Genomic DNA, 115,343 nt, shown 5'->3' with positions numbered 1-115,343 from the left:
CAAAACTCAAATCTGGCAACTTGCAAAAGCAATCGGAGTTCCTCAACAAATCATTGACAAAAAACCATCGGCGGATTTGTGGGAAGGACAAACCGACGAAGGTGAGTTAGGTTTCTCGTACAAGCAAGTTGATGAATTGCTCTATCATTTGGTTGATGAGCGACGTAGTGATGAGGAATTGCTCGAACTTGGTTTCGAGAAATATTTCATCGAAAAAGTAAAACGATTAATTCAACGGAATGAATTCAAACGACGACCGCCCGTTGTAGCAAAGATTTCCAATCGTACTATCAATGTTGATTTCCGATATGCGAGGGATTGGGGAATCTAACTTCAATGTCAATCCGAACGAAGTGAGGAATCCCCTTTTTTGTGGTTGTGTCCTTTATTCAACCAATGAGATTCTTCACCCCGATACCCGCCTGCCGGACGGGCAGGAATTGGGGATTCAGAATGATAGAGTGTTGAGAGGGTGAAGGTGAGCGGAATTCTCTACATCGTCAGCACACCAATCGGAAACCTTGAAGACATTTCTCTTCGTGCAATAAAAATTCTTTCCTCTGTTGACTTCATCGCTGCAGAAGACACACGCAAAACCAAAATCCTCCTCGACCATTACGACATTCACAAACCGCTCATCAGTTATTACAGTTACAACGAAGAGAGACGCGTTCCTGAACTCGTCGCCAAATTGAAAGAAGGAAGAACCATCGCGGTGGTTTCAGATGCAGGAACTCCGGGAATTTCCGACCCGGCATATCGTCTTATTAAATCAGCAATTGAAGCGGAAATTCACATTGAAGCAATACCGGGCGCATCGGCAGTTCTTCCTGCGCTCATCACAAGCGGCTTTCCGATTCAACATTTTATTTATGAAGGATTTCTTCCGGTGAAGAAAGGAAGAAAGACGTTACTTGAACAACTCAAACAGGAAAACGAAACGATTGTTTTGTATGAATCTCCGTATCGGTTGTTGAGAACCTTACGTGATATTAAAGCAGTGTTAGGCAACCGACGTGTCTGTGTCAGTCGCGAGTTAACGAAAAAATTTGAGGAAACAGTTCGCGGGAATATTGATGAAGTAATCAGGTATTTTGAAACACATACATTGAAAGGTGAATTTGTTCTCGTAATATCAAATGAAGGGAACAGCAAATAAGTTTCAAACAACTCAGACTTCTTTCTAACTGTTTTTATTGTGGTGCGCAATGCTCTCTCAAGTAATTTGTAGTTTAACATCGTTCTGAAATCTGGTACTCTTTGTCAGGGTCTCATCTTTTTGTATTTTATATTTGGTGATGATTGAAGTAAAGAAGAACAAAACAGTTGTTGTGGGAATGAGCGGAGGAGTGGATTCCTCGGTAGCGGCGGCATTGATGCTTGAAAAAGGATACAATGTCATCGGAATAACGATGAAAACCTACAATTTTGATGAGGTCGGAGGAAACATCGGCAACGAGACAAGTTGTTGCGGGCTTGATGCGTTCAATGATGCACGCATCGTAGCCGTGAAATTGGGGATTCCACACTACGTTGTTGATTTTACAAAACAATTCGGTAGAGATGTCATTGATAATTTTGTAGATGAATATTTACAGGGACGAACTCCAAATCCGTGCATCATTTGTAATCGAAAAATTAAGTGGGGCGAACTGATTACCAAAGCAGAATCGCTCGGTGCAAGTTGTATTGCTACAGGACATTATGCCCGTGTTTGGTTTGATGAAAAAACAATGCGATACAATATTTCCCGTCCGTTTGATTCAAACAAAGACCAGACATACGCGCTATGGGGATTGACACAGGAAGCATTGAGTAAAACGATTTTCCCGATTGGTGAATTGACGAAGCCGGAAGTCCGTGAACTTGCAGTAAAGTATGGTTTAAAAACTGCCAACAAAGATGAAAGTTTTGAAATCTGTTTTGTGGCTGATAATGATTACCGTCGTTTTATCAAAGAACGTGTGCCTGATATTGATTCGCAAGTTGATGGTGGTGCGATTGTCTTCGATGGAAAAGAAGTAGGGAAACACCGGGGATTTCCTTATTACACGATTGGTCAGCGTAGCGGACTTGGAGCGTATGGCGAACGCGTATTCGTCACTGATATTGATGCACAATCAAACACAATTACTATCGGGCGAAAGGACGATTTACTCCGTAGAGAACTTATTGCCAATGATGTAAATTTCATTTCGATTGAATCACTGAATGAACCGATGAACATTAAAGCATCGGTTCGTTACAAAGATGTCGCAACTCCCGCTACGGTATATCCTGAAGCAGATGGAAAGATTCGTGTAGTGTTTGATGTGCCAAAACGAGCGATTACTCCCGGGCAATCTGTAGTGTTGTATGATGGAGAAAGATTGTTAGGGGGCGGAGTGATTGAGAAAGTAATCAAATAAAATTTGGAGATTACAAAATGGAAAAATCAACAAAATCTGAGGTAATAGTTCCTGAAATAGTGGAGCGAAGAATATTGTGGATACGTGGGCTGAAAGTCATGCTTGATTCGCATCTTGCTGAGTTGTATGGAGTTCCGACGAAACGTCTCAATGAACAAGTGAGTAGAAATCGAAGGAGGTTTCCTGATGATTTTATGTTTCAACTTACGGGGGATGAGTATGAATCTTTAAGGTCGCAATTTGCGACCTTAAAGACAGGACGAGGTACTCACAGAAAATACCTCCCATATGTATTCACAGAACAAGGAGTTGCAATGCTTTCATCTGTATTGAACAGTGAAAGAGCAATCTTGGTGAATATTGAAATCATGCGTGCTTTTGTGAGATTGCGGGAAATTTTAAGTACACATAAAGATTTAGCACGAAAGTTAGAGGAATTAGAAAATAAATATGATTCCCAATTTCAAATTGTATTTCAGGCGATGAAAAAACTTATGGCACCACCCGACCCGCCTAAACGACGAATTGGATTTGTGGTAGAGGAACCAAAGGCGTTTTACAAAGTTTCAAAGAAGAAATCAGCATCGAAATAAGCGGATTGAATTCAGAGTTGAGAATTTATTCACTGCTCTGCGCTACTATCTTTAACAAGGAATGTTCAAACCAAAACTCTTAACTACTCTTAAACATTACACAGCCCAACAATTTACAGCCGACCTTACTGCCGGAGTAATTGTCGGAATTGTTGCCTTGCCGTTGGCGATTGCATTCGCCATTGCATCGGGAGTATCTCCTGAGAAGGGATTGTTCACTGCAATTATCGCGGGATTTTTGATTTCCGCCTTAGGTGGAAGTCGTGTACAGATTGGCGGACCAACGGGCGCGTTTGTTGTTATCGTGTATGGAATTGTCCAATCGTACGGAGTGAACGGACTCATCATAGCTTCAATGATGGCGGGAATTATTCTCGTCATTATGGGAATTGCAAAATTTGGTTCAGCGATTAAGTTTATTCCTCATCCTGTTGTCGTCGGGTTCACGAGTGGAATTGCGTTAATCATCTTTTCATCGCAAGTGAAAGATTTTTTCGGTTTGCAAATGGGTCCGGTTCCGGCAGACTTCATCGAAAAGTGGATTGCGTTTGCTCAGAATTTTTCCAACGTCAATTATTATTCATTGGTAATTGCGCTCGGTTCAGTTCTCATCATCATGTATTGGCAGAAGGTTGTTCACAAAATTCCGGGTTCGTTAGTTGCGCTTGTGCTTTCAACCGTTGCAGTTCATTTGTTTCAACTTCCTGTTGAAACGATTGAAAGTAGGTTTGGAGAGATTCCTTCGATGTTGCCCGCGCCGGAAATTCCTTCAGTATCATTTTCGACATTGAAGAACTTAATTCAACCCGCAACAACTATTGCGTTACTTGCCGGGATTGAATCGCTCCTGAGCGCCGTTGTCGCCGACGGTATGATTGGAGGAAAGCATCGCTCGAACATGGAATTGATTGCACAGGGAATTGCCAACATCGTGACACCATTGTTTGGTGGAATTCCGGCAACAGGCGCAATTGCCCGGACAGCAACGAACATTAAAAACGGTGGGCGCACTCCTGTAGCGGGAATGGTTCATGCCGTTGTCTTGTTGTTGATAATGTTATTCTTCGGACAGTGGGCGAAGTTGATTCCGCTTGCGAGTCTCGCGGCAGTGCTTGTTGTAGTTTCATACAACATGAGCGAGTGGCGTTCATTCAAATCGTTGCTGAAAAGTCCGAGAAGCGATGTTATTGTTTTACTGACAACATTCGGATTGACCGTAATTTTTGACTTGACGGTTGCGATTGAGGTCGGTTTAGTTCTGTCTGCGTTTTTATTCATGCGACGAATGGCGATGGTTTCAAACGTGGGAGTTGTCACACGGGAATTTATTGACGAAGAAGAGAAGGACGACCCGAATGCGCTCGATAAGCGTATCGTTCCTGAAGGAGTGGAAGTATATGAAATCAACGGACCGTTCTTTTTTGGAGCGGCATATAAGTTTGAAGAAGCGATGACGATTCTTGAAAACAAACCAAAAGTTCGCATCATCCGAATGCGAAATGTTCCTGCAATTGATTCAACAGGAATGAATGTATTGAAGAAAGTTTATGACACATGTAAAAAACAAGGAATTGTCTTTTTAATTGCCGATATTCATGCGCAACCGTTGTTTGCACTTGAACAATCAGGAATGTTACGGGAGGTCGGAGAGAAGAGTCTCTTCGGAAATATTGATGATGCCTTAAATCATGCAAGGGAAATAATAGGTTTACCAAAGGAAGGACGCACGGCGCCGTTTGTGCCGACAGTAGAAAGAGAAAAAAATAAATGAAAATAGATTCAGTAGAAATCAGCAAGCCGATGTTATCGTTGTTGGAAAAACATGGAATTGTCGAACCGACAACCATCCAGAAAGAAATTATTCCCGCAATCGTACAAGGCAGGGATGTGCTTGCGCAATCGGAGACGGGCTCGGGGAAAACGTTGAGTTTTGCAATACCCATCATCGAGGATACAAAAAAGAGTGATGGTTTAACTGCACTCATTCTTGTACCGACAAGAGAATTGTGTGTACAGGTCGCGGGAGAGTTTATCAAATACTCGGACGGCAAACACCTGAGTGTAGCCACAGTGTACGGAGGCGTTTCGATAAGCAATCAAACAAAAAAGATGAAGAAGGTCAACATTATCGTGGCTACGCCGGGGCGATTGATTGATTTACTCGGAAGAAATGCGGTGAACCTTGAAGTCATTAAATATCTTGTGCTTGATGAAGCAGACCGGATGTTGGATATGGGTTTCATCAAAGATATCGAACGGATTCTGAAACATATTCCGGAGAAAAAGCAGACGCTTTTGTTCAGTGCAACCGTTTCAAAAGAGATTGCACAACTTAGCCAGAAGTATTTGGATAACCCGGTGTATGTAACACTTGAATCGAAAGTGAAGCCGGAGTTTCTTCAGCAAACGTATTATCAGATAACGCAGGAACAAAAAATTCCCCTGTTGGTTCAGTTGCTCAAACAGGAACGAGATTTGGCGTTAGTGTTTTGCAACAGGAAACACATCACGGCAAAACTTGCCAAGAAACTTTCATCGCAAGGTGTGAATGCAAAATGTTTACATGGCGATATGTCTCAGCCTCAGAGAGAGAAAGTCACTGCCGATTTCCGGAACAAAAAAATCAATATTCTTATTGCGACCGATGTTGCCGCGCGCGGGCTTCACATCGAAGACATTACCCATGTCTATAATTTTGAAATACCACGCGATGTTGAATCGTACACGCATCGTGTAGGAAGAACGGCGCGGGCAGGGAAGAAAGGTGAAGCGGTTTCATTTGTTGCGACAGATGAAGAGAAGAAATTTTTCAAACAGATTTTATTCACTTACAGTGGTAGTATTACGCTGAAACGAATAGATGGTTTGGAAATTCCTCAACAAGTTCAGGAAGTTGCTCAACCAAAAACGCAACAACCGTCTGCTCAAAAGAGACAACGACCGGAACCCCGACAGGATAAAAGAAGAGAGCCCAAACGCCCGCATCAAAAACCTGACAAAGAATATAAACGGAGGGAATCCGGAAGCAAGGAACGAAACGCGTCTCAACGTGATGGCAGGAAACCTTCGCAGAAAGATTTCAGAAGAGAACCGCGAACAGAAACTAGACCGAAGGAAAGTAAAATCTGGTTTGGAAAAAGAGAAGAACCATCCTCCTCCAATAGGTATTACAAACAACAATCAAGCAGTTCATCGGGCAAAAGCAACGATGGACGATACAAACGTGAAGGATATTCTCCAAGAGACAGAAATACGCCCAGGAGAGACTTCAACCAGCCACCAAGAAAACGGTCGAACTTCAGACAAGAAACATATCAAGCCGGACCGGAAAATCTTCCTCCATCGCCAGACGATAAAAAGAAAAAACGGAACTGGAAGGAGATGTGGGAACGATTGATTGGGGAATAGGATTTGAGTATTTCCATTCATTCAGTTAGATTAGAACAGATTATCAGGAACAATCTATGAATGCATATCATACGACAGCAGCAATTTCTCAAGACGGAACGTTGGAATTAAAAGCGTTGCCTTTTCCGAAAGGAGAAGTAGTAGAAGTGATTGTGCTTCCGAAGCAAATTACTGCAGAGTCGAAAAGTAAATACCCTTTACAGGGTACTCCTTACGAATACAATGATCCATTTGAGCCAGTTGCAGCAGAAGATTGGGAAGCACTACAGTGATACTCCTTGATACTCACATTTGGGTTTGGTGGGTACAAAAAGATTCACGGCTCTCAAATCGCCAAATCGAGATAATTTTTAAAAACGAAAAAGGTGGATTGGGCGTAAGTGTTTTTTCAATCTGGGAGGTTGCGAAACTCATAGAACGTAAAAAAATAATGTTCAAAAAACCGATTGAGGAATGGATTGATATAGCCTTACGGTATCCGGGAATTACACTTATTGATTTGAATCCGCAAATTGCAATCGAATCAACTCGACTTCCAGGGAATTTTCATCGAGACCCTGCAGACCAAATTATAGTTGCTACTTCGCGCTTATTGGATATTCCAATCTTAACTTCTGATAAAAAGATTTTCAACTATCCGCATGTAAAACTTGTTCAATAATTCTTTTCCATGGCTGAATCCTTCATTTCCCCAAAACTCCGACAACTCCAAGAACTGAAACAACAAGCGCAACTTGGCGGCGGCGAAGCGCGCATTGAAGCGCAACACAAAAAAGGAAAACTTACAGCACGTGAACGGCTTGACATTCTTCTCGACGATGGAAGTTTCGAAGAGATTGATGCACTTGTCGAGCATCGTTGCAGAGATTTTGGGTTGGAGAAGGAACAATATTTAGGCGATGGAGTTGTTACCGGAACGGGAACGATTGACGGACGGCTTGTTTTTGTGTTCAGTCAGGATTTTACTGTGTTTGGCGGTTCGCTCTCCGAGGCGCACGCTGAGAAGATTTGCAAAATCATGGACATGGCGCTGAAAGTAGGTGCGCCGGTGATTGGTTTGAACGATTCCGGCGGAGCGAGAATTCAGGAAGGAGTTGTCAGTCTCGGAGGATATGCAGATATTTTCTTACGCAACACGCTTGTCTCCGGAGTCATTCCTCAAATCTCTGCTGTGATGGGACCGTGCGCGGGCGGAGCGGTATATTCTCCTGCAATCACCGATTTCATTTTCATGGTGAAAAATACAAGTTACATGTTCGTTACGGGACCGAATGTTGTTAAGACCGTGACACATGAAGACGTTTCGTTTGAAGATTTGGGCGGCGCACTTACTCATGCAACAAAATCCGGTGTTGCACACTTTGCATGTGAAAATGAAATAGAATGTCTTCAGGGAGTTCGGAAACTTTTCAGTTTTATTCCATCAAACAATATGGATGAAGCCCCGTTTGTTCAATCAAACGATGATGCAAACAGGAGAGATGAACGATTGAACACGCTCGTCCCTGAAAATCCAAACAAGCCGTACGACATGAAGGATGTCATCAAACTCATTGTTGATGATGGAGATTTCTTTGAAGTGCATGAACTCTACGCTGCAAATATTCTTGTTGGATTTGCGCGGCTTGGAGGACGTTCGGTCGGGATTATTGCCAACCAACCATCGGTGCTTGCAGGTGTGCTTGATATTGATTCCTCAATCAAAGGTGCGCGGTTCGTTCGCTTTTGTGATGCGTTCAATATTCCATTGCTTGTGTTTGAAGATGTTCCCGGATTTCTTCCCGGAACCGACCAGGAATGGCGTGGTATCATCAAACATGGAGCGAAACTTCTTTATGCGTTCAGCGAGGCAACTGTTCCGAAAGTAACAGTCATTACTCGCAAGGCATACGGTGGCGCGTATGACGTGATGAATTCGAAACACATTCGTGGTGATTTCAATTTCGCATGGCCTTCGGCTGAAATAGCAGTGATGGGACCGAAAGGCGCGGTCGAAATCATTTTCAAAAAAGAGATTGAAAAAGCGGATGACAAAGAAAAAGCGCTCAACGAAAAAGTGGAGGAATACAGGCAGAAATTTGCAAGTCCGTACATTGCCGCCGCTCGCGGTTATGTGGATGATGTTATTGAGCCGAGCGAAACCCGCCCGAAATTGATTCGCGCTTTTCAGATTTTGGATTCGAAGGTTGATAGTAATCCGAAGAAGAAGCACGGGAATATTCCGCTTTGATGATTGGATGGACTCTGTCCGCGATGGAATCAATTATTGTGATGATATGATTGGCAAATCAAAAAATATTTCGTTACTATGGTATCGAAATATTGATTAAATAATAATAATGGTATAAATATGAAACAATTCATTTCTGGTTTAATCATTTCTTTTGTTCTTTTATTTATTATCGGATGCGATAAATCCGATGACTCTACTTCCGCCGAACCTGATCCGGCGAAAGCTCAAGAACGAGTGAATCAGGGAAATCAAATCATGGTTCCACGCTTGGCATTACTTATTAATTCAGGCGGACGGGATACGGCGGCATTAAATATGTCCGCCGCTAATGCACTCTATCGTGAAGCATTAACGCACGACCCGAATAATACTCACGCGCATTTCGGAGTCGCTCTAACAGGCGTCGTTACAGTATTTGCTGACCCGAATTTTTATTCACTGTTAAATTCATCTAACGCTCCCATTACGCCATTTACTAAAAATAATTTATCCAATCTCTTTTCATCAGAATCAGATTATTTTCAACAGGGCAACCGGTTGAAACTTCAGGTTCAGAAGGCGATGATGGATTTAGTAAAACCTGAAAACTTTCTGTTACCGAATAAAAAACTTTTTGGAACGGATACTCCTCACCCACCAAGTTATTATCAAAACCTGATTGAAACAAAATTACTTCCTGTTTTGTCTGATGCCATTATTCATCTACAACGTGTAACGCAAAATCCTAATTTTGCATTCTACATTACTCCGGCACAACTTGGTGGTAACATTTCCGATTCAATTCGAATTGATTTAACAGAAATTTATTTACTGCTTTCTATCGTGCAGATGATAAACTCTGAGGCATCTTTTGCAGTAGCATATAATGTTGATTATGACGCAACAAGTCAGACGACAGTAAGTCAGGCGTGGCAACAGAGTTCCTCGTTTTTATCATTACGGACGAATGGTGCACAAAGAATGAAAGATACTCGTTCCAATTTTATTGGTTGTACGAATAGTATTCAGAGCGGAATACTCTATTTGAAAAATGAGACTTCGCATCCGGGAATAGATCCTATCAGATACCGACCTGAAGATGAGGCAAATTTAATGCAACTCTATGCGGGATTGGATACACTCGAAAAATATTTAAGCGGTCCTATTTCTCTCTACGGAGATTTTGATGATAACAATTCTAAAGAATATCTTACTGTGAACTTTATGAACTTCTTTGATAATGCTATCAGTAATTTGAAAATGAAATTACCAACGTACACGGTAAGTACACAAGCAAGTTCTGGGAAATACTATGCAGTTCTTACATGGCAGGCAAATTCATTCAGCAACTGGATTTTCCCTGATGCTACGTTTAATGGCTTTTTGCCAGGCATGACAGACGCTTCGTTGAAACAAACTTTCGGCGTTACATCTTCAGACTGGCAACAGAGCGTAGTTGTCGGAAATTGAACAAATGAATATTAGTGGCAAACTCCGGATGAGCCTCTATTGGAGGCTCATCGCCACTATCATATTGTTTTTTTCTCATTCAACATTCAGCCAGGATATTCTTGAGTTGTTTGTTACGGGGGATAGTAGATACAGAATGTTGGGTGATTATCCTTTTGTTTTACCCTCTCAAGAAAAGTCGTTTTTTCCTCAGGTGTTGGCTTCACCGACGGTACAATTCGAATACCGGTTCAATAACGTTTATCGCGAAACTCATTCCGACGGAACGGAAACACTGATTGAAAATTATTCAAAAAGCGGAGAGTTGCAAATTCCGCTTGCGAAAAATTCTTTTCAACCAATTATCGGAGTACAAGTGATTTCACAACGTTCTGTTGCAAAGATGTATCAATCTCCCACCGAAGGCGGAAATTATGATGGAACGAACAACCGCGTTTCCTTCAGCTATGCGATGCGATTAAGTAATACGTTTCAATTTAGTGCGATGGTCGGACAATCCTTTGCTAATCCACAACTCCTACGGAATTATGAAAGCACAATTTCAGTGCAAGTGTCTCCCGAAATACGGTTCCATCTAAATGCGGGGAGTGTTTCCTCCTCTCAATCACTCTGGCTGAATGTTACCGATATTAATGGTGTGTTACCGTTAGATTATCAAATGCAAAAAAACGAGGCATCGCTTACGTTTGATTATCCTCTTGGAACATTTATTTTGTCAGGAAAACATGCCAACATTGTTTCTGTTCCTGATGCAAGCAGGGAATGGGAAACGAAATTTATTCCTCAGGGTCGCGTAACGAATTGGTCACTGTTCACATTCATTCCTCTTTCAGAAAAATGGCTTGGAATGACTTCCTATGAGCAAGATGAAATTGAAGGAAGCGGGAGGTTCCTTTCGCGAAATAAACAGTACGGCAATTTTTCAACATTCAATTTTCCAAGCAGCGCATTCCGACTTGGAGCGCGCTATCAATTTTCGGAACAAGGAATGTTCGAAGCAGATATTCATTGGCGAATGCTTTCCGGTACATTGAACGGTTCGCTTGATAGTTGGCCCTTCCTCAGTGTGTTCGATATGCCCTTAGGACTTCGGGAGAATTTTGAAGGAATAGGTTCATTAAAGTTTTGGAAATTTCATGTCAGTAGTTTGTTCCCTTTCTTTGATAACATACAAGCAGGTGTCGGAGTATCAGGATTAATTATGTTTCCTGCGTTGAAAATTCGTTCATGGGAGTCACGCTTTCTGTCGTATGGCGTTCGCGCGTTGCAGGAACGGGAACTTGCAATCCAACAACTCGATGTTTCAATTCTTTCGGCTGGAGTGAAAGGGAAATTGTTTGACATGGAGATACAATACTCCGTGAATCAATTTATTCCGCTAAGAATTATTCGGAACGGCAATGATACAAGAGATGAAAGCGGCTCAACGGGTTCCGGTGGAACATCGTCCTCCGCTTCGACGCAAAGTGATGGTGGGCGGTTTCATCAATTACGTATTACATACCTGTTATAAATCCAAAAAAAGAAAAAGTTCACTTTTCTCAGATTTCGCTTGACTTTAAGTCAACTAAGTGCTATATTTTTCAGTCTAAAAATTGAGATGCCGATGAAACAACGAAAAATATCAGTTCTTTGTTTGGCAATCTTCATGCTTCTCCTCGCGGGGTGCTCAACTGAGCAGGTTAAGCGTTCAGAAGCCAAAACAACACCACAGAAGGAAGAGCCACTTCCTTTTGTTATTGCCGATACGTTATCAAAAAGGGAAATGATAGCGGCAACCGTTTCGCCATTCTATACAACGAATGATTCGAACACGGAAGCGGCGACCATTCAACTGCTGGAGCGCGCTCGAGAGCATTATATGAACGCGCTCGAATCAGGCGAATTAGGAGACACGCAACGTTCTGCCGATGAGTTTGAGTATGCGATTGCCATCCTGAATGAATTATCGTTCTTTCCGAACATTGAAAGCAATCAGGAGTTTACCGATTTAAGTCGTTCGGTTATCGAAGACTACGAAAAGTACATTGCTGAAATTGATGTACTTGGAGGTGAAACGTCTGTCTTTGCTTTGCGGGAGAAACTGAATCAACTTGCCGAGGAAAATGAAAGTCCTGAAAAAGATATTACGAAAGGACTTATCACCACAACCACCATTCCGTTAGTTATCAACGGTCACGTTGAGGAGTATATTCAATATTTTCAAACTCGTGCGAAGAAACATTATGAAAAATGGTTGAGTCGTTCGGGAAAATACTTTCCTATGATGAAAAAGATTTTTGCAGAAGAAGGCGTGCCGGAAGAACTTGTTCACCTTTCAATGGTCGAAAGCGGATTGAATCCGACAGCGCGCTCATGGGCGAAGGCAGTTGGCATCTGGCAATTTATTAAGGGGACAGGCAAGTTGTACGGATTGAAAGGAAACTCGTGGTACGATGAACGGCGCGACTACGAAAAAGCAACTCGTGCCGCCGCAAAACATCTGAAAGATTTATATACTGACTTTGGAGATTGGTATCTTGCTCTTGCCGCATACAATTCCGGCGCGGGGAGAGTAACGCGGGCAATTAAACGAAGCGGTTCGAAAGATTTTTGGAAGATGCGCCCGCACTTGCCGCGGGAAACAAGAAATTACGTTCCACAATACATCGCAGCTACAACGATTGCACTTGACCCTCTTTCGTTCGGGTTTGATGTTCCCTTGATGGACTCTCTCAGTTATGATGTTGTCAATATTTCGGGCTCGATTGATTTAAATACACTTGCACAATGTGCCGAAGCGGATGCGACTGTTATTCGAGAATTGAATCCTGAGTTGTTAAAGTGGTGTACGCCTCCCGGAGTGACCGATTATACGTTGAGAATTCCTTCAGGAACAGCAGGTACGTTCATGAAGAATTATGACCAAATTCCTGAGAGTCAGAAACGCTCATGGCATATTCATAAAGTAAAACGGGGTGAAACGCTTGCACGAATTGCGAAGCGATACGGAATCACTTCCTCAATGATTGCTGAGGCAAACAAAATCCCGCCGAAGAAAAAACTTTCGATTGGTCAGGAGTTGATTGTCCCTGTTCCGCCGATGCGCGGTAGTGCATCAATCGTTTCGAATGAGGATGTTGAGAAACAATTGAGCAAAGCCGCACGACCGAAGAAATCCAACACGGGAAAGAACACTGAAGGGAAATCAAAGTTACAATATCGAGTGAAGAAAGGTGACACACTCGGAAGGATTGCAGAGTTGTACGATGTCCGTGTCAGCGATTTGCGAGTGTGGAATGATTTCGCGTATGGAAAAACTCTTCATATTGATGAACAACTTGATGTGTGGGTGCCGAAAGAAAAAGTTGACAACTATTCCAAAGTAGAATCAGCAACGGAAGAGGAACAGAAAACGCTTCTTGCAGAAAAATCAAAAAATGTTTCTGCTGTGAAGACGGGGAAAGATTGGACGTCAATTACAATTGCAGAGGGGGACAACCTGGGAGCGATTGCGACAAAGTATGGAGTCTCTGTCAAAGATATTCGACAATGGAACGGATTACGGTCGAACAAAATTATTGTAGGACAGAAGTTAGAAATCTACACACCCGAAACGCGACCGATGAGTTCAGCCAAGAAAAATCTTGCACAATCGCCGGACACGACAAAAACGCAAGCGAAGATTTATGTTGTCAAGAAAGGGGATACGCTGAACAGCATCGCCGCCTTATTCGGTGTTTCCGTTCGCGACTTGCAGGAATGGAACAACTTGAAAGACAATAAAATTTTCGTTGGACAGGAATTGAAGATTTATGCTTGATTGTTCAGTGAAGCCGTCTCTTTTGGTTTTATGAAGGTCTTTTGGTAAATTGGCAAGGCATTTCATCAAATGACCCATTTTTACTTTTGCATTTTTTAATTGATTGGAGAGGTGGCCGAGTGGTTGAAGGCGCTAGTCTCGAAAACTAGTGTAGTCGTAAGGCTATCGAGAGTTCGAATCTCTCCCTCTCCGCATAGTGGAGGCATTTCTATATTGACAATCTATGAAAATTCCCTTAGTTGATTTACAAGCCCAACACAAACTCATCAGAACGGAACTCGATTCTGCCATTCGTTCTGTGATTGATAATTCCCAATTCATTCTTGGCAAAGCAGTTTCTGATTTTGAAACTGCATTTGCAAAAGCACACAACGTAAAACATTGCATTGCGGTCGGTTCAGGAACAGATGCCCTCCACCTCGCATTGTGGGCGAACGGAATCGACTCCGGCGATGAAGTGATAACAGTGCCTTATACATTCATTGCTACCGCTGAAGCAATTTCTTTGCTGGGTGCAACGCCGGTTTTTGTTGACATCGAACCGAAAACATATACAATGAATGTCACTGCGCTCGAAAAGGCAATCACTCCGAAAACAAAGGCAATCCTTCCTGTTCATTTGTATGGACAAGCGGCAGATATGAACGCAATCATGGAGATTGCGAAGAAACATAATCTGAATGTCATTGAAGATGCGGCGCAGGCACACCTTGCAACGTATGACGGAAAGTTTGTCGGCGAGTTTGGTAATGCAGCATGTTTCAGTTTTTATCCTGTGAAGAACTTAGGCGCGTTCGGAGAAGCGGGTGCTATCACCACGAACGATGATGTGCTTGCATTGAATATGAAACAGATGCGTGACCACGGACAGGTGAGCAAATACAATCATGAAATGATTGGTCACAATTATCGCATGGATGGAATTCAGGGTGCGGTACTTGGTGTGAAGTTGAACTATTTACAGAAATGGACAGAGCGAAGAAGAGAAATTGCTTCACTTTATCGAACATTCTTACAAAATGTCGGTGATATTATTCTTCCGTTTGAATCTCCAAACGCGTATCATGTTTATCATCTGTTTGTCATTCGAACAAAGAAAAGGGACGCGTTACAAAAATTTTTGGCAGAACATGAAATCGCAACGGCGCTTCATTACTCACGCGGATTGCATGAACAGAAGGCGTACTCATTCATGAAATACAAGCGAGGAGATTTCCCACAAACAGAATCAGCCGCCGATGAATGTATCTCTCTGCCCCTTTATGCAGAGATGACGGATGAACAGGTCGAAATTGTGGCAACAAAAGTAAAAGAATTTTTCAATAAATAATATTTAAGAAACAAACTCACAACGTCATTCCGACGAATGTCGGAATCTATTCTCTTGTGATTTATAGAGCCGAAATAAATTCAGCATAACGTCGTAATATTTAATCTGAAAAGAAAATGAAAATCAGTGTAATCGGAACAGGATATGTCGGACTGGTTGTCGGAACGTGCTTAGCCGAAAGTGGCAATGACGTTCTTTGTGTTGATATAGACATCAAAAAAGTTCGCACGCTTCGCCAGGGAAAAAGTACAATCTTCGAACTTGGTCTCGAAGAATATTTGAAAAAGAATGTCGTTGAGAAACGATTGAAGTTTACTACAAGCATCGCTGAAGGAGTGAAACACTCGGAAGTAATTTTTCTTGCGCTCCCGACTCCGCAATCGGAAGATGGCTCAGCTGACCTGAGACATGTTCTTGATGCCGCAAAAGAAATCGGGAAGAATATCAACGGTTACAAAGTAATTGTTGATAAAAGCACTGTCCCCGTCGGAACTGCTGATAAAGTTCGTGAAGTAATCAGTCAGCAGACAGACCACGAGTTTGATGTTGTTTCCAATCCGGAGTTTCTCAAAGAAGGAAGTGCAGTGAACGATTTCATGAAGCCGGATAGAATTGTCATTGGCTCGCGAAGTCAAAGGGCGATTAAAATAATGCAGGATTTGTTTGCGCCATTTGTTCGCACAGGCAATCCCATCATCATCATGGATGAACGAAGCGCTGAGATGACGAAGTACGCGGCAAACTCATTTCTTGCCACGAAGATTTCCTTCATGAACGAGATTGCCAATCTCTGTGAGAAAGTCGGCGCGGATGTTGATTTTGTTCGCAAAGGAATCGGAACAGACCCCCGCGTCGGCTCTCAGTTCTTGTTTGCAGGTGTTGGTTATGGCGGTTCATGTTTCCCGAAAGATGTTTCTGCACTTGTAAAAACATCCACCGATTACAAATATGATTTTAAAATTCTGAAGGAAGTTCAGGAAGTCAATAAAAATCAACGCAAACGATTCGCCGCGAAAATCATCAAACATTTTAAGGGCAACCTCAAGCGAAAGAAGATCGCCGTTTGGGGACTTGCCTTCAAACCAAACACGGACGATATGCGTGAAGCGCCATCCGTTGCAGTCATTAATGAATTGGTAAAGCATGGCGCAGCTGTTCACGCTCACGACCCGATTGCAATTGAAACTGCAAAACAGTTGCTTGGTAAATCGGTCAAGTTTTTCAAGAATAATTATGACGCGCTTGACGGTGTTGATGCTCTCGTGATTGTCACAGAATGGAATGAATTTCGACGTCCCGATTTCCAACGGATGAAATCGCTGATGAAACACCACGTCATTTTCGATGGTCGAAACATTTACGACCCGGCAATCTTGAATGAAATGGGATTCAAGTATTTCAGTGTCGGGCGAAATAATAAACGATGAAGAACAATCATACGGTCAGTGTTGTAACGGGGGGAGCCGGTTTCCTCGGCTCGCACTTGTGCGATAGATTACTTGCCGAAGGTCATCATGTCATTTGCATTGATAATTTGATTACGGGAGATTCGGCAAACATTGCACATCTCTTTGGCAACGAACGTTTCCGCTTTGTGAAACACGATGTAACGAATTACATCTTCATCGAAGGAGAAGTACATAACGTTCTTCATTTCGCTTCGCCCGCAAGCCCGATTGATTATTTGAAACTCCCGATTCAAACTCTGAAAGTCGGTTCGCTCGGCACACACAAAGCGCTCGGTTTGGCAAAAGCAAAGAACGCAACGTTCCTTCTTGCATCAACATCCGAAGTGTACGGCGACCCGCTCATTCATCCACAGGCAGAATCGTATTGGGGAAATGTTAATCCCATCGGCGTGCGCGGTGTGTACGATGAAGCAAAACGATTTGCCGAAGCAATCACGATGGCATATCATCGCTACCACGGCGTTGACACTCGTATCGTTCGCATCTTCAACACCTACGGAACAAGAATGAGAGTTGAAGATGGGCGTGCTATTCCCGCGTTCATGTCGCAAGCTCTATGCAACGAACCGGTCACTGTGTTCGGAGATGGAAGCCAGACGCGAAGCGTTTGTTACGTTGATGATTTGATTGATGGAATTTTTCGCCTGCTCATGTCTGATGTTATTGAGCCGGTGAACATCGGCAACCCGGATGAAATCCCTATGATTCAACTCGCTGAGGAAATCATTCAACTTGCAAACAGTTCAAGCAAAATCATTTTTAAAGAACTGCCGGAAGATGACCCGAAAGTCCGTCAGCCGGATATTACCAAAGCGAAAGAGATTCTCCGATGGGAACCGAAAGTGCCTCGCGCGGAGGGATTGAAGAAAACTCTGGAGTATTTCAGAGAAAAACTTCATACGTCTTGAACTAAGTGTTTATGATTCGGTTGATGGTTTGTGGTTTGTGGTTTGTGGTTTGTAGTTCTTGGTTTGTCACTTCACCATGTTTAGCCCAACGTGAAAAACATTTTTCCATAAACAACACCAGCGTCATTCCGAACGAATCCCGCTTTAGCCTACGGCTCGTAGAGCGGGATGAAGAATCTGTTCCGTCTGCTATTACAAATACATCTATTTTGTTAACCGACAAACTTACTGATACAGTAAACGAAGAAATCAACTACACTCGCCTTTCTCTCGTCAGTGGCGCATTAGTTGGTTCAATGACCGCGATTCACATTTACCAACAAAATGGTTGGTGGAAGGATAACCGAACCTCGTTTCATTTTCAGGAAGATTTATCATACAGTCTTGGCGTGGATAAGATTGGACATTTTCATGGCGCATCCGCGTTGACGTATGTTATCTCTCAATCGTTGCAATGGTCGAATGTGGATGAAGAGCAATCGCTCTGGTACGGAGCGGGTGGAAGTTTGTTGTTCCAAACATTTCTTGAAGTTGAAGATGGATTTTCCACGTGGGGATTTGACCGCGTAGATTTTGCAATGGATGTTGCCGGAGCCGCCTGGCCCCTCGCTCAACATCATGTTCCGGTGCTCGATAATTTCGATTTGAAATTCAGTTATCTTCCGTCTGATCTACTCAATCGTCCCGGCGGAACAGGTTTTCAAGGTCAACAACATCTCCTCATGGATGATTACGAAGGACAAACATTCTGGCTGACGACGCATTTCAAAACAATCACACCTGAACCGATAAAAAATATTATGCCTGAGTTTCTTTGTCTTGCTGTTGGCTACGGCGCACGAGATATTGTCGGCACGACGAACGAACCGTATCCGGTTTGGTTTCTCGCACTCGATGTTGACATGACGAAAATATTACCGCAAGATGTTCCGTGGATGAAAACACTCAGCGAATCGTTGAACTATTTCCATTTACCGATGCCGGCGGTACGCATTTCTCCTTCTGCGATTTGGTACGGACTTTACTTCTAAGAATAGCTGTGAAGAAATATTTATTTATTGTCATTTGTTATTTGTCATTCGTCATTGGTGTTGATGCGCAGGTGGAGAATGTTCCGGTGAGTAATCCTGTCTATTATTTTTTGAAGCGGATGGAAGTGAAGGGTGTAATCGAAAAGTATCGTGATGCAATTTTACCACTATCTCGAAATCAAGTGGCAATCTTCCTTCAACAATTAATTGATAAGCAATCTTATCTCACGGAAACTGAGAGATTGCAACTGGAGGATTTTATTACTGAATTTCAGTTCGATATTTCTCAAAGTTTTGATAAGTCGTATTCATTGATTGATACAAACGGCGTGCAGTGGATTGAGGGAGAAAGGTTCAACGAAGCCGAAAAGTATTTGTACTCTTACAACGATTCTGTTGTTAATCTCTTTGTTGATGGATTGCTAACATTCGATGCACTGCGAAGTGAAGGGGATGCACTCGGAAAGCAACACTCGGAGTTTCTCCAATTTGGTGGAAGAGTTCGTGGAACAATCTATGACAAACTCGGCTTCTATCTTCAAGTAACGAATGCACAGTTCTGGGGAAGCCGTGATGTCTTGAGAAGGGACAAACAAATCAGTCAGGCATATACACTGGGAATTACCGATGCACAGAACTTTGACTTTGTCGAAGGCTACGCTCGATACGCGAGCGGAATAGTCTCAGCGCAAATTGGACGTGAGCGATTGTTGTGGGGCAACGGCTACGGCGATAAGATGATTCTTTCCGATAATGTACGATTATACGATTTCATTCGTGCGGATATTGAGTACAAATCATTCAAATATACATTTCTTCATGCATGGTTGATGGGACAGAAGACTATGACGACCTTTCATCGCTATGATAATACTTTTTCTGAACCGGTACTTGCAGATAAATATTTCGGTGCGCACCGTTTCGAGTTTGCTTTCTCATCCAAACTTGCACTTGGTTTTCAGGAGATGGTTATTTACAGTAATCGTTCTCCTGACCTTGCGTACTTGAATCCTGTAACATTTATTGAATCAGCACAGCGTTCACGGGAAGAACGAGACAACGTGCTTTGGTCATTCGATGCGAAAACTCACTTCATTAACAATACGGAGATTCATGCATCAATAGTTTTCGACGATATTAATTTTCCGAAGTGGGGAACAAGTTCCGTGCAAAATAAATTTGCCTATCAACTCGGAGCAATGGTTGTTGACCCATTCAATGTTGACAATACTTCACTCGCCATCGAATACACACGTGCCGAGCCATACATCTTCTCTCACAATCGTTCCAGAGATAATGACTATGGAAGTCTCGGCAGAATTATGAGCCACCACATCGGACCGAACTCCGATAGTTGGTTCTTCAAGTTTGATTATCAACCGACGCATCGCCTCTCAACATCACTTCGATTCGAAATGCAGAGAGAAGGCGAAAATGTTTTCGATTCACATGAAATCTTGATTCAAAATGTCGGTGGAAACTTTCTTATTCCACATCGAGATACGGACCCGCAAGAGCAGGAATTTCTGGCTGGCAATCGCATCAACACTTACGTTGGTCAGGCGTTCATCACCTACGAAATTGTAAACGAGGTATTTTTTGATGCACGATATCAGTTCATCAAACGAAATGATTTTTCAAACAATCTCTCCACGCTTGACCGCGATTTTGGCATTGCTCTCCGTGTAGATTTTTAAAATTTCCCCTTTTGGATTTGAGGCGGGCTTTTCCTAATTTTGTACCGCAAAAATTACTTTTGCAACTCAATTCAATCGAAATCATTTCAAACAATATCAAAAGGAACACAAATGGCTCTTTCAGTTGGAAACACAGCCCCCAATTTTACACTCGTTGACACAGACAGAAAAGAACGTTCACTCTCGGAATTTCTCGGAAAGAAAACCGTTCTCGCATTTTTACCCGGCGCATTCACCGGCGTTTGCACAAAAGAAATGTGCACCTTCCGCGATGCCGCCGCAAATCTTTCCACACTCAATGCACAGGTTGTCGGTATCAGCGTTGATTCCCCGTTTGCAAACAAAGCATTCGCCGACGCTAACAAATTAACCTTCCCGATGCTCAGCGATTGGTCACGCGAAACCATCAAACAATATGCAGGTGTGCATGATGATTTTGCAGGACTGAAAGGCTACTCGGCATCGAAGCGCGCTGTGTTTGTGCTTGATGCAAATGGCGTGGTAAAGTACGCTTGGATTTCCGACTCGCCGGGCAACGAACCGCCATACGAAGAAGTGAACAACGCATTAACATCATTCTAATTTTTACAATAAAATTGTAATGCCCCGTCGAAATAGGAATAAGAGTTACACTATATTTATTAGTCATTCTACAAAGGACAGATGGATTGCGCGTCAGATGTCTCGGCTAATTGAGGAGAAGGTGTCGAAATATTACGCTCGAACATTTTTGGATGAGCGTGACATTGCTGGAGGAGAATCTATCAATGACACCATCAAAGAAAACCTCCGTTCGTGTGATGAGTTCTTAATACTTCTGACAAAAAATTCGATTGACAGACCTTGGGTACTCATCGAATTAGGCGGAGCGTGGTTTGGTAACAAGGTAATTGTTCCAATTATAGATAAAATTACCCCAGAAGAAATGCCAGATGTTATCGCTCAAAATAAAGCAATAGAATTAAATGACTTTGATAACTACTTGAAAGAACTTATCTTACGACTAAGAAAACATAAAGGTAATAGGAAATGAATAAAAGAAAACATAGACTCAAGATATTTTTAAGTTATAGCTCGAATGATAAATCGGAAGCGGGTTTTCTTAAACAAATTTTACAACAACGATTTGATGTAGAACTATTTTCATCTGAAATGTTAAGCGCAGGTGAAGATTGGAGAACCCGATTAAAAAATGAACTAAATATTTGTGATTTCTTTATCGTGTTGCTAAGTCCGAATTCGCTCTCCTCTGAATGGCTACTTCAAGAACTAGGTGCTGCTTGGGTTCTTGATAAACACATTATTCCTATTATCACGAAAAAAGAAATTATCAACAGACTACCCTTTGACTTGAATGAATATAAAATGATAACATTCAATGAAATAAAAGGTCCACAATCTTTTGATCGTTATTTTCAGCCCAATAAATCATTGATAGCAGCATAACATTTCGTGAAATTAAAGATTGGAGATAAAGCCCCCGATTTTTCTTTGCCCGATGCTCACGGCAACATCGTCTCCCTGAAAGATTTCAAGGGGAAGAAACTCGTTCTGTATTTTTATCCGAAAGATGATACGCCCGGATGTACGAAGGAATCGTGTTCATTTCGGGATAATCTTGCGCGTGTGAAATCAAAAGGAGCGGAGATTGTCGGCATGAGCGCAGACTCAGTGAAGTCGCACGCGAAGTTTGCCGAGAAATACGAACTGCCGTTCACCTTGCTAAGTGATGAGAACAAAGAAGTCATCAACGCATACGATGTTTGGCAACAGAAATCGTTCATGGGAAAGAAATATATGGGTATCGTGCGAACGACATTCATCATTGATGAAAAAGGAAAGATTGCTCACATCTTTGAAAACGTGAAAGTTGCAAATCATACAGAAGAAGTTTTAGAGTTACTCTGACAAAATTACACGTCATGCTGAACTTGTTTCAGCATCTAACTATCGTGCGATAGTCCCTGAACGTTGTATTTTTTATCAATCAAATATAAAAGGAAAACGAAATGACTGAAACTCATATTCATGTCGGGGACGTAGTTCCCGATTTTACTATTGACGCATTTGACCCGACCGAACACGGATTCGTCGAAATCAAACTGAAAAATATTTTGAAGAAAAAGAAATGGACAATTCTCTTTTTCTATCCGGCAGACTTTACGTTTGTCTGCCCGACCGAATTAGCCGACCTCGGAGCGAAACATGCTGAGTTGAAAAAACTTGGCGTTGAAGTAATCTCCGTCAGCACGGATACGAAATACACACATCTCGGCTGGCATCAATCGGAAGGGATGTTGAAGAACGTGAAGTACCTGATGGGCGCAGACCCGACCGGGAAACTCTCACGCATGTTCGGTGTGTATGAAGAGCCAAGCGGCTTGGCGATGCGCGGAACATTTATCATCTCTCCCGAAGGACGACTCGTCGGTTCGGAAGTAAGTTTTGATAATGTCGGTCGCAACGCTGAAGAGTTGGTGAGAAAAATGAAAGCGCATGTCTATGTTGCCGCGCATCCGGGTGAAGCATGTCCGGCAAAATGGGAAGAGGGAGATAAAACTCTCACTCCCGGCGCTGACCTCGTCGGTAAAGTCTATGATACGTTGAAGAAGTAATGGTCTATCTTACACGTAAAGAATATTTTTGCGCGTCGCACCGTCTGTTCAATCCCAGGTTCAGCGATGAAAAGAACTTGCAGATTTACGGCAAGTGTGCGTATGCAAACGGTCACGGACACAACTACGAACTCGAAGTTACTGTCGTGGGCGAACCTGACCCTGAGACCGGGATGATTCTCGATTTGAAGATTCTTTCCGACATCATCAAAAAGGAAATTACCGACAAGGTTGACCACAGGCATCTCAACATAGATGTGGACTTTTTGCAAGGGATTATCCCAACTGCTGAAAATATTGCCGTTGTGTTTTGGAATATTCTCGCACCGAAAATTCCTATCGGAAAATTATACTCGCTCAAAGTCTATGAAACGCCAAACAACTACGCGGAGTATCGGGGTTGAACGTGAAGAAGAAACAGACGCAAACCGAACAACTCGAATCAACGGTTGAACAATTGCTGAATCTCATCGGTGAGGATTCTGAGCGGGAAGGTCTGCTCAGAACTCCTCATCGGTTTGCAAAGGCGTGGCAGTTCCTCACAAAAGGATACAACGAAGATGTTCGCGCAGTTCTCAACAAAGCCATCTTCAAAGAGAAATATGACGAGATGGTGATTGTGAAGGACATTGATTTCTTCAGCATGTGCGAGCATCATTTGCTTCCGTTTTACGGGAAAGCGCACATCGCCTACATTCCGAACGGAAAGATTGTCGGCTTGAGCAAGATACCGCGGATTGTAGAAATTTTCAGTCGGCGGTTGCAGGTGCAGGAGCGGATGACTCAGCAAATAGCAGAGACATTGTTCGATGCGCTTGAACCGGATGGCGTCGGCGTTGTGATTGAAGCGAAACATTTGTGCATGATGATGCGCGGCGTCGAGAAGCAACACTCCGTTGCAACCACAAGCGCCATGCTCGGTTCTTTCCGTGATGATGAACGTACTCGTTCCGAGTTTCTTCATCTGGTCGGAACGAAACTTATTTAAATTTCGAATTGCGGATTGCCAATTTCGGATTTATGAAAAAAGGAACAAGTCTAATTACTCGTCCTGTTGTTTGGGTGATGGGAGCTTCGCGTGGCATCGGGAAGGAAATTGCCAAACAGTTCGCTTCGATTGGATGCGAAGTCTGCTTATCTTCGAGAACGAAATCGAAACTGTTTCTTGTCGAAAGAGAGATTAGACGGTTGGGCGGACGGGCAAATATCTTTCCCTGCGATATTTCCGAGACTGAACAAATTGTATCCACCGCGAAGAAAATCGAAAAGAAGTTCGGACGGATTGATGTTCTCATCAACAATGCCGGAATTACTTCGTTCAAGAATGTAGCCGATGAATCGCTTGAGATGATTGACGATATTCTTGACATCAATCTCGAAGGACCGATTGTCTGTACAAAAGTTGTTCTCCCGGGAATGATAAAAAGGAAGAGCGGTTGGATTATCAATATCCTTTCGTCGGTTGCGATTAAAACATTCAAAGGTTCCGGTGCATACACAGCGGCGAAAGAAGGATTGTACGGCTTCGCCAAAGTGCTGAGAGAAGAAGTTCGTGAGCACAATATCAAAGTCATTAATATTATTCCCGGCGCAACGGAAACAGAAATGTGGCATCCTAAACTCCGGCAAAAATACGGAGAGCGAATGATGAAGCCGCACGATGTTGCTGAAGCAATTCTCGCCGCGTATCGAATGCCGGAAAGTGTTGTTGCTGAGGATATAGTATTAAGACCAATACTCGGGGACTTGAACGATTGATATGAGATATGAGATTTGAGTTTATGATTTTTGATTTTCTACAATATCGCATATCTCATATCGCACATCGTTTACTTAAATCAACAATTATAAATCATAAATCCTAAATCATGAATAATCAAATCGCAATCGTAACCGGAGCCGGAAAAGGAATCGGCAAAGCAATCGCACTTGCGCTTGCAAAGCAAGGAGCGGATGTTGTCGTGGCTTCTCGTTCTCAAGCAGACATTGATAAGGTTGCAAGAGAGATTGAACAACTTGGAAGAGAATCACTTGCAATCAGATGCGATGTTTCGGTTGAAGAAGATGTTCAGCGATTGGTTGATTCAGCGTTCAAACAATTCGGACGGATTGATATTCTCGTCAACAACGCGGGAATCGGTACGTTTGCCTCCGTTGCTGATTTGAATGTTTCTGACTTCGACAAGATGTGGGGGACGAACATGCGTGGAACGTTTCTCTGTACAAAGGCGGTTCTTCCATACATGAAAGAACAAAAGTCAGGTGAAATCATCAACATCGCATCGCTTGCAGGGAGAAATGCGTTCAAAGGCGGCGCGGGTTATGCCGCAACAAAGTGGGCTATGATTGGTTTCGCTCGATGTTTGATGCTTGACGTCCGCGAACATAATATTCGTGTCATAACAATTTGTCCCGGTTCGGTTGATACGGAATTTCATCCAGAATCAACCAAAGACAAAGATACAAGCAGAGTCCCGAAAGCAGAAGATATTGCACAAGTCGTTGTTGATGCTTTGAAGATGCCGCGGCATGTCATGGTCAGCGAGATTGATGTACGACCAACCAATCCTAACTGGTAAATGGTTGAATCATAAATCCCAATCACTACTAACCACTCACAACTCACCAGCCCATGGCAGAACGTAAGACAGCGAAAGTCATTTATCAAAAATCTCTCTCTCCGATTCTTTCAATCTTCAGAATCGTTCCGGAAGGTGGGAGCGAATTTCCTGATTATAAATCGGGACAATACATCGCACTGAGTCGGGACAATTGCCGGCTGACGAAAAGAGTTCTTGATGACCTCGGAAGAAAATCGTACGTCTATGAACTTGATGAGAATGGAAATCCGAAAAAAGGAACCGTGACACATTCGTATTCGCTTGCTTCTTCGCCGTACGAAACAAAGCAATACGGATATTTGGAGTTTTACATTGCGCTTGAAATGATGGAACCCGGTCGTTACGGACGCTTGACCGAATCGTTTTTTCAAATCGAAAAAGATGTGGATGATAAGTTGCAGTTTGTGAACAAGATTAACGGCGAGTTCACACTCGATAAATTACGTCAAGGATTTAAAAACATTGTGATGGTTGGAACCGGAACCGGACTTGCGCCATTTGTTTCGATGCTGAAGCAATTGCATTATGAAGAACATCGGGGAATTCATCACTCAACGAGATTTACTTTGTTTCACACAAACAGGACAACACAAGAACTTGGCTATCACACCGAGTTACAAGCAATCGAAGCGGCGAAGCGAATTGATTTGTTGTACGTTCCAACTGTCAGTCGCCCGATTGAACGAGATTATTCCGAGCCGACATTAGGGACTGGTCGGGCAAATAACATTCTCCGCTTTCTCTTTGGCATGCCTCTCAAAGAAGAACAAGAGTATCAAACAGCAAGAGAAAACGGCGATAATGTTTCAAAAGCCGAGCGATTGTTGAACATGGTTGTGAAACCGAAACTACCACAGCGCATCTCAAAGGAAAATATTTTAGACCGGATGAATCAGGGCGACACTTTAATTCTGACGTGCGGAAATCCTCTCTTGATGGGAGATATAGAATACATCGCTCAGAGTCAGGGATTTCGGTTTGAGAAGGAGAATTGGTAAATAGATTCAATCCAAGATTTGGAAGACATAGGATTTTATTCTATACTTTCGATGAATATGGACGATTTGCAACCTGATAATAACAGACAACTGTGGTAATGATAGACAAAGTTCAATATTGGGTAGAGTTATCAGATTACGATTTGGAGACAGCCCGTGCTATGCTATCGAGTAAGCGATATTTGTATGTTGGGTTCATGTGTCATCAGGCAATTGAGAAAATAATGAAGGCGTACTACAATTCAAGAAATACGGATATAGCTCCTTACACTCATAGTCTTGCATATCTTTCACGGAAATCAAATCTGGTTGAACTTCTAAGCGAAGAACAACGTTCGTTTCTTGATGTCTTAGAGCCGCTTAATATCGAAGCCCGTTATCCTTCACACAAAGAAAAAGTATTGAAGAGTTTATCTGAAGAAAAGTGTCATGAACTCATTGAAAAAACGAAAACGCTGCAACAATGGATAAAAACGAAGTTATAAATATCATTAAAAAGTATATCACATTGCTCAAAGAACATTTTGAACTTGAGCGAGTATTTTTATTTGGCTCCTACGTCAACGGAGTTGCTCAACAACATAGTGATATTGATGTGGCAATTATAGTAAAGGAAGTGCAGGGAGATTACTTTACTTATACTCCATTGCTATGGAAATTGAGAAGACAAGTTGATGAACGAATCGAACCGATCCTGTTTATAGGAACATCGGACCGAAGTGGCTTTCTTTCTGATATTATGCAACATGGTATTGAGGTTCCGGTTTGAAATAGAGGCGTGGTAAAAATTATTTAAACACGAATGGCACCAAGTTATTCATAAAGAACTCAGAGGAATTTATTGCTTGCTGTACTTTGTGCTAATTTCTTCGTGGTCTTTGTGGTTAGTATACTCTGGATTTATAAATACCACTTTGATTGAAACTGATTTGAGTATATTAGCGTAAACTTACTTAACATTTTAAGGAAACTATCATATCATGAATAAAACAACAATAATCATACTTTCAATTGTCGGCTTTTTCTTTGTCCTCGTTCTCGGACTATTTTTGTGGGGAATGGGCGTTTACAATTCCATAGTGAAAATGGATGAAGGAATCAATGGTGCATGGAGTCAGGTGGAAAATCAATATCAACGGAGATTAGACCTGATTCCGAATCTTGTCAACACGGTGAAGGGGTACGCTGAACACGAAAAGGAAGTGTTTGAGCAAGTGGCAAATGCACGTGCGCGAGTCGGAAGTATTCAGGCAACTGCTGAAGTGGTGAACGACCCTGCGCTCTTTCAGAAATTTCAGGAGGCACAATCAGGATTAAGTTCCGCTTTGTCGCGCTTACTTGCTGTCGCTGAGAATTATCCCGTCCTGAAAGCAAACGAAAACTTCTTGCAATTGCAATCACAACTCGAAGGAACAGAGAACCGGATTGCAGTCGAGCGAAAACGATTCAATGAAGTTGTTCAGCAGTACAACACACGCATCAGAACATTTCCGGCATCAATGTTAGCGGGAATGTTCGGATTTGGTCAGAAGCAGTATTTCAAATCGGAAGCCGGTGCGGAGAGAGCTCCCAAAGTTGAGTTCAATTGAATAGATTTAACCGCAGAGACGCAAAGAGCGCAGAGTTAATATTGAATAAGAACGTTCATCAAATTCTTATTGTCAGCATCTTCCTTCTGTTTGTCGTCATTTCACTTCATGCACAAGAGATTCCGACGCTCCGACATCGTGTAACTGACCAAACAGGAACGTTGTCGGAATCGGAAGTGCGGGAACTTGAATCTCAACTTCAAGAGTTTGAACAAAAGACATCAAACCAAATTGTTGTGTTGATGATTAACTCGCTTGAAGGGGAAAGTCTCGAAGAATATTCGCTTGCGATTGCAGAGAAGAACAAGTTGGGAAAGAAGGGGAGAGATAACGGTGTTTTTCTTTTCATCGCGAAGAACGACCGGAAACTTCGTATCGAAGTTGGCTACGGACTTGAAGGCGCGCTGACTGATGCAATCAGTGACCAAATCAATCGCAACATCATTCGAACAAGATTTCGAGAAGGAGATTACTACGATGGAATTCGTGAAGGTGTTACTGCCATTATGCAGGCAACGCAAGGCGAGTTCAAAGGTGATGAACCATCATCGCGTAAAGGTAAATCAATCGGCTTCATCGTTTTTGCAATTGTTATGGCGGCGCTCTTTTTCGGATTCTTTGGGAATCGAAGAGGGGGCGGCGGATTCACTGTCGGACCACGCGGCTTCAGTCGTTACCCGGGACTTTTTCTTGGGGGATTCGGAAGCGGCGGTGGATTCTCCGGCAGTAGTTTTGGCGGAGGAGGATGGAGTGGTGGCGGTGGATTTTCTGGCGGTGGTGGAAGTTTCGGCGGCGGCGGCGCGAGCGGAAGTTGGTGAAGTATGTTTGGAACGTATAAAGAATTATTGAAAAAATATTTTACTCAGCAAGACCTCGATGAGATTGCAAAAGTAATTTCGGAACAGGAGAGGTTTACATCAGGAGAAATTCGGGTGAGCATTCGTGCTAAGCGCGGATGGACGGAACGGAAAAATTCATTGCAGGAATTAGCATTGAAAGAATTTTATCGCTTGAAGATGAATCTAACAAAAGACCGAAGCGGAGTGTTGCTGTTCTTCCTTTTTGAAGAACACCAATTCTACATTCTCGCGGATGAAGGAATTCATCTGAAAGCAGATAGTTTATGGGATTCGGTTGCTCAAACAGTCTCAGAAAATTTCAAAGTGGGAAAATATGTTGAAGGAATTTCTCAGGCAGTGCAATCAATCGGAAAAACACTTGCGCAACATTATCCTCGCAAAACAGATGATACGAACGAGTTGTCGAATCAAGTAGAATTAAATTAGTGTGTCATACCTGCGCAAGCAGGTATCCAATCATTAGTCCTACGAATGAACTGTTTCTTGGATTCCTGCCTTCGCAGGAATGACAAGAGAAAAAGTGTCACTTCAGGTCAAAAAATCTTCCTGAGGTGACTTTTTTTTTGTACATTCAAGCCAATCAAAAAAAGGATTATTAATGAGTGAAACACCAAAACAAGGTTTATTAGGTACGTTTCCCAAGGTTTTTTGGGTAGCAAATGTCATGGAACTGTTCGAGCGCGGCGCGTATTACGGAATGAATTCGGTTCTTGCAGTGTATCTGACTGACGAAGTGGTAAAAGGCGGATTGGGCTTCAGCGAGGAGTCGGTTGGCTTTTTACAAAGTCTGATTTACGCACTGACGTACATCGTCCCGATTCTCGGTGGTGCGCTTGCCGACCGCTATGGTTACAGGCGAATGTTAACCGTTGCATTTTCGTTCTTAGCAGTTGGTTATTTCCTGACGGGACAAATGAGTGCGTACGGAACCGTATTTATCAGTTTATTAGTGATGGCGACCGGCGCGGGATTATTTAAACCAATTATCAGTGGAACGATTGCGCGCACGACGAACGAGAAAAATTCCGGATTCGGTTTTGGTGTGTATTACTGGATGATTAACATGGGTGCATTTCTCGCACCGTTGCTCGTCAGTTACCTGAAAGGGTTTTCGTGGAGTTATGTTTTCGTTGCTTCCGCGGCTTATTGTGCGCTAATGTTGATTCCGACGTTGTTCATGTACAAAGACCCGCCGAAACCTGCAAGCACGAAAACAATCAAAGAAGTAATGCGCGGCGCGGCAATGGTGCTTGGCGATGCCCGTTTCATGCTGATGATTTTTGTCTATTCGGGATTTTGGATTTTGTACTTCCAAAATTTTGGTTCGGTGTTATGGTTCCTGCGCGATTTTGTTGACGCTACTCCCGTGAACAATTTATTTGCTACGCTTCATATTCCATTCACCTTTGATGCTGAATTTGTTACGATTACAAATGCGGGAACAATCATTCTCTTACAGGTCTTTGTCAGTAAGATTGTTAAAAACACCAACGCCGTTCTTACGATGACGAGCGGTATTGTTATTGGGGTGATTGGATTTGTCTGCCTTGCGTTTGCAACGAACGTATGGATTTTCATTCTCGGTATCGTAGTTTTTTCCATTGGTGAAATGACAGCCCATCCGAAATATTACAGTTACATCGGACTTGTAGCGCCGAAAGATAAAGTCGCCGTGTACATGGGCTACGCGTTTTTGTACGGCGTGATTGGAAGTCTCGTCGGTTCAAATCTCGGCGGCGTAATGTATGAAGCGATGCTGAAACCATTAGTAGGACAAACCGGAGTTGAAGGTGACATCAGATTGTTCTGGATGATTTTTGCCGGACTCGGTATTCTTGCAACGGTCGGATTGTTTTTATACAACAAATTTTTCTCCGCCGATACACCCGAAACAAACCGGAAAGCAAGAAGTATTATGCTCGGAATTTATTCAGTTTTGATTTTGCTTTCGATTTGGTTTTTCTACAAGTCTGTATTTGGTGGAGCGACGATTGCGTACAAAACAATGGTTCAGGCAATCATCATGCTTCTCATCGGCGTCGGTGGCGTGGCGATAAGTGCGAAACACAAGCAGTGAGTTCTGAGCGTAGAGCGTAGAGTACAAAGTTAAATATTCTTTTACATTACTAATGACTTCTAACTAAAACTAAAAACAAAAAACTAACAACACACTATGAATACAACATTAAAATACGGACTAATCTTAGGACTACTGTGCAGTGCGTGGACATATGTCATGGGATTCACGGGCTGGTACATTGACCCGGTTATGATGAACATGTTTTATGCAGTCATCATTATCGAAATTATACTTCTCTATTTTGCATTAAAAGAAACCGCCTCAACAAAAACATACGGCGGTCAAGTAGTGAACGCTTTACTTATTTCTGTCTATGGCGGAATCATCATTTTCGTTTCATCAATGATTTTCACTTCAGTTGTGTTTCCAAATTATTTCAATGATTTGAACGCCGCATATTCTGAAATGCTCAGAGGTGAAGGACTATCTGAGGAAGCAGTGACGACAGCTATGCAAGCAATGGCTCCCATGCAAACCTCTCTCATGCAGGCAGTGATGGGCTTTGTTGGAACAATAGGAACTGCTTTGGTCGCTTCGCTTATCATTGCAATCTTCCAACGGAAGAAATAAATTTTAATTTATTGAGCGCATTTTGCGCCATCCCGCTTAGCGGGATATTTTTAACTTTGAACTTTTAACTATGCAAACTACACCCTCTCAACCAATGATTGACAAAGTCAAAAAAATCCAACAGGCTTTACAGGAACAAAACATTGACGGTTGGCTCTTCTATGATTTCTGGAAACGGAATGAATATGCTCAGCGCATCCTTGAATATCCCAAACACATTCTCAACACGAGAAGATTTTTCTATTTGATTCCTGCTCAAGGCGAGCCACAGAAACTTGTTCATAGTATCGAGCGATGGAACATTGACCATTGCCCTGGGGAGAAAACAATTTTTCTCAGTTGGCAATCGCTTGAAGAGGGACTGAAAAATATCCTTGCCGGAATGAAAACCGTAGCGATGGAGTATTCACCCAACAATGCAATTCCATACATCTCAAAAGTTGATGCTGGAACAATCGAGATGGTCAAGCGAACAGGAGTGAATGTTGTCTCTTCCATGAACCTGACGCAGTGGTTTGAATCTCGTTGGAGCGAAGAAGCATATCAGGACAATCTTGAAACTGCCAACATCATGAGAGGAATTGTTGACAAAACATTTGCCTTTATGAAATCCGAAATCCAAAATCCGAAATCCAAAATCACGGAGTTTGATGTTCAGCAGTTCATGGTTCAACAATTCACAGCAAACGGATTAACAACGATGGAAGCGCCGAATTGTTCAGTGAATGCGAACAGCGGCAATCCACACTACGAACCAACGAAGGATGTCCATTCGGAATTGCACGAAGGAGATTTTGTCCTCATTGATTTATGGGCGAAAAAAAATAAACCGGGCTCAACGTACAATGACATTACGTGGGTTGGTTTTCTCGGAAAGGAAGTGCCGGAGAAATACACGAAGATATTCAACATCGTGAGAGATGCGCGGGATGCGGCGGTTGATTTTCTTACAAAATCGTTTGCTGAAGGGAAACAGGTGCGTGGCTGCGATGTTGATGATGCATCGAGAAATCATATTGTCAAACATGGATACGGTGAATTCTTCATTCATCGTACGGGACACTCCATCACAGAAGATTTGCACGGAAGCGGTGCGAACATGGATAATCTCGAAACGAAAGATGAACGAACGATTATTCCCGAAACTTCCTTTTCCATCGAGCCGGGAATTTACTTCATGGGCGATTTCGGAATCAGGAGTGAAATCAATGTCTATATTTCAAAAGATAAAAAAGTGATTGTGCCGGGTGAACCAAGACAGCGGGAAGTTGTTGCAATATTGAAGTGAGTTGATAATGAAGCAAGCGTACTTTTGTACTTTGTACTTTGTACTCTGTACTTTGTACTTAGTTGGTTGTTCAACCGAAGAATCGAAATCAATTTCCGCCTCCGGTACTATTGAAGCAACGCAGGTAACAATCAGTGCAAAGGCTGCAGGAGAGATTAAGCGATTGCTTGTTGATGAAGGCACAAACATCAAAGCAGGAGATACGCTCGCGTTCATCAATCATGAATTTGCTGATATTGAATTACGTCAAGCGGAAGCAAACGCGCTTGCGGCAGAAGCGCAATATCGTTTGATTGTCAAAGGGGCGAGGCAGGAAGATTTACTTCAAGCAGAAGCGAATCTCCAAAATGCAAAAAGCGATTACACACGTGTTGAAGATTTGTTCAAGCAGAAAAGCGCGACACAAAAACAGTTCGATGATGTGAAGATGCGGCTTGTTGTTGCCGAACAAACGTATGAGAAACTAAAACGTGGCGCTCGCTCGGAAGAAATTGAAACAGCAATGGCACGTCGTGACCAAGCCCGCGCCGCAGTTGACGCAATCAAAAAGAAAATATCAGATGCGACGATTGTTTCTCCATGTGATGGAATCATCACACAGAAAATTATGCAGGAAGGAGAAAATATATCTCCCGGTGGGGCGTTGTTCCGGCTTGCTCAACTTGAGAACGTTCATTTGATGATTTATGTAACAGAAGTCGAACTTGCGAACGTAAAAATCGGACAGTCAGCAAAAGTGCAGATTGATGCATTCGAGAATAAATCGTTCGATGGGACGGTCACTTACATTTCTCCCATTGCCGAGTTCACACCGAAAAATATTCAAACGAAAGATGACAGAACGAAACTTGTTTTTGGAGTGAAAATTGAAATCCCGAATCCTGAATTGACGTTGAAGCCGGGAATGCCTGCGGATGCTACGCTTGAGTGAAAAGTTAAAAGTGAAAAGTTACAAGTTTGGAAAATGTTCTTGAGATAGAGAACCTGACCAAAAATTTTGGAGAGGTGGTTGCGGTCAATGGAATTAATTTCTCGGTTCGTCAGGGAGAAATGTTCGGAATTGTGGGACCGGACGGGGCAGGGAAGACCACTACATTCAGAATGTTGTGTGGAATTCTTCCTCCAACAAGCGGGACGGCAACCATTCTCGGACATGACCTCACCAAAGAAATCAAGCACATCAAAATTCAAATCGGGTATCTTTCTCAACGATTTACCTTGTATGGAGATTTATCCATTGATGAGAACATCGAGTTCTTTGCTGAAATCCATGAAGTGGAAAATTACAAACCGAGAAGAGAGGAGTTGCTTGAATTTACCCGCCTCACTCCGTTTCGCAAACGACTTGCTGAGCATCTTTCCGGCGGAATGAAACAGAAACTCGCCCTTGCCTGTACACTCATTCATCAGCCCAAAATAATATTTCTCGATGAACCGACGACGGGCGTTGACCCGGTTTCCCGACGCGACTTCTGGAAAATTCTCTCGAGTCTTCTCAAACAAAACATCACGATTGTTATGAGTACGCCGTATCTTGATGAGGCGGAGCGATGCAGTCGTGTCGCTCTGATGCACGAAGGGAACGTGATGGTTGTTGATACGCCGCAGAACATCAAGCAGTTGATGCAGGGCGAGGTGCTTGAAATTGTTTGTAATGATATTCGAACTGCATCGAACGTTCTGAAAGATTTACCGTCCGTTCAAAGTGTTCAAACCTTTGGAGACCGTCTCAACATTGTCGTAGATGATAGCACGACGAGACTTTCGATCATTCAACAAACGCTTTTTGATGCAGGGCTCGAAGTCACAGATTCCCGGACAATTACTCCTTCGTTGGAGAATGTCTTCATCTCATTGCTTTCCAAAACCAATGAAATATCTTAGTGTTCTTTGTGCCCTTCGTGGTTTATGACAACAATCGAAGTAGAAAATTTAACAAAGCGTTTCGGTTCATTCACCGCAGTTGATGCAATCAACTTTGAAGTGAACAAAGGAGAAATCTTCGGATTTCTCGGTGCGAACGGCGCGGGAAAATCCACGACAATCAGAATGTTGTGCGGAATTCTCGAACCAACTTCCGGTACAGCAAAGGTCGGAGGTTATGACATCAAAATGCAATCCGATTCGGTGAAGCAAAACATCGGGTACATGTCACAACGATTTTCCCTGTACGAAGATTTGACGGTAGAAGAAAATATTCAATTTTACGGAGGAGTGTATGGCTTATCAAACGGGAAAATAAAAGAGCGGGGAGATTGGGTAATTGAAATGGCGGGCTTGAAAGGACGAGAAAAGAGTTTGACGAAAACACTTTCAGGCGGATGGAAGCAACGACTTGCTCTGGGCTGTTCAATCTTGCATGAGCCGCCTATTGTTTTTCTTGATGAGCCGACAAGCGGCGTTGACCCGATTTCACGAAGAAACTTCTGGGAATTGATTCGACAACTTTCCGAGCAGGGTATTACGGTTCTGGTAACGACGCACTATCTCGACGAAGCCGAGTATTGCAACGACATCATTCTCATCAATGCGGGAAAACTCATCGCACAGGGAAGTCCGAAGGAATTGAAAACTTCCCATATCACGTATCCGATGTACGAAGTTCACACAAGCGATGTCGTTCGTGCGATGGAGGTGTTACAAAATGAATCGTGGGTGCTGAAAACATCTCTCTTCGGAACATATCTTCATGTCGGAATTCCCAACGAATCAGACACGAAACGGATTCAATCAACACTCGATGCAAATCAAATTGAATTGAGACGGATGGAGAAAATTACTCCGTCGCTCGAAGATGTGTTCCTTCATTTGATTGAAGAGAGCAACAAGGAACGTTCATCTTGAAGTACAGTCGTATCAAACCCATCATCAAAAAGGAGTTCAGGCAAATTCTCCGCGATAAACGTTCGCTCGGAGTGCTGTTGGTGATTCCCGCGTTACTGATTGTCTTGATTGGCTACGCGCTCAACTTCGATGTCAAACATATCAGCGTTGTTGTGTTTGACCAGGACAAAAGTTCCGAAAGCAGAAACTTCATTCAGAGTTTTACGACTTCAGAATATTTCCATGTGAAGCGGTACGTGGAAAATTATTCTGAAGTAAACACCTTACTCAACACAGGCGATGCGCTTGTTGCGATGGTCATTCCACCGAACTTTTCGGAAGAATTGTTTGCAGGAAGAGCAATTCAATTGCAGATACTCGTTGATGGTTCCAACGCAAATACTGCTACGACCGTCCTTGGATACGTGAATGCGATTGCGGAAATGTACTCTGCAAAAATCACAACAAGCATGATGACGAGAGTCGGGCAAAAGTTCTCCGCTCCGATTGATTTGCGTCCACGAATCTGGTTCAACCCGGAGTTATCGAGTTCAAAGTTCTTGCTTCCCGGCTTGATAGCGATGGTGCTTATGCTTTCTGCTGTGATTTCGACATCACTTTCGGTCGTTCGCGAAAAAGAAAAAGGAACGATGGAGCAACTCACCGTCTCGCCGATGCTCACAAGCGAAATTATCATCGGGAAAACAATTCCGTATTTTCTTGTTTCTCTTATCGGCTCGGCTATCATCCTCGTCATTGGTTATCTTTTGTTCGATGTTGAAATCCGCGGAAGCATTGTATGGCTTTATGTCGGGATAATGTTGTTTCTTTTTTGCGCGCTCGGTCAGGGGTTATTAGTTTCGGCTGTTTCGCCGAATCAGCAAGTGGCGTTCATGATTTCGGTCTTTTCCTCTCTTCTGCCGACCTTCATGTTGTCAGGATTCATATTTCCCATCCGGAGTATGCCCCTCTTTCTGCAATGGGTTTCTGCGTTGGTGCCGACAAAATATTTTCTCGTCGTTGCACGCGGCGTCATGTTGAAAGGAACAAGTCCGTTTGTGTATTGGGAGCAATATGTATTTCTTTTTCTCTTTGCGCTGTTCACGCTCACACTGAGTGCAGTCAAACTCTTGAAAAGCAAACCGGTATGAGAACGATACTTCATATCATCCGGAAAGAGTTCTGGCAACTCCGCCGCGATAAACGGATGCTTGCGCTTTCGTTCATGGCGCCGCTTCTGCAGTTGATTCTGCTCGGATACGCCGCGACGACAGACATCCGGGAAATACCGATTGCTGTCTATGACCTTGATAAATCGTATCATAGCAGGGAGTTCGTTTCGAAGTTCACTAACTCAGGATACTTTGTGATTCAGCAGGAGGTGAATTCATTCAAACAAATTGATGAAGTGATTGATGATGGTTCAGTCTGGTTAGTGCTCGTTATTCCGCCGACATTCGGGAACGACATTCTTGCACGCCGAACAGTTCCGGTTCAACTCATTGCAGACGGGAGCGATGCTAACTCTGTGAATGTTAGTCTTGGATACGCATCTCAGATTATCGGGAAGTATTCACGCAGTATCATGTCGCAAATGCTGGAACGAACGAATGTCGGATTGAAGCCGGTAAGTTTTTCTCCGCAAGTTCGTGTTTGGTACAATGCGGAATTGAAGAGCAAGAACTTTATGGTGCCGGGAGTTGTCGCAATGGTGCTGATGATTGTCACCATGACACTCACTTCCATCGGCGTTGTGAAAGAAAAAGAATCCGGGACGCTCGAACAATTACTCGTCACGCCCATCAAACCGTACCAATTGATTCTGGGAAAACTGCTTCCGTTTGTCATCATCGGATTGGCGGATGTTTCAATTGTGCTGACTGTTGCGCGCTTCTGGTTTGAAATCCCGATGCGGGGAAGTTTGTTGCTTCTGTATGGATTGAGCGCGCTCTTTATTCTGACAACACTCGGACTCGGTTTGTTCGTCTCCACAATCTCCCGCAACCAACAGCAGGCGATGATGACGGCGCAGTTCTTCATCTTCCTGCCGTTTATTTATCTTTCCGGCTTTGCCTTCCCGATTGAAAACATGCCGGAAGTTATTCAATACATCACCTACATCATTCCGCTGAGATATTACATCACGATTATTCGGGGTGTGCTACTGAAAGGAAATACATTCAGTGAGTTGCTTCCCGAAACATTGGCTCTCCTTGCGTTCGGTGTTTCGATTCTGACGCTGAGTGTACTCCGGTTCAGGAAGAAAATCACTTAGAAGATTGGTGGAGTGAAGGAGTAATCTGAATTCGGATTACCTACGGTTCGTAGAGCGGATTTTCGATTTCGGATTACTTTCAGTTTACCGTAGTACATTGAGTGTGGAGTAAAGAATTACTCAAAAACCATAATACTCCATCACTCCAAAACTCCATCACTCCAAAACTCCATCACTCCCAAACTCCATAACTCCCAAACTCCATCACTCCCAAACTCCATCACTCCAAAACTCCATTACTCCAAAACTCCAGAACTCCAGAACTCCATCACTCCAACACTCCAATACTCCATCTTGTTTGCAGAGAGAATGTTGAATGAATGAAATTGTTAGTGAGGTTGTTCTGTCTCAAACAGACCGAACAAGTCGTACGGTTGCTTGGCGAACGAATCGTTAAACAGATGGACCGTGAGGAAAATGAACGCAGCAAATCCGAGAACGATGAGGAATTGAACGCCGGAAGTTTTTTGAATCTCCTGACGTGATTTCACATCGCAGACTTCGCCGGGGCAGTATTGCGCTTTTTCTTTATACACCAATGAATAGACTTTGCACCCAAGGCAGATACCGAATGCCGTTTCAAAGAATAAAAATATCAGGCAGATGAAACAACTAAGTCCTGTTATAGGGCTGTACGAATTTACCAGCACAAGAAAAACGAACATCAGCGTTCCCAGAAACACGCCGAAATACCAAGCGAACTTCTTTTGCTGAGCGCCGACATATTCGGGTGTTTGATTTCGTACAATCAATCGCCCGATGATGAGGGAGGGGGAATATTTCGGATTCACAAAAACACGAATGAGAATATCGGTTAGGAATATTGTCACGGCATATTTGAGCAGGTAAAAATCCCCTTTGAACATGACAACAAGAATCGAGATGAACATAAATAAGAACAGGATTCCCGCCGCCGCCCGTATCTCCCGCTCATTTAACACCGGGATGGAATATCCCTCTACCGTTTCTCCGAATTGTATTATGCTTTTCATTGCTACCTTTAAGTTTGAATCTCCCAGTAGTACGGATGGTTCATGGGATTGGTTGCAACTGTATTTCTGCACGCTCGTTATTCTGCGAGGCAGTTGTACTGCCGACCCCGTTGTTGTTGGTCGGGGTGTTTAACTCCCTCCCAGCCATACGGTATTAACCCTACGCTTTAGCGTAGGGGGAGACGAAATAAAACGTATCGGCTTCACCGTGAACGTTCATGGCTGAAGCCGAACATAAGAGCGTGAACCCATTCTCCATGCTGAAGCATGGGGTTAGGATTTTCTTCTTCATCTTTTCTTGTTCACACTCTTTGCCTGTATGCTTTGTGAATTGTACACCGATGGCAACGCTTGGGAACTGTTGATCTGGCGCATACGCCACGTATGTGTTGAATGATATTTCTTTTCATGGTTAGTTGGATGCAGGAGCGGCTACGTTATGTGTCGGGAAGGAACTCACGACACCATAGAGGAAAACCTGATTCGCTTATCGTTGACGAGAGGACACAGATATTCCAAAACCTGCTCTCTAAAGTGCTTCTCGCTTCGATTGAACAAAAAGTTATCAAACGCAATTCGCCATTGATTGTTTGATCCCGCATTCAGATTTGCTATCGCGAGAAGATTGTCAATGGTATCGACTTTAATGAATGCACTTCTCGTCAAAGTTACCATCTGGTGGCGACGACCTCGTGTTAGCGAGCTGATAAGTGTTTTCACTGCGGTATTGCTTGCTGGGCTCGTATATGAGAAGAAGCCAAACTCAAATGCCTTTAACGTGAATATGTCGCAGTAGGAGTAATGAAAAGTTGTGATTGCGTCTTTGGTATTGTTCATCCCGATGCTGATTAGGACAACGCCGCCCATAAGTCCAACACCTTCTGAACTCAGTTCAAAGCCTAACTTTTCTGCGTAGAATTTATCAGGACGAAGGAGCTGCTTCTGAATGTCCCACTGTGATGTAGTGGATTCAGACATCGCTGTTTTCAATTGCAGTAAACGAACTTCGTCACCATCGTCCAAGACAACATCGTATCCTTCTTTGTCGATTTCGGGTAGTGAAATCTGAATGTCGGAGCCACCCTTTACAGCAGCAACTTTGACTTCATAGAAGAAGCGATAGTTGGCTAGTTTCTCTCTCGTGAGAGAATTGCGCCCGTCGTTAAGATATCGGTAAAGACTCATATGAGCGTTCCAAATTGCACATAATAACATGGAGGTCACAGACCCATTCCGTGACCTGCTTATTTGTGTCATGGCATGGACGGTGATACTAAAGATCTAATTATATACAGAAGTAATTTTCAGAATTTCGTCCTTTGTTAAGTTCCGATCTCGTGGTAACTTCTTCCATTCTATTAACATAGCTCGGTATCTTGAAAGTGTAGGCATGTGGCTATTAAAATTATCTCCGCGATTAAGATTCGTGAACCTTGGAATAGTACCTGTGCAAAAATATTGAGCATATGCCATTTGTTTAATTTCATTATTCCCGTCGAATCCCAAAAATTCAATTTGTGATTGTTCAATCCCTGATTTATCAGATAATCTTTCAAATGAAATTTTCAATGTATCAAACATGGTTAGAATATCAATCACTTCAAGACATTCCTCTTTGGTCATCACGTTATTACCTTTATTAAGGTTTTCAGATAAATTATCATATTCCAATTCGTATCCATATTCAATCGCTTCACGAGCTTTAATATAGTAATCAGCTTCTTGTGGATAAAGTGCTTCAAGGATTAAATACTGATTTGCAAGAATCAATCTTTCGGTTAATGTAAGTTTCATATTTTTTCTCTTTCGATAATATTAAAATGTAATTTAATTAATGCCGCCGGATATTCTCACTCCGGCGGCATCATTCATTGTTCTTCACCTGTTACGGCGCGTACTTCACCACCGCATCGCACGGTCCGCTATCGCCTTTCGGTCCGATGGCGGTGACGCGGAAGTAGTATTTTGTTCCGCTTGTTAATCCTGTAATTATATCGGAGTCAGGTCGAAAGACCTACTCCACGAAAAATTAAACTTGCCCCCTGTCTTTGTTCTGATCTGCGAGGGCGACAGATTGACCCTTTCGATGAGATGGAAGAAAGGGGAGGATATATAGTAGGATGGCTATACCAGAAACCTGAGGAACCATCCTACGAACGACAAAGACCTGCGTCTTATGCATACCTCAGGAAAATATTTTTTGTTCTCGTTCCAACGGTCTTCAATAAAAAAAATAAATCCGTTTTACTGAGTCCTTAAACAGAAATTAATCCGCAATCCGCAATCCGAAGTCCGAAGTCCGAAATCCGCAATCCGCAATCCGAAGTCCGAAATCCGAAGTCCGAAATCCGAAATCCGAAATCTTTTCACGCTTTCGGCGCTTCTTCTTTTTTAATCTCTCCCCCAAGGTCACGAATAATCCGCGCCGCTTTATACTCCTCATAGAACTGCGAATGATTCTTCTTCAACCGAAGCATATACTTATCAATTTTCTCTTTCAGCAAAGCATCGGTCTCCTTAATAATCTGCGCCTGAGTTTTTCTCGCACCCGTCCGCTGACTTATTCCTGTTACGATAGCAGTCTTTGCCGAACTATACGCATCAACCAATTGCTCAAATGCGGTAATGTCTTCGGCGGGAACATCGTAATCAACAAGAGCCGCTTGGTGTTCAAGCGCAAGGTCTCGAATACTTTTTACCTTCAATATCAAATCCTGATCGCGAACTTTATTCAAGACAGACTTGCTGAGTTTCGACTTTGATTTGAGTTCGATATTTCCCACATCATCTGCATACGAATAAATCGCCGCGGCGATGGAAAGAGTTGTTTCAATGAGAGAAGTCTCCATTGCATTTTTTACAGGAGCCTTTCCGGCAACGACGGAGTTAATCTCACTGCTTTTCCCGGAAATGGAAGTCACCAATTCGGTGAGAAGTTGAATTGCACTCGCAAACGGTTTGATGCTGACAGTCTTCGCAATGTTGGCGAGCAAAATTGAGATGACCGCTTGGTACATCGAGATTTTGTTAATTAATATTTTATCCATAGGTAAACCCCACGTGTTTTATTAATGAATAATGAACTAACTGTTAGAGGGCTTTGCAAAACCCTACTACTCCGTCACCCTGAACTTGTTTCAGGGTCTATCAACGCTTGTTTAGATGCCGAAACAAGTTCGGCATGACGAATAGGAGGTAATGCATAGCCTTCTGTTGGTAAACGTAATAAAAATTTCTTAAGTTCAAAAATATTTTTCATGAAAATAATACGTACTACATGTAATAAATGGTTGTCTAAAATTGATACTGTCGAAGCCCTCGTAAAAATATTGCAAAACAAAGAGTCCAATTCGTAATCTGCTAACCAAAACATTCAAATTCTATCAAAAACACCATAATCATCACAAAAACCGACTTTGATACGACCAAAAACGACTTCAAGGCAAGCGAAAACGACTTCAAGGCAAGCGAAAACGACTTCAAGGCGAGCGAAAACGACTTCAAGGCGAGCGAAAACGACTTCAAGGCAAGCGAAAACGACTTCAAGGCAACCGAAAATGACTTCAAGGCGAGCGAAAATGACTTCAAGGCAACCGAAAACGACTTCAAGGCAAGCGAAAACGACTTCAAGGCAACCGAAAACGACTTCAAGGCGAGCGAAAACGACTTCAAGGCAACCGAAAATGACTTCAAGGCGAGCGAAAATGACTTCAAGGCAAACGAAAACGACTTCGACATAACAAAAATTCGTATCAACAAGAACTCCCCTTCCATTGGTACAAGGGAAGGGTTCGGGGGATGGGTTTCACCGGTACGTCAAGCTTCTCTGTTCTAAAAGTTATAAACCTAAAGCCGAAACAAATCCATGACGTTTGATATTTGAATTGAAATAGTATCGTAGTGGGAACAAGACACCCCAAAAAGAAAAATATATTTTTAACTAAAATATTTCGCATCAAGGATTACCAGTAACGAGTAACAAATAATCAATTAACCACTCACCACTCACGAATCACCAATTAACTACTCACGAAAAACTGAGTTGCATCTTTACAACGTGGTGCGTATCTTTGCACATTCATCAATAACATAGAAGATAGACATGCAACAGGAAAATAAAGAGCCGGGCAAGTACGATGATACAACAGTCGGAGCGTTGCCGAAACATCTCAAAGATGAAATATCGGATAAACTTGATATAAAGAAACTCGAAGCACAATATCTCGAAGAGTTAAAAGCAAACCAGCAGGTGCAAGAGTATTTGAAAGAATATCATGAAACGAGCATAAAGAGTTTTCTGGAAACGTATGCACACAGAAAATCTATGTACGTATTCTGGGGTCGGAAACATAAAGACTTCAGAGAAAGAAGCGCAAGCAGATTTTATGATGAAGCATACGATTGTTTTTGGTCAATACAACAAAAGAAATTATTTAACTTACAATGTCAATGGCGGGCAGACCAGATAACACTGGAAGGAATAGAAATCAGTGCAGATTTTGACATCCTGGAATTTGAAATTGAACGCGTCCCCTTTCTCGAACCTGTTTCAGAAGAGGATATGGATTTATACCTTCAGTTTTTAGAGACGATAGATGAGGGGAATGAGTTTGACGATTATGCAGAATGGCAGGACTACGACCAATTCAAGGACGAACTTGAGAACGATGAGGAAGGAAGCACGTACCCCGATTGGTACGACTTCTATGATATGAGACGCGGAACAAGTTCGTTTCTGTCGCTTCCGGATATCAGGGGAAAGAAAGAAGAGTTTTACCGGCATCTCTATTTTGAGGAACAGAAGAGAATCGCAATCGAGAACGGTACATATAAAGAACCAACTCCGTATGTTCCTTATCATCCTGTTCCGTACTCGAATGAGTTCCTGAGAGCATTTATCAAAAAATTTGAAAAGCCGGAGTTTCAGGATTATCTGTTTCACTACATCAAGGAAGACGAGAAAGAATATCTTGATGAACAGTATGAAGATGCTGTCATGATTCTTGATGATGCGGAAGAGGATGTTCCGATTGAATACAATGATAACTGGAAGAAGGGAGTTATTGCCGCTTCAAAACGTTATCGGAATGAAGAATTGAAAAAAAATATTGTACAGGTATTCAGAGATTATCAATTTCGAATGTCAACCGGAATTCAACATCCAAAGACAAATGAAGGGGAAAATCATCGGATTGAATATTCGAAACGTATCAAAGACCAAATCATCAAAGGAAGAATCCTGAACGGCGAGCCGGGGGATTTGAATTTCTAAGATTAACCACGCACTATTTTCTGAATTTTGATTTAGGATTAAGAAATAACGGTATTTGGAGTATTGGAGTTGTGGAGTCGAGTTCCCAATGACGAATGACTAATGACAACTAACAACTAACCACTAACCACTCACCAATTATCCACTCACCAATTTATGAAATGCCCGATGCGCCTGTTCATCATGCAACGGTGTTTTCTCTTTCTTTGATTGAATGAGTTTCGATAGAGAATATCCGCTTTCAATTCTTTCGATGGTGACGATATTCTCATTCACTGTGTAGCAAACTCTCCATGATTTTATTGCAAGAACTAAAGTTCCGTCCGCACGTTGCTTTGTCCGACGAAACGAATGAGGGAGAGGATCGAGCGAAAGTGTTTTACTCGCTTGAGGAAGTAAGGAAATGTTGTAGTTCGATTCGAGCCAATCTGCTTGTGCTTTGACAAGAGAACTACATTTTACTTGATAATCAATTATTTTCTTCGATACTTCATCGAGCCAACCTGCACGGGAATTAGGAAAGGCATCAGCGTATGGAATGTACGGTTTGATGTCGAGGATGGGAGTTCCATCAAGCAAGTCAGGATTGGCAACGCGGAGTGTGAGTCCGTTTATTTCTAACAATGTGCAGAGAGAAAGTCCGACTGGATTAGGACGATGCGGAGAGCGAGTGGAGAAGACTCCCCGCTTTTTCTTCCCGCTCCTTGGTGGAAGCACTTTCGGTTTCCAATCTTCGTTCTTGTGAAACCAATAGAGAATCCAAATCCGTTCAAAGCCGGAAAGGTCTTCAAGCGCCTGCTCAAAGTTTTGGTGAGGAAAGAGTTCGATGATACCTTCGACCTGTTGTTCATCCATTCCCGGTTGTCGCGGAGTCAGGAATTTATCTTTGTACGGCGTGTGGATGATGCCGATGGGTTTGAGGATGAGATTCATATGTGATAGAAATTCACCACGGATACTTACGGAAAAAGCCGCGGATGTTCACAGATAGGAAGTACCACAGTAACTCATAATGTTTAATTCTGAATCACTGTGAGTAGAAAAAATGATGATAAAATAACAAGCGTTGTCTTTTTCATAAAAGACCTTTCAGAGATAATGTAAGATTGTGTATGAAAACGAAAAAAGATAGTGGAAGGGAGGAGAATAAGCAAACGAGATGATGGGTTCGAAATCCCGAACTATTGTTAGAGTATTAACTCTTCAGGATTTCTTCTCGTGTCCCAAACATGTAAAATCTCAATACCATTATCGCTTACTTGATACACGATAAGATAATTTCCTTTTACAAAGCACCGTTCATTTTCATCTCGAAATCGTCTTCCCATAAATGGAAATTGAGAAAGAAAACGACAAAGGGCAATAAATTCTTTATCTAATTTTTGACTATACAGTTTATTACCAAGTCTCGTTGACCAATACTCAAGAATGTTCAGCCGGTCATCTAATGCATTCGAAGACCAAATTACTTTTCGAGCCATTGCTGGACAACCAAATTCGCTTCTTCTTCTGAATAGGATTTTCCTGTGGCAAGCTGTTCTTTTGCTTCATCAATTCTTGCTAACTGTTTTGCTGTAAGAATTAACTCGGGATGGATATTTTGCGTAGGAACGTCGAGGAGGGATTTAATGTACGATAATAGTTCCTCGTCTTCAGTTGTTTCCACCTGATGGTGAATATAATGTTTTAATTCTGTACTACTCATTAAGATTACTCTCCTTGAAATTATTGAAAAGAATATTACTGTCGAGTAATTCGGTTTTTCCACTCATGGCGTTGCTCTCGTTGCAATTCGACCGGGTCTATTTCTCTTGTTTTTGTGTATTGATTTTGTCTGAATGAACATACTGCATTTTCTGTGTAGATGCAATTTAGTATGAGACAAAAGGTTATTCATTCTACGTTGATTCAAACAAGGAATAAAATTGTGATGTATAATTTCTTTAAAAAACTTCTGATGGAACATTTACATTATCGTAAAGGAATTCGGGTGCAAGGTCTGCGCCATTATCCCAAACTATAGTTCCAAGTTCAGGGTCAACACGAAATTTTTTGAATTCTTCTATGTTGAGTAAGGGTTCAAACATTTCACCCCACAATTCATCACGTAAATCTATTTCACCTTCCGTTCCATCTTTGAACTGTATCCAAATTGTATAGTCTTTAAGATACTTTGCATGTAAAACTTGTGGTATCATATTTATTCTAAAGGAGTAATTTTCTTAAGTGGTTTTCTTTGTATTGCTAAATTCCAATCGTCTAAAAGTTCTTGTTTGTGTAATTCACACCATTCGAGAACATGTCGTAATGCTCTTGGTGGAAAATATCCGTTGACAGTTCCTGTTTCAATTTCGACAGTGATTCTGTAGTCACCGTATTCTGCATGAAAATGTGGCTTCCCATGTTCGCGGTAATAGATTGCAATAACAATTCCTAAAAAACGACTTATCTCAGGCACAGATGATTGTAAGGGAATTCAATGAAAATTGCAAATCACTTTCAATGGTTATTTGTTGATAAGTTTGTTGTGCGTTCCACTGAGTAATAACTGAGCAACAATCGCTCCAACAAAAGCATACAGCATATCCGATTGAGTATCCCAAATATATCCCTGCGTACCGAGGAACGCATCAGCCGCTTCGCCGGTGAGGAGCGCAGCGAGCCACTCGATAAATTCATACACTGCACTAATTGCAAGACAGACTGATGTAACGAGGAAGAAGAGCCAACCCTTTTTCACAACGACATTCAATCCAATAAACAATTCCCGTGCGATGATTGCAGGAACAAATCCCTGTGCGAAGTGACCAACCTTGTCGTAGTTGTTTCTTGTTTGATGAAACAGATCGCGAAGCCAATCAAACAACGGAACTTCAGCGTAGGTGTAATGTCCGCCGACAAAAAGTATCATCGAATGAAGAAGAATGAGTGTATAGGTAAGATTTGTGAATCGGAAGCGATTGTAGGTGTAAATGAGAATTGCAATACCAATCAACGCAGGAAAGACTTCTAACAACCACGTGAAATACTCTTTCGGATTGATTGCCGACCAAATCAGAGTAAGAAAGAAAATAGAAAGAAATGCAAGATGAATGCGGGGAATGCGTTGCATAAAAAAAAGAGTCCGATGTTATATCGGACTCATCTTCAATTAACCGTTTGAGTGAAGGGCGATTTTGTTTCCTTCGCAATCAATGAACATTGCCATGTGACCAATTTCAGGAGTAATCTGGGTTTTGGGAAGAATAACTTTTCCGCCCGCGCCTTCGACTTTGTTCAACACTGCCGATAAGTCAGGATTGCCATTGAGATAGACGAGTGTTCCATCCATACTCGGTTTATAGTTTTCTCCTTTACAGAGCGAACCACTTGCGGCGCCGGGTTCGGCGGGGAAGAATGCCATGTTCGTTCCCATCATTTCCATTGCTTCTAACTTGAAGCCGAAGATTGTTTCGTAGAACAGTTTTGCGCGTTCGAAATCCGCTACTGGAATTTCAAACCAATTGATGTAGTTTTTCATTGTTTCTTTCTGTTAAGTGTTTGAGGATTTGTTAACTGAATTTAATTCCTTGTGCAATTTTATCAACTGCCTTTTGAATACGTGATTCCCGTGTCTCAAGTTTCTTTGCACTTTCAATCCAATTCACATATTCTTTTCTGTTAGTATAGTTTGAGGATTCAAACTTATCCAACACGTGAGCAATTTTCATTGCCTGTTTGAAATCATCCGGGATGATGATTGTTCTTTCAATCTTCTTTATTCCCTGAGCATTGATAGCAACCGCTTCCTGAATATACTTGATGACTGTTTTCTCATCAATCTCGGAAACAGTTCTGTACTTTATTCCGCGGTTGTGCGCGTTCGATTGACCATCGGTGAAGAGTTTCTTCGGGTCTTTCATCGAAGCGCCTTCAAAGAATGTGAACGTAACATGTTCACGGAAAGCGCTGAACCCGCAAATCATTCCCTGCTTATTGAAGTTCGGTCCCCATTTCCAATCTTCAACAATATCCGGGTCTGTTGCGTGGATAAGTTCGCGGAGTTTAATGCAAATCTCCCGTGAGAAATCGGGAAGTTCTTCAATATATTCGTCAATCAGTTTTTTGGCTTCGTTATTTACAAGCGACATAATTTTCTATTTAATAAATGGATGATTCGATATGTTGGTGTTCAAACCTCATATACAGTATTAGAGTTTCGAGCGGTGCAAGTATAAGAGATTTCTCAATCAAAGTCAATAGGGTGAACGAGAAAAAATTATCTTTGTTTCTTACCTAAGATTTTCCTACCTTTTCAGCCAAAATAACCAAGAAATCGAAATTTCACTGAATTTGAAATGCACATTGCGGACAACGGACTCACATCAATTTTACCTGTTTTATCAGTTACCATTCTCTCGCTTCTTGTTCTTCTTATTGAATCGCTCCTCAAAGATAATGAAAAAATTAGTTTTTGGGTAAGCACACTTGGCTTGCTCGTCAGCGGCGCTGTTTCGGTCTTCACACTCAGTTGGCGTGGTGTGGCATTTAACGGAATGATTTCAGTCGGAGGGTTCGGAAGTCTCTTTGCCGTTCTCTTTATCTTTGCAGCGCTGTTTACAATTATTTTATCAAGAGATTATCTACAAAAGACCTACAAACGACTCGGTGAGTTTTATCTGCTCATCCTGTTTGCTGTTCTTGGTATGATGTTGATGGCGGCGGCAAATGACCTTATCGTTCTCTTCCTTGGAATAGAATTGATGTCAATTTGCCTTTATGTTCTTGCAGGGTTTTTACGTCAGAATCAGAAATCAAATGAATCGGCGATGAAGTATTTCCTTCTCGGCGCGTTTGCAACCGGATTTATTCTCTACGGAATCGCACTCATTTATGGAAGCGCAGGAACAATGAATCTCTTTACCATTGTTCAAAATGCTTCTCTTTTGATGTCTCAAAAGATTTTTCTTGCCGGACTCGGTTTATTGATGATTGGCTTCGCGTTCAAAGTCGCGGCAGTTCCGTTTCACATGTGGGTTCCCGATGTGTATGAAGGTTCACCGACGGTCGTTTCGGGATTTATGTCAACGGGGGCGAAAGCGGCGGCGTTTTCAGCGTTCCTCCTCGTGTTTGCACATCAGGCGTTTGGCGGGGAGAATTTCAAACTTGCTTTGTCTGTTATCGCCGCGGCTTCAATGGTTCTCGGAAATATCGTTGCGATTTCTCAATCAAACATTAAAAGAATGTTAGCGTACTCAAGCGTCGCTCATGCAGGATATATGCTTGCCGGACTTGCCGCCTCAAACGCATTAGGAAAAACCGGAGTCGTGTTTTACCTCGCCGCTTATACGTTTATGAATCTCGGTGCGTTCGGCATCATCTCTTTATTTGAAAAAAAGAGTGAAAAGAATCTTACGATTGATGATTACGCGGGAGTTGCAAACAAGAAACCATTTCTTGCCGCATTGATGGCAGTCTTCATGTTCGCACTATCGGGACTACCCCCGTTTGCCGGATTTCTCGGAAAGTATTACGTCTTTGCCGCCGCAGTGAACGCAGACCTAACATGGCTTGCAATTCTCGGAGTTCTCACAAGCGCAATCGGAGCATATTACTACCTCCGAATTGTCGTGATGATGTATTTCAAAGAAGGTGGGATGGAAGCGCCCGCTCGGATTTCCGGCTTGAGTTTAGCAATGCTTTCGATTGTTGCCTTCATGATTTTTGAATTAGGAATCTTTCCCTCAACGTTATTGAACACGATTACCAACGTGTTCTGACATGGAACGTGCCGTTACCTCAGATGAAATGCGTTCGTTTGATGGCTATGCCATTAACAGGCTGAACATCCCAAGTTTGCTCTTGATGGAGAACGCCGGAAAGGGTGTTGTCCAAAAGATGAACGAGCAATTTGGTGATTTGTCCGTCAAACTTGTTTACATTCTCTGCGGGAAAGGAAATAATGGAGGAGATGGATTCGTCGTTGCCCGGCACCTGTTGATTCATGGTTCAAAAGTGGAAGTAATTCTTACATGCAAGCCGAATGAACTGAAAGGCGACCCGCTCACAAACTTCAACATCCTAAAATCACTTTTAAGTAAATCAAGCGAATCAACCGAATCAAGGAAATCAAGAGAATCCCATAAATCCCGGTCAGGGGTCGTTCAATTTTCTTCTTTGAAAAAAATGAAAATGCTCCAACCACCCGACATTATTGTTGATGCACTCTTTGGTACGGGATTCAAAGGTGAGTTAAACGGGAAGTATAAATCATTAGTTGAATGGGCGAATGAACTTCCGGCAAAAAGAGTAAGCATTGATATTCCATCAGGAGTGAATGCAGACAACGGAGTTGCAGAAGGAGTTGCTTTCAAAGCCGATATAACCGTAACAATGGCGCTCAAGAAGATTGGGTTAACTCTTAATCAAGGAAGAAGTTACGGCGGACATTTAGAAGTGGTGGATATTGGTGTTCCTACCGATTTACCCATCGTTGGAAAATTTCAAACCTACATCATTGAGCAAAAAGATGTTCAGGCAACACTACCGGTTCGTTCTTTCAATGTTCATAAACATAGCGTTGGAAAGATACTCGTGTTAGCCGGTTCAGTCGGGTTAACAGGCGCGGCGGCAATGGTTTCCGAATCTGCAATGAAAGTGGGAGCAGGAGCAGTTGTTCTTGGAACTCCAAAATCGGTTTATTCAATTCTCGCAAAGAAACTGACTGAGGTTATGACTGAACCGTTGGATTCAACCGACGAAGGAAGTTTAAGCCAATCATCGCTTCCTGAGATTGAAAAGCTTCTTCAGTGGGCTGACATGTTGGTGTTAGGTCCCGGGCTTTCGAGAAATCAGGAAACACAACAACTGATTCAGCATCTTGTTTCAACATCAACCAAACCGATGCTGATTGATGCCGATGGATTGAATGCGATTGCGGAAAATCCTTCATGTTTGAAGAAACGAAAAACAAAAGAAGTCATTCTTACACCGCACACAGGAGAATTAAGCCGAATCATCAAACTTTCTTCAGAAGAGATAGAGAAGAATCGGATTGAAATTGCACGAAGGGTTGCGAAGGAATTCAAAGTAACGTTGGTCCTCAAAGGCGCACCGACAGTGACTGCAACACATGAAGGAAAAGTATTTATCAACTCAACCGGAAATCCGGGAATGGCGACGGCGGGTTCAGGCGATGTGTTGGCAGGACTTATTGCCGGATTGTGGGGACAAGGAATGACCTCCGATGAAGCGGCTTGGTGCGGCGTGTTTCTCCATGGAAAAGCGGGAGACCTTGCAAAAGTGAAGTATGGTGAGAAAAGTCTGTTGGCAACAGATATTAAAACCTTTGTACCGGAAGCGATTCGGCATGTTGAGTTGGGGTTACACTGAGCGGTTTCATTCGTTCACACTTTTTTCGCTATCGTTTTCCGGCGTTCGTCTGGGCAATCATTATTTTTATAGCATCCTCAATTCCATCAGTTCGGTTGCCAAAGTTGGAGTTGATTTCCGTTGACAAGTTGTTGCATATCGGAATCTTTTTCGTTCTCGGAGTTTTGGTCTTTCGTGCTTTTGAATCAAACAAACAAGAACCGATGAAAACGTGGAAGCGAGTTGTATTATCTTCCTTGCTCACAATCAGTTACGGCGTTGCAGATGAAGTTCATCAGAGTTTCGTTCCCGGAAGACATTTGGATAAATACGATATGCTTGCCGATGCAATTGGCGCGATTGTGGCTGTTGGAATTTCTTACTTTTTCATGAAGAGACGCCATAAGAAACTTGTGGCGAATTGAGTGCTTTGGAATTTGAACGGGGTTTGGTTAATTTCATCCCATGCAATTTCTCTTAGATAAAACCGACGGTCCCGCTCGTCTCGGAAGAGTTTTCACCGACCACGGAGTTTTTCATACGCCTGCGTTTATGCCGGTTGGAACTCAAGGAACGGTAAAAGCAATTCAACCGAGAGAGTTAGAAGAAATCGGCGCTGAAATTATTCTTGGTAACACGTACCATTTGTATCTTCGCCCGGGAACCGAGATATTGGAGCAGGCGGGCGGATTGCATACATTCAACGGTTGGAAAAAGCCAATCCTGACAGACAGCGGCGGATTTCAGGTGTTTAGTCTTTCGGAGTTACGGAAGATTTCGGAAGAGGGTGTTCAGTTCCGTTCGCATCTTGATGGCTCGACGCATTTCTTCACGCCGGAAAATGTAGTGGATACACAGCGAAGCATCGGCTCCGACATTATGATGGTGCTGGATGAATGTACGCCGTATCCTTCGACATTTGAATATGCAAAACGCTCCGGCGAGTTGACGTTGCGATGGGCTGAACGATGCCTGAACCGTTTTCGTGAGACAGAAGGCTTGTACGGCTACACACAGGCGTTGTTTGGAATTGTTCAGGGAAGTACGTTTCCTGAATTGCGAAAATTTTCTGCCAACGGTTTGATAAATTTGGAGTTTGATGGTTATGCGATTGGCGGGCTTGCAGTCGGTGAGCCGGCTGAAGCAATGTATGAAATGATTTCGGTTTGCACGGAAATTTTGCCTGAAAACAAACCGCGATATTTGATGGGTGTCGGAACGCCGGAAAATCTGATTGAAGCAATCGAGCGTGGTGTTGATATGTTCGATTGTGTGATGCCGACTCGAAACGGGCGCAACGCGATGTTGTTTACGTCGCATGGAAATCTGAACATCACGAACGCTCAGTTCAAAAACGATTTTGAACCGGTTGATGCGCAATGTGGTTGTTACACATGTAAGAATTTCAGTCGGGCGTATGTGCGTCATCTGTTTCAGGCGAAAGAAATTTTAGGATTACAACTTGCAACGATTCACAATCTGGCTTTTTATCAAACATTGATGAGAGAAGCAAGGCAGGCGATTGCTTGTGGTGAGTTTGCGCAATGGAAGAAACAACGATTATTTAATCAACAAGAAGTAACAGAATACATTTAACAATTTATTTGGAGAACATTTGAACACATTTGATTTATTTGCAATGGCGCCTTCCGGTGATGGTGGCGGTGGAAGCATGATTAGCACGCTTGTCATGTTTTCGCTCATCATTTTTATTTTTTATTTCATGATTATTCGTCCGCAACAGAAGCGAGCAAAGGAACGTCAGCAACTTTTGGACGGAGTGAAGAAGGGTGATAAGATTGTCACCGTTGGCGGTCTTCACGGAACAGTCATTGGCGTCGAAGAAAAAACATTACTCATTCAGGTTGCTGATGACGTAAAGTTAAAGTTTGAAAAAACAGCAGTTCAAACAATTGACCGACCATCGGAAGAGAAAGTAGGAAAAACGAGCTAACTCTTGAAATTCGAAATCCGAATATCGTAATTCCTTACGGGTCGTTGACTGAGCATAGTCTAAATTCAAAATATAAAACTGTCACATGAGCTTGTTTCATTGTCAATTTCACGTGAGTTTAGATGCCGAAATAAATTCGGCATGACGATTTTTTTGAATTATGACTATTTGGGATTTCGATAGTAAAGATTGTTTAGTATTTAGAGTTTAGCAAGTAGATATTTTAAATTATGGCTCACGATAAAACAAAACTCAGCACGATTGAAGAAGGCATCGCCGATTTACAGGCGGGAAAAATCGTCATCGTCGTTGATGATGAAGACCGCGAAAACGAAGGCGACATGATTGTCGCGGCGGAAAAATGTACACCGCAAATCATGAACTTCATCATCAAAAAAGCGGGCGGAATTGTCTGCGCTGCGCTCACGACTCAACGTGCGAAGGAATTGAATCTTGAGTTAATGGTTGAAACAAACACTGCGCTTCATGAAACGCCGTTTACTGTTTCGGTGGATTATATTCACGGAACGTCCACAGGAGTTTCCGCCCCCGACCGAAATGCAACGGTGAAAGCGCTGATTGACTCAAAGACGAAACCAAGTGACCTTGCTCGTCCCGGACATATCTTTCCGTTGCGTGCTATGGAAGGCGGAGTTCTTCGTCGCGCCGGACACACGGAAGCAGTAGTGGATTTGTGCAAGTTTGCAGGATTGTATCCATCAGGTGTATTGTGTGAAATTTTGAATGAAGATGGTTCAATGGCTCGTTTGCCTGAATTGACTGAACTCGCTCAGAAACATTCACTAAAAATTATCAGCGTTCGAAACTTGATTGAATACAGGATGCAACGCGAGAAATTAGTTCAACGCATTGTTTCGACGACATTGCCAACGCAGTATGGTGACTTTGAAATCAATCTTTACAAAAGCGAAACGGACAACCACGAACACATCGCACTTGTACGTGGAGAAATATCGCCCTCCAAACCTACTCTCGTTCGCGTACACTCGGAGTGTCTGACAGGAGATGTGTTCAGTTCTATTCGATGCGATTGCCACGACCAACTTAACGCGGCGATGAAACTTGTTGCAAAAGAAGGAACCGGAGTTATACTCTACATGCGACAGGAAGGACGCGGTATTGGATTATCAAACAAACTCAAAGCATACAAACTGCAAGACGAGGGACTCGATACGGTTGAAGCAAATGAGAAACTCGGCTTCCGACCTGACTTGCGCGATTATGGAATCGGCGCGCAAATACTTCGTGACCTTGGTGTTGCCAAAATGCGTCTCATGACCAACAATCCGAAAAAAGTTGTCGGGTTGCATGGCTACGGTTTGGAAATCGTTGAACGTGTTCCATTGGAGATGGAAGCAAGCGATTCAAACGAAAAATATCTCAAAACAAAACGGGACAAACTCGGGCACCTAATTCTTGTTGACAAGAAAAAAGCATCCGGCACTTGATTTTCTGAATTTCTTATCGTAAATTCAATCAGTCTTAATTAAGAATAGCCACCATTCTTCGGAGTGGTGGCTGTTTCTTTTCTTTGAGCTAACTAAAATATTATGTTTTATCATTTATGAATGAATCAAATAAAAATAACGGGTACGTGTATTTAACGAAAGAGCGACTTCGTGAACTCGAACGTGAGTTGCAAGAACTCAAAACAAAAGGGCGCTCTGAATTGTCTCAAAAAATCGGTGAGGCACGAAGCCATGGCGACCTTTCTGAAAATGCAGAATACGATGCGGCGAAAGAAGAACAAGGTCTGTTAGAACTCCGTATTTCCAAGATGGAAAATACGTTGGCGCGTACGCGAATTATTGAGAGTAAAGATCTTCCGAATGATAAAGTATATATTCTCTCAAATGTCCGGCTTAAAGATTTACGTTTCGGTGACGAAGTTACATACTTACTCGTAGCACCCGAAGAAGCAGATTTTGATGCGAATAAAATTTCTGTCACATCACCAATCGGCAAAGGATTGATGGGAAAAGTAAAAGGAGACAAAGTAAAAATTACCGTTCCTGCCGGTTTTCTTGAATATGAAATTTTAGATATTACGAGATAAGTTCCCGATGTAAAAGCGATTGTGTTTCCGTGCCGAAGAATTTAGAAGTCAAAGCAAAGATACAAAGCATTGAAGCGGCGGAATCAATGGCATGCTCGCTTCAAGCGAAGTTTATTTGTAAGATGAAACAGGTTGACACGTATTTCAATGTCAATCAAGGGAGATTGAAACTGCGAGAGATTGATGATAAAGAAGCAGAATTGATTTTCTATCACCGTCCTGAATCTGAAAATCAGAGGATGAGTGATTTCAAAGTGATTCATCTTGTCGAATGGCAAGAGTTGAAAGAGGCTTTGACGCTATCGCTTGGAGTCAAAGAGCGAGTTGAAAAGTACAGGACGTTGTTCATGTTTGATTCGACAAGGATTCATTTCGATGAAGTAACAGGATTGGGGATGTTTATTGAGTTTGAAGTACCTGTTAGCGATTCGCCTGAACAGGCAAAGCGAACAATGAACTACTTGGTTCAAAGTTTTAGAATCAAAGATGAGGATTATTTCAAACACTCTTATTCCGATTTGTTATTGGAGAGGAGGTAACTTCTTACTTAATTCAGTCTTTTTCAAGTCTTCTTGCTTGGTTTAGGTTAATTTGCTATATTTGCACCCATAAAATTGGGGAATAACTTCCGCCATAGGCGGAGTAGAGAGTAATCCCGTTCAAGCGGGATTGAAGTCGCTGGTTTTGTGAATTAAATTAAAATGCGGGAATAGCTCAGTTGGTAGAGCGCAACCTTGCCAAGGTTGATGTCGCGGGTTCGAATCCCGTTTCCCGCTCTCAATGCAAAAGTAAAAATGCCTACGGCTCGTAGAGAAAATGGAAAAGTAGAGTTGTAACTTCTTACTTTCCGAGCAAACGGGCTTTTTTAATTTTGCATTTTTCATTTTGAATTGACTGGTGCCGTACCGCACCCGCCGAAGGCGGGGAAGAGTGGTAAGTGGATATACGATGTTTACAGTTTATGTTCTGAAAAGTTTGAAGGATGGAAAGAATTATACAGGTTATACGGTTGATATCGAAAGACGGTTAAAGGAACATAACGGCGGTAAAACAGAATCAACTAAACGAAGACGTCCGTTTGTTTTGATTTATACTGAAGAATATGTGACAGAGGACGATGCAAAACAACGGGAGAGATATTTAACAAGTGGAAAGGGGAGAGAAGAATTGAAGAATATTTTGACTGGTGCCGTACCCAAGTGGTAAGGGAGAAGTCTGCAAAACTTTTATGCAGCGGTTCGAATCCGCTCGGCACCTCTGGTTAGTGATTGGATAATTCGTTAATTAGTGATTTGTGATTTGAATGTGTTGTGTTCTGTATGAAACTAATTAACTACTCATGAGTTAACTAATCATCAATTAACAAGTCACCAAGCAATGCCGGGGTGGCGAAACTGGTAGACGCACAGGACTTAAAATCCTGTTCTTCGCAAGGAGAGTGTCGGTTCGATTCCGATCCCCGGCACAAACGCAAAGTTAAAAGTTATCAGTGATAAGTTAAAAATTGATGTACCTTTTTTAATTTTTAATTTTGCATTTTTCATTGTTCCGGGATCTTAGCTCAGTTGGTTAGAGCGCTACCTTGACATGGTAGAGGTCATAGGTTCGAGTCCTATAGGTCCCACAAAATTTGAAGATGGCAACGAAACTTACTTTTCCTGACGGTAGCGTCAGAGAATTTCAACAAAGTGTTACCGGATACGAAGTTGCACAGAGCATTAGTTCCGGATTAGCGCGTGAAGCACTCGCAATTGAGGTCAATGGCGAGGTGTGGGATTTATCGCGCCCGCTTCCGACCGACGCTTCAGTGAAACTTTTGAAGTGGGATGATGCGAACGGCAAGTACGCGTTCTGGCATAGTTCCGCGCACTTGATGGCGGAAGCAGTAGAGGCGATTTTCCCCGGAACGAAATTCGGAATCGGTCCACCGATTGAAGAAGGTTTCTATTACGACATTGATACGAACGGACATTCACTCACGCCGGAAGATTTGCAGAAAATCGAGGCGAAGATGGTTGAACTTGCCAAGTTAGATTCAACTTACAAACGCGAAGAACGACAGTGGGAAAATGCTGTTGAATATTTCAAGCAAAAAGGCGATCAGTACAAACTTGAATTATTGGATGAATTAAAAGGTCAAACAATTACTTTTTATCATTCAGGTAAGTTTACAGATTTATGCTATGGTCCGCATTTGCCTTCGACAGGAAAAATCAAAGCAATCAAATTGCTGAGTGTAGCCGGAGCGTATTGGCGGGGAAGCGAAAAGAACAAAATGCTTCAACGCATTTATGCAATCACGTTTCCTTCAAAGAAGGAATTAGATGATTACATGTTCCGTCTCGAAGAGGCGAAACGTCGCGACCATCGGAAGTTAGGAAGAGAACTTGAATTGTTCGCGTTTCATGATGTCGCACCCGGCGCGCCGTTCTGGTTACCGAAAGGAATGATAATCTTCCGCGAGTTGGAAAAATTCATTCGCGAAGAACTTGACAGAGAAGGATATTTGGAAATCAATACACCGATTCTTGTCAAAAAGGATTTGTGGGAACGTTCAGGGCATTGGGCTCACTACAAGGAGAATATGTTCTTCTTCGAACAGGAAGGTGAATCCACGTACAGTCTCAAGCCGATGAACTGCCCGGAAAGTACATACGCATTCTCGTACAAGACGCGTAGTTACAAAGATTTACCATTACGATTTTCAGAAATCGGAAGATTGCATCGGAATGAAATTTCAGGTGCGCTTGGCGGAATGTTTCGTGTTCGCCAAATCACGATGGATGATGCACACATTTACTGTCGCCCCGACCAAATTCTTTCAGAGATAAACAGACTGATAGGATTGGTCACGAAAGTTTATCGTATATTCGGATTAGAAGCGCAGTTCAAACTTTCGACAAAGCCGGACGAAGCAATGGGCGAACCCGCGTTGTGGGAACAGGCAGAAGCATCATTACGAAGTGCACTCGAAAGCAATGGTCTGAAATATTCCATCAAAGAAAAAGATGGCGCGTTTTACGGACCGAAGATTGATATTCAAATTAAAGATGCAATCGGACGTGAATGGCAAGTTGCAACAATTCAACTTGATTTTGTGATGTTGCCGGAACGTTTCGACCTCGAATATGTCGCTGAAGACGGAACACGGAAACGTCCTGTTGCAATTCATCGTGCTATCTTTGGTTCATTCGAACGTTTCATCGGAATCATCACAGAGCATTTTGCCGGAGCGTTTCCTGTTTGGTTGGCGCCTGTGCAAGTTGCAGTCATGCCGATTACCGATGCACAACGTGAATATGCTCAGTCAGTCTATGATGCCTTGAAAGTGAACGGTCTCCGTGTTGAAATGGATGACCGGAGTGAAAAAATTAATTACAAAATTCGTGACTGGGAAACCAAGAAAGTCCCGTTCATGCTTGTTGTTGGTCAGAAAGAAAAAGAAACTTCGACAGTCTCGGTTCGTCAACATAAACGGGGTGATGTTGGCGTGATGGGATTAGCAGAATTAGCAGAAAAAATTAAACAAGAATATTTAACAAAATCGTTACCACAATAGGAGATACGTTATTAAGGGTTCAGATCAAGTTCGTATAAATGAAGAAATCAAAGCGAAGCAAGTCAGGGTAATTGACGAAAGCGGTCAGCTTGGAGTCATGACGCCTTCCGAGGCGTTGAACATGGCAAGACAACAAGGTCTTGATCTGATTGAAATTGTTCCGAATGCACAACCGCCTGTCTGTAAAATTATGGACATCGGCAAGTACAAGTACGAACAATCAAAGAAAGAACGTATCCAACGAAAAAATCAGCAAGTAACATTGCTGAAAGAATTGCGTTTTCATCCGAACACCGATGACCACGATGTGGAATTCAAAATTCGTCACGCAAAACAATTTCTTGAAGACGGACACAAAGTCAAAGCGACAGTTGTGTTCAAAGGTCGGGAGATGACGTACACCGAGCAGGGCAGAGTACTGCTTGCCCGGATTGCGGAAAGTTTAGCAGACTTTGCCAAGGTTGACCAAGAAGCAAAATTAGAAGGTCGAAGCATGGCGATGATATTCGCCCCGGAACGCGGGTCGAAGAAAAAAGGTAGTATTAAATCAAAAGAATCACAATCATAGTTGAATTATGCCAAAGCAAAAATCAAATTCAGGTGCAAGAAAACGTTTCAAACTCACCGCAAGCGGAAAAGTAAAACGTAAGCGAGCATTTCGCAGTCATATCCTCACATCGAAGACGACGAAGCGAAAGCGCCACCTTCGTAAATCAACGCTCGTTCATGAGACCGAGTCGAAAAAAATAGCAATCATGATTCAATCATAACTTTGAACAGGAGAAAACGAAATGCCACGTTCACAAAATAAAGTAGCATCGCATCGGAGACGGAAACGTCTTCTGCAACGCGCGAAAGGATATTGGGGCGCACGAAGTAAAGTCCTCACGATCGCGAAACATCACCTTGATAAGGCGGGACAACACGCCTACCGCGACCGTAGAAAAAAGAAACGGGATTTCCGTCAACTGTGGATTGCGCGTATCAATGCCGCCTCACGATTGTATGGAACAACATACTCACGCCTGATTGATGCTCTCAATAAAAAGAGTGTTGACATCAACAGAAAAGTGTTAGCCGATTTGGCAGCGCGTCATCCGAACGCGTTCGCTGAAGTCGTAAAATTTGCAACAGCGTAAATCTTCTTTCAAGATATTTGAAATCAGGGACGAGCATCTGCTCGTCCCGTTCTTTATTTTTGAAGAAGATTTTTCATTTTTGAAATGAACTTGTGCCATGCTTGATACGATAACCGCAATCAAACAAACCGCCTTGAATGAACTCGAAGGAGTGAGCGATGTTCAATTGCTCGATGCGTTCAGAATCAACTTTCTTGCCCGTAAAGGACAGATCGCTGATTTGTTTGACAAGTTGAAGGACGTTCCTTCAGACCAACGACCATCCGTCGGAAAGGCGTTGAATGAGTTGCGTGTTCTTGTTCAAACAAAGTTTGATGAAAAGAAAGCCGCTCTCGAACAGACAACACAAAAACGGACTTCAAAAATTGATTTATCGCTCCCGGGAAAAACGCATTGGGTTGGTTCAAAGCATCCGCTCATGCAGACGCTTGATGAAATCAAGCGCATTTTCTTGGGAATGGGATTCACTGTAGAAACCGGTCCTGAGATTGAAGATGATTACCATAATTTTGAAGCGCTCAACTTCCCACCCGACCATCCTGCGCGAGATATGCAGGATACTTTTTTCATCACAGAAAAAGTTCTTCTCAGAACGCACACCTCGCCTGTTCAAATCCGCGTTATGGAAAAGCAACAGCCGCCGATTCGCGTTATCATTCCCGGCCGTGTTTACCGGAATGAAGCGGTAAGCGCGCGCAGTTATTGCCTGTTCCATCAGGTCGAAGGATTGTATGTGGACACGCATGTAAATTTTGCAGAGTTGAAGGGAACGTTGGTTGCATTTGCAAAACAATTGTACGGGAGCAGTTTGAAATATCGCTTCCGTCCGAGTTTCTTTCCATTCACAGAGCCGAGCGCAGAAATGGATATTACATGCTTTCTCTGCCAGGGAAAAGGATGCCGTGTTTGTAAAGGTTCAGGTTGGCTTGAAATTCTTGGTTGCGGGATGGTTGACCCGAATGTCTTTACTTCAGTCAGATACGACACGGAAAAGTACACGGGCTACGCGTTCGGAATGGGAATTGAACGCATCACGATGTTGAGGTATGGCATTGATGACATCAGACTATTGTTTGAGAATGACATCCGGTTCCTGTCACAATTCTAAGCGGCGATTGAGTTTATGAAAGTTTCGTTAAAGTGGTTACAAGAGTATGTTAATATCATCATCTCGCCGGAGGAGTTGGCGCATAAGTTAACAATGGTCGGTCTTGAGATTGAGGATATCGAATATCTCGGAGCGAAGTACGAAAAGTTTGTTGTCGGAAAAGTTCTTGAGGCGAGCAAACATCCGAATGCAAACAAGTTAACTGTCTGTAAGGTTGATGTCGGAAGCGAAGTATTGCAAATTGTTTGCGGCGCGCCGAATGTTGCTCTCGGACAAGTCGTTGCCGTCGGACTTTCCGGCGCGGTAGTTCCGCACAACCAACACGACCCAGATGGAAAGCCATTTACTCTCTCCAATGTCAAACTCCGCGGCGTCGAATCGTTCGGAATGATTTGTTCTGCATACGAACTCGGTTTGGGTGAGGATAAAGACGGAATCATTGTGTTTGAATCGGAGGCGAAAGCCGGAACTCCCTTGGCAGAATTTTTAGGTCAGGATGACATTGTATTTGAAGTAGGAATTACACCGAACCGAGCCGACGCTCTCAGTCACATTGGAATCGCAAGAGAGGTTGCCGCTCTTCTCGAATCAAAAATTGCCTATCCCAAAATCAATCTTCAAGAATGTTCAAAAAAAACTTCCGAAGCGGCTACAATCATTATTAATGATATTGAAAACTGCCCGAGATATTCGGGACGGGTTTTGCTGAATGTGAAGGTTGGAGAATCACCCAAGTGGTTGCAAAACAGATTGACTGCAATCGGGATTCGTCCCGTGAATAACGTGGTTGATGTAACTAATTATGTTCTCATGGAATACGGTCATCCGCTTCATGCCTTTGATTACGATACATTGGCGGGAAACAAGATTGTTGTGAAGTGCGCGAAGGAAGGGGAGAAGTTCACAACGCTTGACCATAAAGAACGAACACTGAAAAGCGACACGCTCATGATTTGTGATGGCGAAAGGAACATCGCAGTCGCCGGAGTGATGGGAGGAGAGAATACCGAGATTACAGAAACGACGAAAAATGTGTTGCTTGAAAGCGCGTATTTCAATCCGAGAAGCGTCAGACGTACGGCAAAGTATTTAGGCATCTCTTCCGATGCTTCACAACGATTTGAGCGTGGAGCAAATCCGAATATTACAGCGGTTGCAATTGACAGAGCCGCTCAACTCATTCAGGAATTATGCGGAGCGGAAGTTCTTCAAGGCGTGCTTGATGTTTATCCTCAAAAAATTCAACAGCGCATTGTTCCGGTTAGAGTCAGTCGTACCAATCAACTGCTCGGAACAAACCTAGAAAGAAATGATGTCGTCAATCTTTTGAAGAAGATTGAACTAACTCCTTTACCATCAAAGCAAAACGCGAACGAAGATACCATAGAGTTTGAAGTTCCAACCTACCGCATTGACCTTGAACGTGAAATTGATTTGATTGAAGAAGTAGCGCGGGTATTCGGTTACGATAACATTCAAACTGATACTTCATCAAGGTTTACTTTTTCTTCCCAACCGCCTAAACGGGATTTTGAAAACGAACTGCGAGAGTGGTTTGTGGGTCGTGGATTTCATGAAGCAGTCATCAATTCGATGAATGATATTGAAACAGCGAAATTGGCATCAAATGAATTTGTCGAAGTGGCAAATCCAATCAGCAAAGATATGGCTGCATTGCGAACAAGCATGTTGCCCGGACTTTTGAATTCTGTCCGAAGCAATATCTTTCACGGAACGAAAGACGTTCGTTTGTTTGAATTCGGACGAGTGTATTTCAAAAAGGAAGCCCCGAAACAGGGAGATTATGTTTCAGGGTTTTATGAAGAAGACCGCTTGGCAATCGTTCTAAGCGGCTTGGCTGAACGACGACATTGGGACGGGCGGGTTCAAAAATCTGACATGTTTGAACTTAAAGGTGAACTTGAGGCATGTTTCTCTAAAGTTTTTCTTGACAATTATAAATTTATTCCGTATCCTATTGCCGATTTGTTGATGGATGACAGTTTGACAATTGAAATCAATGGTCAGACAATTGGAAAAGTTGGTAAAATTCGTCACGATATGTTGAAGCGATTTGAGATAGAGCAAGATGTTTTCGTTGCAGAATTGAATCTTGCACTGCTTGAACAAAACAAACGGATGAAGAATGTGTATCAACCTTTGCCAAAATATCCATCGGTTATGCGCGACATTGCTGTCGTCGTGGATGAACAAATTCCTGTTGGAACATTGATTGAAGAAATCACAGCGAACGGCGGTTCCCTATTGAAGCAGATTGAACTGTTCGATATTTACAGCGGCGACCAAATTTCGGCAGGGAAAAAGAGTTGTGCGTTTGCACTTGAGTTAACCTCGGAAGACCACACTCTCACACAAGATGAAATAGATAAACAAATTCAATTGATAGTCAAGCATTTATCGGAAAAGTTGAATGCCTCGCTCCGAACATAAGAAAGGAACGTTGTGAGTCAGGTTCAGATAGAAACAGAAAATCAGGTCATACTCGAAACGAACTCGGTAGAATCATCCCTCAAATCGTTGTGGGAGAAGATTCGGTTCAGTGTTGAACTCATCAACCAATTGCGCGCAGATAATACTGCCTTGGTCGAACGACATCAGCAACTAACCGCTGAATTTCAACGGGCGAAAGTTCAGTTTGAAAATCAACTTACAAGTTTGCGAAGTCAAAGCGAACGCGAAGTAAAAGCGTTGAAATCTCAGCAAGAATCTGAAATGAATTCGCTTCACGCGAAACATTCGGCAGAAGTTACGTCACTGAAAAGTAAGTACGAGGATGAGTTACAAGTAACTCGTACCACTTCAGAGGCAGAACTACTGAGCACCAAAACGAAATTAGAAACCGAGATTCAGCAGTTAAAAAATCAATTAGATTCCGAATTGAATTCCTTGTTCGCCCAGCAAGCGGCTGAGGTGACATCATTGAAAAGCAAGTACGAAGATGAACTTGCTTCTACTCGTAGCAGGGCTACTTCTGAACTTCAGAACACGCGGTCAAGTTTAGAGACTGAAATTTCCCAATTGAAAAATCAGTACGAATCGGAATTGAATTCCATCAAAAGTTTATTAAGCACGAAAGAACAGGACATGAAACGGCTGAAGGCGGAAAACGCTCAGTTGAACAACACGGAAGAAAACATCCTGTTCACGAAGGAAGAGAAAGAAGTCCTTCAAAATCGAATTCGGGAGTTGATAGCAAAAATCAATTCTCATTTATAAAACCGGACTAACGTGCGACTCACTTCATCTTCAAAAGCAAACGAAAAATTACAAGAAGATAATTTTGAAAATAAAAGTGAGTCGCACTTTGACAAGGTAATGTGAAGAACAATCAAACAAGAAACTATGCCAACTGACGGAAAAAGCATCAAAGTAAAAATCTTTGGCTCGGAATATCCATTACGCGGTGAGAGCGAAGAACTCACAAAAAAAGTCGCATCGTATGTTGATGAGATGATACAAGCAATTCATCAACGCATCCCGGAACAACCGCCGCTGACGGTGGCTGTTCTTTCAGCATTGAACATCACGGAAGATTTGCTGAAGGAACGTGAGAAGAATCGTTCGATGACGACGGTTGTAGAGACCGAGTTGGGGAAGATGCACTCGTATCTGGACGAGTGCTTGCGTACTGCATAATTGACAGCATTGTTCTTTTCATACATAGTGCAACACATTAAACCGCACTTTACGCCGGCGCATGAGGTTTCCTCATGCGAAATGTCAATCGTAGAAGAATCTGACAAGTGATACGAATAGGGAACTTGACTCGTGAGCATCGTATTGCGGGCTACACTCCGTTTACGGAATCGTTTTTGGGTAACACCTGAGCGACGGTAGATACAAGAAATGTTCAGGCGGGTACCCACTGTGCATTCAGAGAGAGATTCTTTCAAATGCCTGACATGGCAAGTGCGGTTTTGTATTTTATGAAAATAATACTGAAGAGTATGTATGCAAGTTGAATTACTCATAATCATTACAGTTGTTCTTACGGGAATTTCTTTCGCCGCGGGATGGTACATTAATTCCCGTATCGGGCAGAATAAAATTGCCAATGCAGAGGCGCGTGCAAAACAAATTCTCGCTGATGCTGACCGGGATGCGACTAACCTGAAAAAAGAAAAACTCCTTGAAGTTAAAGATGAATGGTACAAGAAGAAACAGGAAGCCGAACAGGACATCAACCAGAAGCGAAATAAACAACAAGCATTCGAGCGGCAGTTAGATGCGCGGGAAGAAAATCTCGAACGCCGCGTGGAGTTGATGGATAAAAAAGAGAAAGACCTGAACAACCTGCGAAGGGAGATTGAGGAGAAAGCAAAACAGCACGATGAAAAGAATATTATCCTTCAAAAATTAATTTCAGAAGAGACGCAACGCTTAGAGCGTGTTGCGGGTATGTCCCGGGACGATGCTAAAAAAGCGCTTATGACAAATATGGTAAACGACGCGCGCTCGGATGTTGCTCAGTCGGTAAAACAGATCCGTGACACAGCAAAGTTAGATGCAAAGCGGGACGCACAAAAAATTATCGTGCAGGCGATTCAACGAGTGGCTTCGGATTATTGTGTCGAATCAACCGTCAGCGTGTTGCACCTTGGAAGCGACGAAGTGAAGGGGCGCATCATCGGCAAAGAGGGACGCAACATCCGCTCGTTTGAAGGTTCGACCGGCGTTGATGTTATTGTTGATGACACACCGGAAGCGGTGATACTTTCAGCGTTCGATCCGTTACGACGGGAAGTCGCGAAGATTTCGCTTGAACGACTTATTGCCGATGGAAGAATTCATCCCGCGCGGATTGAAGAAATTGTCGAGAATGTTCGAAAGGATATTGACGAAGAAATTCTCCGTGTCGGTGAAGGCGCGTTGATGGAGTTGGGGTTACATGGCGGACACGAGGAAGTGTTGCGTCAAATCGGATTGATGAAATATCGTTGGAGTTACGGACAGAATTTGCTCGCACACAGCATTGAAGTTGCACACCTTACCGGATTGATGGCGGCGGAACTTGGCATTGATACAAGTCTCGCGAAGCGCGCCGGTTTGTTGCATGATATCGGGAAGACGATGAACAAAAATGTCGAGGGTCCGCACGCGTTAATTGGTTTTGATTTTCTGAAGCGACACAATGAAAACCCGATAGTTATTAATGCCGTCGGCTCGCACCACGAAGATATTCCCATGGAACACCCGATTGCCGCGCTAGTACAATCTGCTGATGCAATCAGCGGCGCTCGCCCCGGCGCACGACGTGAATCGGTTGAGGCGTATGCTAAACGATTGGAGCGATTGGAAAATCTTGCTAAATCATTTAGCGGAGTAGAGAAAACATACGCAATTCAGGCAGGCCGGGAAATACGTGTCATCGTCGAGTGTGACAAAGTTGACGATGCAATGTCCGATATGCTCGCGAACGATATTGCTGCAAAAATTCAAACCGATATGGATTATCCCGGTCAGGTGAAAGTGACAGTGATTCGGGAGAAGCGGTCAGTTGCGTTCGCCCGGTAAGATAATGCCCCGATGTAGAGTCCATTTCGCAAATGGACTTTCAGGTATGGCTTTGTGATTTTTCATTGTGTCCGATTACGAATCGGACTCTACTTTTATGGAAACAAAACATCAACCACATACACTTCTCGTTATCGGATTAACGGGCAACATCGGAAGCGGGAAATCCGAAGTTGCTCGGATGTTTGAGCAACTTGGTGCGAAGGTGATTTCAGCCGATGCCTTAGCGAAGGACTTGATGGTTTCCGATACATCTGTTCGGAAGACCATTCGAGAGGAGTTTGGAGAAGAATCTTATCTGTCAGATGGTTCCATCAACCGTTCATTTCTTGCCAAGAAAGTATTTGCCGATACACAACAATTAAAATTGTTGAATTCCATTGTTCATCCTGCCGTGATTCAATCAATAGAAAAACAAATTAGCCGTGAGGAGAAAACCGGAACGTATTCTTTGTTCATCGTTGAAGCCGCGCTTATTTTTGAGGCGGGAATCGAAAACATGTTCGAGTACCTCATCGTCGTTGTGGCAGATGAGGAAGATTGCATCAGGCGTGTGATGAAGCGGGACAATTCATCCCGGGAAGAAGTGATGAAACGAATGAAGTCGCAGATTGACCAGAAGAGAAAAGCAGGCAAAGTGGATTTTGTCATTCACAACATAGGAACGATGAAAGAGTTGAAGGGGAAAGTGGAGTTCGTTTATCAACTATTGAACATGGTTAAGTGATGGTTACAGGTTTGGGGTTACGGGTTACATTCTCATGAGTAAAGAAATTCGTTCGGACTTTTTGATTGTTGGAAGCGGGATTGCGGGGCTTTCGTTCGCGCTCAGAGCGGCGGAAGTGGGGACGGTTGTCATCATCACGAAGAAAGAGAAGGCTACATCGAACACCAATCTTGCACAAGGAGGGATTGCGGCAGTGGTTGCGAAGAATGATTCGTTTGATTTGCATGTGCAGGATACACTTTCTGCCGGAGTAGGATTGTGCCACCGGGATGCTGTAGATATTTTAGTGAAGGAAGGTCCGACACGCGTTCGGGAATTGATTGAACTTGGAGTGCAATTTACACAGAGAGAAGGAGAACTTGATTTGGGACGGGAAGGGGGACATACTCGCAATCGGATAGTTCATGCACATGATTTCAGCGGTGCGGAAATTGAGCGAGCATTGCTTGCGCGAATTTCTGCTCACCCGAATATTACAGTCTTTGAGCATCATCAAGCAATTGATTTGATTACCGAGCATCAGTTGCATAAACAAGTATCCAAAGAAACACCGATTCATTGTTGGGGCGTGTATGCGCTCGATGTTAATGCTAATATTGTGAAGAAATTTCTTTCGCGAACGACCGTGCTTTGTACAGGCGGACTTGGACAAGTGTATCTTCACACAACAAATCCTTTGATTGCAACAGGGGATGGTGTTGCGATGTCGTACCGTGCAGGCGCGGCGATTGGGAATATGGAGTTTATTCAGTTTCACCCGACGACGTTGTACAATTCCGGCTCCCCCACGTTTCTGATTTCGGAAGCAGTGCGAGGATTTGGCGGCGTGCTGAAAACGAAAGACGGTGTTGAGTTCATGCAACGATACGATGAACGCGCGTCTCTTGCGCCGAGGGATATTGTTGCACGGGCGATAGATATGGAATTAAAAAAACGGGGAGATGATTTTGTACTTCTCGACCTCCGTCATGCTGAGCGAAGTCGAAGCATGCCTGACCGAATCAAAGAAGAATTTCCTTTGATTTACGAAACATGTTTGAAGAAATTCAAACTCGATATTACGAAGGAGCCAATTCCTGTTGTTCCTGCGGCGCACTATGCTTGCGGCGGTGTTGTTACTGATTTGAACGGAAAGACTTCGTTGTTGAATTTGTATGCGTGCGGTGAAGTTGCAATGACGGGTGTTCATGGAGCGAACCGGCTTGCAAGTAACTCGTTGCTCGAGGCAGTTGTGTTTTCGGAGCGGGCGTTTGTTGATTCACAGAAGCAGAAGTTCAGCATTGATGTAGTTCCTGAAATTCCGGATTGGGATGAGAGCGGGACGTTTAATGCGGAAGAGTGGGTGTTGATTGAACATGACCGGAGAGAGATTCAGGAAATAATGTGGGATTATGTCGGCATAGTTCGTTCGGATGTTCGGCTTGACCGGGCGGAGCGTCGCATCAAACTCATCAGTGATGAAATTGAGAATTTTTACAAGCGAACGAAAGTAACTGAAGGATTGATTGAGTTGAGGAATCTTGCAACTGTTGCGTTGCTGATAGTTGAAAGCGCCCAGAAGAGAAAGGAATCTCGCGGGTTGCATTGGACGACGGATTATCCTTTGAGGGATGATGAGAGGCAGTTGCATGATACTTTGGTTTCGATATTTGACTTGAAAGTAGTTGAGTAGATGAGTAGGTGAGTAGGTGAGTAGATAAGTAGTTGAGATTTGAGATGAACGCCCGCCTACGGCGGGTACAGATATGAGTTTTTAGATGACGCGGGGGTGCGGGGAGAGGGGGTGTAGGGGGAATCTTGAAAAAAACAGATTTTTTTTGTTTTTTTTGCTTGCTTTTGTTCAATTTTATTCTTAAACTTGCCACAGTTAAATAACAGTTTGTTCAACTTTTGGAGAACGTGGCGCGGAGTGTTGGATGTTGTTACACTTAGCATGTCATTTTAGATTTTTGTTTGGCAGTTTGACTTGGGAGAATTTCCGGGAGGGGATAAGTACGCTCACTTCTGTTTGTTCCCGTTCTACGTGTTTTTCGTTTTCTAAGATTCTTCGTCGGGCGTTGTTCCGGTCGGTGAAGAAGTCTAATGAGGATTCTTCGGGGAAGAGCGGCTTCACTTCAATTTATCACAGATTCACTTCGGTTGGGCAACGGGAGCGTTCGAGCGTACTACCGTTTGGTTCATTTCAATATTTTTTTCTTTCAATTCAAATTCCTCTCACTTCAATTGTCAACGGGTTTGGTTCGAACCAAAACCGGGTGTCTTCAATTGAGAAATCTGGAACTTCAATTCAAAACCGATTGAGTTCAATCGAAAAACCGGAGGGTTCAATTCAAATCCCGTTCTCTTCAATTCAAAAACCGGAGGGTTCAATTCAGATCCCGTTCTCTTCAATTGAAAAGCCGGATGGTTCAATTCAAATCCCGTCTTCTTCAATTCAAACGTCGGATGGTTCAATTCAAATCCCGTCTTCTTCAATTCAAAAGCCGGTTGGTTCAACTCAAATCCAGACTTCTTCAATTCAAAAGCCGGATGGTTCAATTCAAATCCGCTCTTCTTCAATTGAAAAGCGGGTGTCTTCAATTGAAAACCGGATGTCTCCAATTGAAAAACCGATGTATTCAATTGAGAAACGGGGGAGTTCAATCGTGGAAAATGGGCTGGAAATGAGATATGCGATGTGCGAAATGTGATATGATGTGTATATATGGTGGAATGGTGGATTGTTGGAGTAATGGAGTGTTGGAGTTTGGGTTCAGCGCGGAGACGCGGAGATTTTTTTAGGATTTTTTCTTGAGTTTTGTAGGTATCGTTTTTAATTAATTTTTCATTAACAATGTATTGAAAGGTTTGCTATGGGGAACGTAGCAGTATTTACAAAGGAACAAAATAATACATTCAACATGTATGGCGTTACGCTGAAGTGTTTGGATGATAACCAAGCATTGTATGCATCGTTTGTGCCGTTGGGCGAAGCGCGGGAAATTTTTCGCTTGAAGGTGAACGGGATTTCGGCAACAGTACAGGCGAAAAAGGGGGCGAAGGAGGGGAGATCGGATACGAAGGAGAGCGCCGAGTTGCAACTCGGGCGTTCGATGTTTGCGGTGTCTTCGGCGTTGAGCGCGTTTGCTTTTAAGACGGAGAATATCGAGTTGAAGGCGAAGGCGCATTTTGTGCTGAGCGATTTGGACAGGATGCGCGATGCGGATCTGATTGAGAAGGGGGATGCGATGTTGAAGTTGGGGAATGAGTATAAAGCGGATGACGTTGCGAAGAAGCATGGAGTGAGCGATGAGGTGGTTGCGGCACTTGAAGCGCAGTTGAATAGTTACCGGGGTGCGAAATCTGGTGTTGCGGCGGGTTCGACGAGTGTGACGAGCGCGGTGAAGTCGCTGGAGCAACAGTTTAAGGAGGCAAGCGTTTTCCTGAGCGAATATGTTGATAAGATGGTGAATACCCTGATGGAAAGTCAGCCGGATTTTTATAACGCGTATTATGCGGCGAGGGTGATACGGGATATTGGAGGGGCGAGAAGTAAACCGACGGAACCGCCGCCACCGGCGGCTTGACCATTACCCTGTCCCTCTCCCCTTTTTATGGGGGAGAGGGACAAAAGGGATTTTGTGAATGGATGATGGAAAGATTTTTTAGGGTTGATTATATGAGTAAAAATATTATTTGTAAAAAGGAAATATTGAATAATTGCTTTATGGCATGTAGGAACATGTTGATGAATTTTTATCCCCTGTGGCAAGTTCTGTGTTTTATGGTAATTTTCTTAACCACGAAAAGTTTTTCTCAATGGTCAAAAGATCCTTCAAATAATCTTATTGTCGGTTATGGATTGTTGCCTGAGATATGTAGTGATAGTACAGGCGGGGCATACATAACATACGAAAAGAATATTGTCTATCCGCGCCAGCTTGTATTAAAACGAATTAACCAATATGGATATATGGCATGGGATACTTCACGGCTTATCGTTGGAGAGTGGCCCAATACCGGCACGGCAACTCTTGTCTCCGATGGCTCAAACGGTGTAATCATAGCATACAAAGACGGCATAGAAATTAGAATAGTTGATAGCACGGGACACCGTACCTTTAACTACTGGCGCATTCGCATGCAACGGGTTGATAGCAGTGGAAACTTGTTGTGGGGAGAAAAGGGAATGCGTGTTTCACTGGCAGAAAATAATCAAGGAGAGGGATATATTTCTATTGTTTCGGATGGAGCGGGAGGGTGTTTTTTGGCTTGGAAAGATACCTTAGAAATGATAAAAGCGCAATGGATTAATAATCAGGGAGAGAGAGTATGGTCTGACACAGGTATTATAATTGCTGAAAACTCACAATACTCACCGCTCGTTGAAAAAACTTCGGCTACTTCTTTTGCAGTTGCGTATGGATCACACTTAAAGGGAGTAAATGATAATGGTAATATCTTGTGGAGAGAGCAAGATATTGATGCAGGGTTTGGAATATTAGGTTTACTTGGAAATGGAAAGGGAGAATTAATAATAGGAGGTATAGATTTTTTAGAGGGTGTTGGCACGTTCGCTGTTGCCCAAAAAGTAGATTCATCGGGTAACTATATTTGGTCTTTTCCTTATATAGTATTGTCAGACACTGGGGGCATCTCCTGGTTTACTTATTCTTCTATAACCAACTCTGATGGGGGAGCTACCTTTGCCTGGTTAAAGGGAGGAGTTAAAGGTTACTCTCAGAGAATAAGGGGAAATGGAACACTTGTTTTTCAGAATGGCGGAAAAAAAACAAGCGGGTACGATAGTAGTGAAAATGGTACTATAAAAATAATCTCGAGTTTTGATGATTCAAAAATATATTTCAATTCTGATAGCAGAAATGGGGGCTCACTTTTTGCCCAAAGAATGGATTCTAGTGGAATATTTCTCTGGTCAAATAATGACATTGGAATAAGTTATCGTCACCTAGGTTATGTTGATGCAATATCAGATAGCAGGGGAGGTATTATCATCATAGGCTTTGACCAACCGGATTTTTCCATACGAGTTCAGCAATGTAGCCGGAACGGAAATCTAGGTGAAACTATAACGGGGATTATCGACAACCCCTCTAATACTTATCCCCAAACTCACATTCTCTACCAAAATTATCCGAATCCATTCAATCCTTCTACAACGATTGAATACCAGTTAAAAAACAATTCTCAAGTACGGTTAGAATTATTGAGCACGCTTGGACAATCAATCAAGGTACTGATTAATGAATTTCAATATCGAGGAAATCATAGAGTTGTATTTATTGGAAAAGAACTGCCTAGCGGAACGTATTTTTATCGCTTAATCACAGAGCATGAAACACTAACCAAGCCATTTACAATAATAAAATAGGAGCCGTTGTATGCGTTATTTAACAATATTATTTTTCACGGTTATCATCTGCATGAATATGTACTCCGCCCCACTCGACACAAAAATGGTGCAATGGATGCAGCCGAATGGAGTAACATTCATGGGGCGTATGTGGGGTGATGAGTTTTTTCATTGGTGCGAAACAGACTCGGGCTACCGGTTTGTTCAAGGAGATAGCAACTGGTATTTCTATGCTACATTAGACTCCTACGGCGAGTTTGCGCCAACAATTTATCGTGTAGGAATTGATATTCCCCCGGCAAGTTCCTATCACCTGGAGCGCTCAGCGTCACGCATCACTGAATTAGAACAACTGCGAGATGACGCGAACGAGGAACTCGAGTTCCTTGCGGGACAAAATCAAGAAATCATGTCAGGCAACACTTTCCCTATTGTAAGAACATTGGGTGTGATTTTGGTGGAATTCCCTCCTGCAAATCAAAAGCATTATACCAACACAAATGACTCTCTGTTACGTTTTGGTTATAAGAAGGCATCTTTTGATAGCTTATTCTTTTCAAGAAATTATTGGATAGGTGCCGCGGGAAATAATATACATCCTGAGCACGAGCAAATTTTTGGAAGTGTACGCGATTATTATGAGCAAATGTCGGTTGGAAATCTTGATATACAAGGTCAGGTACTTAATCCTGCGGATGCAAATGGAGTACCTCGATGGATAGTAATGGATCAGCCTGTAGAATATTACGATAACTTATATTTGGGATACAGACACTTGTGGAATGAAGCGAAACAAAAGGCGATAGATTCGGGTTGGATAACCCAAACATACCGGAATTATGCAATCATTTATTCCCAGCTTACAAGAAGCAACTGGTTGTGGCCCCAAGCCTTTCTCGGTGGTCCCGCTGATTCAACGCGAGTACATATTATGTCTGAACGCCAGACTAAATCTACAAGCACCTCGTTCTCTCATATTGGAACACATTGTCACGAAATTGGTCATGGTTTCAGATTTCCAGACATGGCAGATAAGCCTGAAGATTCATACTCCTTCGATTTAATGTCATACGGCTTAGATAATGGTCCTTTATCTCGTGGAGAATGTCCAGCATCGTTGCCCCCGTGGTATAGAATAAAGATGGGTTGGGTGGTACCGATAGATATCACTGCTGACACGGTAAGCTTCGTTGCAACTTACAATTATAGTAGTCCGAACATTTATAAAATTTCCCCCAAAGATCCAAGTTGCCCAGGTGAACATTATATCTTTGAAACTCGTTTGCGTGAAGGTTTCGATTATTATGTACCGACTCCACCATCAACATTTCCAAATCAACCCGGTACACTATTAATTTGGCATCATTTTTCATCAATAACTAATCATCCAACATTAGGTACTTTGTGTGGTGAGAGTGCTGAAAAGTTCGATTTGATAGAAGCAGATGACCTTGCGGATGGACAATTCCTAACTGATTTTTATCCTAAAATAAAAGGGGGAACCCAAAGTTTTAGTGATCTGTATATTCCATCTCCTGTTCTTAGAAATGGATATTCCGCGAATATTTCATTGAAAGGTATAAGAACTTTAGCAGATTACTCAACACGCATTGATACTATTTCTATTAGAAACGGAGGCGGAACGATTTTAATATCATCTGATTCAACTTTATCGGGTTATATGCAAGTTCAAGGGGATGTAATTGTTGAAAAAAATAATACACTTACACTTTCGCCTGGAACAAATTTGATCTTTTCTTCCAACAATAGATTCTTTCCCCGTTTTATAATGGAAGACAGCACTGAATTATATTCTCAAGGAAATGATTCACAACATATTATTATCAAATCAATGAGTGGAACGCGTGGTAGTTGGAGTGGTATATCTTTAACAGGAGTGTCTCCTATCCTTCTTGATTATACAGAAATTCATGATGCAAGAAAAGGGATCAATTTGACGTATCATTTTGGTCCTCTTCTTAAATATTCGTTCTTGTCATTTACCAACTGTGATATAGGTATTGAAGGTAATGACGGTTTTCTTGAAATAAAACATTCTAATTTTATTAATAATGGTACCGCTATATTGTGCAAGGGTTTTTATTCTCGATTTGCTTATTCTACTTTTACTTCTTCAGATTCTTCTGATATACATATAACTACAGGAGGTAGTGCCTTCGTCAACAATTGTTTATTTATAAACGGCAACGTTGGTATATACAATAATTCAAATTTTGGTCAATATACTGTATTTTCCAATAACACATTTTTAAACTATAATGTTGCTATTAAAACCGTTTCAAATCGTTCTTATACTGTAAAAAATAATATCTTATACATGAATAATAAAACTTTGGAAGGAACCTATCCCCCACAAGGTTCAGGGCAACTCCTCTATAACACCATTTACAACAAAGACACAGCTACATACACTCCACCGGCGACAAATATTGAACGCGATCCTATGTTTGTGAATTCCGCTACTGGAGATTTTCATCTTCAACTCGGTTCACCATCTGTAGATGCTGGTGACCCATCGGATGCATACAACCTGGAACCTGCACCAAACGGTTTTAGGATCAACCAAGGACATTATGGCAACACGGCGGAAGCATCACAAAGCGCGGTGCTTTCATTTATGAATACTAACTATAACATGAGCAGCGTTCCTAATTTTTTATCCGGAAGCTATACGAAAGATATTGTTTGGGCTGGCTCAACTTCTCCAGCATGGAAGTGGGATTCTACCGCTCATTATGTTGCCGCCGACCCACTTGTTAACGGTGAGGGATATTGGATTCGATTTCCTTCATCACGTACTATGACCTACCTTGGTAACCCCATTGATTCTATAGGAGTAAGCGTATTTAAAAACAGCGCGACGCAATGGAATCTTATCGGGTCTATTTCAAAACCAATTTCTACTTCTACGATTTTAACTGTTCCTTCTGGGATTGTTACTTCATCATTTTTCAAATATGAAAATGGATATAAGATGACAGATGTGTTAACTGCCGGAGGTGCATATTGGGTAAAAGTAAATCAACCCGGAAGAATTATTCTTGATGCTACACCATCGGGAGGAGGAACGGTTATTGTGTGTGAACCTCCGCCTGCCTCCCCTGCCGGAGAACCAGCCGCTCCTCGGCTAAATTCTCCTACTGATAATTCTATAGATATTTCACTTTCACCGACGTTGATTTGGAATAGTGTCATTGGTTCTAGTAGTTATCAATTACAAGTTTCCAGTAATTCCAGTTTTTCTCCTCCATTGAAATTTAATCAATCAGGTCTAACAATGACTTCAAAACAAATCACAGGATTAACATACAGTACACGATATTATTGGCGTGTGAATGCTACGAATGAAAATGGAACAAGTTCATGGTCATGTGTATGGAAGTTTACAACTGAGTCGGCTCCGCCCCCTCCTGACCCATGTTCTCCAACAGCGACAGCAATTGAGTTTGACCAGCTAATCGTAAGTGATGCACAGGGCAATACCCAATCGCTGTTTGTGCGTAATATGGAAAGACCTATGAAATATGGGCTCATTAAAGATGATGAAATGCCACCGCAGTTACCGGGAAATAAGTTTCATGCTAAATTTTTGTCGAATAAATTTATTGAGACAGTAAACCCAAACAATGGTCGTTCGATAATTCCAATTGTAGTTAGTAACGCGGCTGACCCGATAACTCTATCGTGGAATATTCGCCCTGAAAATAGAATCAGTTATTGGCTTCATACGGGTCGAGGGTACGAACGTTTAGAATTGTCAGGAAATGGGAGTCGTGCCATAACATCCTCAAATGGTAATTTAGTAGTCGAGACACAAGCATTGCAACCTTGCGACCCATATACAACAACACTGAAGTTGGATGAAGGGGACACTAAGCCGTCACAATTTGCATTGCAGCAAAACATGCCCAATCCCTTTAACCCAGTTACTCTCATCAATTACGACTTACCGGAAGATGCGAATGTGAGTTTGAAAGTGTTCAACATACTTGGACAAGAGGTAATAACGTTAGTGAATGAAATGCAATTGGCAGGTTACAAGTCTGTACAATGGAACGCTACAGAAGTTCCGAGTGGTGTCTATTTTTATCGTCTCTCTGCTGGTCATTTTAGTGAAGTAAAGAAAATGTTACTCACGAAATAAATTCATTTATTCACATTCATAGGAAGAGAGCCGATTCTTTGAAAAAGAGTCGGCTTTTTTCATTCTATGCAAATGAGTCTGCTCTAAAAAATGTAATCACGCACAGAATCATTTTGAATACAAACAGAAAATGGAGCCAATAATACTCAAACAATACTTTTTAGATTCGACTCACCAATGTTTTTTGTTGTGGTGGATTTTTCCTAATTTCTCTCCCGATGTTTTACGAAATTGATTTAGACCAACTCCGCCTTCGCCAAGGCTACGGCAGACAAGCCCACCTACGCGAGGACTCCAACGAGCAAGTTCCCCTACGCGAAGGCTACGGCGGGTATACCCTTTTACACGATAAACCCCACGACCATTGCGGAATTTTCGGAATTTACCGGCATCCGCAGGCATCGCACATGACGTATTACGGATTGCATGCGCTTCAACATCGAGGGCAGGAAGGGTCGGGAATTGTCACCTCAGAATTTGATGCTTCGACAAAGAAGTATCGTTTTAATTTCCACAAAGATTTCGGACTTGTGAACGATGTATTTCGGGATGATAAAATCTTTGCCGATGTGTTGAAAGGGGAGTCGGCAATCGGACATAATCGTTACTCAACCACAGGCGCATCGGATAGCAAGGTGAATGTTCAGCCAATCACGGTGAACTATCGGGGAGGAAATGTCGGGATTGCACACAACGGAAATCTCACAAACTTCCATTCGCTTCGCAAGCGGTTGCAGGATGAAGGGACAATTTTCCAAACGACATCGGACACGGAAATCATTCTTCATCTCATTGCAAAAAGCAAAGAGCAAGACCAAGTGAAACAAATTGTTGATGCGTTGAATCAGGTCGAAGGTGCGTTTTCGTTGGTGATTCTGACGGATGATAAATTGATTGCGGCGCGTGACCCGTACGGTTGGCGACCGCTTGCTGTCGGGAAACTTGATGGGGCGTTCGTCGTTGCTTCCGAAACGTGTGCTTTCGATATTATCAATGCGGAATATATCGGTGATGTGCAGGCAGGTGAAGTGCTGGTGTTTGATGAGGAAGTGTTGAGAACCGGTCAACCAAAATCGTACAAGTTGAACACAACTGTTGCACAGCCACACCATTGTATTTTCGAGTATATTTATTTTTCGCGTCCTGATAGTAAAATCTTTGGAGAGAGTGTAAACCGGGTTCGCCGCAGATTGGGGAAAGCGCTTGCGCAGGAACATCCGGTTGAGCCTAAGGAAACGGAGAAGGTTATTGTTATTAACGTTCCCGATTCGAGCAACACGGCAACGCTCGGTTTCGCTTCTGAAAATGAGAAGAACGGACAGAAAACGAAATACGAAATCGGGTTGATACGAAGTCACTATGTCGGCAGAACGTTTATTCAGCCGGAACAGGAAGTGCGCGACATAAAAGTGAAAATGAAATTCAACACCGTAAAAGGTGTATTGAAGGATAAGGAAGTCGTTATTGTTGATGACTCGATTGTGCGGGGGACAACTTCAAAACAATTGGTTGAGTTGATTCGTGAAGCGGGGGCGAAAGCGATTCATTTCAGAATTTCTTCGCCGCCGATACATTATCCTTGTTTCTATGGAATGGATTTTCCGAGTTCGGAAGAATTGATTGCAAATGTGTTTGATGGAAATGTGGATGAGATTGGAAAGTATCTTGGCGTTGATAGTCTCGGTTATCTTTCGTTAGAAAAATTGCTCGAAACCGTTCCGCATAATAATGGTGAAACGTATTGTACGGCGTGCTTCAGCGGAAAGTATCCTACGAAAGTTGAGTCACGGTCGAAGACTGAGTATGAGTGTTAACCCTTTCCCGACAAAGTGGGGACTCAGGGTGACGAGGAATTTGGTATCCATTGTTTTTCTTAACTCATCCCCGTGCGGGCTGCCTCAAAAGTTGGTAGGACAGGCATTCGAGCCTGTCATGTTTGTGGAAATGACAAAATTTCTTAACTCATTCCCCAACCCCTTCCCTTACAAACGAAAGGGGAGGGATTGACTGGATAAACTTGGATGAACAAGACATGGACAATCTCTAACGCTCTGAGTATTTCGCGAGTTGTGCTTCTCATTCCGATTGTTATTATGTTGACGAATGATGCATCAGGCAATCGCTGGTATGTTTTTACATTGATTGGAGTTGGAGCAATAACAGATTTTCTTGATGGTTACTTTGCACGGAAATTCAATCAAGTAACAGACCTTGGGAAAATTCTCGACCCGCTTGCGGATAAAATTTCGCTTGGAGTGTTAGCAATTATGCTTGCTGTACTTCAGATACTTCCTGTGTGGTTTATTGTTTGTGTTCTGCTTCGTGATGTGTTGATTTTTACCGGCGGAATGTACATCAAAAACAAAAAGGGAATTGTACTCCAATCGAACTGGTTGGGAAAGTGGACGGCAGGCGTGCTTGCAATGTTAGTTAGTCTTGCCGTCTTGAATCTTGATTTTCTAACAATCATTAAAACAATTTTACTATATGGAACTACCTTGATGCTTCTATTTTCATTTATATCTTATGCGAAAAGATATCTTGAATTTATCAAGTAAACGTACTTCTAAATCCTCTCTTTCACCCGCCAAAGGCGAACAGGTGAGGGAACTTGAATCCGAAATCACAAATCCGAAATCCGAAATCTGACTATGGGCTTTTTTGACGCATTTAAATTATCACGACTAAAAGAAGGACTTGCCAAAACACGGGACAACATCATTGGCAAAGTTCAGAAAATTCTTACCAGCAAAACGAAGATTGATGAAGAAGTTCTTCAGAGTATCGAAGAAGCGCTTATCGCCGGAGATGTTGGTGTTGAAACATCAATGAAAATTCTTGAACGCATTCGCGAACGAGTGAAGAAGGAAGGCTATCAGGAGACGAGTCAACTTGATTCGCTTATCAGAGAAGAGATTCAATCGTTGTTTGTGAATAGCGCGGCACCTGATGAAGAACCGTTTGTTATTCCATCCAATCACAAACCGCATGTGATTATGATTGTCGGCGTGAACGGAGTCGGGAAGACGACGACAATCGGGAAACTCGCATTCAATTATAAAAATGCCGGAAAGAATGTTGTCATTGCGGCGGCAGATACGTTTCGTGCGGCGGCGAATGAACAACTTGAAATTTGGGCGAATCGAGCAGGAGTTGCAATTATTCAGCAACAACATGGCGCTGACCCGGCATCGGTTGCGTTCGATGCGTTGAAGTCGGCACAATCGCAAAGCGCTGATGTAATGATTATTGATACTGCCGGACGGCTTCATACAAAAATCAATCTCATGGAAGAATTGAAAAAAATAAGTCGTGTATTGCAAAAATTAGATGCGAGTGCACCGCATGAAGTCTATTTGGTGTTGGATGCAACGACGGGACAAAACGCAATTCAGCAAGCAAAGCAATTCAGCGCGGCGGCGGCTGTAACGGGTTTGGTTGTAACAAAGTTAGACGGAACAGCGAAGGGAGGAGTCGTTCTTGGCATCAGTCAGGAGATGAATCTTCCCGTGAAATATATTGGCGTCGGTGAGCGGATTGATGATTTACAACCGTTCAACCGGAAAGCGTTTGTGGAGGCGTTGTTTGGGAAGTAAGATTTTGCACTTGTTATTATTGTGATTATACTAAAGCGACAAAGGAATTAATTTATGAGTACAGCAGAGATGCAAAAACGAATTAAGTTTGTGAATGATGCAAACGGAAAAAAAACCGATGTCATTATTCCATACACACTATTTCTGGAATTTCTTGAAATGAAAATAAGTATGGAGATTTATGAACAAGACGATGTTCAACAAAGTCTGAAGCGAGCCAAAAAGCAAATTCAAGACAAAAAAACAAAATCATTCAAGAATGTCGAACAGGCGATTCAGTGGCTCAACCAATAGAACTTGTTCTTACTTCTGAATTGAAAGAGTCATACCGAAATCTTCCTCTTGAAATTCAGAAAAAGTTCGACAAGCAACTTCGATTCTTATCCCTCGACCCGCGACATCCATCTTTGAAGATTCATAAACTCAACGGTGATTGGGAATTCTATGTTGACATTCATTATCGCTGCATTTTTCAACGCGATGGAAATAAGTATATACTATTAACAATTGGAGCTCATAAACTTATTGACCGTTATAAAATCAAGTAAGGGTGTTATGCTCGGAATCAGTCAAGAAATGAATTCTCCTGTGAAATATATTGGTGTCGGTCAGCGGATTGATGATTTACAGCCGTTTAATCTGAAGGCGTTTGTGGAGGCGTTGTTTGGGAAGTAAATGCACGTGTGATTTTTGGGTTTGTTTTTATTTTAATTAAACTCAATCATTATAAGAAAAAATATGCATCCACAATTAGAAAAAATAATTCTGTGTTACAAGGGAAGTAAGAAAATGGGTTTGAATTGTATCAAAAAAATAATTTTATTTTAAGGACTTCATTATGAAAAATATTCTATCCTTTATTTTACTATTTTTATCAATAACTGTAACGCTCTTTGGTCAATCAGGATGGGAGTGGCAAAACCCATTGCCACAAGGAAATTCGTTGTACGACTGTTTTATCCGGAACCAAAATGAAGTTATTGTTGTAGGAAGTTCTGGTACAATTATGAAATCTACAGATGGTGGAAGTTCGTGGGATATTAAACATACGATTTTCAATAGAGATAGTGACTTGAGAGACTTACAGTTTCTGAGTGGTGATAAAGGGCTGGCAGTTGGAGAACAGGGTACAATTTTGCTAACGACTAATTTTGGTGAAACATGGACACTTCAAGAGAGCCACACAACAAAAACGATAAATTCTGTCTCCTTTTATGATTCAAATGTCGTTATCGCTGTTGGATATGATGGAGTAGTTTTACATTCGGATAACGGAGGTTTAACATGGAATCCGGTGAGCAATAGCATTAGTTCTGATCTCTGGGGTGTGGTTTTTTTGAATCGAGATAACATTATTGCTATCGGAGATAGTGCCAACTCGAATGGTCAAAGAATTTGGAAAAGTACGGATGGAGGTTTGAATTGGAATATTCAATTTACATCACAACGTTGTAGTCTGAAAACAATATTTTTTGTTGACTCATTGGTTGGTTGGGTCGCATCATGTGATTCAATTTATAAAACAACCGACGGTGGCGATACCTGGATTACACAACATGGTATGAATATTAGAAAATTACATTTTACCGATACCAACAATGGTTTTGGAGTGGGCTCCTATTGTGTCAATGGAATTTGTCTCGCGGGGGGAATGATCTATAAAACGACAGATGGCGGTAGTAATTGGACAAGCCAGATCATTCAGGTTTCCGGTTTATCTTCAGTTCATTTCACTGCTCTAAACAATGGCTTCGCGGTAGGCAGTAATGGAGCATTATTGCGTACAACAAATAGTGGTGTTACTTGGGAAATACTTAGTGATGATATTGTTTTGACGGGTGGAATATCTCGTGTGTCGTTTATTGACAAAAGTGAAGGGATAGCAATTGGAAATCTAGGAGACAATACAGGAAACTTTATTTTAACGACTTCCGATGGTGGTACCAATTGGAACAAGACTCCTATCAGCGGGACAGGATTTCTTAATGATGTTGTTCTCATTGAACATCTTACAGGCATTATAATTACAGATAATTCAATTCTTCGAACTATCAATGGAGGAAATTCTTGGATAAAAGATTCCATGTATTTTGGACGATCAATTCGATGTATTGATGCAAACACATGTTTTGTAATGGGAAATCACAGAGATTCTACTTCATTTGGTGGTTTTACAATATTAAAAACAACGAATGGTGGTGAGACATGGAACCGAATTGTGTCGAACGATTATGTCAATACTAATAATGACTTCTTCTTTACAAATATGAATCATGGCATTGTTGTCGGAAACAATGGTAAAATATTTTACACTGCGAATGGTGGAAGTTCATGGACTGAAAAAATAAGTAATACTACTACAACACTACGTTCAGTATTTTTTGTAAATTCAGATATCGGATTTGCTGTTGGAGGAGGTACCTCTGGTGTTATTCAAAGAACTACAGATGGTGGTAATTCATGGTTGTCCGTTGTTTCAGATACAATTGGGTGGCTAACTAAAGTTGCCTTTGGAAGTAGCAACACGGGTTTTGCGGTTGGTTATCTCGGTTCAATTCTAAAAACAACAAACTCGGGTCTGACTTGGATAAAACAAGAAGCAGGTGTGAATAATACTTTTTATGGACTTTCGGTTGTTGATGATAACTTTGTAACAATAGTTGGTGGACATGGAATTTTGCACACGTCAAATGGAGGGGTAAATGCTATTGGACAAGACGATAATTATTCAATGGCACAAGACTTTTCGCTTGAACAGAATTATCCCAATCCATTCAACCCGATTACAGTGATAAATTATTCAATACCTCAAAAATCTTTTGTTTCTTTGAAAATTTATGATGTAGTAGGGAGAGAAATTGCAGTGTTAGTAAATGAAGAAAAAATGCAAGGGAATTATTCAATTAATTGGAATGCAACCAACTTAACTAGTGGTGTGTATTTTTACAGACTTCATGCTGGATCAGTAACATTGACAGAAAAACTCGTTTTGGTGAAGTAACGTTTTGAACAGAGCTATTGTTGTTTCAACTGGACATCAAATTTGAAAATATCCTACAAATGTTTTGACTTAAAACTCCTCCACACCTTCACAATCTCGCGCAGTTCGAAAGATGTTGAACCATGTGTAATTGTTGAACTTGAGCACGAAGGAATTATCGGTTACGGAGAAGCCGCACCATCTGAACGATATGGAGAAACAGCAGAAACAGTAATGCAATTTCTTGGTCGAGTCAATTTGCAACAGTTTGATGAACCGTTTCAACTTGATGAGATACTTACCTATGTTAATAATCTTGCTGAAGGGAATACATCAGCGAAGGCGGCGATTGATATTGCGCTCCATGATTGGATTGGGAAGAAACTGAACATTCCGCTCTGGAAATTGTGGGGATTGAACAAAGAGAAAACTCCGCTCACTTCCTTCACAATTGGAATTGATTCGCTTGATGTCATCGAAAAGAAGGTGAGAGAAGCTGAGCCGTATCCGATTCTCAAGGTGAAAGTTGGTGTTTCAAACGATGAAGAAATCATCAAGACAATTCGGAAAATTACTGATAAAGTGATTCGTGTTGATGCGAATGAAGGATGGAAGGATAGAATTCAGGCGAGAGATAAAATCCTCTGGCTCGAGGAGCAGGGAGTTGAGTTCATTGAACAACCAATGCCTGCTTCGCAACTTGATGACATTGCGTGGTTACGAGAACAAGTTCACATTCCTCTCATCGCTGATGAAAGCGTTGTGAGTTTGCACGACATTCCGAAACTCTACGGCGCGTTTGATGGCATCAACATCAAACTGATGAAATGTACCGGCTTGCGAGAAGCAATGCGAATGATTCACACAGCAAAAGCAGCAAACCTGAAAGTCATGCTCGGTTGTATGATTGAAAGTTCAGTTGCTATCTCCGCCGCCGCGCAACTTTCTCCGATGGTTGATTATGCTGACCTCGATGGAAATATTCTTATCTCGAATGACCCGTTCAGCGGAGTTAAGGTTATCAACGGTAAATTGACTCTAAATGATTTGCCCGGGCTTGGAGTCATTAGTCAATAGTCATTGGTCATTTGTATTAATTCAATTCGTCGCCAATCCGCAATCCGAAATCTTAAATCCTGAAACAATAAATGTCTAGAACTATAAATATTCTCCCCGAAGTCGTTGCAAGCAAAATTGCCGCCGGTGAAGTTATTCAACGTCCGGCATCTGCTGTGAAAGAGTTGTTGGAAAACTCGCTTGATGCGGGGGCGAATTCAATCAAAGTAATAATTGCAGAAAGCGGGAAGTCATTAATTCAGGTGATTGATGACGGTTGCGGGATGAGCGCGGAAGATGCGGCTGTTGCGTTTGGGCGACATGCAACGAGTAAGATTTCGAAAGCAGAAGATTTGGAATGTATCGAGACATTTGGCTTTCGGGGCGAAGCGTTGGCAACGATTGCCGCCATTGCTCAGGTCGAAATGAAAACACGGCAGACAAGTTCTGAAGTTGCAACAAAAGTACGAATTGAAGGAGGTTTGATTTTGGAAATCGGTGAAGATTCTGCGCCGGTCGGGACATCAATTCGTGTGAAAAATCTTTTCTACAATACACCTGCACGAAGAAAATTTCAGAAGAGCGACCAGACAGAATACAAGCATATTGCTGATGCAATTCAACGAGCCGCGCTTGCTCATCCGGAAATTACGTTTGAGTTCATTAGTGATGACGAAACGATTTTCAATTTTCGTTCTGGTGAACTCAGTGAACGGTTGAAAGATATTTTTGGTGAGAATCTTAGTAAAACGGTTTTCTATTTTGAAGATGAAGTCGCGTTTGCAAGAGTATCAGGTTTTCTTGGGAAGCCGGATTTCGCGAGGAAAGGAAAAACCGAGCAATATCTTTACCTGAACGGAAGATACATCCAAAATAAAAGTCTCAATCATGCAGTATTTCAGGCATACGAGAATTTGTTGGAGAAGGGAAGCTTCCCCTTTTTTGTGTTGTTCATCGAGATTGACCCGACGAAAGTTGATGTGAACGTTCATCCTTCAAAAATGGAAGTGAAGTTCGATGATGAACAGACAATGTATCGCTTTGTGTTGAGCAGTGTGCGGCGGGCGTTATCAGAACATGATTTGATTCCTTCAATTTCTGTCCAGCAAACTTCACAGCAACCATCAGAAATCGGGGTGAGGTTTACGTCATCGCCGACCTCCAGTCAACAACGTGCGAGTGGATGGGAAGATTTATTGAGAACGTTGCCGACAAGGGATGATTCGGGTTTGCCTTTTGGAAATACCCAAGAGATTACTGGTCGGGAGTACAACACTCTCCCGGAATTTCAGGAGACTAATCAACAATTAGAAAATGTTCGGAGTGACGTACAACCCATAAATAGTAAACCATTGTTGAGTGATGTACGAATCTGGCAACTTCATAACAAATATATACTCATCCCGATTGAAGAAGGGTTGATGTTGGTTGACCAGCACGCGGCGCACGAGCGAGTTATGTATGAGCGAATATTAAAACGGTTTGAAGTGAACGAACCATCTTCTCAACAGTTATTATTTCCCGTAACGGTTGAACTCTCGGCAAGCGATACGGCGCTTGTTACAGAACTTCATCCAGTGTTAGAGGGAATCGGATTCAGTTTGAAATTCTTCGGGAAGAATACAATTGTCATTGATGGTGTTCCTTCGGATGTGAAATCAGGAAACGAAGCGACGATACTTCAAAGTGTTCTTGACTTGTACAAGGATGATAATCAAGCGGGAATGAAATTAGAACAGCGAGAGCGACTTGTTAAATCGTTCTCTTGCAAAGCCGCAATTCGTGCAGGCGACCCATTGAGTGAAACCGAAATGCGTTCTTTGCTCGACCAATTATTTCTTACACAAATTCCGTACGTTTGCCCGCACGGACGACCGACGATTATTCGACTTTCACTTCCGGAGTTGGATAAGAGATTTAGGAGAATTCTCTGAGCGATATGCGATTTGGGATATGAGATATGTGTGATACAACCATCTCACATCACATATCTCATATAGCAATTTCATCCCTTAAACAAAACGAGTGAAGAGAAATCTTTCACACCAATTGCTTCGACTGAGTAGAACGGTTCTCCGTACTTCACTCCAATTTTTGTCCCATAATATTTCATTCGTGTCTCCATAAAGTCGAGGAATGATTTCTGACTGAGGAATGTTTCCGGCTCGGATGATTCAGGATTGTAGAACTGAGATTTGTGTGCTTTGATTGCTGCAACGCGTAATTCATACACGTCTGAAATATCAACAATGAAACTTGGTTCAAATTCATATTTCTGCATGAAATGGAAATAGTTATTCGGACGCCATGGCAGTTGTTTTTTCCCGTTCAGCGTGGTATTGATTTTCGCCAAGCCCGAATAAAACCACGCTTCACGACAAAGGTGATGAGCATGAACGTGGTCAGGATGCCGCTCGTGCCAATGGGGAATAAGAAGTATTTTCGGACGATATTTCCGGTACAGTTGAACAACTTTCAAGCGATTCTTTTCAGTAACTTCAAATCGTCCGTCGGGTAAATCTAAATTCTCCCGGATGTTGACGCCAAGAATATTCGCCGCATCGAGCGCTTCTTTTGCACGGATGCGTGCAGTGCCGCGTGTTCCGGTTTCGCCGCGGGTCAAATCTGCAATGCCGACACTGTATCCGAGTTTCACACATTTTGCAACAGTTCCGCCGCATGAAAGTTCAACATCATCTGGGTGTGCGCCGATTGCAAGTATGTCAAGTTGCATAAAATAAATTACAAGTTTCGTTATGATTAACCATTTCGTTACATCCCCTGGTGCTCTAATTTTGTGAAGAGTTGTTGCAGTTCCTGTGAGTACCGCTGGCAAATTTTTCGCGCGTAACGGTTATAACCGTACATATCTTTAAATAATTCTTCCGTGTCGTTATCAGCGTACTCGATGATTTGACGAAGATTTTTGTAATTTTCTGTCGAGTACATTGTTTGCGGCAAATCAAGGTTGATGAGACTTCGTCCGACAAATTGTGTCATGAATAATGTTTTTGCCATAAGTAAGTCATGTTCGGTCGGAGAGATTTCGTGAACGACGAGACTATTGGAGGTTAATTGTATCCGAACGATTTCAAATAATTCCCGTTTTATTCTTACAGGGGTGAGAAATATTAGTTTGCCTGCTAAGGAAGTTACTGCGCTATCCGGACCGAAGAGCGGATGTGTTCCGACGATAGAAACAGATTGGGGGAGTGAATCCTTCATCCATTGTACCGGCAATTCTTTGACCGAGCAAACATCGAAGATGATGGCGCCTGGTTTCACTTTTTTCGATATTGCCTTGAGTATTGCAGGCATCTGGTTGATTGGAACTGCAAGCACGACATAATCTTTCGAAGCCGCTTCATCGAGTGTTACTTCCCGTTCTCCCGGGTCAATGGTTTTCACTGATTTGGGGTCGTAGTAACAAACGTTAAAATGTCTCCGTAATTTTCGTGATGCATACTGACCGAATCTTCCGAATCCGATTAATCCGATTTCTGTTCTCATACTATTGCTTGAATGGTTTTTCCTTGAGTAAGAATGAGGTGGTATAATTTCCGAATAAATGTTTCATCAAGCCCTGATGATTGGGCAACACGTAATCGTTTTTTTATGATGTCTTGTTCCCGTTTTTTGTCAGGAATTGGTTTGCTGTTGTTCTTCTTCCATTTGCCGACTTCTGAAACTAATTCCATGCGTTGGGCGAGTAGAAGCAAAAGCATGTCATCTACAATATCAATTTCTTCCCTGATTCGTGCAAGTCCTGTTTGATGTTTGGTCAAGGTTTGTCGCATCAGATGGTCGGCAAGAACGAGAGCGAGCATTGATTCAACGACAGGGACAGCACGCGGACAAAGACATGGGTCGTGGCGACCTTCAACTTTGATGGTTCGTTTCTTCCCTTTGGTGTCAACTGTTTCCTGAGTTTTAAGGATTGACGACGGCGGCTTCACTGCAACACGAACGACAATATCTTCGCCGTTGGAAATTCCGCCGAGAATTCCTCCGGCAAAATTTGTTTTGGTTCGAACTTTGCCGCTTTTCTTCTCTTTGTAAAACTCGTCGTTGTGTTCGCTCGCTTTCATTTTCGCGGCGGCAAATCCTGAACCGATTTCAAAGCCTTTAATTGCCGGAATAGAGAGGAGTGCTTTCGCCAAATCAGCTTCGAGTTTATCGAACACCGGCTCTCCAAGTCCCGCAGGAACTCCCGTGATGACTGCTTCAACAACGCCGCCGAGCGAGTCGCCTTCTTTTTTTACTTTAAGAATTGCCCTCTCCATTTTCTTCGCGACTTTTGCATCAGCGCATCGAACAGGATTCTTTTCAATTTCAGAAAAATCAATTTCTTTCGCGGTAATGTTGCCGACTTGTTTTGTGTAAGCATAAATTTTAATCCCGCGTTTAGCGAGAATTTGTTTTGCCAACGCACCTGCCGCAACACGTCCGGCGGTTTCTCTTGCTGATGAACGACCGCCGCCTCGATAATCCTGAATTCCATATTTCGACAAGTATGTGAACGCCGCGTGTCCGGGTCGGAATAAATTCTTGATACTTTCGTATGCTTTCGAGTTTTGGTCTTTGTTCCAAATCAAAAGACAGATTGGGGTGCCGAGAGTCTTTCCTTCAAACACGCCGCTCAATACTTGAACTTGGTCGGTTTCGTTTCGCGGAGTTGTAACGCCACTCTGCCCCGGTCGTCGTCTGTTCAATTCTTTTTGAATTCCATCGAGCGAAAAAGGGAGATTGGGTTTCACTCCGTCAATCAAAACTCCAACTGCCTTACCGTGACTTTCCCCGAACGTGGTGATACGAAAGAACTTGCCGAATGAATTTCCAGCCATGATTAACAACTTTCTTCTAACTTTTTGAATTCATCCCAAAAATTCGGGAATGATTTTGTCACGCACATCGGATTGAGAATTTCAACTCCCGGAACTTTCAACCCCGCGATTGCAAAACTCATTGCAATCCGGTGGTCGTTATATGTTTCAATTGTCGCTCCATGCAACGGCTGAGGTCGAATGAGCAATCCGTCTTCAAGTACTTTCACCTTCGCACCGAGTTTGGTAAGTTGAGCGGCAAGCGCAATTAATCTGTTTGATTCTTTAAACTGTAGATGTGCAACGTTTGAAATTGTCGTTTCACCTTCAGCAAATGCGGCGACAACTGCAAGTGTCGGAACACAATCAGGAATATCGTTCATGTCAACTTCGATTCCTCTGAGTCCATTTCCCTGAATCTCAACAACGTTTTCACGTTTAATAATTTTGCAACCCATCTCTTTCAAAACACTTAGAAATCGAATGTCACCTTGAAGTGAATCAAGAGAAACATCAGCAACGGAAACTTTTCCACCGGTGATTGCCGCCGCTGCGGCAAAGTATGTTACTGCAGAAGCATCCGCTTCGATATGAAACGGCTCAGCGATATACCGTTCAGTGTTTGAAATATAGTATGAAGTGTACGGTTCGATAACTTCAATCTCAGCGCCGAATGAACGCATCACGTGAAGCGACATATCAACATACGGAGTTGAACTTAATTTATTTTTGATGTTGAGGGTGACCGGATATTTTGAGTACGGCGCAGAAAGCAAAATCGAAGAGACAAACTGACTGCTGATGTTTGCAGAGAGTGAAATTACTCCGCCTTTGAAATTACCGCCTTGAATTTTAACCGGAGGACAGCCATTGTTGCTTGAAGATCTAATTCCTGCCATTGTCAACGCATCAAGCAAATCTTTGATGGGACGTTTTTGCATTGCCTCATCGCCAGTAAGAGTTACTTCACCGTTTGCTAAACAAGAGAACGTCGCGAGAAAGCGGATAGCAGTTCCTGCATTTCCCACAAACACTTCTTGATGCGGTGCGGTGAGATTTCCTGACGTGCCCTCAACTTGAATGAGGTTATCCTGATTGGTAATTCCGATGCCAAATTGTTTCAACGCTTCGACGAGATATTTTGAATCATCACTGCTTGATGTATTGGAGAGAATCGTAATTCCATCGGCAAGCGATGCAACGATGAGCGCACGGTTGGTGTAACTTTTTGATGGAGGGACACGAACCTCGGCGTCTAACGTCTCGATGGTTCGTATTGAACGAGATGGAACTTCATTCATAATGATTCGGTGAACAACTTTGATTGTAACTTTGCTTGAGTTTGAAAAAATTCTAATCCGGTAATAATCTTGCAGCCCGCTGCTTTTGCGGCGACAAGGAGGGATGTCATTGGAGGTGAATATACTGCATCAAAAACTGTCATGGTGTGACGGAGATGGTTATGAACATTGAACGGAATTTCTGTCGAGTTCATGCCGACGCTCGTTCCGTTCATCAAAATATCTGTGTGTACTTCTGAAAATGATTTTGGTTTTGCCCACTCGCAACCCAATTCGTTTGCAAGCGTGCGTGATTTATTTTCGTTTCTTCCGATAATTGTTGTTTTGGCTCCAATGAGTATTGCCGCATACGCCATCGTGCGTGCTGTGCCGCCTGTTCCGAGAACTGTTACTCGTTTGTTTCTGAGTGACGTTCGCTTTTTCAAACATTGTAAGATGGCAGGCAAATCCGTGTTTGTCCCGTACAGTTTCTTTCTTTTTTTGATGACTGTATTGACGGCTCGAAGTTCGTTCGCATCTGTTTCAACTTCATCAAGCATCGGAAGAATTTCTTGTTTGAATGGCATCGTTACACTGAGTCCGCAAATCATATCGCGATATGATTTGAAAAACAGTGGAAGATTATCAACAAGAAAGTTGACGTAAACTGCGTTGAGGTTTTTCCGAGCAAAGATTGAATTGTGAAAATAAATCCCTTTGCTTTGCGAGACCGGATTACCAATGAGTCCAAAAACCTTAGTTCGTGAGTTCAAAATATGAACTCGGAATGTATTTTTCAAATCCTGAATGTTCAACTGCCCGGGGGCTGTCTCCTCGTCAACAGAAATTGGAGCATACATAAACTGTCCGCCAAATTTACCTTGCAGAATTCTGCTGATTTGTCCCCGTTCTCCCATGCAGAATGCAAGAAGTTTTCGCTTTTCACTTCGTGCAAGCGTTAATAAATCAAACATTGTTTTGTTGTCAGATATATCCTTCGCCATCGTTACGATTTTGAAAACATGCGCGCCCGTTGTTTTCATTTTCTTGTAGATGTTGAAAAGGTTGGAAGGAGTCTCATCAAAGTTATGGTATGAAACAATAATCTTTGTTTTAGCAGATTGAGCAACGAGTTGTTGTACCGCATTTGTTCCCCAACTCAATTCTATGTCAACATATTCTGTTTGATGTTTGACTGCCTCTGCAAGTATTTTCAAATTCTCATTCAAAGAACCGGAGAACTTTCCGCCTTCTTCAATTCTTCTATTTGTTATGATGAATTTGGGACGTGGCTTTTGGAGAAGTTTTGAAATATCGAGGTCAGAAATTCCATCAACCCGAATCTCGATGAGTTCAGTCTCTTTTACTGCTTGTTTGATTTTCTGAAACGCTTCGTTCATGGTTGACGGAGCGATTGAGCAACAAATCTTCATTGCCTGAACAATTTCAAAGCTTCCAAATGTGTAAGCGGAACTCCAACCTTTGCTTTTCCGATTTCTTGAAGCAAGGAGTAATGAACAATTCCTGACTTTGCTTTCTTGTCTTGAAGAGTTGCTTCGAACAATTTCTTCAAATCAATGTTCGATGGAATTTCTGTCGGCAGATTGTATTTACGAAGCATATATTCGATACACTCAACTGCATCCGGCTCAATCAATCCAAGCGCAACAGAGATTTTTGTCTCTGCTACCATCCCGATTGCAACTGCCTGTCCGTGTGACATTTTATAATTCATTAATGATTCGAGTGCATGACCAATCGTATGTCCGAAATTCAGAATTCGCCTCAGGTCTGTTTCTTTTTCATCTCGTTCGACAACGTAACGTTTCAACTCACAACATCGCTTGATAATTTTATTGAGAACTCGTTCATCGTTGTTCAAAATCTTTTTTGAATTTGCATCAAGGAACTCAAACAAGTCCGCATCCATGATTGCCGCGTACTTGATAATTTCCGCCATTCCATTTGAGAATTCTGAATCAGGCAACGTATGTAGTGTTGTTGTATCAATAAAGACTGCTTTCGGTTGATAAAACGCGCCAATCAAATTCTTCCCAAGCGGATGGTCAACAGCAACTTTCCCGCCGATGGAGCTATCAACCTGTGCAAGAAGTGTGGTTGGAATTTGTAAGAACGGAACTCCGCGATGAAGAGTCGCTGCGACAAATCCTGTAATATCTCCGACAACTCCGCCACCGAGTGCAATGAAAACAGAATCCCGACCTGCGTTCAACTTCAGCACTTCATTTTCAAGTAACGCCTTCGTCTGTCGGTTTTTATATTCTTCTCCGGAATGAATAGAGAGGAGGACGGTTTCTAATTTCCATTCCGTCATCAATCGGCAGAACTTTTTTCCATACAATTTCTGAACATTTGTATCGGTGATAATGAAGTACTTACTCCCAAGTTTCATCTTGGCAATCTGCTTCACAGCATCTGCAAGCCGTATGCCGATATGAATATCGTAGGAATCGTCAATTGTTTTTTTGAGATGTACTCTGAGTTTCATGTGGATTTACGAATCGAGAGATTGACGAATGGAATGTACAAACTTTTTCGCATCTGCAATAGCATTTCCATCTTTTGCAGACTGAAGAATCTTGATGAGCGCACTTCCGATGATGATGCCGTCCGCATATTGAGCAAGTTCTTTCGCATCTTCAGGAGTCGAAATCCCGAAGCCGACAAACAACGGATTTTTCGTTACGACCTTTCTCGCACGAGTTAGAAAATCCTTCGCCTGTTGTGAAATCTGCTGACGTTCTCCCGTCACTCCCGTAATAGAAACACAATAAAGAAATCCATTCGATGCTTCATCGAGCAATTTCAATCGTTCATCGGGAGTGGTTGGTGTTGCGAGGAAGATTATAGAAATATCATATTGCTTTGCCAGCGTTCGATATTCTGTACTTTCTTCAATCGGCAGGTCTGCGATGATTGTACCATTAACTCCGAGTTGTTTGCAAGTGGAAAGAAATTTTTCTAATCCGAAAGCAAAAATCGGATTTGCATAACCCATCAACACAAGCGGAATGTTGGTTTCCTTTCGAATCTCTGCAACCATTTCAAAAGTATTTTGAAGAGTTACTCCATTCCTAAGCGCAACTTCTGAACTCATTTGAATTACGGGTCCATCAGCAACCGGATCAGAAAATGGAATGCCAAGTTCAATCACATCTGCACCGGCGTTCGCAAGTTCAACAACAAGTGGAACAGTGGTTTCGAGTGTTGGGAAACCGGCGGTGATGAAGAGAGAAAGGGTTTTGTGGTTTAGTTTGTGAACGTAAGTAGATAACTTGTTCATTCAGTATTAACAATAGCAAAATAATTCGGGGAAAAAACTTTAAAACTCAAATAGAAGTTTTAATTTCGTTGAAACAGTATTTTGAATTCTCTCTGGGATTATGCCTAATTCACGAATGAAATTTGACTTTGAAACTGTCAGGAGTCGGTGAAGTCGTAGGGTTGAGGAAACACGGAGCCCGGTAATTTCAAAATCCTTATCACTGGTTGTAAGTATGACATCGGAAGGCAAGATGTCGGAAGGTATCTTGCTGGTGATGAAACCTACGATAACATGATTGTGTGAACCGATTGTATTGGTCAAACAAACTGCGGGACGGACTTTGAATGATGACAAATCATCAAAAGGGAATTGTACAAGGACAATCTTATTCTTTATCATTGAATGGTTTACCGTCTTTTACAGTATAAATGTCCTCATCAGGCTCTTTTAAGAATGCAAATGCTTCGTTCGAGGATGCGGCTTTTAGCCACAACAGTTCATCAATGTCATCTTCATCCGGAAGTAAAATAATGACTCTAACTTTACTCCCGTCTTTCACATTTAATAATGGCTTATCTAAGATAAGGTTGCGTTTAGTGGTAAACTGAGCAGTCGTTTCTATTGCTTTTGAAAGTATTTCCATTGTTCACTCTGAATGAAAGTCTTTAACAAGATAAGCATGAATTTTGAAAAACAAAAGAAAGTCAGGATTATGTTAGGGTATTTCGAATTATCGTCGGTAAATCCTTCTCCCCGCGTCCAGAAAGATTTACAACCACAATTTCGTTTGGATTTGTCTTCGGTATCAGATATTCAAGATACGCCAACGCATGAGATGATTCTAACGCAGGGAGAATTCCTTCGAGTCGGGTTAACTCAAGTCCGGCTTTCAATGCTTCATCATCTTGGATGGAAACATATTGAACTCGACCTGAATCTTTCAAATAACTATGTTCAGGTCCGACACCGGGATAATCAAGTCCGGCAGAGATAGAGTGAGCGGGAATTACTTGTCCGTCTTCATCTTGCAAAATGTAACTGAATGAGCCGTGAAGCGCTCCGGGTTTTCCCGCTGTGAGAGTTGCTGCGTGTTTACCTGTTTCAATTCCGTGTCCCGCTGCTTCAACTCCAAAAATCTTCACAGATAAATCTTGGAGAAAATCATAAAACAAACCAATCGAATTACTGCCGCCGCCGACACACGCAACTAAATAATCGGGTAAGCGATGTTCTTTCTCCAACATTTGTTGTTTCGTCTCTTTTCCAATCACTGATTGAAAATCTCTCACCATCATTGGATACGGATGCGGACCAACGACAGAACCAATCACATAAAACGTGTTTCGAACATTTGTTACCCAATCACGCAACGCCTCGTTGATTGCGTCCTTTAACGTTCCGGTTCCCGAACTGACAGGGCGAACTTCGGCGCCGAGCAATCTCATTCTCGTTACGTTGATTTCCTGTCGTTGCATGTCTTCCGTTCCCATATAGACGATGCACTCCAAACCCATCATAGCGGCAACAGTTGCTGTGGCGACTCCGTGCTGTCCCGCTCCGGTTTCGGCAATGATTCTTGTTTTCCCGATTCGCTTTGCAAGAAGAATCTGTCCGATTGTATTATTAATTTTGTGTGCGCCGGTATGACACAAGTCTTCACGCTTCAAATAGATTTTTGCTTTGCCGAATCTTTGTGTTAGTCGTTCAGCAAAATAGAGTGGAGTCGGACGACCGACATAGTTTTTCAGTAAGTCATTAAATCTGTTTTGAAATGTCTCATCATGTTTGATTGAATTGTAGGCATGTTCCAATTCAAACAAGGCGGACATCAATGTTTCGGGAACGAATCGCCCGCCGTATTTGCCGAAGTGACCGGATGAATCAGGAAGTGATTGTATATCTGCCATGATTATTTGAGCGTCAATGTTCTGTTCATAATCGGCGCGAGTTGTCGTAATTGTTCCAACAGCAATTTCATTTTTGATGGCTTAAGCGATTGGTAACCATCTGACAAAGCAGTTTCAGGATTGTGGTGAACTTCAATCATCAATCCATCCGCACCTGCCGCAACAGAGGCGAGCGACATCGGAATCACTCCTTCCCACACACCAATGCCGTGGCTCGGGTCAACGATGATGGGAAGGTGAGAAAGTTTCTTCACTATCGGGACGGCGTTCAAATCGAGCGTGTTGCGTGTTGCCGTTTCAAATGTTCTGATGCCACGCTCGCACAAAATAACATTCGGATTGCCGCCGTTCAAAATATATTCTGCCGCCATCAGCCATTCTTCGATAGTTGCAGAAAGTCCCCGTTTAAGAAGAACGGGCTTTTGCAGCGCGCCAACCGCTTCAAGCAAAGAATAGTTTTGCATGTTCCTTGCGCCGATTTGAAGAACATCCGCACACTCTGAAACGAGCGGAAGCGTTTCAGTATCTTTTACTTCGGTGACAATATTCAATCCCGTTGCGGTACGTGCATCCTTTAAATACTGTAATGCTTCTTGTTTCAATCCCTGAAACGCGTAGGGAGAAGTTCGCGGCTTATACGCTCCGCCGCGCAGAAACCTAATTCCAAGTTCTTTCAAAATTCCTGCCGTATCAACAATCTGTTGACGACTTTCGACAGAACAAGGTCCTGCAATAATCGTCAATTCATTCGCCCCGACAAACTCATTTCCGATTTGAACAGTCGTACTTAATGCTTTGAAATCTTTGCTTGCAAGTTTGTACGGCTTTGTAACCGGAATTGCATCAAGAACTCCGGGGAGATTGAGGAAAAGTTCGGGGTCAATCTTGCCGCGGTTTCCGGTGACGCCTATTGCCATTCGTGCTTCGCCTGGGATTTCATGCGGCGCGTAGCCGAGGCTTGATATTTTTTCTTTCACCCGCTCAATGTCGGAACGAGGCGCGTCTAATTTCATTAAAATAAGCATGCTTGCAGAGTTAAAAGTTTAAAGTTCAAAGTTAAAAGTGAAATAATATTCGTTTTGGGTTTGTAGTTTTGATGTTTCAAATTGTCAGTTCTGAACGGTCAATTATCAATGGTAAATCAAAACATTGACAATTGACAGTTGGCAATTCACTATTGACCATTTTTTATTGGTTCAGTTTATCAAATAATAATTTTACTTTTTGATGGTTTTTCTTTCCGGGAACAAGTTCGATTCCGCTGTTTATATCCACAGCGAATGGTTGAACAGTGTGGATTGCTTCACAAATGTTGTCAGGATTTAAACCACCGGCAAATACAAGACGGTGAATCTTTTTCAGTTCCTGTGCAATTGAATAATCCGCATGGTTTCCTGTTCCGCCGTACAACCCATTGCTCGAGCCATCAAGTAACGCGGCAGATATTTTATATTCCTTTGTTTGATTTACTTCATCATGCTTTGACAGACGAAACGCTTTCCACACTTCAACTGAAAATTCAGAACAGTCATCGGGAGATTCATCTCCGCTGAGTTGAATGAGTTTGATGGTCGTTTCCCGAATTGTTCGTTCAATGATTTCCCGCATCTCGTTGACGAACACTCCTACGGGTGTAGCACTCGACGGGAGATTTCTGATAATCTCTCTCGCTTTCGATGGCTGAATATATCGGGGACTATTTTCATAAAAAATAAATCCTAAATAGTTCGCTCCGGCAGTTGCACAGAAGAGCGCATCAGCAAAGTTCGTGATACCACAGATTTTTACCAATGGCTTCATAAACCACTAAGAGCACGAAGAAACACAAAGCTACTCGAAGTCATCGTTCCGTACTTTCTAACAATTGTTTCAATGCAAGTCCGGGTTGTTTTGATTTCATAAGGTACTCACCAATCAACGCCGCCTTTATTCCGGCATCTTTTAATTTTCGGAGACCATCGGTAGAATGAATTCCGCTTTCACTTACCAACGTAGTATCTTTTGGAATGAAGCGGGATAATTCAATCGAATGGTTAATATCAATCGTCATCGTTTTCAAATCTCGGTTGTTGATGCCGACAAGTTTCATCGAGTCGAAATCGAGTTTTTCAATTTCTCTTTCTTCGTAGAGTTCTACAAGGGATTCCAAACCAAGTTCTGATGCAGCAGAGTGTAAATCAGATAGTTGTTGCTTCTCAAGAATAACGGCAATAAGTAACACAGCATCCGCGCCGGCAACTTTCGCTTCGTGAAGTTGGTGCTCATCAATGATAAAATCTTTTCGGAGAAGCGGAAGTCTGACAACATTTCTAACTTCAGATAAATCTTTGATTGTACCGGAAAAAAATTTCTCATCAGTCAGGACAGATATTCCTGCCGCGCCATTAGATTCATACTCGCCGGCAATGGTTTGTGGTCGAATATCAATCCGTAAACTTCCTGCGGATGGAGATGCGCGTTTGATTTCTGCAATCACAGCAAAAGGCGTTGTGGTGTTCAGTGAATGTCGGAGTGAAATAGTTTTTCTTTGAAAGAATTCAAATGATTGAAAATCAGAAATTGAATATTTCTGTTTCAACTTGGCGACTTCATCCCGTTTATATTCGACAATTTGTTGAAGAATGTTCATCGGTTTGTGAACTCAATGAGTTGCTTCAATTTCTCCAACGCTCTTCCTGAATCAATTGATTCCTGAGCGAGCGGAACTCCGCCTTGAATTGTTTCGACTTTTCCTGCAACATAAAATCCGGCTGCCGCATTTGCCACAACATAATCTCTGTACGGACTTTTCTCGCCTTGAAGGATAGTCAATGCAATTTTCGCATTATGTTCAGGTGAATCTCCGCGAACAGATGAAGGCGGCGATTGATTCAACCCAAAAGATGACGGCTCAATCTCAAAAAGACGTGGCGCAGTTTTCTTTTTGATTTCCCGGACGACCGTATTCGCACCGAGAGACACTTCATCCAATCCATCAAGCGAATAAACAACGCAAACATGGTCAGGTTTCAAAGAAGTCATTACGTCGGTTATACTTCTCGAAACCTTTTTGTTAAAAACTCCGAGTAATTGGCGCTCCACTCCTGCGGGATTTGTAAGTGGTCCGAGAAGATTGAAGACTGTTCTCACGCCAAGTTCCGAACGTACTTTTGCAACATGTTTCATCGCCGGATGAAAAAGTGGCGCGTACAAAAACCCGATGCCGATTGAATTCACACACGCTTCTGTTTTCGGAACTTCCAATTCGATATTCACACCAAGCGCTTTCAATATTCCTGCACTTCCGCTTAAACTTGAAACCGCCCGGTTACCATGTTTTGCAACGGTCACACCTCCGCCCGCAACAACGATTGATGCAAGAGTCGAAATGTTGAATGACATCGAACCGTCACCGCCGGTTCCGCACATATCAATCGCGTTCGGGTCATCAACGTTGATGTGAATTGCTTTTTCGCGCATCACTTCCACGAAACCGGAAATCTCACTCACTGCCTCGCCCTTTGCTTTCAAGGCGAACAGAAACGCAGCGATTTGGGCATCGGTTGCTCCCCCTTCCATGATGATGTTCATCGCAGATTTAGCTTCCAGTTGTGTTAATGAACCGAGCTCACAAAGTTTTTGAAGATATTCTTTCATGATTCAAACCAATTAGACATTAACTTGTAACCGGATTTTGTTAGAACAGATTCGGGGTGAAACTGAATTCCTTGAATCGGAAATTCTTTATGTCGAATAGCCATGATGACACCGTCGTCCGTCGTTGCGGTGATGAGCAATTCGTTCGGGAAATTCTCTTTAGCAATCACGAGTGAATGATATCGTGTGGCTTCAAAAGGATTTTCAAGCGAACGAAATATTCCTTCGCCTTGGTGAAGTATCATTGAAGTTTTGCCGTGCATCAGTGTTGGCGCGTAGGTAATTGTTCCATTGAACGCGCAACCTATTGCCTGATGTCCAAGACAAACGCCAAGTGTCGGAATGGTTTTTCCAAGCTCTTTGATAACTTGAATACAAATGCCTGCGTTTTCGGGACGCCCGGGTCCGGGTGAGATGACGATTCGTTCAGGATTCAATTGCTTGATTTCGTTCACTGAAATTTTATCATTGCGAACGACATGAATATCGCTTCGGATTTGCCCGATGAGTTGAACGAGGTTGTATGTGAATGAATCGTAATTGTCAATCAGAAGAATCATCGCATCATTCCTTCGGCAAGTTTGAGCGCTTCAACAAGCGCCTGTGCTTTGTTGATTGTTTCCCGATACTCCGATTCAGGATTTGAATCGGCGACGATGCCCGCGCCCGATTGAAGATATATCGTATCGTTTGTTGCAAACATGGTTCTGATGGCAATACATATATCCATATTCCCCGAAAAATCAAAATAGCCGACTCCGCCTGCATAAATTCCTCTTCGACTCTTTTCGAGTTTATCAATAATTTCCATTGCGCGAATTTTTGGCGCTCCGCTCACCGTTCCGGCAGGAAATGTTGCTTTCAAAACATCCACGCACGATTTTTCTTTGTCCACTTTTCCGGTAACCCGTGAAGCAATGTGCATGACGTGAGAATATCGAACCACAAACATCAGTTGGTCAACTTTGACTGTGCCGACTTCACACACTCGTCCCAAATCATTCCTCCCTAAATCAACAAGCATGATATGTTCTGCTCGTTCTTTCGTGTCGGCAAGAAGTTCGGCTTCGAGCCGTTTGTCTTCTTCGTCGGTAGCGCCGCGCCTGCGTGTTCCGGCGATGGGATAAACTTCTGTCGCTCCGTTTTCCACACGGACAAGAATTTCAGGCGATGAACCAATCACAGTAAAATCATCGAACGACAAATAATATAAATAGGGAGAAGGATTAACGATGCGAAGCGCGCGATACACGTTGAACAAGTCACCATGATACGACGTTGAGAACCGTTGCGAGAGAACAACTTGAAAAATATCTCCTTCATGGATGTGATGTTTTGCTTGTTCAACTGATTGTAGAAATTGTTCATGTTCGATTTCATGCCTCAATGAGTTTGAATCTGAATGGAACTCATGTGATGATGGAGTTGAATCACGAAGTTGTGATTCAAGTGTTGCAATCTCATTCAATGCGCTGTTGTATTGTTCGATTAATGGTTCATCTGGATTCACAACGACATTGACGATGATAATAATTTGATGTTTGAGATGGTCAAATGCAAGAACAGTTGTGTAGAGGGAGAGAATACTGTCGAACATAGGAGAACTGTCCGAAACTGACGCGGGAATATTTTCAACAAACCGAATTGCATCGTATCCGATAAATCCAACCAAGCCGCCGCGAAAACGGGGGAGATTCGGAAGTGTTGGCTGTTTGTACTTGCTTATCGTTTTATCAATGATGTCGAAGAAGTTGTTGTTTGATTCGAACGTTATTCCTTTCTCCGAAATCCATGTAGTTTTCTCTTTACACTTCAATGTCACAATCGGATTTTTACCGATGAATGAATAGCGCGCAATCCGTTCTCCTCCTTCAACGCTTTCAAAAAGAAAAGATTTATCGCTCTCTTTTCTCAAACGTAAATAGGCGGAGACCGGTGTCAACGTATCTGCCAGCAACGATTTGCTGACGGGGATGACGTTGTATGTTTGTCCTAATATTTCAAATTCTTCAAATGTCATTTCGGTTGAAACAAAAAACCCTTCTTGGTGTTCCAAGAAGGGCTTCATTTTTTTTTATTTTAGGAGAACTAATTATGCCTTTCTCTTTCCACCGACAAAACGCGGAATTTGATACCAGTATGACCAGTACCAAGTGCGCATCAACATCATATCGTTGGATTGAGAATTCATCTGGCATAAGGATACGAAGAAATTTTGAATTAGTCAAGGGAAATTTCGTCTTTGAGTGAAATTATTTTCTGTGAAGAACTTCTTTGGCTTACTTTTTCAATCTCTGTATATTGAAATCAGTTATGAAGAATTCTTATACGTTACTTCTGTCTCTTATTATTCTCACTTGTTCTCAGGTCTTTGGTGGTGATACACTCCGGATCGCTTCATACAATATTCTGAACTATTCCGATACTTCGACACGGCACACACAGTTCCGAAAAGTCATTCACAACATGAAACCGGATGTTCTTGTAGTGCAGGAAATAATAAATCAGGCGGGAGTTACACTGTTCCTCAACCAAGTGATGAATTATTATCAGCCGGGCAAATATGCAACAGTGCAGTTTTACGATGGACCGGATACCGACAATTCCATTTTCTATGATACATCAAAAGTAAAAATTGTGAATGTGAATTATTTAACCAACGGCGTGTTAACCCGCTTCATCGCTGAATATACAATCAAGCCAAAATGGTCGGATGAATCACTAAGAATCTACTCACTTCATTTAAAAGCAGGTGCATCTGACACTGCAAGAAGGAGACAGGAGAGTGAGTATCTCAGGGATTATTTGAATCAACTTCAGGCGAATACAAATTTTATCATCGCAGGCGATTACAATATCTACGGAGGTACAGAAGCGGCATACCAAACGTTGATTGCTAATACTTCAGACAATGATGGAAGAGTAAAAGACCCGCTCAACATGACAGGAACATGGAATCAATCTGCATATGCTGCTTACCATACACAGGCTCCACAATCTTCCAACGGCGGCATGGATGACCGTTTCGACATGCTTCTTCCGTCGTACTCGTTGTATGAAGATAATATGATTGTATCATCCTACAAGGCATTTGGCAACGACGGACAACATTACAATGCAAGCATCAATCGTCTCCCGAACTATGCTGTGCCGGATAGTGTCGCTCACGGATTATATTACGCCGCCGACCATATTCCTGTCGTTTGCAACTTTACTTTTCCCGATACGGTTGCATCGGTTTCTGTAAGCATGAATGTTGCAACAGGATGGAATATCGTATCGCTTCCAATAGCACCAAATAATCCAGTCAAGACAGCAGTATTTCCCAATGCCGGTTCAAATGCGTATTACTACAACAATCCAAACGGGTATTTTTATGATGTAACGCTCAGGTCGAAAGTTGGGTATTGGATTAAATTCAATTCGTTTGATACTATACAGGTTCTCGGCAAGGTACGAGGAAGTGATACAATCAATGTCACGACCGGATGGAATCTTATCGGCGCATCAGACCACGATGTTGCTGTTTCACAGTTGAACATTTTACCGACAAATATAATTGACTCGCCTTTCTATGGATTTGATTTGATATATCAACCGGCAGATACGATACGAAAGGGGAGAGGATATTTTGTGAAGGTGAATACGGGTGGGAAGATAATTATTCCCTGACCTAAGAATGTGCGACTCACTTCTCGTTTTGAATTGTAATTAAAGTTCATATTATCTTTAATCTTAACAGGGAAAGTGAGTCGCACATACACATGTCAATGGAGAGATGGTAACACCTTTGTGGATTAGTAGTACAGAGCGGGAAGTTTCTTGCTCTGTATTATTTTTGCTCATGCCACAGCAATTTTCTTCGTAGGGTTCTTTACTCTTTTGTATGTGACCTTACTTCGTTTCAATTTATCTGCTTTAATAAATTCGCTAATAGCTTTTTCTTCATCCTTTGTCAGAGGTTTACTTTTAATGTAGAGGTCAACTCCGGCAGGTTCTTTAATGTATCCCATAATGTTAGCTCTTGAAATATTTGTCAATAAGTTTTTGTGCTGTTGTTGTTTGTATTATCATCAGATTTCCGCCAAGATGGTACGCATCTAAAGTTTTGTTATAATGCTCAATAAGATTAGTTTTTGCCATGAACGAAACATATCCATCATAACCATGTTGAAAAGAAGTTTTACATACATAGGCGACTAAATTGCCGGGAACTCCTTCATAAAGTTTATTTGCTCCCCTGTTAAATGGAGCGCTTTCAAGCAGGTCAATAAAAACATGGTCGGATTTGATTGTAAAACTAACAATCCCTTGGATGACATTTGGATTGTATGTAACAGAAAGTTTGTAAACTTCTTTTGAATTGTCATCTAATTCTTTTCTCCAATCAAATACCCATCCATTTTTCTTCGAAATATGATGAAGGTCAGACAACGTTAAACGCGATATTTCTGTTGGGAAACTATCACCTGAAATAGTATTGAAGATTGAGTTCGTCAATCTGTCAATAATGAAATCAAGGAAATGATGTTTTACATTTTTCACAATTTAAAGATAACAAATTCTCTTTTGTCATGCTACAAATTATTGTGCTGGAAAAATCTGATACAACATCAAATAAATCACCACACCCGTAACGGAAACATACAGCCAAATCGGATACGTCCAACGGGCGAGTTTTTTGTGGAGAGCGAACTTTTGTTTTAAACCGCGACGCAGAGTAAAAATAACCATCGGCGCAAGAACCGCCGCGAGAATTGTATGGCTTATGAGAATGATGAAATACACCGTCCGAATAATTCCTTCCCCTTGAAATTTCGTCGAGCCGTGAAAGAAATGATAGGTGAGGTATGAAATCAAAAACAGAACTGAGACGCTGAACGCGCCAAGCATCAATTTCTTGTGCGCATCTCTGTTATTCTGTTTGATGAAGTAACGACCCGCTAACAGTAAAATAGCGCTTGTCGAGTTGAGAAGAGCGTTGAGAGTAGGGAGGAAATCCATTATCAATTAAAAAGTAGTTGAGTCGTTGAGTAGATAAGTAGTTGAGATTATGAGTACAGAGAATTAACTGCAAAGTACAAGGAACTAATTACCAAGTACAAAAGCCGAATGACAAATGACAATTGACCAATAACAAATTACAATTCACCAATCACTACTCACCAATTACCACTCACATTTCACTTAACGTCTGTGCATCAACAATTAGCCGCTGTAAGGCAGTTGAGTCTTCATAATCGTAGTAGCCGCGAATGATTGCTTTATCATCAATTAAAATGAATTTGGTGCTGTGGAGGATGGCGTTTTCTTCATCTTCGACTGTTAGTTTGAATCCGTAGCGTGCAAGGGAGTAGATTGCCTTTCGTTCGCCGGTGAGGAATGTCCATTTGTTTTGTTGTGCATTGAACTTATGTCCGTATTCTTTGAGGATGTTTGGTGTATCGTATTCCGGGTCAACGGAGAAGGAGAGGAGTTTGATGTTTGCATTTGGTAATTGTTCCTGTAACTCTTGCATCTTTGCGCTCATCAACGGGCAGGGACCGCCGCAACTTGTGAAGATGAAGTCAGCGATGGTGATATGTCCAAGGAGATTTTCTTTTGTGAAGGAAACACTGTCTTGTGTGAAAAGAGAAAATTCCGGGACGGTTCCTATTTGAGGCAATGAAGAAGACGCATCAGTATTGGTTCGGTATAGTTTGAGTATTGCAGAGGTAAGTCCAACTACTATAACCGCAATGAGCAAGACTATTTGCTTTTTATTCATGAGTGTATAAACCGCAAAGACGCGAAGAACGCAAAGGTAATTTCAAAGTATTGTTTTCTTTCGGACTGAGACAGCAGAGAGATACAACATCACCGCAGCAAAAGCGATAACGATAAGAAGATTGATGCTGAGAGGCGTGAGTTCCTGTGTCGCAATATGCCCGTTGAAATACAATGCTTGTCGGAGTGAGGCGATTCCGTAACTGAGCGGATTGAGTTGCATCAATGTACTAAGCCAACCTGCCGCTCCGGAAGCAGGAAACAATGCGCCGGAGAGAAGCCACAACGGAATAAGAAACAAATTCATGATGGCGTGAAATCCTTGTGTGGAATCCATTCGCCATGCGAGCAGAAAGCCGAGTCCTGTCAAACCGAAGGCGATGATGAATAAAACCAAAAAGATTAAAAGCAAACTCAGTAACGAAAATTGTATTCCAAGAAATGGGGCAATCAATAAAAGAATGGTCGCCTGAATTAAGGAAAGCGCAGTTCCTCCAAGTATTTTTCCCATGGCGATACTGATGCCGGAAATCGGGGCAACAATTACTGATTGCAAAAATCCTTCTTTTCTATCTTCGATGATGGACATTGTTGAAAAAATAGAAGTGAAGAGAACTATCAAGACGATTGTTCCTGGAAAGAAATATTCAAGGTAATTCATCTCCGGCGGCGCGGCAGGATGATGGAATGATTTCGATAAACCTGAACCAATCAAAAACCAAAACACAAGAGGTGAACCGATAACGCCAATCATCCGGCTGCGTTGACGGTAGAAGCGGACGAGTTCACGGCGACAGAGAGTTAGTGTTGCGAGCATGGTCTTGGTTACGGGTTCGTGGTTAGGGGTTTGAGGTTAATAAATTCTGAATGAATCATTTTCGATTGATGATTGCCGATTTCTGGTTGCTGATGATTATAACACAAATGACAAATGACCAATGACGATTGACAGATGCCATGTGTAATTAATTCCAAAACCGATGCCCCGTTTTATGAATGAATACATCTTCAAGTGAGGGCTTTTTAAGTGTAACACTTTCAATCAAATCGGGAAAGGCGTGGACAAGGTCGGGGATGAATTCGCTTCCGTTTCTTCGTTCGATGTGAACGACGTTGTCTATCACTGTTGACGAATCTCCGAAACGGTTTTTAATTTCCTCAGATAATGTTGTGGAATTGGTAGAGGTCAGCGTGATAACATCGCCGCCGATTTCATGCTTCAACTCTTGCGGCGTACCGAGCGCAACCAAATTTCCGTTATCGAGAATCGCAATTCTATCGCATGCATCCGCTTCTTCAAGAATGTGTGTTGTGAGAATGATGGTGATTTCATTTTTGTCTCTCAACTCTTTGAGATAGTTCATAAAGTCACGACGTGCGCCGGGGTCAACGCCGGTGCTTGGTTCATCGAGGAACATCAATTTCGGATAATGGAGTAATCCTTTTGCAAGTTCAACACGTCGTTGGTTTCCGCCGGAAAGATGTTCGACGAGGTCGTTCGTTCGTTCGGTTAAACCGACGCGGCAAAGCATTTCAGAAATTCTGTTGCGTAGTTCTGCGCCACGCAATCCATAAAGATGTCCTTGATGAAGAAGATTCTCACGTGCTGTGAGTTTGATATCTAAACTCGGATGCTGAAACACAACACCAATCTGTTTTCGAACATCATCAGGCTGAGTAGCCAAGTCGTAATTGAGAATATTGACCGAACCCTCGCCCGGCGTAATGAGTGTCGAGAGAATCTTGAAGAGCGTACTTTTGCCACTCCCGTTCGGACCGAGCAGGCAAAATATTTCTGCCTTGTGAATTTGCAGTGAAACGTTCTTGAGCGCTTGGCGTGGTTCTAATTGTTTTCGGGTTGGCGGGTAGGAGTGGGAGAGGTTTTTTATATCTACAACAGGATTCATTACAATTTATCTAAACTCAACATAATCATCAGAACAGGCAGATACACAAGCGATGCAAAAAATAGTTTGCGCGAATAATAATTGACTTTGCTCAGTGAATCTCCTGAGTGTTGACGTGAAAACTTCATCAACGCTACGCCAAATATAAGAAAACCGAATCCAAGGAACAACGCGCTGATAACGGAGAGCGAGCCGGTCATTCCGATAACTGTCGGAGCGATGCTTGCCGGAATCAGAGCAAGGAGGTATGCAAAGATTTGTCGGCTTGTTCGTTTTCCCGATTCATCAACGACAGAGAGAATTTTAAAGCCGGCTTTTGCGTAATCTTTTCTATACATCCAAGCGAGTGAGAAGAAGTGCGGCATCTGCCAAAAGAATAAAATAGCAAAGAGAACCCATGCTTCAATCGTAATTTCATTTCGAACTGCAGTCCATCCCATCATTGGTGGAAGTGCGCCGGGGATGCCGCCGATGAGGGTTGAAATGGGAGAGATGCGTTTCAACGGTGTGTAGAGAAATAAATAGGAACTCCATGTGAGGAACGCGAGAAATCCGGTCAGCACATTCACAAGAATTGTTAATTGCAAAATTCCGAAGACAGAAATCAGAACACCGAAGACCAAGACTTCGATGGGAAATAATCTCCCAGCGGGTAGTGGCCGGCGTTCCGTTCTTTTCATCATCGCATCGTATGCGCGTTCGATGTATTGATTGAGCGCGCCTGCACCGCCGCCGACGAGTGTGGTTCCAATCGCAACGTTGATGAACAGCCACCAATCCATTTCGCCTTGTGTTGCAAGATAGAAACCGCAGAGCGTAGTCAAAACAGAAAGGAACGTCAATTCCGGTTTCATCAATTCAATGTAATCGAGAAAGCGGGAGCGGGTTCTTGTCATCGGTTGTGATAACACATTTGCCTGTGTGTTCATGCGGTCACTTCTTTTGTTTTGAATGAATAAGCAACATGTTTCTTCTCTGAAAATCCGAACAACTTCACAGTGTGCAATGTTGTCAGAACAGAAATGATAAGGAGGAGCGCGCCGGTTGCAACATGTGCAGTTGTAACATCAATTGCTTTTTGAGAAAGAACGGTGAACGCGCCGAGTGTTATTTGAATCAAAATCAAAACAAACAACAGAAGCGAGAGGCGGGAGAGCCGTTTGCTTTTTACGGCATGCTTTTGCAATTGGAATGCTGTCCAGATTGCAAGACCGGCAACGACGAACGCCCAAACTCTGTGAAGCATGTGAACGAGAACTTGTGAAGCAGTAATCGGCTCATCAGCAAAGATGCGAAGACCGATTGATTCAAGATATTCGTTGTATGTTCGCATCGCTTCAGGACTGAAAGAAGGAAGCCACTGACCGTACGCAAAAGGAAAATCAGGAACAGCAAGTCCTGCTTCCGAGTGTCTCATCAATGCGCCGAGTATAAGTTGAATGAAAATCGCGGCAGTGGTGAACATCGTCAATCTTGTAAGATTGTTTGATGAATCCTTCAATTTAGGTTGTTCATCCCGCCACCATTTAGATGTAAAAAGCGCAATTGAAGCAACAATGCCAAAGAATGATTGAGCAAGTGTTGCATGAGAAACCGAGATTGCTGTCGGTAGGAAAAAAAGTACAGTCAAGCCACCGAGAATTCCTTGCGTAATGACAGAACCAAGAGCGACAAAGCCTAAAACTCTGACCCACTTTCTGTCATCTTTTTTCCAAAGCCAAAATGCAAGAATAACTGTTAGGAAACCTACAACGGAAGCAATCAAACGATGAGAATGTTCATAAAAGATTCCACCGACCATTTGGTCAAGCGGAAAGGAGAACATGAAATGTCCGTACGTGTTGGGCCAATCGGGAACGGACAATCCGGATTGTGTGCTTGTTACATAGCCGCCTGCGATAATCAGAAAAAATGTTGAGCAGGCAACGATAATTGCAAAACGATTAAGGGCTTTGCTGTAACCTCTCACTGATTATTCTCCTGTGGTGTTTCCGTACTGATGGTTGTTGAATCAGTCATCATTGAAGTTGAATCAACCGGCTCTTCAACAGGTTGCAACGAAGATAACTGTTCCGTCATCCACGCGTTAAATTCTTCGGGAGTTTGAATGATCATGTAGCCGCGCATTCTGTAATGACCGAGTCCGCATAACTGAGCGCAGGCAATCTCTGTCGGAGTGGAAGTAGAAATAGTAATTTCCATAATTCCTGCTTCAACTAATTTATCTATGATGGCATCGTCAACGAAACCGTTCTTTTCAAGAATGACATTCCCGGAGTTGTCTTTGTACTCCTCCATCGCCACGTATGTATCGAGTTTGGCAGATGGACGAACGGAAAGTTGTGTAGCGCCTGCTTTCATTGCACGTGTTACCGCTTCCTCCATCATCGGTTCGCCTTTCATTAATACAGGATTACCATCTTTATCTTTGATTTCCTGAGTTGAGAGGTACTTATCGAGTTGAGCAACTTCTCTTGCTTTCACGGAGGTGACGTTATTTTCAATAAGACGCTTAACGTTGTCCGAATTTAACAATTCTCCTGCACTAAGAATGGATGCGCCCGTATTATCTATCGCGTCCTGCGTGAGAACAAATCCATCCAGAGCGCTGCCACTGATTGAGAGCGTTTGTTCAGGTGGAATTGTAACAGATTTCGTTTTTTCAATAAACGGTTTGAGTTGAACTTTGTGAGCAAGAGTTTGTTGGATTTCCGCTGTCGTCTTGTTCGGCATGAACCACAACGGAATCATCATTCCCGGAATTGCATCTTGTTTCAAACGAAGAAACGGAAGATTGAGACTGTGAATAACATCTTTTGAAGTCAGACGAACAATCACCGGTTTATTCACCGGGACATTGAGTTGATTGATAGTAATAATGTCATCTTTCGCACCCGGGTCGTTTCTGTCAAGACCGAGCGGATTATCGGGGTCAATTAAATTAAGTGACGTTTTGCCGAAAATTCCATCCGGTCCCGGATAGTGAATATTCCATGCAAACTGTTCTGCAACGATACGCACAACGGTGGCTTCCTTCTCCGATGGAAATTCGTTGATGCGCTTTTCCCAAACCGGAACGGAGTAGGCAACATCAAGGACAACTTCGAATATTGCAATTGCTAACGCGAGATAGAGAACGATTTTACTTTTTGTGCCAACATAGTTCGCGACCGGTTGGCTCTTTTTTCGAAATCGAATAAGTGCATAGAGAAAGTATGAAGTCCAACCCACGAACAAGATGAGCATGAGCCAGTGCAAAAGCACAAGCAGGTGGTCAACTTCAATTCCATGTTCAGAAGCGATTGGTGGAAGTCCTAAGAATTGTTCCATTCAAAAATTCCTTTGTTATTTTTCAGATGTATAATTCCGTTATCGTCAATATAAGAGTCGTGTGAAAGTTGAGTGTGTAAACGTTTCGTCCGTTTCCAGACAAAGAAGGAAAAGCCGACGACGCTCAGTAACACAAAACCGGTAATGCCAAGCAACACCCATACGGCAGTGTTCGCCGCATCCATTGTTGCATTATCTGCCGCCCCGAAACAACTCGGACACGCAATTCCGTTTGACGATGGAATTGTGAGAACGAGAAGGGCGATGATAAGAAAATGTCGAATCATAGAAACCGGACGTGTTGCAGTTTCTTCAGGAAACGAATGCCATAGATAATCAGCCCGACGCCGCTTATAGCAGAAAGCAGTGCGGCAAATAGATTGCTCACCTCTTCCGACGTGTTATATGATTTAATAAACCATGCGGCGAAACCGAAGGCGAACAATGTCGAGACGGTAATAAAAAATATGTGAAACGATTTAAGAGACATGGGGCATCATTACCTGGTCTGAGATTGAAGACATCGTAAGCACAATCATTCCGATGAAAAAGAAGAGAGTAAAAGCAAGCGTCAGATAAATAACTTTCTTTTCAGAAATCAAGTGCATAAAATAGCCGGCAACAAGAGCGCCTTTGATTGAAGCGATAAATAACGCAACAATCACCGCGGTGGTCATGGTAAGATGCAGGTACGAGACTGCAACCGTTACGACGGTCAACGCCATGAGCGCGACAAAAACGAAAATATATTTTCGGACGTGTTTTTTTATTTCTGCGTGTGAGTGTTCCATAATTTCCTACAGTAAATACAGTGATGGGAAAAGGAAAATCCAGACAAGGTCAACGAAGTGCCAGTACAACCCGGCAACTTCAATACGGTTGACAAACCGTTGCGGTTCTGTTTTCCACATTTTGCTTCCGGGACCCCAGAAGTATGCGTTGACGATAATACCACCGATGACGTGTAATCCGTGTAAACCTGTTAGTGTAAAATAGGTGGCGAAAAAGTTATTCGTACTCGGAAAATATCCATGTTCAAATTTTGCAGCGTATTCAAATCCTTTTATGACAAGGAATATCAAACCGCATACGACGGTGATTCCCATGTACATCTTATATTTTTTGAAGTCGTTCATCATGAGCGAAGCCCACGACATAACCATCGTTACGCTTGATGCAATAAGAACAACAGTATTTACCGTTGCAAGAGGAATGTTGAGTATCTCCCATCCGTGGGGCCATGTTGGTGCGCCCATGCGGAGGAGGATGTACGAAGTGAACAACGCTCCGAAGAGCATCACTTCTGAAGCAAGAAATAACCAGATCCCCAACTTGGCATTGTACAAGCCGGTTTCGGGATGGTGTTCACTTGTATATGGTATTTGCATTCTTGTTCACCTATTTTTCATTTTGAGGAGTAAAATCTTTTTTCGCACCGGGGACGCTGTACTCGTACGGACCGTGATAGACCGTTGGTAGTGTGACAAAGTTTCCGTGTGCGAGCGGCGGCGCGGTTGTTGCAGACCACTCTAATGTTGTTGCTTCCCAATGATTATCGGTTGTCTTCTTTCCTTTTTTCATACTGAGAAAGACGTTGACAATAAAGAAGATTTGGAAAATCGCCATCACCCATGCGGCGATAGACATTACTTCGTTAAGGTAAATGACATTTGCGGAATGGGAGTATTGTTCGCCGCCATCGTAAAGACGGCGGGAAAGCCCTGCCATACCTTGAATCAACATCGGGAAGAAAATAAAATTCATACAGACGAATGAACCCCAGAAATGAATCTTGCCGAGTGTTTCGTTCATCGTTCTACCGGTGAGTTTTGGAAACCACCAATAGATACCTGCAAAGAGGGCAAAGATAGTTCCAGGCGCTACGACATAGTGGAAATGCCCGATAACATAGTACGTGTCGTGTAAATGTAAATCGGAGGTTGCTAAGCCGAGAGGTAATCCTGTCAAGCCGCCGATTCCGAACATCGGGATGAAGGCAAGAGCAAAGAGCATTGCCGTGTTATATCGAATCGAGCCGCCGTATAACGAAATTGCGAGCGAGGTCAAAATAACGATGGAGGGGACGGAGATAATCATCGTCGTCGTTTGAAAGAACGCGCTGATGGTTGTTCCCATTCCGGTGATGTACATGTGATGCGCCCAGACGATGAAGGACATGAACCCGATAAAGAGCGCGGAATAGACAATGTATTTATATCCCCAGAGAGGTTTGCGGGTATTGTTCGCGATAATTTCAGAGATGATTCCCATCGCAGGGAGAATCAGAACATACACTTCCGGGTGTGCAAGGAACCAGAACAGATGTTGCCAGAGAATCGGAGTTCCGCCGCCGGCGTTCATAAGTTTCTCTCCGCTGATGACTAATCCGCTTGGGAGGAAGAAACTAGTTCCTGCAACTCTATCGAGCAGTTGTAAAATCCCCGCCGCTTCGAGTGGAGGGAAAGCAAGGAGAAGAAGGAACGATGTAACTAACTGCGCCCAAACAAAGAACGGGAGTTTCATAAAACTTAATCCCTTCGCCCGAAGTTGTAATATCGTAACGATGAAATTCACGGAGCCGAGGAGAGAAGAGGTAATAAGAAAGACCATTCCGACGAGCCACCACGTTTGCCCGGTCGTTGCTATCTCCGAAAGCGGAGGATAGGATGTCCAACCTGAGTTTGCCGCGCCGCCGGGGACGAAGAAACTGATAACCATGATAATTCCGCCGACGAGGTAAATCCAATAACTCATCATATTGAGTTTTGGGAATGCCATATCCGGTGCGCCGATTTGCAACGGCATGACATAATTTCCGAATGCGCCGACGCCAAGCGGAACGACTCCAAGAAATATCATGATTGTTCCGTGCATAGCGCCGAGCGAGTTGTAATATTCAGGCGCCATAATTCCCATCGGCATTCGTTCTTCACCGGTAGCGAGATACCAGACCAACGCCGCCATTGCCATGAACAACACTCCGACTGTCGTTCCGAGTGAAGGTTTGAAACCGGAAACAAACATCGTCAGCAAACCGATGATGCCGATTGGTAGGACAAACCGTATCACGGGAAAAGGTTCGCCGGGATACGCGAGTTGCCATCGCATTATCATCATCAAAGTAAAACCGAGAAATAGAAAAAGGAGGGAGGTTACTCCGTACTGGATACCGATGACTTTGTGGTCGGTGGAGAAAACGTATTTGCTCCAAAATCCTTGCTCATGATGGTGTGCATCATGGTGGATGTGCGCGTCAGCGGTGTGAGAGTGGGAAGATGTGCTCATGAGACTCTTCTATGATGAAAGAACAAGATGCAGAGACTGATTGCCTCTGCATCCGGGTGAATTATAAAATTAGTTACTTACCTTCGAAGGTAAAGTCTGCTGTTTGTGTGTCGGATGCGCCGACTTTGACTTTCATTGTTTTTGTTCCGAACTTTTCATGCCATGCTTCAAGTTCATAATCACCGGCAGGTAAATCTTTGATGGCGAAATTTCCGTCTCCATCACTTACTGCAAAGAAGGGATGGTCAAGTACGCCAACCCATGCGCCCATCCAGTTGTGGACATCGCATTTGACACGAACCATTGTTTCTGCTTTGGCAAATGTTTTTGTTGTTCGTTGTCCTTTGATTGGTTGCCCGATATTGAATTGCGGACTGTTTTTCGGAAGTGCATGGATGTTGTGCATCGTCGGGTCGCTGTTGATAATTTCTAATGGTTGGTTGACCATCATCCCGAGAACGTGCGGAGAGTACATACAACCTTGTTGGTCAATGCTTGCTTTGTTTTTGGGTTGAGGAAATTTCTTTCCTTCCAATCCTTTTTTCACATAGACGAACGTCCAGCGAAGAGTGTTGTTTGCATTGACTACAACCTGGTCGGAAACGACATCTTTGCCTGAATGAACCTTCATGCATTTCTGGTCGCTTGACATTTTTATTTTCGAGGGGGCAGGTTTTGCGCCTTTGAAGTTAATTTTACCGCTTACATTGCCTGAAATGGCTATGGAAGCGCTGAGTAAGAGGAGAAGAACAAATTTACTGATAGAGGTAGTCATCGAATGAAATCCTAAGTGTTGAATAATTAAACGTTGTCGTTGTAATGAAAAGGATTGAAGCCTGAAAAAGGTTCCCGAGACAGAAGTTTCTTTCGCTTTTCGGGATGCAAAAATACATATTTTTTTTCTTTAATCAAAAACACTCTCTCAACATTGATGATGAATGATTGAGAGTGGTATCACATATGAAACTGTAAAAAAAATATTACTTGAGATATAATCGAATTGAAAAGAGAATGTATCTTGTTCGTGAGTTCAATCGAAGGTGTGTAATGTGTAGGCGGATAGGTTTATGATGAGCGTGTTGCCGAATGGTCATTGCGAGAAGAGGAATAAAACAAGTTTTATGAAATTATGTGGATGAACACACTCCGTACTATATTTACGGTACTTCTCAAGAGCAAGTGACAGTCGTGGAATTAGTGTTATTACCTGATT

General features: G+C 42.5%; 121 protein-coding genes and 5 tRNA genes (1 of these 126 running past the window's edge). 80 read left to right on the top strand and 46 right to left on the bottom strand.

What is annotated here, in order from left to right; translation table 11 throughout:
- The 41 genes from HY960_16025 to HY960_15825 all read left to right on the top strand — a co-directional run.
- On the top strand, positions 1-331 hold the final stretch of the coding sequence (locus HY960_16025; GenBank protein MBI5217261.1) for an NAD+ synthase. It extends 512 nt beyond the left edge of the window; 331 of the gene's 843 nt are visible here — the last part of the coding sequence; the start codon falls outside the window, past its left edge; it ends in the stop codon at positions 329-331.
- Between the two features lie 165 nt (positions 332-496).
- Positions 497-1,159, top strand: a complete 663-nt coding sequence (gene rsmI / locus HY960_16020; GenBank protein ID MBI5217260.1) for a 16S rRNA (cytidine(1402)-2'-O)-methyltransferase — start codon at positions 497-499, stop codon at positions 1,157-1,159.
- A 139-nt stretch (positions 1,160-1,298) separates the two neighbouring features.
- Positions 1,299-2,408: a tRNA 2-thiouridine(34) synthase MnmA gene (gene mnmA / locus HY960_16015; protein ID MBI5217259.1), complete on the top strand. Its 1,110-nt coding sequence runs from the start codon at positions 1,299-1,301 to the stop codon at positions 2,406-2,408.
- A 17-nt stretch (positions 2,409-2,425) separates the two neighbouring features.
- The gene (locus HY960_16010) at positions 2,426-3,001 is read left to right on the top strand and encodes an ORF6N domain-containing protein (protein MBI5217258.1); all 576 of its coding nucleotides are present in this window, start codon (positions 2,426-2,428) and stop codon (positions 2,999-3,001) included.
- A 61-nt stretch (positions 3,002-3,062) separates the two neighbouring features.
- Entirely contained in the window at positions 3,063-4,772 is a 1,710-nt protein-coding gene (gene sulP, locus HY960_16005; protein ID MBI5217257.1) for a sulfate permease, read from the top strand.
- Positions 4,769-6,409, top strand: a complete 1,641-nt coding sequence (locus HY960_16000; GenBank protein MBI5217256.1) for a DEAD/DEAH box helicase — start codon at positions 4,769-4,771, stop codon at positions 6,407-6,409. The genes sulP and HY960_16000 overlap by 4 nt, the downstream gene beginning before the upstream one ends.
- A gap of 56 nt (positions 6,410-6,465) precedes the next feature.
- Positions 6,466-6,681, top strand: a complete 216-nt coding sequence (locus tag HY960_15995; protein ID MBI5217255.1) for a hypothetical protein — start codon at positions 6,466-6,468, stop codon at positions 6,679-6,681.
- Positions 6,678-7,070 (top strand): type II toxin-antitoxin system VapC family toxin, encoded by a 393-nt coding sequence (locus tag HY960_15990; protein MBI5217254.1) that lies wholly within the window; start codon positions 6,678-6,680, stop codon positions 7,068-7,070. The genes HY960_15995 and HY960_15990 overlap by 4 nt, the downstream gene beginning before the upstream one ends.
- A 9-nt stretch (positions 7,071-7,079) precedes the next feature.
- A complete protein-coding gene (locus HY960_15985) occupies positions 7,080-8,639 on the top strand; it encodes an acyl-CoA carboxylase subunit beta (protein ID MBI5217253.1) in 1,560 nt (519 codons plus the stop codon).
- 120 nt (positions 8,640-8,759) lie between these two features.
- A complete protein-coding gene (locus HY960_15980; protein MBI5217252.1) occupies positions 8,760-10,091 on the top strand; it encodes a hypothetical protein in 1,332 nt (443 codons plus the stop codon).
- Positions 10,092-10,095: 4 nt separating this feature from the next.
- On the top strand, positions 10,096-11,604 hold the full coding sequence (locus tag HY960_15975) for a hypothetical protein (protein MBI5217251.1): 1,509 nt from the start codon (positions 10,096-10,098) through the stop codon (positions 11,602-11,604).
- A gap of 93 nt (positions 11,605-11,697) precedes the next feature.
- Positions 11,698-13,893, top strand: coding sequence for a LysM peptidoglycan-binding domain-containing protein (locus tag HY960_15970; GenBank protein ID MBI5217250.1), 2,196 nt, complete (start codon positions 11,698-11,700; stop codon positions 13,891-13,893).
- Positions 13,894-13,998: 105 nt separating this feature from the next.
- Positions 13,999-14,085: transfer RNA gene (locus tag HY960_15965), tRNA-Ser, on the top strand.
- 31 nt (positions 14,086-14,116) lie between these two features.
- A complete protein-coding gene (locus HY960_15960; GenBank protein ID MBI5217249.1) occupies positions 14,117-15,223 on the top strand; it encodes a DegT/DnrJ/EryC1/StrS family aminotransferase in 1,107 nt (368 codons plus the stop codon).
- 116 nt (positions 15,224-15,339) lie between these two features.
- Complete coding sequence (locus HY960_15955) at positions 15,340-16,650, top strand: UDP-glucose/GDP-mannose dehydrogenase family protein (protein ID MBI5217248.1); 1,311 nt, start codon at positions 15,340-15,342, stop codon at positions 16,648-16,650.
- Positions 16,647-17,600: an SDR family oxidoreductase gene (locus HY960_15950; GenBank protein ID MBI5217247.1), complete on the top strand. Its 954-nt coding sequence runs from the start codon at positions 16,647-16,649 to the stop codon at positions 17,598-17,600. Before HY960_15955 ends, HY960_15950 begins: the two co-directional genes overlap by 4 nt.
- Positions 17,601-17,611: 11 nt before the next feature.
- Complete coding sequence (locus HY960_15945; protein ID MBI5217246.1) at positions 17,612-18,631, top strand: DUF2279 domain-containing protein; 1,020 nt, start codon at positions 17,612-17,614, stop codon at positions 18,629-18,631.
- Positions 18,632-18,639: 8 nt separating this feature from the next.
- Positions 18,640-20,328: a hypothetical protein gene (locus HY960_15940; GenBank protein ID MBI5217245.1), complete on the top strand. Its 1,689-nt coding sequence runs from the start codon at positions 18,640-18,642 to the stop codon at positions 20,326-20,328.
- Between the two features lie 111 nt (positions 20,329-20,439).
- Positions 20,440-20,910: a peroxiredoxin gene (locus HY960_15935; GenBank protein ID MBI5217244.1), complete on the top strand. Its 471-nt coding sequence runs from the start codon at positions 20,440-20,442 to the stop codon at positions 20,908-20,910.
- 19 nt (positions 20,911-20,929) lie between these two features.
- Entirely contained in the window at positions 20,930-21,361 is a 432-nt protein-coding gene (locus tag HY960_15930; GenBank protein MBI5217243.1) for a toll/interleukin-1 receptor domain-containing protein, read from the top strand.
- Positions 21,358-21,774, top strand: a complete 417-nt coding sequence (locus tag HY960_15925; GenBank protein ID MBI5217242.1) for a toll/interleukin-1 receptor domain-containing protein — start codon at positions 21,358-21,360, stop codon at positions 21,772-21,774. The genes HY960_15930 and HY960_15925 overlap by 4 nt, the downstream gene beginning before the upstream one ends.
- A gap of 6 nt (positions 21,775-21,780) precedes the next feature.
- On the top strand, positions 21,781-22,236 hold the full coding sequence (gene bcp / locus HY960_15920) for a thioredoxin-dependent thiol peroxidase (GenBank protein MBI5217241.1): 456 nt from the start codon (positions 21,781-21,783) through the stop codon (positions 22,234-22,236).
- 101 nt (positions 22,237-22,337) lie between these two features.
- Positions 22,338-22,943, top strand: a complete 606-nt coding sequence (locus tag HY960_15915) for a redoxin domain-containing protein (GenBank protein MBI5217240.1) — start codon at positions 22,338-22,340, stop codon at positions 22,941-22,943.
- The gene (locus HY960_15910) at positions 22,943-23,347 is read left to right on the top strand and encodes a 6-carboxytetrahydropterin synthase (GenBank protein ID MBI5217239.1); all 405 of its coding nucleotides are present in this window, start codon (positions 22,943-22,945) and stop codon (positions 23,345-23,347) included. Before HY960_15915 ends, HY960_15910 begins: the two co-directional genes overlap by 1 nt.
- On the top strand, positions 23,344-23,931 hold the full coding sequence (gene folE / locus HY960_15905) for a GTP cyclohydrolase I FolE (GenBank protein ID MBI5217238.1): 588 nt from the start codon (positions 23,344-23,346) through the stop codon (positions 23,929-23,931). Before HY960_15910 ends, folE begins: the two co-directional genes overlap by 4 nt.
- Before the next feature lie 32 nt (positions 23,932-23,963).
- Positions 23,964-24,701: an SDR family oxidoreductase gene (locus tag HY960_15900; protein ID MBI5217237.1), complete on the top strand. Its 738-nt coding sequence runs from the start codon at positions 23,964-23,966 to the stop codon at positions 24,699-24,701.
- 110 nt (positions 24,702-24,811) lie between these two features.
- Positions 24,812-25,522, top strand: coding sequence for an SDR family NAD(P)-dependent oxidoreductase (locus HY960_15895; GenBank protein ID MBI5217236.1), 711 nt, complete (start codon positions 24,812-24,814; stop codon positions 25,520-25,522).
- A gap of 53 nt (positions 25,523-25,575) precedes the next feature.
- Complete coding sequence (locus HY960_15890) at positions 25,576-26,562, top strand: hypothetical protein (protein ID MBI5217235.1); 987 nt, start codon at positions 25,576-25,578, stop codon at positions 26,560-26,562.
- Between the two features lie 98 nt (positions 26,563-26,660).
- The gene (locus HY960_15885) at positions 26,661-27,047 is read left to right on the top strand and encodes a HEPN domain-containing protein (GenBank protein ID MBI5217234.1); all 387 of its coding nucleotides are present in this window, start codon (positions 26,661-26,663) and stop codon (positions 27,045-27,047) included.
- Positions 27,026-27,331, top strand: a complete 306-nt coding sequence (locus HY960_15880; protein MBI5217233.1) for a nucleotidyltransferase domain-containing protein — start codon at positions 27,026-27,028, stop codon at positions 27,329-27,331. Before HY960_15885 ends, HY960_15880 begins: the two co-directional genes overlap by 22 nt.
- Positions 27,332-27,542: 211 nt before the next feature.
- Positions 27,543-28,151, top strand: a complete 609-nt coding sequence (locus HY960_15875) for a LemA family protein (GenBank protein MBI5217232.1) — start codon at positions 27,543-27,545, stop codon at positions 28,149-28,151.
- Between the two features lie 41 nt (positions 28,152-28,192).
- Positions 28,193-28,969 (top strand): TPM domain-containing protein, encoded by a 777-nt coding sequence (locus HY960_15870; protein ID MBI5217231.1) that lies wholly within the window; start codon positions 28,193-28,195, stop codon positions 28,967-28,969.
- 3 nt (positions 28,970-28,972) lie between these two features.
- A complete protein-coding gene (locus HY960_15865) occupies positions 28,973-29,437 on the top strand; it encodes a TPM domain-containing protein (protein MBI5217230.1) in 465 nt (154 codons plus the stop codon).
- Between the two features lie 172 nt (positions 29,438-29,609).
- Positions 29,610-31,088 carry an MFS transporter gene (locus tag HY960_15860; protein ID MBI5217229.1) on the top strand — a complete coding sequence of 493 codons (1,479 nt, stop codon included), beginning with the start codon at positions 29,610-29,612 and terminating at the stop codon, positions 31,086-31,088.
- A gap of 96 nt (positions 31,089-31,184) precedes the next feature.
- Positions 31,185-31,661: a DUF4199 domain-containing protein gene (locus HY960_15855; protein ID MBI5217228.1), complete on the top strand. Its 477-nt coding sequence runs from the start codon at positions 31,185-31,187 to the stop codon at positions 31,659-31,661.
- Positions 31,662-31,731: 70 nt separating this feature from the next.
- The gene (locus HY960_15850; protein ID MBI5217227.1) at positions 31,732-32,949 is read left to right on the top strand and encodes an aminopeptidase P family protein; all 1,218 of its coding nucleotides are present in this window, start codon (positions 31,732-31,734) and stop codon (positions 32,947-32,949) included.
- Between the two features lie 7 nt (positions 32,950-32,956).
- The gene (locus tag HY960_15845; protein ID MBI5217226.1) at positions 32,957-33,880 is read left to right on the top strand and encodes an efflux RND transporter periplasmic adaptor subunit; all 924 of its coding nucleotides are present in this window, start codon (positions 32,957-32,959) and stop codon (positions 33,878-33,880) included.
- Between the two features lie 26 nt (positions 33,881-33,906).
- Positions 33,907-34,833 (top strand): ABC transporter ATP-binding protein, encoded by a 927-nt coding sequence (locus HY960_15840; GenBank protein MBI5217225.1) that lies wholly within the window; start codon positions 33,907-33,909, stop codon positions 34,831-34,833.
- Between the two features lie 24 nt (positions 34,834-34,857).
- Entirely contained in the window at positions 34,858-35,793 is a 936-nt protein-coding gene (locus HY960_15835) for an ABC transporter ATP-binding protein (protein ID MBI5217224.1), read from the top strand.
- The gene (locus HY960_15830; GenBank protein MBI5217223.1) at positions 35,790-36,923 is read left to right on the top strand and encodes an ABC transporter permease; all 1,134 of its coding nucleotides are present in this window, start codon (positions 35,790-35,792) and stop codon (positions 36,921-36,923) included. The genes HY960_15835 and HY960_15830 overlap by 4 nt, the downstream gene beginning before the upstream one ends.
- The gene (locus tag HY960_15825) at positions 36,920-38,047 is read left to right on the top strand and encodes an ABC transporter permease (GenBank protein MBI5217222.1); all 1,128 of its coding nucleotides are present in this window, start codon (positions 36,920-36,922) and stop codon (positions 38,045-38,047) included. Before HY960_15830 ends, HY960_15825 begins: the two co-directional genes overlap by 4 nt.
- A 329-nt stretch (positions 38,048-38,376) precedes the next feature.
- Here HY960_15825 and HY960_15820 read toward each other — a convergent pair whose 3' ends face one another.
- The 7 genes from HY960_15820 to HY960_15790 form a co-directional block, all read right to left on the bottom strand.
- Entirely contained in the window at positions 38,377-39,039 is a 663-nt protein-coding gene (locus HY960_15820) for a DUF4395 domain-containing protein (GenBank protein MBI5217221.1), read from the bottom strand.
- Between the two features lie 160 nt (positions 39,040-39,199).
- Positions 39,200-39,421, bottom strand: coding sequence for a hypothetical protein (locus HY960_15815; GenBank protein MBI5217220.1), 222 nt, complete (start codon positions 39,419-39,421; stop codon positions 39,200-39,202).
- 74 nt (positions 39,422-39,495) lie between these two features.
- A complete protein-coding gene (locus HY960_15810) occupies positions 39,496-40,224 on the bottom strand; it encodes a hypothetical protein (protein ID MBI5217219.1) in 729 nt (242 codons plus the stop codon).
- A gap of 96 nt (positions 40,225-40,320) precedes the next feature.
- Positions 40,321-40,833 (bottom strand): YfbU family protein, encoded by a 513-nt coding sequence (locus HY960_15805; protein MBI5217218.1) that lies wholly within the window; start codon positions 40,831-40,833, stop codon positions 40,321-40,323.
- A gap of 572 nt (positions 40,834-41,405) precedes the next feature.
- Entirely contained in the window at positions 41,406-42,086 is a 681-nt protein-coding gene (locus tag HY960_15800; protein MBI5217217.1) for a hypothetical protein, read from the bottom strand.
- A gap of 74 nt (positions 42,087-42,160) precedes the next feature.
- Positions 42,161-42,412, bottom strand: a complete 252-nt coding sequence (locus tag HY960_15795; GenBank protein MBI5217216.1) for a hypothetical protein — start codon at positions 42,410-42,412, stop codon at positions 42,161-42,163.
- Positions 42,400-42,777, bottom strand: coding sequence for a hypothetical protein (locus tag HY960_15790; GenBank protein MBI5217215.1), 378 nt, complete (start codon positions 42,775-42,777; stop codon positions 42,400-42,402). The genes HY960_15795 and HY960_15790 overlap by 13 nt, the downstream gene beginning before the upstream one ends.
- A gap of 364 nt (positions 42,778-43,141) precedes the next feature.
- Between HY960_15790 and HY960_15785 the strand changes: the two genes are divergently transcribed.
- Positions 43,142-44,311, top strand: coding sequence for a hypothetical protein (locus tag HY960_15785; protein ID MBI5217214.1), 1,170 nt, complete (start codon positions 43,142-43,144; stop codon positions 44,309-44,311).
- Positions 44,312-44,449: 138 nt separating this feature from the next.
- Here the strand turns inward: HY960_15785 and tsaA are convergent, their stop codons facing one another.
- From tsaA to HY960_15745, 8 genes are all read right to left on the bottom strand, one after another.
- On the bottom strand, positions 44,450-45,244 hold the full coding sequence (tsaA, locus tag HY960_15780; protein ID MBI5217213.1) for a tRNA (N6-threonylcarbamoyladenosine(37)-N6)-methyltransferase TrmO: 795 nt from the start codon (positions 45,242-45,244) through the stop codon (positions 44,450-44,452).
- Positions 45,245-45,498: 254 nt separating this feature from the next.
- A complete protein-coding gene (locus tag HY960_15775) occupies positions 45,499-45,792 on the bottom strand; it encodes a type II toxin-antitoxin system RelE/ParE family toxin (protein ID MBI5217212.1) in 294 nt (97 codons plus the stop codon).
- Positions 45,777-46,016: a hypothetical protein gene (locus HY960_15770; GenBank protein MBI5217211.1), complete on the bottom strand. Its 240-nt coding sequence runs from the start codon at positions 46,014-46,016 to the stop codon at positions 45,777-45,779. Before HY960_15770 ends, HY960_15775 begins: the two co-directional genes overlap by 16 nt.
- A 238-nt stretch (positions 46,017-46,254) precedes the next feature.
- Entirely contained in the window at positions 46,255-46,509 is a 255-nt protein-coding gene (locus HY960_15765; GenBank protein ID MBI5217210.1) for a DUF2442 domain-containing protein, read from the bottom strand.
- A gap of 2 nt (positions 46,510-46,511) precedes the next feature.
- Positions 46,512-46,769, bottom strand: a complete 258-nt coding sequence (locus tag HY960_15760) for a DUF4160 domain-containing protein (GenBank protein MBI5217209.1) — start codon at positions 46,767-46,769, stop codon at positions 46,512-46,514.
- A gap of 48 nt (positions 46,770-46,817) precedes the next feature.
- Complete coding sequence (locus HY960_15755; protein ID MBI5217208.1) at positions 46,818-47,423, bottom strand: DUF2238 domain-containing protein; 606 nt, start codon at positions 47,421-47,423, stop codon at positions 46,818-46,820.
- Positions 47,424-47,462: 39 nt separating this feature from the next.
- Complete coding sequence (locus tag HY960_15750) at positions 47,463-47,831, bottom strand: VOC family protein (GenBank protein MBI5217207.1); 369 nt, start codon at positions 47,829-47,831, stop codon at positions 47,463-47,465.
- A 31-nt stretch (positions 47,832-47,862) separates the two neighbouring features.
- Complete coding sequence (locus HY960_15745) at positions 47,863-48,441, bottom strand: YdeI/OmpD-associated family protein (GenBank protein ID MBI5217206.1); 579 nt, start codon at positions 48,439-48,441, stop codon at positions 47,863-47,865.
- 207 nt (positions 48,442-48,648) lie between these two features.
- Between HY960_15745 and HY960_15740 the strand changes: the two genes are divergently transcribed.
- The 37 genes from HY960_15740 (at position 48,649) to mutL (ending at position 86,844) form a co-directional block, all read left to right on the top strand.
- Positions 48,649-50,070 carry an NADH-quinone oxidoreductase subunit N gene (locus HY960_15740; GenBank protein MBI5217205.1) on the top strand — a complete coding sequence of 474 codons (1,422 nt, stop codon included), beginning with the start codon at positions 48,649-48,651 and terminating at the stop codon, positions 50,068-50,070.
- Between the two features lies 1 nt (position 50,071).
- Positions 50,072-51,682: an NAD(P)H-hydrate dehydratase gene (locus tag HY960_15735; GenBank protein MBI5217204.1), complete on the top strand. Its 1,611-nt coding sequence runs from the start codon at positions 50,072-50,074 to the stop codon at positions 51,680-51,682.
- Positions 51,679-52,086 carry a VanZ family protein gene (vanZ, locus tag HY960_15730; GenBank protein ID MBI5217203.1) on the top strand — a complete coding sequence of 136 codons (408 nt, stop codon included), beginning with the start codon at positions 51,679-51,681 and terminating at the stop codon, positions 52,084-52,086. Before HY960_15735 ends, vanZ begins: the two co-directional genes overlap by 4 nt.
- A 40-nt stretch (positions 52,087-52,126) precedes the next feature.
- Positions 52,127-53,257 carry a tRNA guanosine(34) transglycosylase Tgt gene (tgt, locus tag HY960_15725; GenBank protein MBI5217202.1) on the top strand — a complete coding sequence of 377 codons (1,131 nt, stop codon included), beginning with the start codon at positions 52,127-52,129 and terminating at the stop codon, positions 53,255-53,257.
- Between the two features lie 43 nt (positions 53,258-53,300).
- A complete protein-coding gene (gene yajC / locus HY960_15720; GenBank protein ID MBI5217201.1) occupies positions 53,301-53,615 on the top strand; it encodes a preprotein translocase subunit YajC in 315 nt (104 codons plus the stop codon).
- Positions 53,616-53,845: 230 nt separating this feature from the next.
- Positions 53,846-55,084, top strand: a complete 1,239-nt coding sequence (locus HY960_15715) for a bifunctional 3,4-dihydroxy-2-butanone-4-phosphate synthase/GTP cyclohydrolase II (protein ID MBI5217200.1) — start codon at positions 53,846-53,848, stop codon at positions 55,082-55,084.
- A 116-nt stretch (positions 55,085-55,200) separates the two neighbouring features.
- Positions 55,201-55,692 (top strand): transcription elongation factor GreA, encoded by a 492-nt coding sequence (gene greA, locus HY960_15710; GenBank protein ID MBI5217199.1) that lies wholly within the window; start codon positions 55,201-55,203, stop codon positions 55,690-55,692.
- A gap of 29 nt (positions 55,693-55,721) precedes the next feature.
- Positions 55,722-56,231, top strand: coding sequence for a class IV adenylate cyclase (locus HY960_15705; GenBank protein ID MBI5217198.1), 510 nt, complete (start codon positions 55,722-55,724; stop codon positions 56,229-56,231).
- A 164-nt stretch (positions 56,232-56,395) separates the two neighbouring features.
- Positions 56,396-56,468 (top strand) — tRNA-Gly (locus HY960_15700).
- 172 nt (positions 56,469-56,640) lie between these two features.
- A complete protein-coding gene (locus HY960_15695) occupies positions 56,641-56,898 on the top strand; it encodes a GIY-YIG nuclease family protein (protein MBI5217197.1) in 258 nt (85 codons plus the stop codon).
- A tRNA-Cys gene (locus tag HY960_15690) sits at positions 56,878-56,949 on the top strand. Before HY960_15695 ends, HY960_15690 begins: the two co-directional genes overlap by 21 nt.
- A gap of 122 nt (positions 56,950-57,071) precedes the next feature.
- Positions 57,072-57,157: transfer RNA gene (locus tag HY960_15685), tRNA-Leu, on the top strand.
- Between the two features lie 85 nt (positions 57,158-57,242).
- Positions 57,243-57,316, top strand: a tRNA-Val gene (locus tag HY960_15680).
- Positions 57,317-57,328: 12 nt separating this feature from the next.
- Complete coding sequence (gene thrS / locus HY960_15675; GenBank protein ID MBI5217196.1) at positions 57,329-59,251, top strand: threonine--tRNA ligase; 1,923 nt, start codon at positions 57,329-57,331, stop codon at positions 59,249-59,251.
- Between the two features lie 34 nt (positions 59,252-59,285).
- Entirely contained in the window at positions 59,286-59,819 is a 534-nt protein-coding gene (locus HY960_15670; protein MBI5217195.1) for a translation initiation factor IF-3, read from the top strand.
- 7 nt (positions 59,820-59,826) lie between these two features.
- Positions 59,827-60,021 (top strand): 50S ribosomal protein L35, encoded by a 195-nt coding sequence (gene rpmI, locus HY960_15665; GenBank protein ID MBI5217194.1) that lies wholly within the window; start codon positions 59,827-59,829, stop codon positions 60,019-60,021.
- Positions 60,022-60,042: 21 nt separating this feature from the next.
- On the top strand, positions 60,043-60,390 hold the full coding sequence (gene rplT / locus HY960_15660; protein MBI5217193.1) for a 50S ribosomal protein L20: 348 nt from the start codon (positions 60,043-60,045) through the stop codon (positions 60,388-60,390).
- Between the two features lie 97 nt (positions 60,391-60,487).
- Positions 60,488-61,498 carry a phenylalanine--tRNA ligase subunit alpha gene (gene pheS, locus HY960_15655; protein ID MBI5217192.1) on the top strand — a complete coding sequence of 337 codons (1,011 nt, stop codon included), beginning with the start codon at positions 60,488-60,490 and terminating at the stop codon, positions 61,496-61,498.
- 15 nt (positions 61,499-61,513) lie between these two features.
- Positions 61,514-63,949 carry a phenylalanine--tRNA ligase subunit beta gene (locus HY960_15650; protein MBI5217191.1) on the top strand — a complete coding sequence of 812 codons (2,436 nt, stop codon included), beginning with the start codon at positions 61,514-61,516 and terminating at the stop codon, positions 63,947-63,949.
- Between the two features lie 12 nt (positions 63,950-63,961).
- Positions 63,962-64,735 (top strand): hypothetical protein, encoded by a 774-nt coding sequence (locus HY960_15645; GenBank protein ID MBI5217190.1) that lies wholly within the window; start codon positions 63,962-63,964, stop codon positions 64,733-64,735.
- A gap of 126 nt (positions 64,736-64,861) precedes the next feature.
- Positions 64,862-65,155: a cell division protein ZapA gene (locus tag HY960_15640; protein MBI5217189.1), complete on the top strand. Its 294-nt coding sequence runs from the start codon at positions 64,862-64,864 to the stop codon at positions 65,153-65,155.
- Between the two features lie 315 nt (positions 65,156-65,470).
- On the top strand, positions 65,471-67,033 hold the full coding sequence (gene rny, locus HY960_15635; GenBank protein ID MBI5217188.1) for a ribonuclease Y: 1,563 nt from the start codon (positions 65,471-65,473) through the stop codon (positions 67,031-67,033).
- Positions 67,034-67,130: 97 nt separating this feature from the next.
- The gene (locus HY960_15630; protein ID MBI5217187.1) at positions 67,131-67,760 is read left to right on the top strand and encodes a dephospho-CoA kinase; all 630 of its coding nucleotides are present in this window, start codon (positions 67,131-67,133) and stop codon (positions 67,758-67,760) included.
- Between the two features lie 34 nt (positions 67,761-67,794).
- Positions 67,795-69,432 (top strand): L-aspartate oxidase, encoded by a 1,638-nt coding sequence (nadB, locus tag HY960_15625; protein ID MBI5217186.1) that lies wholly within the window; start codon positions 67,795-67,797, stop codon positions 69,430-69,432.
- 397 nt (positions 69,433-69,829) lie between these two features.
- Positions 69,830-70,450, top strand: a complete 621-nt coding sequence (locus HY960_15620) for a hypothetical protein (protein ID MBI5217185.1) — start codon at positions 69,830-69,832, stop codon at positions 70,448-70,450.
- Between the two features lie 162 nt (positions 70,451-70,612).
- The gene (locus tag HY960_15615; protein ID MBI5217184.1) at positions 70,613-71,326 is read left to right on the top strand and encodes a hypothetical protein; all 714 of its coding nucleotides are present in this window, start codon (positions 70,613-70,615) and stop codon (positions 71,324-71,326) included.
- A 92-nt stretch (positions 71,327-71,418) separates the two neighbouring features.
- The gene (locus HY960_15610; GenBank protein ID MBI5217183.1) at positions 71,419-73,131 is read left to right on the top strand and encodes a T9SS type A sorting domain-containing protein; all 1,713 of its coding nucleotides are present in this window, start codon (positions 71,419-71,421) and stop codon (positions 73,129-73,131) included.
- 10 nt (positions 73,132-73,141) lie between these two features.
- Entirely contained in the window at positions 73,142-77,278 is a 4,137-nt protein-coding gene (locus tag HY960_15605; protein ID MBI5217182.1) for a T9SS type A sorting domain-containing protein, read from the top strand.
- 218 nt (positions 77,279-77,496) lie between these two features.
- Positions 77,497-79,092: an amidophosphoribosyltransferase gene (locus HY960_15600; GenBank protein ID MBI5217181.1), complete on the top strand. Its 1,596-nt coding sequence runs from the start codon at positions 77,497-77,499 to the stop codon at positions 79,090-79,092.
- A gap of 207 nt (positions 79,093-79,299) precedes the next feature.
- Positions 79,300-79,836 carry a CDP-alcohol phosphatidyltransferase family protein gene (locus HY960_15595; protein MBI5217180.1) on the top strand — a complete coding sequence of 179 codons (537 nt, stop codon included), beginning with the start codon at positions 79,300-79,302 and terminating at the stop codon, positions 79,834-79,836.
- A 93-nt stretch (positions 79,837-79,929) separates the two neighbouring features.
- A complete protein-coding gene (gene ftsY, locus HY960_15590; GenBank protein ID MBI5217179.1) occupies positions 79,930-80,874 on the top strand; it encodes a signal recognition particle-docking protein FtsY in 945 nt (314 codons plus the stop codon).
- Positions 80,875-80,928: 54 nt separating this feature from the next.
- A complete protein-coding gene (locus HY960_15585) occupies positions 80,929-81,168 on the top strand; it encodes a hypothetical protein (GenBank protein ID MBI5217178.1) in 240 nt (79 codons plus the stop codon).
- Entirely contained in the window at positions 81,153-81,422 is a 270-nt protein-coding gene (locus tag HY960_15580) for a DNA helicase (GenBank protein MBI5217177.1), read from the top strand. The genes HY960_15585 and HY960_15580 overlap by 16 nt, the downstream gene beginning before the upstream one ends.
- 7 nt (positions 81,423-81,429) lie before the next feature.
- On the top strand, positions 81,430-81,549 hold the full coding sequence (locus HY960_15575) for a hypothetical protein (GenBank protein MBI5217176.1): 120 nt from the start codon (positions 81,430-81,432) through the stop codon (positions 81,547-81,549).
- Positions 81,550-81,712: 163 nt separating this feature from the next.
- The gene (locus HY960_15570; protein MBI5217175.1) at positions 81,713-83,875 is read left to right on the top strand and encodes a T9SS type A sorting domain-containing protein; all 2,163 of its coding nucleotides are present in this window, start codon (positions 81,713-81,715) and stop codon (positions 83,873-83,875) included.
- A gap of 42 nt (positions 83,876-83,917) precedes the next feature.
- Positions 83,918-84,931 carry a dipeptide epimerase gene (locus HY960_15565; GenBank protein ID MBI5217174.1) on the top strand — a complete coding sequence of 338 codons (1,014 nt, stop codon included), beginning with the start codon at positions 83,918-83,920 and terminating at the stop codon, positions 84,929-84,931.
- A gap of 71 nt (positions 84,932-85,002) precedes the next feature.
- Positions 85,003-86,844: a DNA mismatch repair endonuclease MutL gene (gene mutL / locus HY960_15560; GenBank protein MBI5217173.1), complete on the top strand. Its 1,842-nt coding sequence runs from the start codon at positions 85,003-85,005 to the stop codon at positions 86,842-86,844.
- A 71-nt stretch (positions 86,845-86,915) separates the two neighbouring features.
- Here the strand turns inward: mutL and bshB1 are convergent, their stop codons facing one another.
- From bshB1 to trpE, 16 genes are all read right to left on the bottom strand, one after another.
- Entirely contained in the window at positions 86,916-87,644 is a 729-nt protein-coding gene (gene bshB1 / locus HY960_15555; protein ID MBI5217172.1) for a bacillithiol biosynthesis deacetylase BshB1, read from the bottom strand.
- A gap of 38 nt (positions 87,645-87,682) precedes the next feature.
- Entirely contained in the window at positions 87,683-88,420 is a 738-nt protein-coding gene (locus HY960_15550; GenBank protein ID MBI5217171.1) for a prephenate dehydrogenase, read from the bottom strand.
- Positions 88,417-89,754, bottom strand: a complete 1,338-nt coding sequence (aroC, locus tag HY960_15545; GenBank protein ID MBI5217170.1) for a chorismate synthase — start codon at positions 89,752-89,754, stop codon at positions 88,417-88,419. The genes HY960_15550 and aroC overlap by 4 nt, the downstream gene beginning before the upstream one ends.
- Before the next feature lie 2 nt (positions 89,755-89,756).
- Positions 89,757-91,034 (bottom strand): 3-phosphoshikimate 1-carboxyvinyltransferase, encoded by a 1,278-nt coding sequence (gene aroA / locus HY960_15540; GenBank protein ID MBI5217169.1) that lies wholly within the window; start codon positions 91,032-91,034, stop codon positions 89,757-89,759.
- Positions 91,031-92,413 carry a type I 3-dehydroquinate dehydratase gene (gene aroD / locus HY960_15535; GenBank protein MBI5217168.1) on the bottom strand — a complete coding sequence of 461 codons (1,383 nt, stop codon included), beginning with the start codon at positions 92,411-92,413 and terminating at the stop codon, positions 91,031-91,033. Before aroD ends, aroA begins: the two co-directional genes overlap by 4 nt.
- A gap of 29 nt (positions 92,414-92,442) precedes the next feature.
- On the bottom strand, positions 92,443-93,522 hold the full coding sequence (aroB, locus tag HY960_15530) for a 3-dehydroquinate synthase (GenBank protein MBI5217167.1): 1,080 nt from the start codon (positions 93,520-93,522) through the stop codon (positions 92,443-92,445).
- A gap of 6 nt (positions 93,523-93,528) precedes the next feature.
- Positions 93,529-94,317, bottom strand: a complete 789-nt coding sequence (locus tag HY960_15525) for a tryptophan synthase subunit alpha (GenBank protein ID MBI5217166.1) — start codon at positions 94,315-94,317, stop codon at positions 93,529-93,531.
- A gap of 39 nt (positions 94,318-94,356) precedes the next feature.
- A complete protein-coding gene (locus tag HY960_15520) occupies positions 94,357-94,695 on the bottom strand; it encodes a type II toxin-antitoxin system PemK/MazF family toxin (protein ID MBI5217165.1) in 339 nt (112 codons plus the stop codon).
- A complete protein-coding gene (locus HY960_15515) occupies positions 94,685-94,942 on the bottom strand; it encodes a hypothetical protein (protein ID MBI5217164.1) in 258 nt (85 codons plus the stop codon). Before HY960_15515 ends, HY960_15520 begins: the two co-directional genes overlap by 11 nt.
- Before the next feature lie 67 nt (positions 94,943-95,009).
- On the bottom strand, positions 95,010-96,206 hold the full coding sequence (gene trpB / locus HY960_15510; protein MBI5217163.1) for a tryptophan synthase subunit beta: 1,197 nt from the start codon (positions 96,204-96,206) through the stop codon (positions 95,010-95,012).
- Between the two features lie 2 nt (positions 96,207-96,208).
- Positions 96,209-97,231 (bottom strand): 3-deoxy-7-phosphoheptulonate synthase, encoded by a 1,023-nt coding sequence (gene aroF, locus HY960_15505; protein ID MBI5217162.1) that lies wholly within the window; start codon positions 97,229-97,231, stop codon positions 96,209-96,211.
- Between the two features lie 163 nt (positions 97,232-97,394).
- Positions 97,395-98,006 carry a phosphoribosylanthranilate isomerase gene (locus HY960_15500; GenBank protein MBI5217161.1) on the bottom strand — a complete coding sequence of 204 codons (612 nt, stop codon included), beginning with the start codon at positions 98,004-98,006 and terminating at the stop codon, positions 97,395-97,397.
- Positions 98,007-98,046: 40 nt separating this feature from the next.
- Positions 98,047-98,835 carry an indole-3-glycerol phosphate synthase TrpC gene (gene trpC / locus HY960_15495; GenBank protein MBI5217160.1) on the bottom strand — a complete coding sequence of 263 codons (789 nt, stop codon included), beginning with the start codon at positions 98,833-98,835 and terminating at the stop codon, positions 98,047-98,049.
- Positions 98,832-99,842 (bottom strand): anthranilate phosphoribosyltransferase, encoded by a 1,011-nt coding sequence (gene trpD, locus HY960_15490; GenBank protein ID MBI5217159.1) that lies wholly within the window; start codon positions 99,840-99,842, stop codon positions 98,832-98,834. Before trpD ends, trpC begins: the two co-directional genes overlap by 4 nt.
- On the bottom strand, positions 99,839-100,402 hold the full coding sequence (locus tag HY960_15485; GenBank protein ID MBI5217158.1) for an aminodeoxychorismate/anthranilate synthase component II: 564 nt from the start codon (positions 100,400-100,402) through the stop codon (positions 99,839-99,841). The genes trpD and HY960_15485 overlap by 4 nt, the downstream gene beginning before the upstream one ends.
- Entirely contained in the window at positions 100,399-101,862 is a 1,464-nt protein-coding gene (gene trpE / locus HY960_15480; GenBank protein ID MBI5217157.1) for an anthranilate synthase component I, read from the bottom strand. The genes HY960_15485 and trpE overlap by 4 nt, the downstream gene beginning before the upstream one ends.
- Before the next feature lie 293 nt (positions 101,863-102,155).
- On the opposite strand from trpE, the gene HY960_15475 reads away from it, so the two are divergent.
- On the top strand, positions 102,156-103,514 hold the full coding sequence (locus HY960_15475; GenBank protein ID MBI5217156.1) for an endonuclease/exonuclease/phosphatase family protein: 1,359 nt from the start codon (positions 102,156-102,158) through the stop codon (positions 103,512-103,514).
- Between the two features lie 170 nt (positions 103,515-103,684).
- On the opposite strand, the gene HY960_15470 is transcribed toward HY960_15475, so the two are convergent.
- The 15 genes from HY960_15470 to HY960_15400 form a co-directional block, all read right to left on the bottom strand.
- A complete protein-coding gene (locus tag HY960_15470; GenBank protein ID MBI5217155.1) occupies positions 103,685-103,855 on the bottom strand; it encodes a hypothetical protein in 171 nt (56 codons plus the stop codon).
- Positions 103,856-103,859: 4 nt separating this feature from the next.
- Positions 103,860-104,387 (bottom strand): hypothetical protein, encoded by a 528-nt coding sequence (locus HY960_15465; protein ID MBI5217154.1) that lies wholly within the window; start codon positions 104,385-104,387, stop codon positions 103,860-103,862.
- A gap of 39 nt (positions 104,388-104,426) precedes the next feature.
- The gene (locus HY960_15460; protein ID MBI5217153.1) at positions 104,427-104,846 is read right to left on the bottom strand and encodes a DUF420 domain-containing protein; all 420 of its coding nucleotides are present in this window, start codon (positions 104,844-104,846) and stop codon (positions 104,427-104,429) included.
- Positions 104,847-105,018: 172 nt separating this feature from the next.
- Positions 105,019-105,609: an SCO family protein gene (locus HY960_15455; GenBank protein MBI5217152.1), complete on the bottom strand. Its 591-nt coding sequence runs from the start codon at positions 105,607-105,609 to the stop codon at positions 105,019-105,021.
- Between the two features lie 42 nt (positions 105,610-105,651).
- Positions 105,652-106,425 (bottom strand): ABC transporter permease, encoded by a 774-nt coding sequence (locus tag HY960_15450; protein ID MBI5217151.1) that lies wholly within the window; start codon positions 106,423-106,425, stop codon positions 105,652-105,654.
- 148 nt (positions 106,426-106,573) lie between these two features.
- Entirely contained in the window at positions 106,574-107,515 is a 942-nt protein-coding gene (locus HY960_15445; protein ID MBI5217150.1) for an ABC transporter ATP-binding protein, read from the bottom strand.
- Complete coding sequence (gene cyoE, locus HY960_15440; protein MBI5217149.1) at positions 107,515-108,444, bottom strand: protoheme IX farnesyltransferase; 930 nt, start codon at positions 108,442-108,444, stop codon at positions 107,515-107,517. The genes HY960_15445 and cyoE overlap by 1 nt, the downstream gene beginning before the upstream one ends.
- Positions 108,441-109,484, bottom strand: coding sequence for a COX15/CtaA family protein (locus HY960_15435; GenBank protein ID MBI5217148.1), 1,044 nt, complete (start codon positions 109,482-109,484; stop codon positions 108,441-108,443). Before HY960_15435 ends, cyoE begins: the two co-directional genes overlap by 4 nt.
- The gene (locus HY960_15430; protein ID MBI5217147.1) at positions 109,481-110,845 is read right to left on the bottom strand and encodes a hypothetical protein; all 1,365 of its coding nucleotides are present in this window, start codon (positions 110,843-110,845) and stop codon (positions 109,481-109,483) included. The genes HY960_15435 and HY960_15430 overlap by 4 nt, the downstream gene beginning before the upstream one ends.
- Complete coding sequence (locus tag HY960_15425; GenBank protein MBI5217146.1) at positions 110,830-111,132, bottom strand: hypothetical protein; 303 nt, start codon at positions 111,130-111,132, stop codon at positions 110,830-110,832. Before HY960_15425 ends, HY960_15430 begins: the two co-directional genes overlap by 16 nt.
- Positions 111,129-111,335, bottom strand: a complete 207-nt coding sequence (locus HY960_15420) for a hypothetical protein (GenBank protein ID MBI5217145.1) — start codon at positions 111,333-111,335, stop codon at positions 111,129-111,131. Before HY960_15420 ends, HY960_15425 begins: the two co-directional genes overlap by 4 nt.
- Positions 111,325-111,636, bottom strand: a complete 312-nt coding sequence (locus HY960_15415) for a cytochrome C oxidase subunit IV family protein (protein MBI5217144.1) — start codon at positions 111,634-111,636, stop codon at positions 111,325-111,327. The genes HY960_15420 and HY960_15415 overlap by 11 nt, the downstream gene beginning before the upstream one ends.
- 6 nt (positions 111,637-111,642) lie before the next feature.
- The gene (locus HY960_15410; GenBank protein MBI5217143.1) at positions 111,643-112,233 is read right to left on the bottom strand and encodes a cytochrome c oxidase subunit 3; all 591 of its coding nucleotides are present in this window, start codon (positions 112,231-112,233) and stop codon (positions 111,643-111,645) included.
- Between the two features lie 10 nt (positions 112,234-112,243).
- Positions 112,244-114,130: a cbb3-type cytochrome c oxidase subunit I gene (locus tag HY960_15405; GenBank protein MBI5217142.1), complete on the bottom strand. Its 1,887-nt coding sequence runs from the start codon at positions 114,128-114,130 to the stop codon at positions 112,244-112,246.
- Positions 114,131-114,203: 73 nt separating this feature from the next.
- Positions 114,204-114,905, bottom strand: a complete 702-nt coding sequence (locus HY960_15400; GenBank protein MBI5217141.1) for a carboxypeptidase regulatory-like domain-containing protein — start codon at positions 114,903-114,905, stop codon at positions 114,204-114,206.
- Positions 114,906-115,343: the final 438 nt, after the last annotated feature.

It is taken from the genome of Ignavibacteriota bacterium (genome assembly GCA_016212665.1).
Taxonomy (GTDB): domain Bacteria; phylum Bacteroidota; class Ignavibacteria; order UBA10030; family SZUA-254; genus FW602-bin19.
This window is presented reverse-complemented; position numbering and strand designations above follow the sequence as displayed.

Coding starts and splice junctions, on each gene's coding strand:
- HY960_15985 (MBI5217253.1), top strand. CDS start 7,080: ATGGCTGAATCCTTCATTTCCCCAAAACTCCGACAACTCCAAGAACTG.
- HY960_15970 (MBI5217250.1), top strand. CDS start 11,698: ATGAAACAACGAAAAATATCAGTTCTTTGTTTGGCAATCTTCATGCTT.
- HY960_15845 (MBI5217226.1), top strand. CDS start 32,957: ATGAAGCAAGCGTACTTTTGTACTTTGTACTTTGTACTCTGTACTTTG.
- HY960_15425 (MBI5217146.1), bottom strand. CDS start 111,132: ATGATTCGACATTTTCTTATCATCGCCCTTCTCGTTCTCACAATTCCA.
- HY960_15795 (MBI5217216.1), bottom strand. CDS start 42,412: ATGTTTTGGTTAGCAGATTACGAATTGGACTCTTTGTTTTGCAATATT.
- HY960_15450 (MBI5217151.1), bottom strand. CDS start 106,425: ATGCTCGCAACACTAACTCTCTGTCGCCGTGAACTCGTCCGCTTCTAC.
- HY960_15405 (MBI5217142.1), bottom strand. CDS start 114,130: ATGAGCACATCTTCCCACTCTCACACCGCTGACGCGCACATCCACCAT.
- HY960_15900 (MBI5217237.1), top strand. CDS start 23,964: ATGAAAAAAGGAACAAGTCTAATTACTCGTCCTGTTGTTTGGGTGATG.
- rny (MBI5217188.1), top strand. CDS start 65,471: ATGCAAGTTGAATTACTCATAATCATTACAGTTGTTCTTACGGGAATT.
- HY960_15420 (MBI5217145.1), bottom strand. CDS start 111,335: ATGTCTCTTAAATCGTTTCACATATTTTTTATTACCGTCTCGACATTG.
- trpB (MBI5217163.1), bottom strand. CDS start 96,206: ATGGCAGATATACAATCACTTCCTGATTCATCCGGTCACTTCGGCAAA.
- thrS (MBI5217196.1), top strand. CDS start 57,329: ATGGCAACGAAACTTACTTTTCCTGACGGTAGCGTCAGAGAATTTCAA.
- aroF (MBI5217162.1), bottom strand. CDS start 97,231: ATGCTTATTTTAATGAAATTAGACGCGCCTCGTTCCGACATTGAGCGG.
- HY960_15430 (MBI5217147.1), bottom strand. CDS start 110,845: ATGGAACAATTCTTAGGACTTCCACCAATCGCTTCTGAACATGGAATT.
- HY960_15525 (MBI5217166.1), bottom strand. CDS start 94,317: ATGAACAAGTTATCTACTTACGTTCACAAACTAAACCACAAAACCCTT.
- HY960_15890 (MBI5217235.1), top strand. CDS start 25,576: ATGGCAGAACGTAAGACAGCGAAAGTCATTTATCAAAAATCTCTCTCT.
- HY960_15550 (MBI5217171.1), bottom strand. CDS start 88,420: ATGAGAACAGAAATCGGATTAATCGGATTCGGAAGATTCGGTCAGTAT.
- HY960_15925 (MBI5217242.1), top strand. CDS start 21,358: ATGAATAAAAGAAAACATAGACTCAAGATATTTTTAAGTTATAGCTCG.
- HY960_15605 (MBI5217182.1), top strand. CDS start 73,142: ATGCGTTATTTAACAATATTATTTTTCACGGTTATCATCTGCATGAAT.
- HY960_15650 (MBI5217191.1), top strand. CDS start 61,514: ATGAAAGTTTCGTTAAAGTGGTTACAAGAGTATGTTAATATCATCATC.
- HY960_15745 (MBI5217206.1), bottom strand. CDS start 48,441: ATGTCGCTTGTAAATAACGAAGCCAAAAAACTGATTGACGAATATATT.
- HY960_15805 (MBI5217218.1), bottom strand. CDS start 40,833: ATGAAACTTACATTAACCGAAAGATTGATTCTTGCAAATCAGTATTTA.
- HY960_15860 (MBI5217229.1), top strand. CDS start 29,610: ATGAGTGAAACACCAAAACAAGGTTTATTAGGTACGTTTCCCAAGGTT.
- HY960_15515 (MBI5217164.1), bottom strand. CDS start 94,942: ATGGAAATACTTTCAAAAGCAATAGAAACGACTGCTCAGTTTACCACT.
- HY960_16010 (MBI5217258.1), top strand. CDS start 2,426: ATGGAAAAATCAACAAAATCTGAGGTAATAGTTCCTGAAATAGTGGAG.
- greA (MBI5217199.1), top strand. CDS start 55,201: ATGAATGAATCAAATAAAAATAACGGGTACGTGTATTTAACGAAAGAG.
- HY960_15835 (MBI5217224.1), top strand. CDS start 34,858: ATGACAACAATCGAAGTAGAAAATTTAACAAAGCGTTTCGGTTCATTC.
- HY960_15585 (MBI5217178.1), top strand. CDS start 80,929: ATGAGTACAGCAGAGATGCAAAAACGAATTAAGTTTGTGAATGATGCA.
- pheS (MBI5217192.1), top strand. CDS start 60,488: ATGCTTGATACGATAACCGCAATCAAACAAACCGCCTTGAATGAACTC.
- HY960_15915 (MBI5217240.1), top strand. CDS start 22,338: ATGACTGAAACTCATATTCATGTCGGGGACGTAGTTCCCGATTTTACT.
- HY960_15575 (MBI5217176.1), top strand. CDS start 81,430: ATGCTCGGAATCAGTCAAGAAATGAATTCTCCTGTGAAATATATTGGT.
- HY960_15470 (MBI5217155.1), bottom strand. CDS start 103,855: ATGGGATACATTAAAGAACCTGCCGGAGTTGACCTCTACATTAAAAGT.
- HY960_15615 (MBI5217184.1), top strand. CDS start 70,613: ATGGGGAACGTAGCAGTATTTACAAAGGAACAAAATAATACATTCAAC.
- tgt (MBI5217202.1), top strand. CDS start 52,127: ATGCAATTTCTCTTAGATAAAACCGACGGTCCCGCTCGTCTCGGAAGA.
- HY960_15740 (MBI5217205.1), top strand. CDS start 48,649: ATGCACATTGCGGACAACGGACTCACATCAATTTTACCTGTTTTATCA.
- HY960_15445 (MBI5217150.1), bottom strand. CDS start 107,515: ATGAATCCTGTTGTAGATATAAAAAACCTCTCCCACTCCTACCCGCCA.
- HY960_15755 (MBI5217208.1), bottom strand. CDS start 47,423: ATGCAACGCATTCCCCGCATTCATCTTGCATTTCTTTCTATTTTCTTT.
- mutL (MBI5217173.1), top strand. CDS start 85,003: ATGTCTAGAACTATAAATATTCTCCCCGAAGTCGTTGCAAGCAAAATT.
- HY960_15485 (MBI5217158.1), bottom strand. CDS start 100,402: ATGATTCTTCTGATTGACAATTACGATTCATTCACATACAACCTCGTT.
- HY960_15415 (MBI5217144.1), bottom strand. CDS start 111,636: ATGGAACACTCACACGCAGAAATAAAAAAACACGTCCGAAAATATATT.
- HY960_15945 (MBI5217246.1), top strand. CDS start 17,612: ATGATTCGGTTGATGGTTTGTGGTTTGTGGTTTGTGGTTTGTAGTTCT.
- HY960_15895 (MBI5217236.1), top strand. CDS start 24,812: ATGAATAATCAAATCGCAATCGTAACCGGAGCCGGAAAAGGAATCGGC.
- trpE (MBI5217157.1), bottom strand. CDS start 101,862: ATGACATTTGAAGAATTTGAAATATTAGGACAAACATACAACGTCATC.
- HY960_15865 (MBI5217230.1), top strand. CDS start 28,973: ATGTTTGGAACGTATAAAGAATTATTGAAAAAATATTTTACTCAGCAA.
- trpD (MBI5217159.1), bottom strand. CDS start 99,842: ATGAAAGAATATCTTCAAAAACTTTGTGAGCTCGGTTCATTAACACAA.
- HY960_15610 (MBI5217183.1), top strand. CDS start 71,419: ATGAGTAAAAATATTATTTGTAAAAAGGAAATATTGAATAATTGCTTT.
- HY960_15790 (MBI5217215.1), bottom strand. CDS start 42,777: ATGTCGAAGTCGTTTTCGTTTGCCTTGAAGTCATTTTCGCTCGCCTTG.
- HY960_15955 (MBI5217248.1), top strand. CDS start 15,340: ATGAAAATCAGTGTAATCGGAACAGGATATGTCGGACTGGTTGTCGGA.
- HY960_15695 (MBI5217197.1), top strand. CDS start 56,641: ATGTTTACAGTTTATGTTCTGAAAAGTTTGAAGGATGGAAAGAATTAT.
- HY960_15875 (MBI5217232.1), top strand. CDS start 27,543: ATGAATAAAACAACAATAATCATACTTTCAATTGTCGGCTTTTTCTTT.
- HY960_15735 (MBI5217204.1), top strand. CDS start 50,072: ATGGAACGTGCCGTTACCTCAGATGAAATGCGTTCGTTTGATGGCTAT.
- aroD (MBI5217168.1), bottom strand. CDS start 92,413: ATGAACGAAGCGTTTCAGAAAATCAAACAAGCAGTAAAAGAGACTGAA.
- HY960_15785 (MBI5217214.1), top strand. CDS start 43,142: ATGCAACAGGAAAATAAAGAGCCGGGCAAGTACGATGATACAACAGTC.
- HY960_15500 (MBI5217161.1), bottom strand. CDS start 98,006: ATGAAGCCATTGGTAAAAATCTGTGGTATCACGAACTTTGCTGATGCG.
- HY960_15570 (MBI5217175.1), top strand. CDS start 81,713: ATGAAAAATATTCTATCCTTTATTTTACTATTTTTATCAATAACTGTA.
- HY960_15765 (MBI5217210.1), bottom strand. CDS start 46,509: ATGATACCACAAGTTTTACATGCAAAGTATCTTAAAGACTATACAATT.
- HY960_15600 (MBI5217181.1), top strand. CDS start 77,497: ATGTTTTACGAAATTGATTTAGACCAACTCCGCCTTCGCCAAGGCTAC.
- HY960_15595 (MBI5217180.1), top strand. CDS start 79,300: ATGAACAAGACATGGACAATCTCTAACGCTCTGAGTATTTCGCGAGTT.
- HY960_15475 (MBI5217156.1), top strand. CDS start 102,156: ATGAAGAATTCTTATACGTTACTTCTGTCTCTTATTATTCTCACTTGT.
- trpC (MBI5217160.1), bottom strand. CDS start 98,835: ATGAACATTCTTCAACAAATTGTCGAATATAAACGGGATGAAGTCGCC.
- aroA (MBI5217169.1), bottom strand. CDS start 91,034: ATGAATGAAGTTCCATCTCGTTCAATACGAACCATCGAGACGTTAGAC.
- HY960_15960 (MBI5217249.1), top strand. CDS start 14,117: ATGAAAATTCCCTTAGTTGATTTACAAGCCCAACACAAACTCATCAGA.
- HY960_15775 (MBI5217212.1), bottom strand. CDS start 45,792: ATGGCTCGAAAAGTAATTTGGTCTTCGAATGCATTAGATGACCGGCTG.
- HY960_16000 (MBI5217256.1), top strand. CDS start 4,769: ATGAAAATAGATTCAGTAGAAATCAGCAAGCCGATGTTATCGTTGTTG.
- yajC (MBI5217201.1), top strand. CDS start 53,301: ATGGCGCCTTCCGGTGATGGTGGCGGTGGAAGCATGATTAGCACGCTT.
- HY960_15460 (MBI5217153.1), bottom strand. CDS start 104,846: ATGGATTTCCTCCCTACTCTCAACGCTCTTCTCAACTCGACAAGCGCT.
- HY960_15410 (MBI5217143.1), bottom strand. CDS start 112,233: ATGCAAATACCATATACAAGTGAACACCATCCCGAAACCGGCTTGTAC.
- cyoE (MBI5217149.1), bottom strand. CDS start 108,444: ATGAACACACAGGCAAATGTGTTATCACAACCGATGACAAGAACCCGC.
- HY960_15910 (MBI5217239.1), top strand. CDS start 22,943: ATGGTCTATCTTACACGTAAAGAATATTTTTGCGCGTCGCACCGTCTG.
- HY960_15930 (MBI5217243.1), top strand. CDS start 20,930: ATGCCCCGTCGAAATAGGAATAAGAGTTACACTATATTTATTAGTCAT.
- HY960_15750 (MBI5217207.1), bottom strand. CDS start 47,831: ATGAAAAACTACATCAATTGGTTTGAAATTCCAGTAGCGGATTTCGAA.
- rpmI (MBI5217194.1), top strand. CDS start 59,827: ATGCCAAAGCAAAAATCAAATTCAGGTGCAAGAAAACGTTTCAAACTC.
- HY960_15800 (MBI5217217.1), bottom strand. CDS start 42,086: ATGGATAAAATATTAATTAACAAAATCTCGATGTACCAAGCGGTCATC.
- rplT (MBI5217193.1), top strand. CDS start 60,043: ATGCCACGTTCACAAAATAAAGTAGCATCGCATCGGAGACGGAAACGT.
- nadB (MBI5217186.1), top strand. CDS start 67,795: ATGAGTAAAGAAATTCGTTCGGACTTTTTGATTGTTGGAAGCGGGATT.
- ftsY (MBI5217179.1), top strand. CDS start 79,930: ATGGGCTTTTTTGACGCATTTAAATTATCACGACTAAAAGAAGGACTT.
- HY960_15855 (MBI5217228.1), top strand. CDS start 31,185: ATGAATACAACATTAAAATACGGACTAATCTTAGGACTACTGTGCAGT.
- HY960_15975 (MBI5217251.1), top strand. CDS start 10,096: ATGAATATTAGTGGCAAACTCCGGATGAGCCTCTATTGGAGGCTCATC.
- HY960_15950 (MBI5217247.1), top strand. CDS start 16,647: ATGAAGAACAATCATACGGTCAGTGTTGTAACGGGGGGAGCCGGTTTC.
- HY960_15825 (MBI5217222.1), top strand. CDS start 36,920: ATGAGAACGATACTTCATATCATCCGGAAAGAGTTCTGGCAACTCCGC.
- HY960_15820 (MBI5217221.1), bottom strand. CDS start 39,039: ATGAAAAGCATAATACAATTCGGAGAAACGGTAGAGGGATATTCCATC.
- aroC (MBI5217170.1), bottom strand. CDS start 89,754: ATGGCTGGAAATTCATTCGGCAAGTTCTTTCGTATCACCACGTTCGGG.
- HY960_15715 (MBI5217200.1), top strand. CDS start 53,846: ATGGCTCACGATAAAACAAAACTCAGCACGATTGAAGAAGGCATCGCC.
- HY960_15885 (MBI5217234.1), top strand. CDS start 26,661: ATGATAGACAAAGTTCAATATTGGGTAGAGTTATCAGATTACGATTTG.
- aroB (MBI5217167.1), bottom strand. CDS start 93,522: ATGAAACTCAGAGTACATCTCAAAAAAACAATTGACGATTCCTACGAT.
- HY960_15630 (MBI5217187.1), top strand. CDS start 67,131: ATGGAAACAAAACATCAACCACATACACTTCTCGTTATCGGATTAACG.
- sulP (MBI5217257.1), top strand. CDS start 3,063: ATGTTCAAACCAAAACTCTTAACTACTCTTAAACATTACACAGCCCAA.
- HY960_15980 (MBI5217252.1), top strand. CDS start 8,760: ATGAAACAATTCATTTCTGGTTTAATCATTTCTTTTGTTCTTTTATTT.
- HY960_15770 (MBI5217211.1), bottom strand. CDS start 46,016: ATGAGTAGTACAGAATTAAAACATTATATTCACCATCAGGTGGAAACA.
- tsaA (MBI5217213.1), bottom strand. CDS start 45,244: ATGAATCTCATCCTCAAACCCATCGGCATCATCCACACGCCGTACAAA.
- HY960_15935 (MBI5217244.1), top strand. CDS start 20,440: ATGGCTCTTTCAGTTGGAAACACAGCCCCCAATTTTACACTCGTTGAC.
- HY960_15880 (MBI5217233.1), top strand. CDS start 27,026: ATGGATAAAAACGAAGTTATAAATATCATTAAAAAGTATATCACATTG.
- HY960_15455 (MBI5217152.1), bottom strand. CDS start 105,609: ATGAATAAAAAGCAAATAGTCTTGCTCATTGCGGTTATAGTAGTTGGA.
- mnmA (MBI5217259.1), top strand. CDS start 1,299: ATGATTGAAGTAAAGAAGAACAAAACAGTTGTTGTGGGAATGAGCGGA.
- HY960_15850 (MBI5217227.1), top strand. CDS start 31,732: ATGCAAACTACACCCTCTCAACCAATGATTGACAAAGTCAAAAAAATC.
- HY960_15810 (MBI5217219.1), bottom strand. CDS start 40,224: ATGAGTCTTTACCGATATCTTAACGACGGGCGCAATTCTCTCACGAGA.
- HY960_15400 (MBI5217141.1), bottom strand. CDS start 114,905: ATGACTACCTCTATCAGTAAATTTGTTCTTCTCCTCTTACTCAGCGCT.
- HY960_15995 (MBI5217255.1), top strand. CDS start 6,466: ATGAATGCATATCATACGACAGCAGCAATTTCTCAAGACGGAACGTTG.
- bshB1 (MBI5217172.1), bottom strand. CDS start 87,644: ATGCAACTTGACATACTTGCAATCGGCGCACACCCAGATGATGTTGAA.
- HY960_15640 (MBI5217189.1), top strand. CDS start 64,862: ATGCCAACTGACGGAAAAAGCATCAAAGTAAAAATCTTTGGCTCGGAA.